Consider the following 111,207-nt stretch of genomic DNA (forward strand, 5'->3'; position numbering starts at 1 on the left):
CGCCTCGTCCAGCAGCGCTGCCGCGCCGCGGCCGTCGCCGTCGCGCCGTGCGGCCTCGGCCCGCGTCGTCAGCTGCCGAAAGCGTGACAGGTCGACGTCATCCTGGGGAACGCGGAGGGCGTAGCCGTCCCCGACCCTGGGCAGCAGCGCGCTGGGGGTCCTGACCGGACGGGCGGGCTCCAGCAGGCGGCGTAATCGCTTGACGTAGGTCTGGATCAGGTTGACGGCGCTGCGTGGCGGCCGGTCTCTCCAGAGGGCATCGGCCAATTCCGCCCGGGAGAGCGACCGCCCTCCTGCCAGAACCAGCAGGCCGAGGAGGGCCCGCTGGTGAGGTGTGCCGAGGTCGATTCCGGCCTCGTCGTGCCAGGCCCGTAACGGCCCAAGTACCTGAATCCGCATGGTCCCCCCGACCCGACCCGAGCCCCGCCCCAGCCCGCCCCCGGACGCGAGACGGCCTCCACCCGCGTATGCCAGGTGGACATGCTTCTCGCAAGCACCGACGGTGTCCAGAAATCCCTTTCCCCTCCCCGCCGTATTCGGCCATGAACGCTTCCGGTCGGGCGGCACGCGCTGACTCATCAGCACTCATCAACCCATGGTCTTGGCCCATATCTCTGGCCGATATCCAGCTTGCCGCTCGTCCTGACGTGGCCTGGATAATTCTGCCGTCGTCGCCGCGCACTGCCGGCGCGGCGCCGTGGTTCGGGGAGGGTCCATTCCGCCTTCCCGTCTGATCCACCTCGGTTTCCCTCTGTTCCTCTCCGCTCTTCCCTGCTCCTTCCTGCTCCGCCCTGTTCCAACGCACCAGCCGGGAATTCAGTGATGGTCATGCGCGCTCGTGGAACGGTTCGGCACCTTTTCGGCATCAAGCGAAGACACCCTGGGAGACACACGTGAGAAAGCTGAAGCTGGGCAGCAGATCGGCCCGCATGGGATCCGCGCTGGCGGTCGGCTTATTGATGGTGAGCGGGCTGACGGCCACGTCGGCCGACGCCGCGCCGTCCTCGGCCAACGCCTCGCCCGAACTGGGCGTACGCTTCTACCCCGACGGCGACGGCCAGTGCGACGGGCCGACGAATCCGCCGGAGCGGTGGGTCACCGCACCCGACTGGACCTCCACCATCCGCCTGGACACCGACAACCGCGCGGGCGGCTGCCAGCTGGCCTTCGGCATCTACGACCCGTCGAACACTCTCGCGGGCCTGAACGTCACCTACACCTGGATGGCAGAGCCCGGCAGCGACGAGAGCCAGTGCGAGAACGAGGGCACGCACACGATCCCGATCAAGCCGTTCAAGACATTCGGCGACAACATCCGGGTGGACACCGACGGCCGAGCGGGCTGGTGCAACCTCACCTTCGCCCTGTCCGGCCGCTCGGACATCGTGCTCAACGTGCAGTGGTACGGCGATGGCGGACGCGACGCCTCGGGGCAGTGCAAGAATTACATTCCGCAGGGCAGCTGGGACACGGTCTATGAAGGCACCCCCGTGACGGTGGGCGACGACACCGACGGCCGCGCCGGCGGCTGCTACCTGTCGCTCCGTCTGAACCGCCTGTTCTAGTCCGCCAGCCCGCCAGACCGCTCCGAGGGATCACCCTGCCGGTGAAACCGGCCGCCGCCCGCTGGCCCCGCTGATCATTGACCGGGCCAGTGGGCCGCCCTTCGACGACGGTACCGCCTGTGAGGCCGGTCGGCTGAACGGCGCTCCGACGGATCATGGTGTCCCACGATCGGCGTCGCTCGGGCCCAGCCGCACACAGCATTCCCCGGGCTCGGGAGCCAGCACGGCCCGGACCCCGCTGACCTCGAGGCCGTTGAGGTAGCCGGCGAGGAAAGCACGGTTCATGCCGCACACCAATTCGGGGGCCTTCGCGGTCAGCGGGTGGAACGGGCAGTTGCGCAGCCGGAGTTCGGTGGGGGCTTCCCGGACGGGTTCATAGCCGTACTCATCCAGCAGGCGCTCACAGACGGTCAGCCCGCGCTCGGGGCCCAGGCGGCCCGGGCGGGTCTCGTCCCGCGCGGTCTCGCCCATCCGCCGACCGCGCTGCTCGGCGGTCCGCACCGCCGCCTGCGCCGCGTTTTCGTCGGCCCCCTCGGTGAGGACGGCGTCCAGGAGGAGGTCCGCCAAGAGTTCATGGCGCCGCTCGGGGATGCTGACCGTGATCTGAGCGTCGGTGGGTTCGTACACCTTCGGCCGTCTGCCGACCTTCCGCATCCCGCCGGGCGTTTCGTAGCGGGCGCGCAGCAGGCCGGCATCGACGAGCTTGTCGAGGTGGAAGGCGGCCAGCTTGCGGGAGATGCCGACGCTCGCGGCGGCCTCGTCACGGGTGACGGCACGGCCGGCACGCCGGATGAAGACGAACATGCGCCGCCGCGAGTCCTCGCTCAGGACGCTGACGGAGTCGATGGCGGTATGGACCGCATCGACAGGCGGGGTCGAGTCAGAAGCCACCAGAGCACGATAACGCCCACTCACATAGGCAGAAGCGCCCTTTGAGCTCACTGCTCTGCTTGGCTTGACGCGCCACCTCAATAAGACCAAGATTCATTGGCGAAACTCGTTGGGGAGCCAGGAGTGTCCGGCTGCCCTCGACATGGCTCATCTCGGGAGTTCCCCATGGACAACGTCCTCGCCCTGCTCACGGCTCTGGACAACGGTGGCAGCTGACATGACCGAGCTCGCGCCCCACGCCGCCGCCCGAATACACCCGCACGACCAGGAGGAGCCGGCACCCGCGGGCCCCGCCCTGCGGGTGGTCCACGAGTCCGGCGTCATCGACCTGGCCGCCGCGGAAGCCGCGGCCGGCCAGTTCCTCAACGCCCTGGGCATCTCCACCGCGTCGGAGAGCCTGCGCGGCACACCGGGCCGGATGGCCCGCGCATATGCCGAACTGTTCAGCCCGCGCCCCTTCGACCTGACCACCTTCCCCAACGACGAGGGCTACGACGAACTCGTCCTGGCCCGCCGCATCCCCGTCCGGTCGGTGTGCGAACACCATCTGCTGCCGTTCGTGGGCACCGCGCACGTCGGCTACCTGCCCGGCGGCCGCATCCTGGGCCTGTCGAAGCTGGCCCGGGTCGTCGAGCACTTCGCCTGCCGCCCACAGGTCCAGGAACGCCTGACCAAGCAGGTCGCCGACTGGCTGCAGACCCATCTGGAGCCCAAGGGCGTCGGTGTGGTGATCGAGGCGGAGCACTCCTGTATGACTCTGCGCGGCGTCCAGGCCACCGGATCGAGCACCATGACCTCCACCCTGCTCGGGCTGCTGCGCTCCGACGCCCGCTCGCGCGGCGAATTCCTCGCCCTGACCGGCGCGGCTTCGTGACCGTCACCCCCGCACAGGTGCCGAGGCTCTGACGCTCGTGAACGAGTCGGACGCCCTGGCGCGGACGATCCAGCGCTCACCCGCGGACTCTCAGCTCAGAGCGGCGCGGATATCCCGTCCACGTCCCCGGCCGACTCGGCCGGCGCGTCGCTCAGCCCCAGTCGCAGGTGCTCAACGTGGTAGAGGGCCTGGTCCAGCAGTTCGGCGACATGGTTGTCGTACAGCGAGTACACCACCGAGCGGCCCTCGCGGACGCCCACGACCAGGCCGAGGTTGCGCAGCAGCCTCAACTGGTGGGAGCACGCGGACTGCTCCATCCCGACCGCGGCGGCCAGTTCGGTGGCCGGCAAGGGCCCCTCCCGCAGCCGGGCCAGGATCAGCAGGCGGGATGGCGTCGCCAGCGCCTGCAGCGTGGCGGCGACCCTCGGGGCGCTGCCGGCGTCCAGGCGGGCGCGCGGTACGGCGTTGTCAGCGGCGGGTGCGGCTCCATGACCCATGCGTCCAGCCTACCGGCCCGTTCAGGAATACATGAAGATCTGTTCATTTGGTCCTGTACCGTGGAGGAGGACGAGCCCATTGCCGCCTCCCCGAAGGACGCCGCCTGCCATGTCATCGACCCTCACCCGCCCGGTTCCGCCGCCCGGGGCGGTCCGTGACCCAGTGGCGCCCAGGCGCCGGACGCGGATCTTCGCCCTGCCCGAGGCCCGCTGGGCGACGGCCGCCCTGGTGCTGTTCCTGATCGCGCTGCCACTCCAGCTGCTCGGCGCACCGGCATGGGCGTGGGGGCCGCTCTACGCCCTCACCTACCTCACCGGCGGCTGGGAGCCGGGATGGGCCGGATTGCGGGCGCTCAAGGACAGGACCCTGGACGTCGACCTGCTGATGGTGGTCGCCGCGCTCGGCGCGGCCGCGCTCGGGCAGGTGCTGGACGGGGCGCTGCTGATCGTCATCTTCGCCACCTCGGGGGCGCTGGAGGCCATCGCCACCGCGCGGACCGCGGACTCGGTGCGTGGTCTGCTCGACCTGGCCCCGGCCACCGCCACCCGGCTGTCCGGGGACGGCGCCGAGGAGACGGTGCCCACCGAACAGCTGACGGTGGGCGATGTGATCCTCGTACGTCCCGGGGAGCGGGTCGGCGCGGACGGCCGGGTACGGGAGGGCGCGAGCGAGGTCGACCAGGCCACGATCACCGGGGAACCGCTGCCGGTGGCCAAGGCGGCCGGTGACGAAGTGTTCGCCGGCACGCTCAACGGCACCGGCGCGCTGACCGTGCGGGTCGAGCGCGATCCGGCGGACTCGGTGATCGCGCGGATCGTGCGGATGGTGGAGGAGGCCTCGGAGACGAAGGCCCCCACCCAGCTGTTCATCGAGAAGGTGGAACAGCGCTATTCGCTGGGCATGGTGGCCGCCACCCTGGCACTGTTCGCGGTGCCGCTGCTCTTCGGCGCGGCGCTGCAGCCGACCCTGCTGCGGGCGATGACCTTTATGATCGTCGCCTCTCCGTGCGCCGTGGTGCTGGCGACCATGCCGCCCCTGCTGTCCGCCATCGCCACCGCCGGGCGCCACGGTGTGCTCATCAAGTCGGCCGTGGTCATGGAACGGCTCGGCCAGGTCGACGCCGTGGCCCTCGACAAGACGGGCACCCTGACCGAGGGCACCCCTCGAGTCACCGACGTGTGCCCGCTCGACCACTCGGGCCTGACCGAGGAGGCCCTGCTGACCCTGGCGGCGGCCGCCGAGCACCCCAGCGAGCACCCACTGGCCCGGGCCGTCGCCGATGCCGCCCGGAAGCGTGGTCTGGAGCTGCCTGCGGCCTGGGACTTCGCCTCGACCCCGGGTACGGGCGTGACCGCCACGGTCGACGGGCGCACCGTCGCGGTGGGCAGCCCCGGCCGCCTGCGGGAGCCGCACCCCGACCACCCCGCTACCGCCTTGGCGACGCGGCTGGAAGAGACCGGCCGTACCGCCGTCCTGGTGGAGGTCGACGGCTCGGCCGTCGGTGTGCTCGGCATCGCCGACGGCCTGCGCGAGGACGCCACCGCCACCGTCGCCGCGCTGACCACGCTGACGGGCACCGCCCCGGTGCTGCTGACCGGGGACAACCCTCGCGCCGCCCGCCTGCTGGCGGCCGAGGTCGGCATCGCCGACGTCCGCGCCGGGCTGCTGCCCCAGGACAAGGTCACCGCGGTCAAGGAGCTGGAGGGCGCGGGCCGCAAGGTACTGGTCGTCGGCGACGGCGTGAACGACGCGCCCGCCCTGGCGGCCGCCCATACGGCCGTGGCCATGGGACGAGCGGGCTCCGACCTCGCCCTGGAGACCGCCGACGCCGTCGTCGTCCGGGACGAACTCGCCACCATCCCCACCGCCGTCTCCCTCTCCCGTCGCGCCCGCCGCCTGGTCGTGCAGAACCTGGTGATCGCCGGGGTGTTCATCACCGGCCTGGTCGTCTGGGACCTGGTCGGCACGCTGCCGCTGCCGCTGGGTGTCGCCGGGCACGAGGGCTCCACCGTCATCGTCGGCCTCAACGGCCTGCGCCTGCTGCGCGACGCGGCCTGGCGGAGCGCCCGCGACCACGCGTAGGGCCGTCAACGAGTCGCCGCCCGGGCCGGGCGGTGGGTCCGGATCGTAACGATCCCACCGCCCGGCCCGGCGCTGTCACCCCGGTACCGGCACCGGGGCCGGGGCCGGGGTGAGGCGGCCGGTGCGGTGCAGGCCCGCCACCGCGGCCGCGCACCCCAGGCCGGTGGCCGCCATGGCCGCCCACGGCAGCCATGGCACACCGGTGTCGAAGAGGGCGCCGACGGCGAGGTTGCCCAGCGAGATGGCGATACCGGAGGCCGTGTTGTAGGCGCCGTAGTACGTGGCGACCAGCCGGTCGCCCGCGAGCCGGACGATGGTGTCCATCTCGAACGGGTAGAGCAGCGCCCCGCCCCAGGCCAGCAGCGCCGCGCACACGGTGAGCCCTGCGGCCCCCGCCACCAGTCCGGTCCTGCCACCGTCGGGTACGACCAGTGGCGGTACGAAGGCGGATCCCATCAGGACCAGTCCGTAGACGATGGCCCGTGGCCCGGGAAGGTTCCGCTTGGCCCAGGCGGTGAGCCTCAGCTGACCCGCGAGCGCCGCGAGGGCCGAGACGGCGAAGACCGCTCCGGTGACCTCGCCGGTGTGGGTGCCGAACAGTTCCCTGGCTCGGAGCGGGAGCGCGAGGTAGACCTGGAAGGCCAGCACATACGAGCCGGTCATCGCGGCGGCGAACAGCAGGAAGGGCCGGTTGGCCGCGATGGCGCGCCAGTCGGCGGCCACCGCCCGCCACGCCGGTTCCGCACCGCGACCGGCGGCCGGTGGACGGGCGGGCAGGGCACGGGCCTGGAGCAGGGCGAGGAGGCCGAAGATGGCCGCGGACGCCGCGCACACCGCGCGGAAGTCCCAGCTCAGCAGGGCCAGCCCGGCCAACGGGCCGACCAGGATGCCCGCCTGGTAGAAGACGTTGAAGGTGGCGAACGCCTCAACCCGCCGTTCCTCTCCCGCCTCAGCGGCCAGATAGGCGCGCACCGCCGGGTTGAACAGGGCTCCGGCCAGGCCGGTGGCGGCGGAGGCCACGATCAGCGCGGGCAGCGTGTCGACCAGCCCGAGCAGGGCGAAGGCCACCGTGCGCAGGGCGCATCCGGCCAGGATCATCGGCTTGCAGCCGCAGGCGTCGGCCAGGGTGCCGCCGATGAGGAACATGCCCTGCTGGGAGAGGTTACGGACGCCCAGGACGAGGCCGACCGCCCAGGCGGCCAGCCCCAGACCGTGGGCGAGGTGGTCGGCCAGATAGGGCATCAGCATGTAGAAGCCGAGGTTGATGGCGAACTGGTTGACCATCAGCAGCCGTGCGCCGCGGTCGAAGGAGGCCACCTGGGCCCGCGGCCCCTTCATCGCGCACCCGCCCCGGCCCGGTCGTCGAGGGGTGCGCGGTCCCGGCCGAGCGGGTCCCGGACCCGGGTGCAGCGGGTCCAGCGGGTGACCACACGCGCGTCCGGCTCGATGATCTCGTCCGGTTCGGTGGGCGGCGCGTGGTCCAGCAGGTCGTGCTCGCGACACCAGGCGTCGTTGTACACGGTCTCCAGATAGCGGTGCGGCCCGTCGGGGAAGATGGCCGCGACCCGGGCACCGGCGGGCACCATACGCGCCACCCAGCCCGCGACCAGCGCCACCGCGCCCACGCTCCAGCCTCCGGAGACGCGGTGACGGCGGGCCAGCCGGCGGCAGGCCCACACCGCTTCGGCCGGGCCCACCCAGTGGACCTCGGCGAACGCCGAGTAGTCCACGTTGGTGGGGTAGATACTGGAGCCGAGTCCCCGCATCAGCCGCGCCCTCGCGGGCTGGCCGAAAATGGTCGACCCGACCGCGTCCACCCCGATCACCGTGAGGCCGGGGAAGGATTCGCGCAGCACCGCGGCGGTACCGGCGGAGTGTCCGCCGGTGCCCACGGCGGCCACCAGGACGTCGATACGGCCCAGTTGGGCGATCAGCTCGGTGGCCAGCGGGCGGTAGGCGGCGACGTTGTCGGGGTTGTGGTACTGGTCCGGGCAGTAGGCGCCCGGGGCCCGGTCCAGCAGTTCGCCGACCTTCTCGCGGCGGGCCTGCTGCCAGCCGCCTTCGGGGTGCGGGGCCGCCACCTGTTCGACACGGGCGCCGAGGGAGGTCAGCAGCCGCACCACGGCCGGTTCCATACCGGGGTCCGAGACGACGGTGACCGGGTGACCGTAGGTCAGCCCGGCCAGCGCCAGGCCGAGGCCGAGGGTGCCGCTGGAGGATTCGACGACGGGGGCGCCGGGCGCGAGCTCGCCACGGCGCCGGGCCTCGCGCACCATGTGCAGACCGGGCCGGTCCTTGATGCCGCCGGGGTTGGCGCCCTCGAGCTTGGCGAAGAAGCCGCGCCCGGGCGGGGCGAACGGCTCGTCGATCCACAGCACCGGGGTGTTGCCCACGAGTTGGGCCGGGCGTCTGGCGATCGCGGGGGCGGTGGTGCGTACCCCGGGGAAGAAGAGTTCGAGCAGCGGGAGATCCATGGTCGTACAGCTCCTACGGGCCCCGCGTCGGGGCGGGGCACGGTGCGGTCGGGTCGGGGGCATGCGGGCACGCCTCACCACGGACCGCCGCCTGTGAGACATGTGGCAGGCGCGGCCCGGTCAGGACGTGCGGGCCGCGCCTACACCCGCCAGACGCAGTGGAGTGCGAGAGTGGACCGCCCCTGTGGGGCGGCGGCCCCCGCGGAGTGGCCCGCCGGGCGGCCCGCCGGACACGCGGCGGGCCTCACCGGCCGGCAGGGGAACAGCTCCAGCCCGTCATCGGCCGGGCCGGTGCCCAGGTCGTCAGGGTGCGCGGACCCCCGGGGCCGGTCCACGGCGTGATCGATGTGCCCGTGCGCCTCGTGCTCGTGCTCATGCCCGCCCGCGGGCGAGGTGTGCCGCGCGGAGTGGGCGGACTCGACGGCGGCGAGACGGACATCGGGCCCCTCGAAGGCGGCACCGTGCACCGCGCCCGCCAGATGGACTGCCATCAGCACAACAAGGCCGAGCAGCAGGGCAGCACGGCCGGGACACCCGGTGAACACGGGACGGACCCGCAAGGCGATCACATACTCACGGTATCCATAGTGGCACTCTGTGCAACGCCATGGCCGAGTGAGTCGCTGTCACGGCGTTGACGGGCTCCGCACCCGAGCCCCCCACCACCGGGGTGTCCGCGTCGGAGTGGGTGATACGTAGGCGGTGAGGCCGGTGCCCGGCAGGCGGTGGGGGGCCCAGGTGCGGGCGTAGTGGGGAGGGCCGGAGCGGGTCCTGGCGAGGGCGGCGGCGGGTTCGCGGGTGGCACGGCGCAGCAGGGCGTGTGCGGTGGTGTCCCGGTTGTTGCCGCCGACGTTGGCCGAGGCGCAGCCGGCGTCGTAGCCGATGGGCGGGGCGTGCGCGCCGCTGACCAGGCAGGGCGGGGTGAGCCCGAGGCGGCGCAGGTCGCGGGCGGCGGTGCGGTAGCGGTCGGCGGCGGCGCGGGCGTCGGCCGTGTTGTGGCCGAGGACCCCGACTTGCGCGGACAGGTGCAGGGCGAGCAGCGCGGCCGCCAGCCCGGCGGCCAGGGCGCGGGCGCGGGGCGGGCGGATGGCCTGCGCGGAGTGTGCGGCCAGGGCGGCGAGCGGAAGGGAGAGCAGGGCGTAGACGGGCAGCAGGAAGCGCGGCGCGGAGTAGTCGATGAGCAGCAGGTAGGGGACGCTCAGCGTGGCGGCGCAGGCGATGGGGAGCAAGACGACCGCGTCGCGCCGGGCGCGCCAGGCCAGGACGCAGGCGATGAGGGCGAGGACGGGCAGGGCCAGCCACCACAGGGTGAGTTCGGGGTGGGTGAGCGGGACGCGGCAGGGGCGACAGAGCAGGGGGCCGTTGAGGCTGCGCCATGCCATGCCGCCCGCCCAGTGCGTACCCATGCCGCCCTCGGTGGTGCTGGAGAGGTGCAGCCGGGCGCCGACCCCGCCCCAGCGCGCGTACGCCTCCGCGACCCACTCGGCGGCACCCACGGCGAACCCGCCGACCACGGCGAGCGCGGGTGCCGGTCGCCGCCGGGCCGGGACGATCGCGCACGCCGCGAGCAGGGGCAGGGCGAGCCAGATGCCGTCGGAGAAGCGGAAGCAGGTGGCGGCCGCGACCATGGCGCCCAGGCCGAGCGGGGCCCGCCGCCCCGCAGGGGCGTGTGCGGCACGCAGGAACCAGCCGACGGCCGCCACCGCGGACAGGGCCACCCACAGGTTGGGCATGGCCTGCGGCCCGTAGAGGACGGTGGTCCACAGGCCGGCGAACAGCAGCGCGGCCAGCGCGGTCCGCCCGGGGCCGAGCAGCGGCCGCCAGACGCGGTAGGCCGCGTACAGGGCGGCGGCGGACAGCAGCGCCAGGACGACCCGGAGCACGGTGGTGGAGTCGGTGACGGCGAGGACGGGGGCGGCCAGCAGGCTGATGCCGCGCGAGCGCGGGGCGCTGAAGTACGCCGCCGGGCGGTGCGGGTCGGCCTGGGAGAGGTACACCGTTTCGTCCCAGCCCAGCCCCAGGTGCGGGACCACAAGGGCGAGTTGGGCCGCCGCATAGGCGAGGGCGACCAGCGCCGGCCACGGAACCCGGCGTGGCGGGCGGATGACCGTACGCGGAGCGATCATGCGGTGAGCACCCCGGTACCCAGCAGGCCGAACAGCAGCAGGCCGATGGCGATGCGGTAGATGACGAAGGCGTTGAAGGAGTGCTTGGCGACGAACCTCAGCAGCCAGGCGATGGAGGCGTAGGCGACCACGAACGAGACAGCGGTGCCCACCACGAGGGAGGCGGTGCCGACCCCGGCGCCGACGGCGTCCTTCAGCTCGTACAGGCCCGCGCCGGTCAGCGCCGGAATGCCGAGGAAGAAGGACAGGCGGGTGGCGGCCACCCGGTCCAGGTCGAGGATGAGCGCGGTGGACATGGTGGCGCCGGAGCGTGAGAAGCCGGGGAAGAGCAGCGCGAGGATCTGCGAGCAGCCGACCAGCATGGCGTCCTTGAAGCCGGTGTCGTCCTCGCCGCGCTTGTGGCGGCCCATCTGGTCGGCCACCCACATCACGCCGGACCCGACGATGAGGGAGCCGGCGACCACCCACAGGGATGCGAGCGGGCCCTCGATGAGGGGTTTCGCGGCCAGGCCCACGATCACGATCGGGATGGTGGCGTAGATGACCCACCAGGCGAGCTTGTAGTCGTGGTGGTACCGCTGTTCGCGGTGGGCGAGTCCGCGGCCCCACGCGGAGACGATCCGCACGATGTCGTTGAAGAAGTACACCAGGACCGCGGCGATCGCGCCGACCTGGATGACGGCGGTGAAGCCGACCACGGAGGTGTCGTCGACCGGGATGCCCATCAGCCCTTCGGTGATCTTCAGGTGGCCGGTGGAGGAGACGGGGAGGAACTCCGTAATGCCTTCGACGATGCCGAGGACGGCCGCCTGGCCGATGCTGATGGCACTCATCTGGATCCGTTTCTGTGGTGGATGGAGCGGGCGGTGCCCGCTAGGGGCCACGGCGCGGGCGACCGCGGTCGGCGGGATGGGGGTCAGCGGCGCAGACGGCGCAGGGCCCGGCCCGCCCGGTTGCGCCAGCGGGCCTTGCGGCGCTCCCAGGCACGGGCGGAACGCGTGGCGGCGAGGTCGCCGAACAGTTCCTCGTAGGCGTGGGCCACATGGACCGGGTCGAAGCGGTGGGCAGCGGCGCGGGCGGCCTCGCCCATGCGGCGGCGGCCGGGCTCGTCGGCGATCAGGTCGCTCAGCGCGGCGGCCAGCGCCTGCCGGTCGCCCATGGGGACCAGGCGGCCGTCGACGCCGTCGTTGATGATCTCGGCGGGGCCGAGCGGGCAGTCGGTGGCGACCACCGGTATGCCGCAGCGCATCGCCTCGACCAGCGTCATGCCGAAGGACTCCGCGTCGGAGGCGGAGGCGACGATCGACGCCTTCGCGAACTCGGCCTCGATCGGGGACACGGCGCCCATCAGCGCCGCCCGGCCGCCCAGACCCTGCTCCTCGATCTGCCGCTGGAGCCGCTCCTTGTCGGTGCCCGCGCCGTAAACGCGCAGCGACCAGTCGGGGTGCTTGGCGGCGACCTCGGTGAATGCCTCGATGAGCAGGTCGAAGCGTTTGGCGCGGACCAGGCGTCCGGCCGCGGCATGACGGGGGCGCCGCCGTCGGAGGGCGGCAGGCCAGGGTCGGGCACGCCGTTGGGGATGGGCAGGATCCGCACGCCCGGCAGCCGCATCTTCGCCCGGTAGACGGTCGCGTCGGCGTCGGTCGTGGTGACCACGGCATCCAGGTCGCGATAGTCCCGGGCGAGTTGGGCGCGCAACTTCTTGGTGTGCATGTCGTGGGTGAGGTGTTCCTGGGCGATGCGCAGCGCCCGGGACGGGGCGAAGCGGGCCAGGTAGACGTTGATGCCCGGCCGGGTGCCGATGATCACGTCCGCGTCGCAGCTCCGCAGGTACTCCCGCGCCCGCTGGTCGGTGAGGCGGCTGTACTGCTTGTACCGCTTCTCGGCGGTGGGGAAGACCTCGGCCGGCCGGTGCAGCAGCGGGTCGTCCTCGTCCGCGCTGTTCTCCCGTAGGTCGACCAGGGGCACCACCGTCACCCGGGGATCGATGACGAACCGCGGGCGGGTGCGGTGGCGGGCCATCGACACGATCGTCACCTCGTGCCGGTCGGCGAGCGCGGCGGCGAGATTGAGCGTGGTGCGGATGGTGCCGCCGATCGCGTACACGTTGTGGATCAGGAAGGTGATCTTCACTTGGCGCTCCCCTTGGCGCCGGGCGGGCCTATCAGGGCGAGGCCGGTCAGGGCGAGGCCAGTCAGGGCGAAGCCGATCAGGGCGAAGCCGGTCAGCGGCCCGGTCCCGGCGAACAGCACCAGGAGGACACCACCCACCGCGCGATCCGCTGTCAGCGGTTCGGCGGCATCCAGCGGATCGAGAGCCAAGGGCACCGCGGGGTCCTTTCCGGCCGTGCGCCGCCCAGGCCAGAGCTCTGGCGGGTACGAGCGCATGGCACACTTGGGAGACAGCGACTATTACACCGGTGTAGGAGTCCTACACGAGTGTAGGAGATGAGCGAAGGGACGCCAAATCCATGGGCATCCGCACGCCAGGACACGGCCCGAAGCGGCCCAACGGTGCACGCGAGGCCGAGATCCTCGAACTGCTGCAGCGGGCCGACGGCGCGCTGACCCCCCGCGAGGTCACCGAACGTCTCGGCAGCGGGCTGGCCTACAACAGCGTGTTGACGATCCTCACCCGCATGCACACCAAGCAACTGCTCACCCGCACGCCGCGCGGCCGGGCCCACGCCTACGCCCCCGTGACCGACGACCCCGGCTTCGCCGCCCGCCGCATGCGCTCCGTCCTGGAGGAGCGGTCCGACCGCCAGGACGTCCTCGCCCGCTTCGCCGACGAGCTGTCCACCGACGACGCGGACCTGCTACGCCAACTGCTCGACCCCGACCAGTAGGACTCGACCCCGACCAGTAGGAAGAGGCCGCCGAGATGCGCATCGCCGTCTACATCCCGCTGCTGCTCTCGCTGCTCGCTCCCCTCGGAGCACGCCCCCTGGCGGAGCGATGCGAACCCCGCCTGGCGACCTGGCTGCTCACCGCCTCGGCCCTCGTCCTGGGCACGGCGACCACCATCTCACTGGGCCTGCTGGCCATCACCGGACTGATCCGCTTCCCCCAGCTGGCCGGCCTCGGCCACTGGTCGGCCCACGCCGCGCAGCGCGACGACCCCGCCGAACTGTCCGTCGCCCTGATCGCCGGCCTCCTGCTCGGCGCCGCCGTCCTCATGGCCGCCCGCATGCTCTGGCGGCGCGCCCACACCCTGGCCACCGCCGCCCTGGAAGCGGCCTGCATGTCCGCCGAAGACGGCCTGGTCGTGATCGATGACGAGGCCCCCAACGCCTTCGCGATCCCCGGCCTGCCCGGCCGCGTCGTCGTCTCCACCGGCATGCTGCACACCCTGGACGAGACCGAGCGCCAGATCCTGCTCGCCCACGAACGCGCCCACCTGACGGCCCACCATTACGCCTTCGTCGCCCTAGCCCAACTCGGCGCCGCCGCCAACCCCCTGCTACGCCCCCTCGCCACGGCCGTGACGTACACCATCGAACGGTGGGCCGACGAGAACGCGGCCACCGCCACCGGCGACCGCGAGCGCGTCGCCCGCACCGTCGGCAAGGCGGCCCTCGCCGCCCACCAGGTCCCGGCCCGCACCCCGGGTGCCGCCCTGGCCATCCTCGGCCGCCGCACCCCACTCGCCGCCGCCGGGCCCGTGCCCCGCCGCGTCGCCGCCCTCCTCGCTCCCCCGTTCGGCCGCCACCCCGCCCTCGCCGCCGCGACAGCCACGGTCCTCGCCATCGCCGCCCTGTCCACCGCCGAGGCCGCCCACGACCTCCATCTCCTGCTGGAAGCCGTCGGCGCCTGACAGAACCAGCCGCGGCACCCCCACCGGCACACCCGCCGGACGGGCCGACACGAACTCCGCCTATGAACGAGGCCCGCGCCCGGCACATCAGTGCGCGCAGGAGCGCCGGTACGCCAGGTGCGGGAACAGTTCGTTCCACTTCGCCTTTCCGATGTTCGCGGGGCGCGTCCGGCACAGTCGCTCATACACCGCGTCGGGGTCGAGGTCCAGCAGGAACGTCTGTGACCCGCCGCTGGATCCGCTCGAACCACCGGGCTTGACGAGGAGACGGGGACGCTTGCCCGGCAGGAATCGGGCCTGCTCCGCGAAGGGCAGGTCGGTGTATGCCGGGGTCTCCCACCGGCCGGTATCGCGGGCCTTCCAGAGCCGGTACGACTTCTCGGTCATCACCCACTGGCCGTCCGGGCTGGTGGTGACCGAGGTGACCTCCCGCTCCAGCCGCAGACTGTCCAGGCGGCGGACGTCACGTGGATCCGTCACGTCCCAGACGAGCACCTGTCCGCTGTCGAGCACGGTGGCCAATTCGTTCCGCTTCAGCTGGAAGTAGTTGGTGGGGGCGGCGGGAAGCCGGTCGCCCTCGACCGGGTGCTTCATGTCGGACATGTCCCACAGACGCAGCTGGCCCCCTGACTCCTCGGTCATCAGGATCTGTGCGGAGCGGATGTAGGCCGCACCTGAGTAGAGATAGGCGTCCTTGATCAGGGCGGCCTTCGCGGGCCGTGCCGGGTCGCCGACGTCCCACAGCCGCAGGTCGTTCCTCTCCCCCACCGCCAGCGTCCGGTTGTCCAGCCACCACAGGATCCCCTCGAGCGCACGGAGGGGTACCGTCATCTCGCCGCGCCTTCGTGGCCGGTGGATGTCCCGGATGTCCCAGAGCTCGACAGTGCCGCGGGTGCCGCCGAGGGCGAGCAGCGTGCCGTCGGGGCTGAGGGAGGGAAGCACATCCGACTCGTGGAATCGGAATTCCCTCCCCGGGACCGGTTTGGAGCCCGGCGCGGTGCCGAACTCCCACATGCGGAAGGCGTTTCCCACCTGCCGCACCAGCGCGGATGTGCCCTTGTTGTCAGCCGCGGCCAGCACCCTTCCGTCCGGCCGGAAGGCCAGGGACGGGCTGCCCTCGCCCCACAGGGCCTCGTACTGCTCCCTGGCGAACGCTGTCAGCTTGCCGCCTGGCCCGACCGACCACCACCGCAGGCCATCGGCGCCCACGGCGGTGATCAGATCCCGTTTGGGGTGATAGGCGACCGCAGTCACCGAGGGCGCCTCGGCGGTGTCACGCAGCACTGGCCGCGCCGGATCGCGGACATCCCATATGCGCACGCTGGCCGGGCGGGAGGCCGTCTCCTTCCCCGGCTCATCCGATCTCCCGTTTCCGGTGGTCAGATACCGGCCATCGCGGCTGAAGGCTATGGAGATCACGTCCGTATTCGCCGCCTTCATCTCCCGGCGGGACACCGGCCGGGCCGGATCGGTCAGGTCCCAGAGCCGCACCAGGCCGCCCTTCCTCCCGGCGGCCAGGGTGCGTCCATCGGGACTGAACGCCAGCGAGAAGGTGGTGTGCGACGGCATGGACCGCTCCGCCAGCTTCCTGGGCGCTTTCAGGTCCGAGACGTCCCACACGGTGAGTCGCCTGGCGTTCTGGACCGCGACGACGGGCTTTCGAGGATGGTGGGCGAGTGTCGCGTTGCCATCGGCGTATTCACCGAGCGGCACAACGGCCGCCGGTCGTGAGCCGACCGTGGAGCGCAGGTCCCACAGCGCCAGTTGCCCGGGCTCGCCGCTCTTCTCCTCTCCTCGCCGCAACGTGGCCGCCAGCCCCCGCCCGTCGGGGCTGAACGCCAGGTTGAGCACCACGCGGGGGGCTGCCGTCAGCACCACCTGCCTGCGGGCCACGGAGGAGGCGTAGAGACCGGCCCTCGTCTCCGGAATCCGCGCCATCCGGTAGGCGGCCAGGCTGAGCTGAAAGGCCGTCAGGGGATCGCGCTCGCGCAGTTCATCGGCGCGGGCCACCAGTTCCTGGGCGGTCTCCACGGCCTTCCTGTGCTCCGCGTCGTCCGAGGCGCGGTCGGCCCGTACGATCGCGACGCCGAGCACCAGAGCCAAAGCGATCAGCAGGGACACTCCGGTGCGGAGGCGGACCGCGCCACGTCGGCGCGCCGATACGCTCGCGGCGAGGAAGTCCCGCTCCACCCCGCGCAGTTCCAGGATCCGCCCGCCGTCCTCGAACCTGTTCTGTACGGCCGTCAGATGCTTGCCGGTGTAGAGACCGCTCGGCGGCCTGCCCGCCTCGTCCCAGGCGTCGGCCGCCTCCGCCAGGCTCCGATGGGCGAGCAGCGCCTCCAGGTTCTCGTTGATCCAGGACCGCAGCGCGGGCCAGCCGTACAGCAGCGAGTCATGACACAGCTGGGCCCGGTCGTCGTCGACCACGACGAGGCGCGCCTCGACGAGTCCGCGGAGCAGGGCCGTATTGCGCTGCCGGTCGCGTTCGTCCGACGCGGCGACCAGGTCCTCGGTACGCACCCGGCGACGTACCGCCTTGCCCTCGGCCCCGACCAGGTGCACCAGGCGCAGCAGCAGTGCGCGCAGGGCGGGCCGGTCGGCAGGCTCGAGGGAGGCGTGCACTCGCTCGGCGGTCTGGGCCACCGAACCGCGAATGCCACCGGTGGCATGGTAGCCGGAGACCGTCATGCGACCGTCTCGGCGTCGTGTCCAGGTTTCCTGAAGGGCGTGGGCGAGGAAGGGGAGCGCGATGGTGTCGCCACCGATGCTGGTGTCCTGTTCCCGCAGGTCCCGCAGGAGCAGTTCGGCTAGCCCGTCCTCCAGGTGGAGACCGGCGTGGTCGGCGGGGCCGCGTATGACGGACAGCAGTTGGTCGTCGGTCATCGGCGCCACGGTGAACTGCCCGTCCCGTATGATCCGGGAGAGCCGGGGGTCGCGCAGGAAGTGCCCGTAGTAGTCGGCGCGCAGGCCCAGGACGATACGAGGGCCGCCCTCCCTCCTCACGGACACCGCGCGGATGAACAGGTCCCGTTCTTCCGGGTCCTGGCACTGCGTGAAGATTTCCTCCAACTGGTCGACGATCAGCACGCCCGGTGCTCGATGGGTGTCGCCCGGCGGGGTGGGGAACCGCCCGGCCCCCAACTCGGCGGCGGTTTCCCCGAAGGGCCGGCCGACCGCGTCCGCCCACTGGGCGACGAGTTCCCGGAACGGCGCCGGTCCCGGGGCCGGGAGCAGCAGTACGGGACGGCGAACGTCCGGCGACGCTCCCAGCCCGGCCCTCAGCAGCGAGGACTTGCCCGCCCCCGAGGGGCCGACCAGTACGACGGGGCCGGGCGGCGCGGTGGGCGCGACGCGCTCGAGAAGTGCGCGGGTCAGCTCGGCGCGGCCGAAGAAGAGGTGACGTTCCTCGGGCAGGAAGGGCCGCATACCCGGATACGGACAGACTCCGCCGCTCTCGTGGGGTAAGGGCTCTGCCTCTGGCGCGGGCGCGTACCTCGGGTTGGGGGCGACGACGAGGTCGCCCACGCGGCCCACTCCGTCGGCGTGGGGGCGTGCCGGGCCGCCATGGAACCTCTGGTCGAGATGGCGGTAGAGATCGGCGAGTGTGAACCGTTTCGGACCTGCCGTGTCCCCTTCCGTGAGCAGCCGCAGCAGCTCACCGCTGAACAGCGTGTATCGCGCGCCTTCGGGGGCGAAGGACGCGGCGTAGTAGGTGGCGGATGTCAGCAGGAAACTGCCGACCGGGCGTGCGGCGAGGTACGGATCACGCCGAGCGCCCTGGGATGCCACCTCGGCGAGCCCGGAGAAGCAGCAGTCCAAAATGACCACGGGACTGGCTGGTGAGGCGCTCAGCGCCTTTCTGACCTCGTCGTACGGGACGGCGTACGCCGTGCTGTCCGCTGAAGCGCTCGCCGCGGTCGCCAGGTACAGCCCGTCCTGCGGGCCGAGGAGACCGTGGCCGGCGAAGAAGAAGACGACGATGCCGTCCTCCGGCACCCGGGTCGTGGCCCGTTCGACGGCGGCCAGCACGTCGGTCGGATTGGCCGGGTCGGTGAGCAGCTGGATGTGGTCGGGATTCATCCCGCAGACGGAACCCAGGACTTCGGCCATAGCCGCGGCGGACCGCCGGGCACCGGGAAGGTCCGGCAGTCCGGAGCCCTGGGGGTGCCGTCCGGTGCCGACGACGACGGCGTACGCGTGGGGCCCGGCCAGGCCGCTCACGGTCGGCTGCTCCCGCGGGCTCATCCCCGGTTCCGTTGCTGGTCCCGTGCCGGAGCCGGCTCCGGTCCCGTTGTCGGTGGGCTCTGCTGAAGTGCCTCCGCGACCCGCTGGGCGAGGTCACCCGCGCCCTCCGCGGTCAGGCCCCGCACCCGTTCGGAGGTGACCGTGACCTGCGTCCCGTCGGGCCGGGTGATGGTGACGGTCTGGTTGCCGCGGCGATTTTGGAACCAGGCCACGACCGCTGCCGCGAGCGCGGCGGTCAGCCCGCCGGGGGCGAGCAGCACGGGCAGCAGTTCGGCCATCGCGCCCATTGTCCCGGCCGCGGGTTCGGCCGCCGCCTCCCGCCCCACACGACCGCGCAGTTGGGGGTCGCGGGTAAGCCAGCGCCGCAGATCGCTGGACGCACCGCTGCCACCGCTGACCGATAAGACGACCCTCATGCCCACCCCCGCCGAGCGACTACGCCGTCACTTGGATGAGGGTATCGCCCGACGGTCACGCAAGTCAGTGACGCGGTCACCGGCGCTTGGAGGTGTTGGCGGCCGCCGTGGGGGTTGGCTTGGGTGAGGGTCTGGGGCGATGACGTCCTGCGAGTGACGGGCGATGTCGGCACTCAGCCGACGTGGACGTGGGGCCGGCGGGCCCTGTCGGGTTCGGCCTCGCGGAGGACTTCCCTGGTGACGGGTGCGACCTCTCCCTGGCCGAAGAGGAAGAACCGCACGAACTGGGCGAAGGGGCTGCCCTCGGTCCACTCGAAGTAGATGTGCGGTCTGCGCCCGGTCTCGTCCCGTACGTGCAGCAGCAGGGCGGCCAGCGAGTTGGGGATGCTGGAGCCGTCGAGGGTCAGGACGCGGTAGCGGCCGTGCAGCACCTCGCCGTGGACCTGTACCGCCGTCTCGAAGTCGGAGGGGTCGCGCACGGTGACCTCGACGAAGACGAAGTCCTCGTCGTCGGGGATGTCGTTGTCGGCCCGGATCTGGTGGATCTTGTCGCGGTATTCGGCCGGGTCGCGGTTGTCCGGCTCGTTGGCGATGAACCGGATGCGACGGGTGGCGGCGTCGCGGACGAACCGCTCCGCCGTGGCGTCCAGCTCCATGTCCGTCACGCGCAGTTCGAAGGCGCGGGCGAGCCGGGACAGCAGGGATACCAGGATGATGCCCGCGATGAAGCACGCGCCGATCTTCACACCGTCGGGGCGTTCCACCACGTTCACCGCCGTGGTGTAGACGAAGACCACGGAGATCACGCCGAAGCCGATGGTCCAGCCCCGCTGCCGGGCGCGGCGGGCGGCGATGGTGACCGCGACAGCGCGCCGCGTCCCCGGCATGGCGGCGCATCGACATGCTCATCCGCGCGCGGCTGGACGCGTGACTCAACGTCGGAGACACGCCGTCGGCCCTCGCCTCCGGTGCGGCTCCCCGACCGAGCCGTCCCGCCTCCACTGCCACCGCCCGCCAGACCGCCCCTGCGCCACAGCGAGGACGATCCCCTGGACGGCGAGATGCCCGGTCCACCGACCGGGCACCCCTTATGGACGGCGCTGTGTGCGCGCCACTTCTTTGTGGTGTCCGCGCCTCATGTGAAGGAGCGCAGTCGCAGGCTGTTGGTCACCACGAAGACCGAGGAGAACGCCATCGCGGCGCCCGCGATCATCGGGTTGAGCATGCCGGCGGCGGCCAGGGGCAGGGCGGCGACGTTGTAGCCGAAGGCCCAGAAGAGATTGCCCTTGATGGTGCCCAGGGTCTTCCGGGAGAGCCGGATCGCGTCCGCGGCCACCCGGAGGTCCCCGCGTACGAGGGTGAGGTCGCCCGCTTCGATCGCCGCGTCCGTGCCCGTTCCCATGGCCAGGCCCAGGTCCGCGGTGGCGAGGGCGGCCGCGTCGTTGACACCGTCGCCCACCATCGCGACCGTACGGCCTTCGCCCCGCAGGCGCTTGACCACATCCACCTTGTCCTGCGGCAGGACCTCGGCGATCACCTCGTCGATGCCGACGGCCCGGGCGACCGATTCGGCGACGGCCTGGTTGTCACCGGTCAGCAGCACCGGCCTCAGGCCCAGTCTCCGCAGCTCGGCCACCGCCTCGGCGCTGGTCTCCTTGACCGCGTCGGCGACGGTGAGCACCCCCCGCGCCTCGCCGTCCCAGGCGACGGCGACCGCCGTACGTCCCTCGGCCTCCGCGGCGGCCTTGGCCTCGGCCAGCTCCCGGGGCAGTTCGATCGCCCACTCCCGCAGCAGCTGCTCGCGCCCGACGAGCACCGCGTGCCCGTCGACGACGCCCTGGACTCCCAGACCGGCGACGTTCTCGAAGTTCTCCGGCACCGGGAGGCTCCCGGCCCGCGCGATGGCCCCGGCGGCGATCGCCTGGGCGATCGGGTGCTCGGAGGCATGCTCCAGCGAACCCGCCAGCCGCAGCACCTCCTCCTCGTCCACCCCGGGCGCGCGGAAGACGTCCTGAAGCCGCATCCGGCCCGTGGTCACGGTCCCGGTCTTGTCCAGGACGACGGTGTCCACGCGGCGGGTGGACTCCAAAACCTCCGGTCCCTTGATCAGGATGCCGAGCTGGGCGCCACGCCCGGTGCCGACCATGAGGGCGGTCGGTGTCGCGAGCCCCAGCGCGCAGGGGCAGGCGATGATGAGCACCGCGACGGCCGCGGTGAAGGCGGCCGTGGCGTCGCCGGTGACGAACAGCCAGGTCAGCAGGGTGCCCAGGGCGATGAGGAGGACGACGGGGACGAACACGCCGGAAATCCGGTCGGCGAGGCGCTGTACCTCGGCCTTGCCGTTCTGGGCGTCCTCGACGAGCTTGGCCATCCGGGCGAGCTGGGTGTCGGCGCCGATCCGGGTGGCCTCGACGACCAGCCGCCCACCGGCATTCACCGTGGCACCGGTGACGGCCGAGCCGACCGCCACATCCACCGGCACGGACTCACCGGTCAGCATGGAGGCGTCCACGGCCGAGTGGCCCTCGACGACAGTGCCATCGGTGGCGACCTTCTCACCGGGCCGTACGACGAAGCGGTCACCGACCGCCAACTGCCCCACCGGGATGCGTACTTCCTTGCTGTCCCGCAACACCGAGACGTCCCTGGCGCCCAGCTCCAGCAGGGCCTTCAGCGCCGCGCCCGCCTTGCGCTTGGACTTCGCCTCCAGATAGCGCCCGGCGAGGATGAACGTGGTCACACCGGCCGCCGCCTCCAGATAGATGGAGGAGGAGCCGTCGGAGCGGGAGATGGTGAACTCGAATCCATGGCGCATGCCCGGCATCCCGGCATGCCCGAAGAACAACGCCCATACCGACCAGCCCAGTGCGGCGAGCGTTCCGATCGACACCAGCGTGTCCATGGTCGCGGCACCGTGACGGGCGTTGGTCCAGGCGGCCTTGTGGAAGGGGAACGCGCCCCAGACCACGACCGGAGCCGCCAACGTCAACGACAGCCACTGCCAGTTGTCGAACTGCAGGGCCGGGATCATCGCCATCAGGACGACGGGCACGGAAAGCGCCAACGACACCAGCAGGCGCTGTCGCAGCGACGCGGACTCACCCTCGGCCGCGGCGGGCCCGGATGCCACTTCCTCGCCGCTCGGAGGCGCGGGAGGCAGCGGCTCCTCGGCGGTGTAGCCGGTCTTCTCCACGGTGGCGATGAGGTCGGCGACCGCGACCCCGTCCGCGTACGAGACCTTCGCCTTCTCCGTGGCGAAGTTGACGGTCGCCGTCACACCATCCATGCGGTTGAGCTTCTTCTCGATACGGGCCGCGCACGAGGCACAGGTCATACCGCCGATGGACAGCTCGACCTCGGCGGCGGGCGTCAACGTCTTTTCGGGAGCCGTACTGAGCATGGAGATTCTCCTGGGGAGGGCCGGGACGCACGGCGTCCGTATCAGCGGAGCGGTACGTCCCGGCGGGAAGGAATACGCGTTCCTGGAAGGAGTGGCCCGGGGATCAGGCCGTGCCGACGAGCTCGTAGCCGGCCTCGTCGACAGCGGCCCGGACGGCCTCCTCCTCGAGCGGGGCGCCCGAGGTGACGGTCACCTCACCGGAGGCGGCGACGGCCTTGACCGCCGTGACACCGTCCAGCGCGGATATCTCCTTGGACACCGCGCCCTCACAGTGGCCGCAGGTCATCCCGGAGACCTTGTACACGGTGGTGACGCCGACGCCCTGGCCATCGGCCGCGGTCGCCGAGCCGCAGGAACCATCGGAACTGCAGCAGGAGCCGGAGGTGGACTGTGAAGTCATGGCTTCTCCCTCGGGGTGTCGTCGCATGCGGTCATCTGCCGGAAGGCGGTGTTTGCCTGCCTCCCGACACCGACAACACCATACCCCTAGGGGGTATTCCCGTGTCCATGGCACCGGCCACACGAAATCCGCTCGGCCGAGGCTTTCCGCGAAGGAAGCAGCGGACCGGCGCTTCAGCGCCACCGCCCTTCACCCGACACACCCGGCGTCCCGACACACCCGGTACCCCGACACACCCGGTGTCCCGACACATCCGGTGTCAGATGCGCGAGCCCTGCTCCCGCACGGACCCCGGGGACGGACCCGCCCTTTCGCGGAACCGCCCCCGGGGTCAGGCGCGCGCGGTCAGGACGCGTAGGCCACCAGGGCCATCATCCCCGCCTCGCCGTGGTAGGCGTTGTGGCAGTGCAGCATCCACTGGCCGGGGTTGTCCGCGTCGAAGACGACGGACACCTTCTTCTTCGGCAGCACGATGGTGGTGTCCTTGCGCGGCCCCGCGCTGCCGAGCTGGTAGGTGTGGCCATGGAGATGCATCGGATGCCACATGTCGGTGGTGTTGACGAAGTCCAGCCGCACCCGCTGGCCCTCCTCGACACGCAGCGGACTCGCGTCCGGGTCGTTCATGTCGAACTTCCTGCCGTTGATGGCCCAGTCGTACTTGTCCATACCGCCGGTCAGCTCGATGCGGTGGACCCGGTCCACCCGCTTCGCCGAGAGCCGCACCTCATCGGCGGCACGCAGCTGGGACGCGCTCATGATCATGCCGTCCAGCTCCTTGGGGCGGACGGACGGGGACGGCTTGCCGCCCGGGCCGGTACGGATCAACGCCATGCCGCTCGCCTTCTTCCCCTCGGCCAGCGCGACCAGGGGGAAGACGCCGTCATCGAGGGTGACCAGGACGTCGTAACGCTCCCCCATACCGATCAGCAGCGCGTCGGTCCGGCGGTGCTCGACGGGGTAGCCATCGGTGTGGGTGATGGTCAGCTGGTGGCCGCCCAGCGCCACCCGGTACGCGGTGTCCGAGCCCGCGTTGATGATCCGCAGCCGCACCCGCTTGCCCGGTTTACCGGTGTAGACGGCAGGGTCCCGCGGGACCCTGCCGTTGACCAGGTGGTACGGGTACTTCACATCCCCCGCGTCGCCGCCCAGGAGCTCGCTGTCGGCGCCCATGAGCATGAAGCTCGTGTCCATGCCGCCCATATCGTGGCCGCCCGAGCTCTCGGGGCTGGGGCTGCTGCCGCCCATACCGCTCATACCGCTCATGCCGCCGTGGTCCATTCCGCCCATGCCCTGCTTGAGCTCCGCGAATGCCTCATCCGGGGTGCCGGTGACGCCATCGAGCCAGTCGTCGAGGACGACGACCCACTCATCGTCGTAGGACAACGGTTCCTTCGGGTCCTCGACGATCAGCGGGGCGTGCAGGCCGCGGTCGAGCTGGACACCGACGTGGGGGTGGAAGAAGTACGTGCCGGGTGCGTCGGCGATGAAGCGGTAGGTGAAGGCCGCTCCGGCGCGGACCGCCCGCTGCGTGGCCGGGGGCACGCCGTCCATGTCGTTGCGCAGGGCGAGGCCGTGCCAGTGGATGGATGTGGTGGTCCTGCCCGGCAGCTGGTTGGTCAGCTCGGCGGCCAAGGTGTCCCCGGCCGTGAGGCGGATCTCCTTACCCGGGGCCCGTCCGTCGAAGGCCCAGGTCCTGGCCATGATGCCGCCGCCCAGGTCGAGCCTGGCAGGGGTGGCGGTCAGGCTTCGCTTCACCACCTTGCCGGTGGACGAGCGCTTCTTCTCCACGCGAGTGACCGCGGAGCCGGAGGGACTGACCAGACCGGGGGCGCCGCCGGAGCCGGAGGCGCTGTTGCAGGCGGCGAGCGCGCCGACGCCGGCCGCCCCCAGTCCGGCCAGCAGGACGGATCGACGATTGATGCTGTTCACAGAGGTGGTGTCCTTGTCTCGATATGCCATTCAGGTCACATGCGGACATGGCTCCTCGCCCCGTCGCCGGGGGCGGGGATGCCATGGGGCGCGGCCTAAATGCGCAAACGAGAAAGGACGGAGAGCAGGTCGGGCGGGGCGCGCTCCGCCGTGCCGGAAGCAGCACGCCCGGAAACGGCCGCGTGCGGGGCAGCGTCGCGTTCGGCGTACGCCATCGCGGGCGGCGCCGCGAGCTTCACGGAGTCGACACTGGAGGCGGAACAGTGCTCCACGCCCACACCGCCGCAGGCCATCTTTCCATCGCCGTACGCGACCGGATCGGCCTGGGGCACTGGCTGCGGAGCCGGCGAGCCCGCCGTCGGATCGTCGATGGTGGCTGACGCGGCGGCGCCCTGGTGGGCATCGTGTTCGATCGGGTCCATGGGCATGGCCATGGCGGCCATCGCGCGCGAAGCATCCGGCGACGTGGAGGACATCGCCGTGCTCGTCTGGTGGTGGACCAGGACGGCGATCACCATGAACAGAGAGACGGCGGCGCCACGGGCCCAGCGGGCCGCACCACCGTGGGTGCCGGCCAACCGGACCTTCCGCACCGTCATCGCTCCCACCTACGCCACCTACGCTCCCTGCCAGCGGATCGCCAATATACCCTTGGGGGGTAGGTGACCGCACACCCCCTTCGGGATCCGCGCGACCCCCGTCCGAAAGGCACCCCATGAGCCAGCCTTCTACCGGTCCGATCGTCGAGCGGGTGGATGCCCGGCATCGGTACGAGATCCTGGTCGACGGCGAGCGCGCCGGCCTGGCCGCGTACCGCGACCGCGGTGAGCAACGCGTCTTCCATCACACGGAGGTCGGCGACGCGTTCGCCGGGCAGGGCCTGGCCGCGCTGTTGGTCCAGCGGGCGCTCGCCGACGCACGCGACTCCGGCAAGCGGGTCGTGCCCGTCTGCTCCTACGTGGCCAAGTTCCTCGAGAGGCATGACGAGTTCGCCGACATCGCCGACCCCGTGACCCCCGATATCCTGCGGTGGCTGGAAGCGGAGCGGGACTGACCGCCGAGGATGGCCGTGATCAGGAGGGGTCCTCGTCCAGCTTCTCCACCATGCGCTCGGAGACCCGCGCCGACGTCCGCGGCTCCGCCGGCTCCGACGGCTCCGCCGGTGTGATGTGGTCGTCCGCCGCCTGAACCCCCTGGGGCGCGGCCGGACCCGTTTCCGGGTCCGGCACCCGAACACCCGGCGACCCCCGTACGGCTCCCGTGGCCTGGCGGCTCGCCCTGCCCGGCAGCCGGCCGTTTGTCAGCTGCCGGTGGACCGGACGGTGCTCATGATCTTCTTGATCTGGGCGTCCGTCAGCGCCTTCGGAACTCCTTGGTCCGCGTAGATCACCCAGCCGTGCATGGTCCCGTCGGGGAGCTTCTGCGCGATGCTGTGCGCGACGGCCTTCGGCGGAACGCATGGGCTCGGGCGGTTGGTGACGGTGACCTGAGCGGTCGCGGTGTAGCCGTCAATACCCCCCTGCTTCCACGGCTTGGCCTCGCTGACCTTGATCTTGGGCTTGTGGTCCGCACCGCCGTACGCGGCGAAGCCCCAGTTGCCCGCCCAGTTGCGGGCGTTCTCCTGGAGCGTGCCGTCCTTGCCGCCGCCCGTGGTGCCGACGGTGGCGAGCTGCCCCTTGCCCGCCTCACCGAACGCCTTGGGATTGGGACTCGACGCGCAGCCGCCCTCACGGTAGTTGCCGGCCGCGGTCATGACGACGATCGGCTGGCCGTTCTCGTCCGTGTAGGAGAGGGCCGTCTCCTCGTCGAGGACCTTCCACTTCTCGGCCTTGCCCGGCACGTCGTAACGGAAGTGGTGCTTCTGCGAGGTCTGCGTCTGCCACCCCGCGAACAACGGCTGATCGCCCGAGGGGTTCGCCGGGGCGGAGGACTGGGACGACCCCGCGGAAGGCGCCTTCGACTCCGCGGCGCCGGTGTCCTTGTCCGTGGCACTGCCGGTGTCCTCGTTGCATCCGCTCAACGCGACGGCCATGCCGATGCCGACGGCCGCGATCAGGGTCTTCTTCGTTCGCCGGGACGGCGTCCGGGTGGGGTGTGGGTGCTGAACAAGGTTCTTGAAGATCTTTGACTGAGACATGATCGGCACTCTAAGCGAGCCGCGTCGCCACACATCCCCAGGTGGGCGCTCCACCGCGAGACGGATACCCACTCGTGACACATCACATCAAGCTGATACGCGGCGCTGTGGCCGTACCTGTGGACCGCTCGCCGTGACCCTCACCGATCTCGCGATTCTTCTGTCGGGGCAGTGAGGGGCGGGGCGTCGTAGGGAACGCCGACCTTGGCGGCCAGGCCGGCGATCATCAGCTCCAGGCCGTAACTGAACTCCGCGTCGTGATCGCTGTCGGCCAGATAGGGCGCGGTCGCGGTCAGAATCGGGTCGCCGGAGGCCGCGATGGCTTCGGTGCGCTGCTGGACCTGGTCGCTGTCCATGGCGCCCAGATAGATGGCGTAACCCAGTTCGCGCATGATCGAGCCGACCATGAAGGCGGTGTAGCCGCGCAGGACGTGGACCATCTCCTCGGGGGCGAGGCGGAGTTCGTCGAGGCAGGACAGCGTGGAGCGCATGGCCTCCAGGGCGGCGGGCGACTGCGTGGGCCGGGTCAGCACCAGGGGGAACGCCTTCGGGTGCTGCTTGGCGGCGGCGCGGAAGGCGGCGGCGTGCGCCCGGATCCGCTTCTGCCATGGTCCGCCCTCCCCCTCGGGAAAGGCGATGCCGGCCAGCAGCGCTTCGGCGACGCCGTCGAGAAGGGCCTCCTTGTTCGGTACGTGGTTGTAGAGCGACATGTTCTCGATGTCGAGTTCCGTGGCCAGTTTGCGCAGGGAGAAGGCGTCGGGGCCATCGCGGTCGATCATCGTCACCGCCGCCGCGATCACCTTCTCGCGGGTCAGGCCGACTCGCCTGCCACGGCCGGTCCCTCGCGCCGTCATGCGTCACCTTCCCTTGACATCACTCACGCCGCAAGTCTAGCGTTCCGGCCCACAAGACTTGCAGTGCAAGTGTCACGGTGGGCGATGGCACTGGGTTCACGAGCCGACCAGGGAAGAAGGACTCGACCGATGAAACTCGCCTGGCAGGACACCGACGTCCTCGACATGCCCACGCTCGGCACCCCGATCACCACCCTCGGCGGCCTCGCGGACATACCCGGCGGCTACGGCGCACAGCTCGAGTGGGCCCGTACGCGGGCGAAGGCGCTGCGTACCGAGTTCGCGGCGACCGGTACCCCGGACAGCGTCACCACCTGCGACCTGGTGACCCTGCCCTATCCGACGAGATTCGTCCTCTTCCGCGCCTCCCGGGCCATCGCCCCCTTCCTCGCCATCACCAACCGCATGCTCGTCATCCGCTGGACCGAGAGCGACGGGCGGCGGCGGGTGCTCCTGTTCGAGCCGAGCGATGTCCAACTCGGCCGCAACACCCCGTACTTCGCCGCACTGGCCCGCCGCACACCCGGCCCGCTGCGATCCCTGATGGTCACCGAACACGGGACCGTCCTCGGGCACCTGGCCCGGCTCGGCATCGCGCCCGAGGACGTCGACTATCTCCTCTTCGACCATCTGCACACCCAGGACCTGCGCCGGTGGATCGGCACCAGCGCACCCCAGCCGGACTTCGGCGACGGCCCGGTCGAGCCGGTGTTCCCCAACGCCAAGGTGATCGTGCAGCGGCATGAGCTGCTGGCCATGTCCGAGCTCCACCCGCTGCAGCGGCCCTGGTACCAGCCCGACGCCTATCGGGATGTGCGGCCCGACGCCTTGTCCGCCGTCGACGGCTCGCTGCTCCTCGGCCCCGGTGTCGCGGTCGTCGCCACCCCCGGCCACGTGCTGGGCAACCAGACCCTCCTGCTGAACACCTCCAGCGGCATCTGGGCGTCCAGCGAGAACGCCATCGCCGCCGAGTGCCTGACCCCCGAGCACTCCCGCATGCCCGGCATCGCCCGCTGGGCTCGCGGCTGGCAGCAGGAGGTCGTTCTGAACGCCAACACCATCGAGACGACCGCCGAGCAGTACAACTCGCTCATCATCGAGAAGACGCTCGTCGACCGCGCCCAGGCCGACCCCCGCTTCCTGCAGTTCTTCCCCTCCAGCGAGCTGACCGCCGCCTGGACCAACCCCGGCACCAGGCCCACCTTCACCCACAAGGCAGTGACCCACCCATGACCACCGTGATCAGCGACGAGATCCTCGCGTACCGCCAGAAGCTGGTCCTGGACCACTTCCACGACGAGGTCCGCCAGGAGTGGGACGACGTTCTGGCCACCTTCCCGCATCCGCGCTACGAACTGATCCCCACCATGACGGTCCACGACGGCGATGCGGCCGTGCGCGGCTACTACCGCGACAGCCGCCGCGCCTTCCCCGACCAGGACCACGAGATCATCGCCCTGCGCCACTCCGGCGACGCCGTGATCGTCGAATTCTGGCTGCTGGGCACCCACCTCGGCCCGCTGGGCGCGATCCCGCCCACCGGAAACCGCTTCCGTGTCCGCATGACCGCGTACTTCATCTTCGACGACGACGGAAACGGGGCTGAGAACCTCGTCTGCGAGCGCATCTACTTCGACAGCCTCACGCTGCTGAAACAGCTGCTCGGCGGCCTGAACCTGCGCAACCCGCGCAACTGGCTCCTGGCCGTCCGCTGTCTGCGCGGACTCCTCAAGGAAGCCGGCGGCACCCCGCACCCCGCCCTCGTCAACACGCCGAAGGCGGACCTGTCGTGAAGGTCCACCACCTCAACTGCGGCACCATGCACCTGCGCGGCGGACCGCGGCTGGTCTGCCATGTCCTCCTCCTCGAGACGGACGCACAGGGGCTCGTGCTCGTCGACTCCGGCTTCGGCCTCATGGACATCACCAACCGTGGCCGCCGCGTGGGCCCGACCCGCCACTACATCAAACCGGCCCTCGACCCCGAGGAAACCGCCGCCCACCAGGTGGAACGGCTCGGCTTCCACCGCGACGACGTCCGTCACATCGTCCTCACCCACTTCGACGCCGACCACATCGGCGGCCTCGCCGACTTTCCGCACGCCACCGTCCACGTCACCGCGGCCGAGGCACGCGGCGCGATCCACGCCCCCTCGTGGCGCGAACGCCTCCGCTTCCGCCCCGCCCAGTGGGCCCACGGCCCGAGCGTCGTCGAACACAGCCCGGACGGCGAGCCGTGGCGCGGGTTCGCCGCCGCCAAGGAGCTCGACTCCGTCGCGCCCGGCATCGTCCTGGTCTCCCTCCCCGGCCACACCCGCGGCCACGCCTGCGTCGCGGTCGACACCGGCACCCGCTGGATCCTGCACGCCGGTGACGCCTTCTACCACCCCGGCACCCTCGACGGCCGCGCCCCCGTGCCCGCGGCCCTCCGCGTCATGGAAGCGGCCGTCGCGTACGACCTGAAACAGGTCCGCGCCAACCACGCCCGCCTCCGCGAGCTGCACCGGCGCGCGGAACCCGACCTGACGATCATCTGCGCCCACGATCCGGCCCTGTACGAAAGGATGCGGGCCGGGTGAGGGAAGCCACCGGCGTCGGGGGTTGATCGCCCTGGTCCGGGAGCACTGCGACGCTCTTCCCTGATCACCCGAGAGCGGCATGAACATGTCAGCAGCTGGCTGGCAATTTGAGTCAGCGCGGCCCGTGGAGCACCGCTGCGGCGTGGGCCGCCGCGGGGGTGCTCAGCGCGGTGTTGAGCTGGTCGAACAGTGCGCCCGCGGCCACGCCGTTCCACTCCGGCGGCAGCAGTTCCAGGGGCAGTCCCGGGTCGCGGTAGGGCATGCGCCGCCACTCGGTCAGCATCGGCAGGTAGATCCGGAACGCCTCCAGCGGCTGTGGCTCGCGCCGTGTCACCGCCTCCAGGACGGGGCGGTACCGGTCCAGGAAGTGCGCGTACATGGCGGTGAGTTCGCCCAGGTCCCACCACGACCGGACCTTCGCACCCAGATCCCGGGAGGCGAAGTGGTCACCGGTGAAGAGGTCGACATAGCCGGACAGACCCCGGCGCTCCAGGGTCCGCCGCACCTCGTCCGCCAGGTGTCCGGGGGCCACCCAGACGCCCGAGGCGACGGTGCCGAGGCCGAGCCGGGTCAGGGCGGTGCGCAGTTCGTGCCGCTTCTCGCGCTCGGACTCGGGCACGGAGAACACCACGAGCACCCAGCCGTCCTCGCGGGACGCCCTGGCCCGGTGGAAGATGCGTACGTCCCCCTCGGCGAGCGTCTGCAGGGTGGAGTCGGCGAGCGAGTACCCGGCGACGCCCTCGCGGCGCTCGCCGCGCAGCACCTCGCGGCGTTTCATCCGGGAGACCGAGGACCGCACGGCCCGGCTCTCCACGCCGAGGTCCGCCATCAGGCCGATCAGCGAGGCGACCGAGAGCCAGTTGTGCTCGCCCCGGGCGTAGAGGCCGAAGAGCGTGAGGATGAGCGGGGCGTGACGGGATTCCCGTTCGCCTGTCGCCGTGGTGGCCGATGTCGTCTGCGCCGTCATGTCCCGCCACCCTAACGCCTGGCGCCTCGTGGATGATCACCTGCTCCCGCCGAGGCTATGTGAGACGGGTCCGCCTCACCCTGTTGCGCAGTTCGCCGAGCCCGCCGACCCGGGTCACGGGCGCGGCGGCACGAGTCGTTCCTCGGGTATCACGGCCACACCGAGGATCTCGATCATGGCTTCGGGCTGCCACAGCGCCGTGCAGCCGATGCCCGCCATGGCCGGGTAGACGGGCCCGGCGAGCTCGCGCCAGACCTTGCCGATCTCCTTGCCGTGGGCCTGGTAGTCAGGGATGTCGGTGAGGTAGAGGGTCACGCTCACCAGGTCCTCGGGCCGGCCGCCGACCTCGCGCAGCGTGGTGAGCAGATTGCCGAACGCCTGCCGGAACTGCTCGACGATGCCCCCCGGAACGATCCTCATATCGGCGTCCAGGGCGGTCTGCCCTCCGAGGTGGAGGGTGTTTCCGGCGAGTGTTCCGTGCGAGTAGCCGCTGGGCTTCGGCAGAGCGGGCGGGTTCACGGGGGCGGGGGTCATGGGGCCTCCGGCTCGGTTGTGTTCCGTCCTGCCCCGGGGCCGGGCAGGTGTATTGACTTTAGATGACGACCGTGAAAAATACGAGACATCGGATCCTGGTCCCCGACTGAACGGAGCCGACCCCATGGAGCCCGATCTGAGCAAGTACCGCCTCGAGGGCGACAATTCGATGTACCGGCTGCCCAGTGGCATCGTCGCCCCCGTGGTGACGCGCGGTGGCCTCGAGAGCGCGAACACCGCCGACTCGGGCGGTGCCGTCCGTGTCTCGGGCGTGAGCATCCAGCACACCCCCGCCACCCGTCTGTGGTTCGGCAAGGTCAGCAACGAACCGGGCTATCGCTCGGTGACCCACCACCACGGCGAGGCCGAGACCGGTGGCTATGTCCTGTCCGGCCGGGCCCGCATCTACTTCGGCGAAGAACTCCAGGACTACGTCGACATGGAGGAGGGCGACTGGGTCTTCGTGCCGCCGTACATGCCGCACGTGGAGTGCAACCTCTCCCGCACCAAGCCGCTGACCTGGATGACCACCCGGACGCCGGAGAACATCGTGGTCAACCTGCCCGATATCGCCGACACCGAGCTGCGCGACTGGCTGGACCGCCGATGACCCCCACACCCCCCACCTCGGCCGTCTTCACCGCCGCCGTCACCCTCAAGCCCACCCAGCCCGAACACTTCGACCTCGCCTTCACCGCCACCACCCAGCCCTGCCCCTGGCCCAAGGCGTACGGCGGCGATCTGGTGGCCCAGGCCGCGGCGGCGGCCATGCGGTCGGTGACCGACGGCAAATCGCCGCACTCGATGCACAGCTACTTCCTGCGCCCCGCCGACATCGGCGCCGAGGTGCGCTACGAGGTGGAGGTGGTGCGCGACGGCCGCGGCTACAGCACCCGGCAGGTGCGCGGCTACCAGAACGGCAAAACACTGTACGTCTGCCTGGCCGGATTCGCGGCGGGCGAGGCCGGTGCGGCCTTCCACACCGACTTCGGTGCGGACGTGCCCGACCCGGAGGACCTGCCCAGTTCGGCGGAGTACCTCGCCGAGCGCGGTGGTGGCTCGATGACCGAGGAGTCCAAGGCGTACTGGTCCGGCGGCCGCGGCTTCGACATGCGGCACGTCCCCGGCCCGGTCTATCTCACCGTCGAGGGGGAGCGGCTTCCGCACCAGGCGGTCTGGCTCAGGCCCTTCGACACCCTCCGCCCGGTCGACGGGCTGACCGACGCCCAGCGGGACCTGGCCGCCCTGGCGTACGTGTGCGACTACACGATCCTCGAACCCGTGCTGCGGGTGCTCGACCTGCCCTGGGCCAGACCCGGGCTGGTCACCGCGAGCCTCGACCACGCGATGTGGTTCCACCGCCCGGGGCCGGTGGACGGCTGGCTGCTCTACGTCCAGGAAGCCGTCGCCGCCGACGCGGGCCGGGGCCTGGGCACGGGGCGCTTCTTCACGCGCGATCGCCGCCACCTGGCCACCGTGGTCCAGGAGGGCCTGATCCGCCCCACCTGATCCGCCGCTCCCCCCGGCGGGCTCCCGGAAGGACTCTTCCGTGACGCTTCCCCTCTCCCCCTCGGCACACCTCGACACCTTCACCCGCGACCAACTGCCCCCCGCGCACCTGTGGCCGACGATCGAGTTCACCACGCCGGAACTGCGCTACCCGGACCGGCTCAACGCGGCCACCGAGCTCATCGACACCCCCACCGCGCTCTTCGGCCCCGACCGCCCCGCCCTGCGCACCCCGGCCGGCGAGGTGTGGACCTACGGCGAACTGCTCACCCGCGCCAATCAGGTCGCCCAGGTGCTCGCCGAGGACCTGGGCCTGGTGCCGGGGCAGCGGGTCCTGCTGCGCTCGCCCAACAACCCCTGGACCGTGGCCTGTTGGCTGGGCGCCCTGAAGGCCGGCGGTGTCGCCGTCACCACCATGGCCGCCCTGCGCGCCCGCGAGCTCGCCCCGATCGCAGAGCGCACCCGGCCGTCGATCGCCCTCGTCGACCACCGGTTCACCGACGACGTGTACGCCCTGCGGGACTCCGTCCTGCCGTCACTGACCGTCGTGGAGTACGGCGGCACCGGCACCCGGGATCTCGTGACCCGGGTGGCCGCGAAATCGGGTGAGTTCACCACCGTCGAAACCGCCGCCGACGATGTGGCGCTGCTCGGCCCCACCTCCGGATCCACCGGCGCACCCAAGATCACCATGCATTTCCACCGGGACATCCTGTCCATCGACAACACCTTCGGCCGCCACACCCTGGGCCTGGTCCCGGACGATCTGGTGGCCTGCACCGCGCCCCTGGCCTTCACCTTCGGCCTCGGCATGCTGGTGGTCTTCCCGCTGCGGGCCGGCGCCTGCGCCCTGCTGACCGAGGCGGCCACCCCGCTCCAGCTCGCGGAGAGCGTGCGGAGCCAGGGCGTCACCGTCCTGGCGACGGCACCCACGGCCTACCGGGCGATCCTGCGCGAGGGCGCCGAGCGGCGGCTGGCCGGGCTGCGGATCGGCGTGTCCGCGGGCGAGCACATACCCCGCGCCACCTGGGAGCAGCTGCACGAACGCCTCGGCCTCAGGATCATCGACGGCATCGGCGCCACCGAGCTGCTGCACATCTTCATCTCCGCCGCCGGAGACGACATCCGCCCCGGCTCCACCGGCCGTCCGGTCCCCGGCTACCGCGCCACCGTCCTGGGCATCGACGGAGAGGAGCTCGGCCCCGGCGAGCCGGGCAGACTCGGTGTCATCGGCCCGGTCGGCTGCCGCTACCTCGACGACGAACGCCAGCGGGACTACGTCCTGGGCGGCTGGAACATCACCGGTGACATCTTCCACCGGGACGAGGACGGCTACTTCCACTACCACGCCCGCAGCGACAACATGATCGTCTCCTCCGGGTACAACATCGGCGGCCCCGAGGTCGAGGCCGCCATCGACACCCATCCGGACGTCGCCGAATCCGCCGTCGTGGCCCGCCCCGACCCCGAGCGCGGCTCGATCGTGTGCGCCTTCGTGGTGCTGCGCGACGGCGTACCCGGCGACGCGGCGAAGGCGAAGGAGATCCAGGACCATGTCAAACAGGTCCTGGCGCCCTACAAATACCCCCGCGAGGTGCGCTTCCACAGCGCCCTGCCGCGCAACACCAGCGGCAAACTCCAGCGCTTCGCGCTCCGCAGGATCATCGAGGACGAGCAGGCCTCCGCCGAGGCCGTCGCCGAGAGTTAAGAGGAACACCCTTGAAAATCGCCATTGTCGGCGGGGGTCCCGGCGGGCTGTACTTCGCGGCCCTGATGAAACGACTCGACCCCGCCCACGAGATCACCGTCTGGGAGCGCAACGCCCCCGACGACACCTTCGGCTTCGGCGTCGTCTTCTCCGACGAGACCCTCGGTGGCATCGAGAACGCCGACACCACCATCGCCGAGGCCATGGCCCGGCGCTTCGCCCGCTGGACCGACATCGACATCCACTACCGGGGCCAGAGCCACACCGTCGGCGGCCAGGGCTTCGCCGCCATGAGCCGCAAGGAACTGCTCCGCCTGCTCCAGGAGCGCTGCCACGATCTCGGCGTCACCGTCCACTTCTCCACCCTCGCCCCGGACACCGGGAAACTGCGTGCCTCGTACGACCTCGTAGTGGGGGCCGACGGGGTCAACTCCCCCATACGGACGGCTCATTCGGACGCCTTCCGCCCCTCCCTGGACCGTCGGCACAGCAAGTACATGTGGCTCGGCACGGACCGGGTCTTCGAGGCGTTCCAGTTCTTCGTCAAGCAGACGGACTGGGGGGTCGTGCAGGTGCACGGCTACCCCTACTCCGCCACCGGCTCCACCTTCATCGTCGAGATGCACGAGGACGTCTGGCGGCGGGCCGGCTTCGACGCCACCGAGGGAACCGGCTTCCCCCCGGGCGCCTCCGACGAGCAGGCCGTCGCCCGCGTCCGCGAGCTGTTCGCCGAGGAACTCGACGGCCACGAGGTGTTCGCCAACAACTCCAAGTGGCTGAACTTCACGACCGTACGCAACGAGCGCTGGCACCACGGCAACCTCGTGCTCATCGGAGACGCCGCCCACACCGCGCACTTCTCCATCGGCTCGGGCACCAAGCTGGCCATGGAGGACGCGCTCGCCCTCGCCGCCTGCCTCCACGAACACCCCGACACCGAAGGCGCGTTGACCGCGTACGAGACCGAGCGGCGCCCGGTCGTGGAGTCCACCCAGCGGGCCGCGCAGGCCTCACTGGAGTGGTTCGAGAACATCGGCATGTACGTCGACCAGGAGCCGACCCAGTTCTGCTTCAACCTCCTCACCCGCTCGCGCCGCATCACCTATGACAACCTCCGCACCCGCGACCCGGAGTTCGCCGACCGCGTGGATGCCGCCTTCGCCACGGCACAAGGGCTGGGCAATACCGCACCGGCGATGTTCCAGCCGTACCGACTCGGTGAGTTGGAGCTGAAGAACCGGGTGATCGTCTCCCCGATGGACATGTACTCCGCCGTCGAGGGCGTGCCCGGCGACTTCCACCTCGTCCACCTCGGCTCCAAGGCCATGGGCGGCGCCGGACTGGTGATGACGGAGATGGTCTGCGTCTCGCCCGAGGGCCGCATCACCCCCGGCTGCACCGGCCTGTGGAACGACCAGCAGCGCGATTCCTGGCGGCGGATCGTCTCCTTCGTCCACGAGCGGAGCACCGCCCGTATCGGCCTCCAGCTCGGCCACTCGGGCCGCAAGGGATCCACCCGGCTGATGTGGGAGGGCATGGACGACCCGCTGCCGGAGGGCAACTGGGAGGTCGTCGGCCCGTCCCCGCTGCCGTACGGCCCCGGCTCCGCCGTGCCGCGCGAGCTCACCGGCGCCGACATGGACCGGATCGCAGCCGACTTCGTGGCCGCGGCCCGCCGGGGCGCCGAGGCCGGGTTCGACCTGCTCGAACTGCACTGCGCACACGGCTACTTGCTGTCGTCCTTCCTCTCCCCGATCGCCAACCGCCGCACCGACGCGTACGGCGGCCCGCTGGAGAACCGGCTGCGCTTCCCGCTGGAGGTCTTCGACGCCGTGCGGGAGGCATGGCCCGCCGAACGGCCGATGATCGTGCGCATCTCCGCCACCGACTGGGTGCCGGACGGCAACACCGAACACGACGCCGTCGAGATCGCCCGCGCGTTCATCGCCCACGGCGCGGACGCCATCGACGTCTCCTCCGGCCAGGTCACCAAGGACGAGCGCCCCGCCTTCGGCCGCTCCTACCAGACCCCGTTCGCCGACCGCATCCGTCACGAGGCCGCCGCCGCCACCGGCGCCGCGGTCATCGCGGTGGGCGCGATCGCCTCCTACGATGACGTCAACTCACTCCTGCTGGCGGGCCGCGCCGATCTGTGCGCCGTGGGCCGCACCCATCTGTACGACCCGCACTGGACCCTGCACGCCGCGGCCGAGCAGGAGTACCAGGGCCCGGGCGCCACATGGCCGGTGCAGTTCCGCGCGGGCAGCCGGAAACCCCCGGCCGCCCGCACCGACGCCGTACGGCCCCGACTGTCACTGCTCCGGCCCGACCCCGCCGACCAGGCCGTTCATCTGCGCTGGACCCCGACCCGTGAACCGGCCCCGGTCTCCTGAGAGTGTGAACGGCACCGGCGGCTTCGCCCGTGTCGTCCACCGGTCCCGCGTGAAGTGGTCGGACACCGACGCCTCGGGCCACCACCTGCGTGATCGGCGTCGAGGAGGGCGTGGCGCTGACCGCCGAGGCCGGCACCGACCGCATCCGGGCCAAGGCCCCGCCCTGACCCGCTACCAGGGCACGGGCTGGTCCTGGTAGTTGAGGAACTTCAGGCCCGGTTCGCCGCTGTGGCGGTCGATCGTGTCCACCACGCCCGGGATGGACTGGCCGATGGTCAACGGTGCGTCCGGTCCGCCGAGTTCGGTGCGGACGTGGCCAGGGCACATGAGCAGCAGCGTGTGCGCGGCTTCGGCGTACCGGGCGGCGTAGCTGCGCATCAGCTGGTTCAGGGCGGACTTGCTGGCGCGGTAGACGTCCTGGCCGCCCTTGGTGTTCAGACCGAGGCTGCCCTGGCGCGAGGACATGACGCCGATGGTCCCGGTCGGGGTGACCAGCGAGCGGAGGGACTCGACCACGCGCATCGGGCTGAGCGCGTTCGTGACCATGACCTCGGTGAACATCTCCGTCGGTACGTCGCCGATCGGAACGTCGCCCCTGGTGATGGCGGCGTTGACGAACAGCAGGTCGAGCGTGTGCTCCGCCAGGCGCTCGCGCAGCGCGGCGACCTCGTCCGGCTCCGTCATGTCCACCGACTCGACCGTGACCCGGCCCTCGGACGCCTCGGCCAGGTCGTGGAGGCCGGTGCGCCGCTCGCCCCGGACGGTGCCGATGACGTTCCAGCCGCGGTGCGCGTACTCGGTGGCGAGGCCGAGTCCGAGGGCGCGGGACGCGCCGATGATGAGAGCGGTCCTGGGAGCGTTCATGCCTGGACCGCCGGCTTGAGGACCTCTTCACACCACTGGCGGAAGGTCGTCGGACTGGCGGTCTCGGGGGTGCGCCGCACACCCTGGTCGATGCCGTCGTCCTTGGCGCGCATCATGTCGACGTAGCCCTCCACGAGCGCGTTCCCCATGCCGCGCCCGGTGAGTGCGGCGCGCAGGTCCTCCAGCGACTGCCGCTGGTAGCGGATCGGGCGGCCGAGCACCTCGGACATGATGCGCGCCATGTCGTTCGCCGAAAGGTCCTCGGGACCCAGCACCGGGACCTCGCCCGTGCCCGTCCACGAGCGGTCGAGCAGCAGACCGGCGGCGGCCGCGGCGATGTCTCCGGTGGCGGCCATCGGTGCCGTGCGGTCGGCGGCGGCGGTGTCGGTGAACACGCCGTCGTCGCGGATCGAAGCCACCTGCCGCAGCAGGTTGTCCATGAAGCTGGGGCAGGCGAGCGCCCGGTAGGCCACGCCGGTGCCCGCGATGAGGTCGTCCATGGCCAGCGACGCCGTCACATGCCCGGCGCGGCCGGCGACGGGAGTGCCGCGGCCGAGCGCCGAGACGCCGACGACGTGTCCGACCCCGTGGACCGTGAACGCCTTCGCGGCGGCGCGGGTGAACCCGGAGTAGACGGCGTCCAGACTCGGCGCCTTCGGGTGCGACGGGGCCAGCCAGAAGACGGCGTCCGCGCCGGCGAAGGCCCGGTCGACGACCTCGGCGTCGCCGTGCGAACCGGTGACGACGTCCACGCGGGTGCGGACGGCGTCGGGGAGTTTCCCCGGGTCGCGCACGATGACACGCAGCTCTTCGCCGCGCTCGGGGGCCTCGTTGAGCAGGATTCCCATGACCCGGCTGCCGATCTGGCCGGTGGGAGCGGTGATGACGATCATGTTGTGAGTCTCGGGGCGGGCGACCTGTGGCGTCCAATACCTTTCCCGGCAATTGATACCTTGAGGGCATGGATCTCGATCTGCGCAAGCTCCGCTATTTCGCCGCGGTGGCCGAGCACCGGAACTTCGGCCGGGCCGCGGAACAGCTCTTCATCACCCAGCCGGTCCTCAGCCGCCAGATCAAGGCGTTCGAGCAGGAGTTGGAGTGCGCCCTGCTCGTACGGACCACCCGCAGCGTGGAGCTGACCGCCGCCGGGACGCAGCTGTACGAGGAGGCGCAGCGGATCCTCGGGGCGGTCGCGGCGGCGGTGCGGCGCGTACACGACGCAGAACGGGGCGCCCAGCGCCTCGTTGTCGCCTTCTCCCCCGGGCTGCGGGTGTCGGATGCGATCCGGGCCTTCACATCGCGCTACCCGGACGTCGAGACCGACGTCGTCCCGGCCCACTGGTGGCAGCCGGACGCGCCGCTCCGGGACGGCCGGGCCCAGGTCGGATACCTGCGACAGCCGTTCGACGCCTCGGGCTTGCGCACCATCCCCATCGGCCACGAGCCCAGGGTCGCCTGCATGCCCGCGACGCACCCGCTGGCCCGCCGCGAGAAGCTCACCCGCGCCGACCTCGACGGCGAGACGATGCTCGACGCGGCGAGCCGGCCGATGTCCTCCATCGAGGAGAAGTTCGAGCTCATCGCCGCCGGGCACGGTATCGCGCTCATCTCCCTCAGCGCCGCGCGCTCCTACTCCCGCCCCGACCTCGTCCACCTCCCCGTCACGGACGCCCCAGGGGCCGAGACCTGCCTGGCCGTCGCCGCGGACCGGCGCGAGAAGCAACTGCTGCGCGACTTCCTGGAGATCGCCACCGCGACGCTGCGGTCCACCTGACGGGAAGGCGCGTACCGGCCCGGCAGCGCGTGCTACGCCTTCCGGTGCGGGTGCAGCTCGATGGTGAGTGAGGCGGCGGTGAAGACGGAGGAGAGCCGCCGCGACTGATCACGACCGAGCCCGACACAGCCTGCCTCCCGCACCGCGCGCGGTCGATGGGGTCCGTTCCCCATTTCCGGGGTCGTCGGGTACCCATGCGCCGTTCCCCGCCGTCGCCCTGTGGTCACCGCCGTCCCGGGCAAATGGGGTCCGCGCCCGATGGGCTTCCGGCGCCGAGTCGAGCAGAGTCGAAGGTGATCGAGCCGTCCGGTACGGCCACCTCTCGCGGTCGTGGAGACCAGGGCCGACGGCACCGGGCGGCCACTGCCGCGCGTAGCGCGCTCTTCGAGAAAGGACCTCACCGTGCCGCTCGACACCACCCAGACCGGCTCCCGCCCCGGGCGGCTGACCTCTCATGAGGCCCGCCAGCGCCTGGAACACGCCCGCACCAGCCGCCTGGCCCAGCTGCGCGCCCTCGACGAGAGCGCCCAGAGCACGGACGCCCATCTGGTGTCCGCGCAGACGGAGGCGATCCAGCGCGTCCTCACCGAGATCGACGAGGCGTTCGCCCGCGTTGACGACGGCACCTACGGCACCTGCCGGGGCTGCGCCAAGCCCGTCCCCGCCGAACGCCTGGAGATCCTTCCCTATACCCGCTACTGCGTCGCCTGCCAGGGCCGCGCCACCGCCTGACCCTCCCCATCCGACCCGTTTTCGTCTCCGCCCTGCTCAAAGGGGTGAAGTGGTGAACCACCAGACCATCGACAACCCGGCCGCGCACCTATCGCCAGAGGACCTTGCCGCGCTGCGGGAGAACCTCCACGAACAGCGCCTGTTCCGCCAGGAACAGCTGCGGCAGATCGCCGCGCCGCCCCGCGCCGAGGACCTTCTCCGGCGGCACTCCGCGGCACAGGCCGAAGTGGACGTCAAAGTCGCCGCCTCCGCGCGCATGGTCCTCGCCGATGTGGAGGCGGCGCTGGGACGCATCGCCGAGGGCCGCTACGGCATGTGCCACCTGTGCCGTCGCCCCGTCGAACGCGAACGCCTGATGATCGTTCCGCAGGCCCGCTACTGCGCACGGTGCCAGCAGGTGCGGGAGGCCGGGCGATGACCGTCCTCCGCCGCTTCCGGACCGGCTCCCCCGCCGGGCCCCGGCACCGGCCCTGGCCATCGTGCCGGCACTGCTGCGGCCTCGCCCTCGACCTGGGCAGCGCCCGCACCCGCGCCTGGCTCGCCGGCCGCGGCATGGTCCTCGACGTGCCCACCATCACCTTCCCCGGTGCCGGGGCGGTGTACCCGATCCAGCGCGGCGCCATCGTCGACGTCCCCGGAACGGCCCGGATGCTCGACCGGCTGCTCAGCCACCGCCTGCCCCGGCTCACCCGCCCGCTGGTGGTGGTCACCGCGCCCGTACTGGACGGCCCCGCCTTCCGGGAACGCGCCCGCACCGCCGTGGAGGTGCTGCGCCCGCGCGCGGTCCTGACCGTCGGCGGCACCCACGCGCCTCTGCGGGCGGTTCCCGCACCGCACACCGCCGCGCTCCGCGGCGCCGTCAAGTACCTTCAGGCCGCGCACGGCCATCCGTCGGCCAGTGGCACGTCCCCGCCCTGACCCGGCTCGCTCTTCCGCCGACCCCGCCGACCCGCCGACCCCGCCGCCCCACCGGCCGGGGTCTCCTGTGCGCCATTCCCGTACGCCCGTTGGCGTGCCGCGACCGCGCCCTCCGCACCCGGTCGCGGTCATCCCCCTGTCCTGGAAGGAGAACCACCGTGTCCGGCGTGATACCTCCCGCGCAGCCACCCCCCGACCCCCCGCACCACGGGCTCGTGCATCCCCTGTCGCTGTGGCGCTGGCGGCACAATCCGCTGTACCGGTGCACCGACCGCCTCCAGGCCCGGATCGCGCTGGCGTTGTTGCTGCTCGTGCCGCTCCTGGGGCTCGGTGCCATGTACGCCGCCGGTGACGCCGCCCACCGCCACTACCGCGCGGCCGCCGAACACCAGCGACAGACCCTGCGCCTCACCACCGCCGTCCTCACCCACGACGCCCCCGATCACCCGGAGCCCGGATCGGCGGAGGCGAGGGAGAACCGCTACCCGGCCACGGTCCGCTTCACCGACCCGAACGGACGGACCCGCACCGCCGAGGCCGACGTCCTGCCCGGGCTGAACGCGGGCAGCTCCGTCCACGTCTGGGTCGACGCGGACGGAGCGATCGCCGAGCCTCCCATGCCCCCCGAACAGATCCGCAGCCGCACCATGGGCTGGGCGCTGGTGGCCTTCCTGACCGTGACCCTCGCCGGTGTCGCCGCTTACCGCTGCGCCGCCGTGGTCCTGCGCCGGCGCAATCTCGCCGAGTGGGACACCGAGTGGGCCGAGACCGCGCCACGCTGGACCACGTCGCCCTGAGCCACAATGCTGGTGGCACGTCAGCCGCGGAGGGGACCCTCACAGGTGTAGTCCGATGTGCCCGCGCGCTGGTCGGCCCAGATGTCCACCTCGCCGAACCAGCAGTTCATGTCGGTCAGGTTGTCGTCGCCGGCCGCGGCCCGGTCGAGGACGAAGTAGTCGACCGTCTCGAAGTAGTCGACCGTCTCGGACACAGCTCGCGGTGGACCACACGGTCGCCGGTTTCCAAAACGTGGTGCGCGCCCTGCCACGCGCCCTCGCCACCCACGCGGCGAGCGCTGGATCGAGGGCGTCTTCGGCCTGCGCGCTGCGCTGATCTCCGGCGAACCGCGCCCCGGCGAGGTCTACTCGGCACCCGGTCTGGCCGCAGCGCCGCCCGCGAGGACCCGCTCGCTATGGGCCAAGGGGCTCCGGTAATCGACTCAGCCCCGGCGTTCCGCGGGCGGAGCCATCCGCTCGCCGGGGCGCCCCCGGTAGAACGTGCCGTCGGGGCAAGAGGTGATCTCCATCTGAAGCCCCCACGGGGTGGTGAAGTAGAACCACCGCTGGCCCGCCACCGGCGAGTTCTCCGCGACCCCGTTCGGCCCGTCCATCAGCGTGACGCCCGGAACGGACGACAGATACGCGCGGGCCGCGTCGACATCGTCGACATAGAGGGCGAGGTGGTGCCCCCCGATGTCGCTGTTGCGCGGTTGTGTCGTCGACCGCTCGGGGGCGCTGTACTCGAACAGCTCCAGATTGATGCGTCCCAGCCGTACCATCGCGAGGGTGCACGTGGCCTCTGGGTGCACATTGAGCCGGCGGGTCATGCCGTCACCTTCGTCGTCCGCGAAGGGGCCGCCGAGGAAGACGAGTTCACCACCTACGTGTTCGACGAAGAAGGCGATCGCCTGGTGGAGGTCGGGCACCGTGAGGGCGACATGGTCGACGGACCGCAAGGTGGGAATACCGCCGTTCGGTGTGGTGGTGGCGATGGTGTGCTCCTGTGGTTCGTGCCCGCGGGGTGCGGGTGGCGGCGGAAGGTGGCCAGGGGATGAGCCGGGCGGATGAGCCGGGGTGGTGGCCGGTCAGGCGGTGAGCTGTCCCGACTCCGCGACCCGGAGGGCGAGGGACGCGACGGTGAGCGCCGGGTTCACCGCCACCGAGGGATAGCCCGCCTTGCGGGATACCGCCTTCATCCGTTTGACCAGTTCCCGGTGTGCGGAAAGATTGGTGGCCCTGCGGGCCAGGACGAGCCGGCCGTCGGAGCCCAGCGTGACCCGGTTCTCCGTCAGCGGCAGGTCCTCGGTCTGCAGGAAGAGGTCGAGGGTGCGGTGGGTGACCGCGTCCAGGATGGCTTTGGGGATCATCCGGCGGGCGTTCTTGACCATGGCGCCCTGGAGCTTGCCCAGCCCCTGCACATTGCCCAGCGGGTAATGGTTGTCGCCGCCTGGGTTGTACCAGTCGTTGACCCCGATGGTCTTCTGGAACACCGATTCATGCTGGCCAGGCCGTCCGGCGACTCCGGCCTTGGCCTTCTACGACCGGTGGATCTCGCTGATCGGATTCCTGGTCGTGGCGGGTACCGGCCTGATCTACCTTCTGGTCGCGAAGCCGTACCGGAACTCGGACGCTCCCGAAGGAGACGCCTTGGACATGATGCGCGGAATCCAGACCGTGGAGAATACCCGCCTGACCACCGCACCCGCAGAGGGGCACATCCATGACTGAGCTGACCGGTGGGCAAATCGTGGCCCAGGCGCTGAAGAAACCGGACAGCCCATGGCCGCCGTGACCTCGATCGGCGCCGGGGCGAGCAACACCGTGATCGGTATGGCCACGGCCTACACCGACTCCACCAGCACCATCCTGATCACCGGTGGCCCGCCGACCCATATGCGCGGCCACGGTCTCCTCCAGGAGCTGGAACGCTTCACCGCGAACGACTTCCCCAAGGTCGCCGAGGCGGTGTCGAAGCGGCACTGGGTGGCCCAGCGCGTGGACGGCTGCCGTTCATCATGCAGCGGCTCTTCAGCGCCATGAAGACCGGCCGGCCGGGACCGGTCCACCTGGAAAGGGAGATCCTGCGGCTCGCGAGCACTGGTGGGTGCCGGTCGTCACGACCTGGAACGGCAAGGGCGCCTTCCCCGAGGACCATGAACTCTTCGCCGGAAGCGTCGGCCAGACCGGCACTCCCACCGGGAACGCCATCGCCGCGTCCGCGGATGTGGTCATCGCCGTGGGGTGTCGCTTCACCGACTGGTCGGCTTCCAGCTATGCGAAGGGGGTGTCGTTCTCCATCCCGGACTCCCGGCTGATCCACATCGATGTCGACCCGCAGGAGATCGGCAAGAACTACCCCGCCACCGTGGGCATCGCCGCCGACGCCAAGGTGACGGTGGAGCAGATCGCCGACGCGCTGCCCAAGGCCCGTCCGGACCGCTCGGTCTACGAGGCCGAGCTGTCGGAGCGGAACGCGGCGTGGGAGGCCCAGTTGTCCAAGCGCCGCGATTCCGACCGCTTCCCCTTCACCTGTCAGCGCCCGTTGGGGGCCCTGCGCAAGGTTCTGCCCCGGGACGCCATCATCGTCGCTGGCTCCGGCAACACCCAGGGAGCGGTGAAACAGACGTTTCCCGTCTACGAGCCGCGCACCCACCTCACCTCGGGCGGCTTCTCCTCGATGGGCTGGGCCGTGCCCGCCGCCATAGGGGCCAAGCTGGGCGCTCCGGACCGTACGGTGGTCTGCGTGCTCGGCGACGGTGACTTCCTGATGACGGCCCAGGAGATCGGCCTGTGCGTCACCAACGACATCCCGGTGGTGTTCGTGGTGCAGGACAACTCGGGCTTCATGTCGATCCGGGGCGGCCAGCGCAAGCAGACCAACCGGCACATCGGCACGGAGTTCAACCGCCCCGACGGCACGCCCTACAGCCCGGATTTCAAGGCCCTGGGCGAGGCGTTCGGACTGGTCTCCTTCCGGGTGGAGAGCGACGCGGAGCTGGAGGAGACCCTGCGCAAGGCGGTCGCTCTCGAGGAACCCGTGCTCGTGAGCGTGCCCACGTCCCGGGACGCGGCCGGGCCCTGGGTGCCGGGCTGGTGGGACTTCCCCATCCCGGCCTATGCGCAGGAGGGCCAGGAGGAGTACCGCGCGTACCGCGGCACGGAGCAGCACCTCTGACGGCGCGCACCCCGCACGCCGAGCCGCGGCCTGGCACCTGACCGGCTGCCCCGAGGGGCAGCCGGTCCCCGGCCGCTCAGCTCTCGGGCGCGTCCCCGAAGTCGGGGATCTCCAACCGGACTCCGCCCTGCCGCGCGGACTCGTGCGCCACGATGCCCGGCAGGGTGTAGCGGGCCGCGACCCATGCGTTCACCGAGGGCAGCGTGCGGGTGTTGACCGCGGTCACGAAGTCGTCCACCAGGAAGTGATGGCTTCCCTCGTGCCCGTTGTGCAGATGGTCGAACTCCCGGGGCAGCCGCGACCGGTCGTGCACGGGCGCGGAGCCCGAGGTGAAGGCGGCACGCAGGGCGGGCGCGATGTGCTCGAGCGACGGGTCGTCGGGAGCCAGTGTCGGCTTGGGCTCCAGCAGCTCCGTGATGTCCTTGACCCCCGTCTTGTCCTGCCAGAAGCTCACCGTGGCGAGCTGTTCCATGCTCGCGTCCGTCCCGAAGAACCGGAAACGCGATTCGCGGATGTGCGAGGGATAGCCGACCCGCCGGAACTCATTCGTACGGAACGAGCCCCCACCGGCCACCTCGAACAGGGCGGTGGCGTTGGAGATGTCGTTCCCGAACTGGCTGACCTGCTGGTCGAAGACACCGTCCCCGCGATCGTCCTTCACTCCGATCGCCGACACGCTCACCGCGTGCGTCTGCCAGGCGCCGAGGACCCCGCCGACGGAGTGCGTCGGGTAGAGCAGCGGCGGATAGCTGGCGGTCGCCTTCCAGTTCTCGCCGCCGCTGTACTGATAGGCCTCGTAGAAGCCGAGGTCCATGTCGTGTACGTAGTCGCCCTCGGCGTAGAAGAGCCGTCCGAAGGCGCCGGCGGCGATCTGGTCGCGGGCGTGCACGGTGGCCGGGTTGTACTGGCTCGTCTCACCCATCATGTACGTCAGGCCGGTGGCGCGTACGGCCTCGATGATCGCCGCTATCTCCTCGCGGCTGATCGCCATCGGCACCGCCGAGTACACGTGTTTTCCGGCGTTCAGGCCCTGGAGTACGAGCGGGCCGTGTGTCCAGCGCTGGGTGAAGATGGCCACCGCGTCGACCGCCTTCGACTCCAGCATCGCCTCGTAGGAGGGGAAGGTGCCCGACAGTCCTTCCGCGGCGGCCAGTTGCTCGGCCCGCTCGGGCAGCAGATCGGTGACGTGGACATCGCCGACGCCCGGGTGGGCGAGGAACAGCTTGGCGAACTGGCCGGAGAACTGCCCGGCGCCGACGATGCCGAGGGAGAACGTCATGTGGTGATGCCTTTCGCTGGTCTACGGTTGCTGATGCGCCGGCCGAGCCGGTGCCGGTTCACTGGCTGAGGATGAAGTTGATCTGGCTGTTGGTGCTGTCGAGGTCGCTCGCGGGCGCGCCGCCCGCGTAGAGGTCCTGCATCGCGGGGCGCATGAGCGCTTCCACGTCGGCGGCGTAGTTGGTGATCGGGAACGAGAAGGTCGTGAAGTTCTTTTTGTCGGCCACCGGTTGGGTGAAGGCCTTGGTGTCGATGCCCTTCTTCTCATAGGCGGCGACGGCGGCCTTGGTGCCGGCCCGGGTGGCGGGGAAGACGATCCCGTACTTGCCGACGACGGTCTGGCACGCGTCGGAGGCCAGGTACTTCACCCACTTCCTGGCGCCTTCCTTGTTGTGGGCGGCCCTGGAGATCGAGTCGGCCAGGCCGTTCATCATCGTGGCCCGCTTGCCGGTCGGGCCGGCCGGGGTGCGGGCGGTGCCGACGTCGAGGCCTTTGGCCCCGTGGTAGGTGGAGAGCAGCCAGGCGCCGTCGAGGGCTGTCGCGGCCTTGCCGGCGGCCATCTGCGCGTTGGGCGGGTTCGCCGTGTCGCCGTAGACCTCGAGCGGTGCGAGGTAGCCCTTCTTCGCCAGCCCGAAGTACCACTTGATGACGGACTGGAAGGTCTTGCTGTCGTAGTTGTACTTCGTGCCCCACCGCTTCTTGTCGGTGTAGGACCAGCCCGCGGAGCCGGTGAAGGCGCTCCACTGGATCTGGCCGGAGGCGTCGCCCCCGCCACCGGTGGCCAGGCCGTAGACCTTGACATTGTTCTTGTCGAAGCCCGGTTCATCGCCTCGCCTGCCGTGTTTGTCGATGGTGAGGTGCGCGATGGCCTTCTCGAACGTACCGCCGTCCTCGGGATTCCAGGAGAGGGTGTTGAACTTCCCGGCGGAGATCCCGGCGGCTTCGGCCATCTTCCTGTTGTAGAAGAGGGCGACCGTGTCCCAGTCCTTCGGGGCGCCGTAGCGGTGGCCGTCCTCGCCGATCCAGTTGTCGGCGAGTCCCGGCTGGTAGTCGGACTTATCGATGCCCAGGTTGTCGAGCGGCTCCAGCACCTTCAGGTCGCTGAACTGCCCGAACTGCTGGATGTGGTCGGTGAACACGTCCGGCTGGGTGCCCGCGATGAAGCTCGCGGTGAGCTTGGTCCAGTAGTCTTCGAAGCCAATCTGAGTGATCTTGACCTTCAGGCCCGGGTTCTCCTTCTCGAAGCCCTTCGCGCAAGCCCGGTAGGCGGGCAGCTGGTTGGTGTCCCAGAGCCAGTACGTCACCGTGTTCCTGGACGACCCGGCGGGTCCGCCCCCGGCGCATCCGGTCGCCAGGGACAGCGCCAGCGCACCGGTCAGTGTCATGACCGTACGAAATCGCATCACTGTCCCCCTACTTGATCCCGGTGAAGCCGATGGAGCTGACGATGCGGCGCGCGAAGAGCCCGAAGAGCGCGAGCATCGGGAGCGCGGCGATGAGGGTGGCCGCCATGAGCCCGGACCAGTCGGTACCGGTCTGCGGGGTCTGCGCCCGGAAGGTGGCCAGTGCCACGGTGAGGACCCGCGAGCTGTCGCCGTACGACACCATCAGCGGCCAGAAGTAGTCGTTCCAGGAGGTGATGTAGGTCAGGACCGCCAGGGTGACGATGGGGGTGGACGCCATCGGCAGGAGCACCCGGAAGAAGATCCGCACCTTTCCTGCGCCGTCAAGCAGAGCCGCCTCCTCGACCTCCCGGGGCACGTTCATGAAGAACTGCCGCAGGAAGAACACCGCGAACGGCGTCATGAACATCGTCGGCAGGGCGATCCCGAGCAACGTGTCCACCAGGCCGAGTTGCTTGATGAGCACGAAGTTCGGCAGCAGGGTGAAGATCGTGGGCACCATCAGACCCGCCAGGAAGAGCCCGAACACCTTGTCCCGGCCCCGCCACTTGAGGCGCGCGAACGCGTACGCCGCCATCGAGGAGCAGAAGACCTGACAGACGGTGATCAGGGTCGAGACCATCACCGAATTGAGCAGATAGCGCCAGAAGGCCAGCCCGCTGCCCGCACCGCCCTGTGCGATCGCCTCCTCGGCGGACTGCAGGCCGAGGGCCCGTTCGAAGCCACCGCCGGTGAGGTCCACCGGCAGCGGATTGGCGGGGTCGGTGGCCAGTGCCGGGTTGGTGGAGAGCGCGGTGCGCAGGATCCAGTAGAAGGGCAGCAGGGTGATGAGGACGATCAGGCCCATCACGGTCCAGGCCATGGCCCGTCCGAAGGAGAGCCTGCGCCGGACGCGCCGGACGCCCGGTGTCGCTGTTGTCATGGCAACCATGCCGGTCTCTCCCCCCTCAGCCGAGATCGGTCTGGCCGGCCCGGGTGAGCCGGTACTGGACGATGGTGATCACGCTGAGCACGACCAGAAGGGCGACGGACATCGCGGACGCGTAGCCGAACTGGAAGCGGCCGAAGGCCGCGCCGTAGATGTAGTACTGCAGGACGTTGGTCGCGTTCGCGGGACCACCCGCGGTGGTCACCGCGACGGTGTCGAACACCTGGAACGAACCGATCACGGTCATGATGAGCACGACCGCGAGCACCGGCCGCAGCAGTGGCATGGTGATCCGCCAGAACATCCGCCACTCGCTCGCGCCGTCGACCTTGGCCGCCTCGTACATGTCGTTCGGTATCGCCTGGAGGCCGGCGAAGAGGAGGAGGGCGGTGTAGCCGACGTGCCGCCAGACGTTGATCAGGGCGATGGTGGGGATCGCCCAGGCCTCGTCGGCGAGGAATGGAATGCGGTCGAAGCCGAGGGCCTGGAGGATCTCGTTGCCGATGCCCAGCTGGGTGTCGAGTATCCACAGCCAGACGATGCCGGCGACGACGTTCGACATCAGATACGGGGTGAGCACGATGCCCCGCAGTACGGCCGACTGCGTCAGCCGCTGGAGCAGCACCGCGACGGCGAGGGCCGCGACCGTCTGCACACCGATGTTGATGGCCACGTACTCGACCGTGACCGCCAGCGAGTGCCAGAAGACGGGGTCGCGGATCATCCTGTCATAGTTGTCGAGGCCCACCCACTCGGCCGGAGTCAGCAGATTGAAACGGGTGAAACTCAGATAGATGCCCCGCAGCGTCGGCCAGAGCAGGAAGACCAGGAAGCCCAGCAGGGCAGGAGCGATGAAGACGACCGCGAGGGCTCCGTCATCACCGGCTTCCCGGGCTCTGCGGATCTTGAGTTTCGATGCGGCTCCCCCGGCGCGGCGCAGGCGCGCGGGAGGGCTGCTGGAGGCGACGGTCATCAGGGGACTCTTTCGTCTGCGGCTCGTCCTCGAACCCCACTTACTTTTGACGCGAAAGAATCGTGTCGTCAAGAGTCGTGCAAGCATCCTTTCGCGGCACCTTGTAGCAACGTAGAGTGACCCTATTAGTTCCGAAGCAAAAGAAAAAGTGGAGGATCTGGCCTCTCATGACCACCCTTGACGCCAGTTGGCTGCCGCTGAGCCCCGGGGAACGTGCGGTGGCGATCGAGGTGCTCGTGCACGGTCCGCTGTCGCGCACCGAACTCGCCCGTCGGCTCAACCTCTCGGCGGGCAGCCTCACCCGGCTGACCAAGCCGCTGATCGAATCGGGTCTGCTGGTCGAGAAGGGCACCGAAGGCGCCGCATTGGCGGAGGTGCGGCAGGGACGGCCCTCGCAGCCGCTGGACATGGTCGCCGAGTCCCGGCTCTTCATCGGCTTCAAGATCACCGAGGACATGGTGTACGGGGTCGTCACCACGCTCCGCAGCGACATCATGGCCCGCGCCGAGCGGCGGCTGGCCACGCACGAGCCCGCGGTGGTCGTCGATCTGCTGCGCGAGATGACGCGGGAGTTCACCCGGGCCCATCCCCGGGCGGCCGGGATCGGCATCGGGGTGGGGGCCGGCGTCCGGGACCGCTCGGTCGTCATCCGGTCGCCCTTCCTCGACTGGGACGAGGTGCCACTGGCCGAACTGGTCGAGGAGCGGACGGGGCTGCCGACGGTCGTCGAGAACGACGTGGCGGCGCTGGTCGAGGCCGAGTGCTGGTTCGGCGCGGGCCGCGGCCTCGACCGGTTCGCGGTGCTCACCATCGGGGCCGGACTGGGGTACGGACTGGTCAGCGGCGGCCGGCGGGTGGTCTCTTCCGAGGACGGGCTGAGCGGCCGGGGACGGCACTGGATGGTCGATCGCCACGGCCCGCTCACCCCGTACGGAGAGCGGGGCAGCGCCGTCTCCCTGCTGACCATCCCCAGCATCCGCTACCAGCTCCAGGCCGCCACCGGCCGGGAGATGACGTACGAGGAGATCCTCGGCCTCGCCGCCGATGGCGAGCCCATGGCCGCCCGGGTCGTGGACGAGGCGGCCCGGGCCCTCGGCACGATCGTCTCCCAGATCGCCAATTTCGCGATGCCCCAGAAGATTCTGCTGGCCGGCGAGGGCGTGGGCCTGGTCGACGTGGCCGGGACGGCGGTGGAGGAGGCCATCCTCGCCAACCGCCATCCCCAGGCCGACAAGGTCAACCTCGAAACCAAGGTCTCCGACTTCCACGACTGGGCCCGCGGCGCCGCCGTCCTGGCCATCCAGGTGCTGGTCCTGGGCTCGGCAGAGGCGTGACGCGTCGTTTCCGGAGAGGCACGCAGGCGATCCGCAGGGGCACGGGAAGGCGCTCCCGCCCGGCGAGCCGGGCGGGAGCGCCTGCGAGCGGACCCAGGGCGAGTCGGCCGGTACGGCCGGTACGCCGGGGTCAGCTGCCGGGCGTGAGCTCGAGCGTGTCGAGCACCCCGTACACCCCGAGGAAGGCGATCGCCACGCTGCTGAGGACGAGGGCGGCGGTCAGCCAGGGGTTGGCGCGGAAGCGGGGCGGGACGCCGGTGTAGCGCAGGCGCCAGACCGCGACCACGACCGCGAGCAGGAAGATGCCACCGCCGATGCCGCCGATCTGCACCATCAGGACCGGGGACTGGACCCACAGGAAGATGCACATCCACACCGGGGGCAGACAGCAGGTGAGGATGCGGATGGTGCGCGTGCGCACGCGCATGTCCTGCCAGTTGATCACTCCGAGCAGACCGAGGGTGTTGGTCCACAGGCGCGGGACGCTGGCCGACGAGGCGACGGTGACCGAGAAGAGGACGGCGATCGCCCCGGCCAGGAACAGGTACTCCGCCCATGGGCCGAGCGTGTCGGTGTAGATGTGCGACAGCGTGGTGATCATGTCGTTGCCCTCGGGCACCAGGCCCTGCGGGTGGAGCACCGAGGCGCCGATCACGTAGAAGGACAGGGTGCAGATGGTGCACACGAGCCAGGAGACGCCCACGTCGAGCCGCATGACCTTGAGCCAGCCCTCGGCCCGCCGGGCGCGCTGCTCGCTGCCGTCGTCGGGGCCGGTCCAGCGGGCGTAGCCCTTCTCCAGACACCAGTAGGTGTACGTCGTCATCTCGTCGGCGCCGACACCGGTGATGCCGAACATGGCGAGCGCGATGCCGACCGTGCCCGCGGGGATCTCGAAGCTCAGTCCGCCGGCGAGCTGCTCGGTGCCGTACCCGAAGGCGGTGAACGGCAGGGCGAGGGCCAGGCCGAAGGTGATGATCGTCTTGAGGGTGATGCCGACGATCTCGACCCGCTCGACGACGGGGTACTTGCCCGTCTGCAGGATGAGGATGGCGGCGCCGGTCACGATGAGGGCCCAGATCGTCAGCGACGATGTGCTCAGCGACGCCCCGTGGATCGGCAGCAGGATCGAGCAGGCCGCCGCGGTGCCGCCGATGATGCCACCACGCTGGAACATCTTGGCGAAGTCCATGCCGATCCAGAGCCAGTTGATCCAGCTCAGCCGGCCGATCCGGGGGCCGACGTCGCGGAAGCCGTCGAGCGCGGGCCGGCCGTTGAGGATGGTCCAGCGGGCCAGCTCCATCTGCACCCACACCTTGACCGCGGTCGAGACGATCACCAGCCACAGCAGGGCGAACCCGGCCTTCGCACCGAGCGAGGTGGTGGTGATCAGCTCGCCGGAGCCGACGACGGCGGCGGACAGCACGAGCCCGGGGCCGAGGTGGCGCAGTCGGCCGCGGAAGGTCTCGGGGGCCGGGCGGGCGTCTTCGGCGCGCAGCGCGTACGGGTCGGCCTGCACGGGTGGCGGCGCCGCCGTGGCGCCGTCGGTCGTGGTGGACATATCGGTCCTTAGAGGATCTTCCGGCGCCGTCGCCGGTATCCGGAATGGGGACAGGGGTGGTGTGGGGGGGCGTGTCGTGGTGCCGGGTGCCGCGGTGCCTCAGCGCGCTGGGTGGTGCGGCTCCTCACCCGCCAGTACGCGGACGACGTCCTCGGCCACCATCGCGCCCATGGCCTGGTTGGCCTCGGGCGTGCAGGCGGCCATGTGGGAGGTGAGGAGGGTGCGCGGGGCCTCGCGCAGCGGGTGGCCGGCGGGCAGCGGTTCGGTGCCGAACGCGTCGAGGGCCGCGGCCCCGAGGTGCCCGGAGCCGAGCAGGTCGGCGAGCGCGCGTTCGTCGACGAGGCCGCCGCGCGCGGCGTTGACCAGGATCGCGCCCGGCTTCATCGCCGCCAGGCGGGAGCGGTCGAGCAGCGGGGTGCCGGACGGGTCGGGCGGAGTGTGCAGGCTGACGGCATCGGCGCGCTCCAGCAGGGCGTCGAGCGCGACCGGTTCGGCGCCATGGGCGCGGATGTCGGCCTCGGAGACGTACGGGTCGTGGGCGAGCAGGTCCATCCCAAAGGCACGGGCGTAGCCGGCCAGCAGGCGGCCGATGCGGCCGAAGCCGACGATGCCCAGCGTCTTGCCGTGCAGTTCGGGGCCGAACAGCTTCGGCCAGCCGCCCGCCGCCACCGCGGTGTGCGAGGCGGTCAGGGAGCGGGTCGCGGACAGCAACAGGCCGAAGGTGTACTCCGCCACCGCACGCGAGTTGCTGCCCGGGGCGCACACCACGGGGATCGCGCGCGCGTGGGCGGCGGCCACGTCGATGGTGTCGACGCCGACACCGTGCTTGGCGATCACCTTGAGGCGGGGTGCGGCATCCATCACCTCGGCGGTGATGGGGTCCATGCCGACGATCAGCGCGTCCGCTTCGGCCGCGTGCGCCAGGAGCTCGGCGGTGGGCAGCGCCGCGTCCTCGCGGGGACGCAGGGGACCGGCTCCGGCCTCCTCCAGGATCTGCCAGGGCCGCGCCGAATGCCGGGCGAAGGTGGGCGTCGTGATGAGCGTGGTCGGCATCAGCGGGCCTCGCCGCGTGCCGCCCGGAGGTGGGATGTCGCGATCTGCTGGAGGTGCACGACGTCGGCCGCGACCGTCGCGAACGTGAAACCCTCGGCGAGGCGACGGGCGGCGCTCTCGCCGTCGGCGTTGTGAATGCCGGCCGCGATGCCTACCGCCTCGGCCGCCTCGCGGACGCGGGTGAGGGCCTGCTCGAACTCCTCCTGTACGGAAGGGTCGGTGGACGTCGCGCCGCCGATGGCCAGGCGCAGATCGGACGGGCCGATGTAGACGCCGTCCAGGCCGGGGGTCGCGCAGATCTCCTCGACGTTGGCCAGGCCGTCGGCCGTCTCGATCATCGCAAGGACGGCGGTCTGGTCGTGCGCGTCGGCCGGGTTCGGGCCGATGCGGAGCTGGGCGCGCATCGGGCCGTACGAGCGGCGGCCCAGCGGCGGGTAGCGGACGGCGGCCACGGCGTCGGCGGCGTCCTGGGCGGTGTCGATCATCGGGACGATCACGGCGCTCGCCCCCGCGTCGAGCGCCTTGCCGATGTAGGTGAGGTCATTGGCCTCGACGCGCACCATGCCGACGGCGGTGCTGCCCTTGGTGTCGGTGGCGAGGAGGTTGTTCAGCATGCCCTGGTAGCCGAAGAGGCCGTGCTGGGCGTCGAAGGCCAGGTAGTCGTAGCCGACGCGGGCGAGGCGCTCGGCGGCGATCGGCGAGTCCAGCAGGGACCAGTAGCCGATGAGCTGCTCGCGATTGCGCAGTGCGGCGATGAACTGGGCGGAGGTGCGGCCGGCGGCCATGGGGGTCTCCCTTGCGACGGGGTGAGGTGGGCGGCGGATCAGCGGTTGTAGGCGGGCATCGGGCCGCGCAGCCGGGCGCCGACCTCGTCGCAGGCGGCCAGGACGTCCGCGGGCAGCGGGCCTTCGGACGCGGCGGCGATGTTGGCCTTCAGGTGCTCGACCTTGGAGCCGCCGAGCAGCAGCGCGTCGGTGGAGGGCCGGGACAGCAGCCAGCGCAGGGCCAGGTCGGTCAGCGGCAGGCCCGCCCCGGAGGCGATGCGGGTGAGGTCGGTGACGGCCTGGAACACCTCCTCGTTCCAGTACCGCTCGCGGTACATCGCGGCCACCTTGGAGTCGCCGAAGCGCCCGCCCGCCGGGACCTGATCGAAGCGGTGGCGGCCGGTCAGCAGGCCGCCGCCGAGCGGGTTGTAGACCACCGTGCGCAGTCCGGTGGTGGCGGCGAATTCGACGTACTCCTCCTCGATGCGGCGCGCGAGGAGGTTGTGGAGCTGCTGGGCGACGACGGGGCGGGGGGCGCCGACCTCGTCGGCCACGCGGTTCAGCTCGGCGATCTGCCAGGCGGCGAAGTTGGAGACGCCGAGGGCGAGGACCTTGCCCGCCTGGACGAACTCGGCGACGGTCGCCAGGGTCTCGGCGAGCGGTGTGCGGCGGTCCGGCTGGTGCAGGTAGAAGAGGTCGACGTGGTCGGTGCCCAGGCGTCCCAGGCTCCCGTCGAGCGCGGCGCGCAGGCCCTCGGGGGAAAGCGGCGCGTGCTCGCCCTGGTCGGGGTGCGGGATGCCGGCCTTGGTGGCGAGCACCACCCGGTCGCGGCGGCCTGGCAGCAGCTCGGCGAGGATGCGCTCGCTCTCGCCGCCCGCGTAGCCGTTGGCGGTGTCCACGCCGGTGATGCCCGCGTCGAGCGCGGCGTCCACCATCGCGGCGGCCGTCGCGCGGTCGGCGGTGTCGCCGAAGGTCATCGTCCCGAGGACGAGAGGGGACAACGGGACGGGCACGTGCGGGAGTGCGAGGCCGACGGTCAAGGCGGGTTCCTTCCAGGGCGGGCGGTGCGGGTGGTGCGTGGTGCGGGTGGTGCGGACGTTGCGTGGTGGGGTGGCGTGTGGTGCGGGTGGTGCGTGGTGCCGGTGGTGCAGGTAAGACAGGTGGTGCGGTCGTACTCGTAGGCGATCACATGCGTGATGTGCGCATCGAACATGGCGCCGTGCGGCTGTGTGGCCTCGACCGGTCGCCGCGGCGGTTTCCGGCGACGCGCCGCGCGGCGGCCGAGTGTGGTGCGATGCGATCCGCTGGGTAAGCCGGTCCGCCTCGCGTCCACGATGGCGAGACGGTCCACGGGTGACGGCCGTCGGCGCCATGGGAACGCTCGCACGGTTGCGTAAATCACGCAAGATCTGTCGCGCAGTTCACGCAGCTTATGCCATGATCCTCACTGGGCCTGACCGTGTTGTCCATCGACGGTGCCGGGGACTCGCCGCCGCGCATCGCTGTCGCGCCGCGGCCCCGTCCGGCTGCCTCCACGGCAGCCACCCGACCCTCACCGTCCGCCCCCGCCTCCCGCCTAGGAGTTGTTCACATGCCCACCCCCCTCCCCCTCATCGCCGTCACCATGGGCGACGGTGCCGGTATCGGCCCCGAGGTCGTCGTCGCGGCCCTGCTCGACGACGCCGTCCTGACCCGGTGCCGCCCCGTCGTCATCGGTGACGCGCGGCGGCTGCGCGAGGCCGCCCGCGTCCTCGGCCTGGACTGCGAGATCACGGCCGTCGACCACCCGCGCGACGCCGGGTTCACACCCGGCCGCGTCAACGTGGTCGACCTCGGCCTGCTCCCCGCCGATCTGCCCTGGGGCAAGCTGTCGCGGGTCGCGGGGGACGCCGCGTACGCGTACATCGAGCGCGCCGCCGAACTCGCCGTGGCGGGCGAGGTGCACGCCATCTGCACCGCACCCCTCAACAAGGAGGCGCTGCACGCCGCGGGCCACATCTACCCCGGCCACACCGAACTCCTCGCCCACCTGACCGGGACCGAGGAGGTCTCGATGATGCTCTCCACCGAGAAGGTGAAGGTCATCCACGTCACCACGCACATCGGCCTGATCGACGCCGTCCACCGCATCGAGCCCGGCCTCGTCGAGCGCACCGTGCGCCGCGGCCACGAGGCGATGGTCCGCGCCGGCACCCCCAGCCCCGTCATCGGTGTCTGCGGCATCAACCCGCACGCGGGCGAGAACGGCCTGTTCGGCCACGGCGAGGAGGACGAGAAGATCGTCCCGGCCCTGGAGAAACTGCGCGCCTCCGGCGTCGACGCCCGGGGTCCGCTCCCCGCCGACACCGCCTTCTTCCTCGCGTCACGCGGCGACTACGACCTGATCGTGGCGATGTACCACGATCAGGGCCACGGCCCGGTCAAGGTGCTGGGCATCGAGGCGGGTGTCAACCTCACCGTGGGCCTGCCCGTGATCCGCACCTCCGTCGACCACGGCACCGCCTTCGACATCGCCGGAACGGGCACGGCGGAGGCGGGCAGCATGGTCGAGGCGCTGCGCCAGGCGGCCGAGATGGCCACGGTGCCGGTCCCCCCGGCGGCCTGAACCACCGCCTCCGGCAGGGGGACGGGTCAGACGTGGCTGCCTCCTCCCGGCCGTCAGGCTTGCACGGTGGGCCGGACGACGACCTCGCTGATGTCGATGCCGGCGGGCTGCTCGATCGCGTAACCGATCGCGGACGCGATGGCGGAGGGCGGGATGGCGATCTCGTCGCGCTGCCGGACTGCCGCCGCCGCTGCCTCGGGGCTCGCCCCCTTGCCCACGCCCTCGGTGTTGGTGAATCCGGGTGAGACGAGGGTGACGCGCAGATCGGGTCCCGACTCCTGCCGCAGCCCCTCGGTCAGCACCTTCACCGCCGTCTTGGTGGCGGCGTAGACGGCCTGCGGGGGCTTCACGACGTAGGCCGCGGTGGAGGCGATGTTGACGAACTGGCCGGAGCGCTGCCGCCGGAAGACGGGAAGTGCCGCCCCGATTCCGTTCAGCAGGCCGGTGATGTGCGTCGCGACCATCGCGTCCCAGTCGTCCTGGCGCAGTTCGTCGAACGGTGACACCGCCATCGCGCCGGCGTTGGAGACCAGGACATCGAGCCGGCCGAACCGGTTGACCGCCATGTCCGTCAGCCGCTTGAGGTCTTCGCGGCGCGTCACGTCGATGACGGTCCCGACGGCCGAGCCGCCCCGCGCCGTGATCCGGTCCACCACCGCGTGCAACCGGTCTTCCCGCCGGGCCCCGAGCACCAGCCGGGCGCCCTTCTCGGCGAGGTACGTCGCCGTCGCCGCTCCGATGCCGCTGCTGGCACCCGTGATGGCCACGACCTTGCCTTCGATGCCTGACATGGCCAACGTCCTCCAAGGGGGATGTGCGCAGGTCAGACCATGACCTACAGTGGAACTGGGGGCGCCCCCAGTTACCCGAGCCTAAATGGGGACGCCTCCGTTCAGCAAGGCGAAGGAGACCGGAGAGGACATGGCAACCGCTGATGACCGGCAGTGCACCACGCCCGTTGCGAGCTGACGCGCGGCGCAACAGAGACAAGATCCTCGCGGCCGCGGTGCGCGTGTTCGCCGAGGAGGGGCTGGACGCGCACCTGGAGCGCATCGCCAAGGAGGCGGGCGTGGGCAGCGCGACGCTGTACCGGAACTTCGCCACCCGCGAGGCGCTGATCGAGGCGGTCTACCGCAACGAGGTGGCCCAGCTGTGCGACGCCGTCCCCGATCTGCTCGCCGAGCAGCCGCCCTACGAGGCCCTGCGCGCCTGGACACGCCTCTTCCTGGACTACGTCACCGCGAAGTTCGGCATGGCCGACGCCCTGCGCGCCATCGCCGCCACGGGAAACAACCCCTACGGCCACAGCCGGGACATGATCCAGGCCGCCATCACCACCCTGCTGGACGCCTGCGCGGCCGCCGGGGCGATTCGCACCGACATCAGCCCCACCGACATGGGCGCCGCCCTCGAAGGCATCGCCCTCACCTCGGCCGAACCCGAACACCGGGAACGTGCCGAGCGCCTGCTCGACCTCACCCTGGACGGCCTGAAGGCCCGTCCGTGACGGCGGCCCTGCCGAGGGGCTTGCGGTGCGGGTGCAGCTCGATGGTGAGTGAGGCGGCGGTGAAGACGGAGGAGTAGGTGCCGACCGCCAGGCCGATCAGTAGGGCGAGGGCGAAGTCGGCGAGGGTGTCGTCGGCGAGGACGGCGAGGGCGGTGAGGATGAATGCCGCACCCATGCCGGTGTTGACGGTACGGGGCAGGGTCTGCACGATCGCCTGGTTCGTCAGGCGGGGAAGTGGTGTGGCGCGGTCGCGGCCGAGCAGTTCGCGGACGCGGTCGAAGAGGACGACGGAGTCGTTGACCGAGTAGCCGATGACGGTCAGCAGGGCGGCCAGGAACACCCCGTCGATGGGCTTGCCGAGCCAGGCGAAGGCACCGATGAGGATCACCACGTCGTGGGCGAGCGCGACGACGGCCGCCGTACCGAAGAACCAGCGGAAGCGGACCGCGAGATACAGCAGCTGGGCGCCCAGCGCGACGGAGAGTGCGATGAGGGCGTTGCGGCGGAGCTCGTCGCCCATGCTGGGGCCGATCAGCTCATCGCGGACCTTCTCCGTCTCGCCGCCGAGGGCGCCGATGGTCTCGGTGACGGTGGCCTCGTCGGCGTTGGTCAGGTTCTCGGCGCGCACCGTGAGCCCGGTGTCGCCGGAGGACTGCACGACCGCGCGGGGGAACCCGGCGTCGGTGAGGGCGGTGCGGGCCCGGTCGGGGTCGACGGGTGCGCTGGTGGCGTACTCGATCAGCCGGCCGCCGGTGAACTCGATGCCGAAGTCCAGGCCGCGGACGAGGAGGCCCGACGCGGCCACGACGGCGAGCGCGGCGGAGACGGCCAGCCAGCGGCGCGGACGGCGCATCAGGAACGGGTCGCGGCGCAGCAGCCGGTCGCGGACCCAGCCGGTGCTCGCGATGCCGGTGATACGGGGCCGACGGCGGACCGCGGAGCGGCCCACCGCGTACTCGGCGAGCACCCGGCTGATCACCAGGACGCTGACCATCGAGGCGAGGACGCCGATGGCGAGGGTGATGCCGAAGCCGCGCACCGGGCCGGAGGCGAAGGCGAACAGGAGGCCCGCGGCGATCAGAGTCGTGATGTTGGAGTCGGCGATCGCGCTGAGGGCACCGCGGAACCCGGCCGTCAGTGCCGAGCGGGGGCTGGGGCGGCTGCGGGCCGCGTACTCCTCGCGGGCCCGTTCGAAGACCAGGACGTTGGCGTCCACGGCCATGCCGATCGCCAGGACGAACCCGGCGAGGCCCGGCAGGGTCAGTGTGGCGCCGAGCACGGCCAGGGCGGCGTAGGAGATGAGGCCGTAAGCGGCCAGGGCCACGGTCGCGAGCAGGCCCAGGAGCCGGTAGACGGCGATGATGAACAGTGCGGTCAGCGCGGTGCCGATGACGGCGGCCCAGGCCGCGGCCTCGATGGCCGCGTCGCCGAGCGTGGCGCCGACGGTGCGCTGTTCGACGGTCTCGACCGGTACGGGCAGGGCGCCGCCGGAGATCAGCAGGGCCAGTTCGCGGGCTTCGGTGTCGTCGAAGGAGCCGGTGATCTGGGTGGTGCCGCCCGGGATGCCGGTCCCGCACGGTACGGAGGGGTCGACCTGCGGCGAGGAGATGATCTTGTTGTCGAGGACGATGGCGACCCGGCGCTGCGGGTCACCGGCCGGGTGACAGGCGGCCCGCGCGGTGACCTGCCGCCATCGGTCCTGACCGGTCTTGGAGAAGTCGACCGTGACATGCCATCCGGCACCGCCCTGCTGGTCGAAGCGGGCGTCGGCGCCTTCGACGTCCCGCCCGGTCAGATCGGCGGCCCGCAGCCGCAGGGGCTGTCCGGAATCATCCGGCAGCACGCGCTCCTCGGCCGGATCGGCCGGCGGGGAGGTGGCGCCGTCACCGGTCCCGGCCGGGCCGAGGACCGCGTGGACGGTGAGCTGCGCGGTGCGCCCCAGCACGTCGGCCGCCTTCTTCGGATCGTGAACTCCGGGCAGCTCGACGAGGATGCGGTGGTCGCCGGAGCGGACGAGGGTCGGCTCGGCGACGCCGAGCGCGTCGATGCGGCCGCGCAGCACCTCCACGGTGCGGTCGGTGGCCGCGGCGTCGGCTTCGGTGGTGGGGCTGGAGCGGGTTTCCAGCATGATCTGGGTGCCGCCGCGCAGATCGAGGCCGAGGCGGACCGGCGTGGTGAGGGCGACGGCCACCGATCCGGCGATCACGGCGAGGGCGAGCAGCGCCCGCATGCGCAGGGACTTGTTTCGTTTGTTCCGCTTGTTCCGTTTGTTGTGGCGTTTCGACACGTTGTCGCGGCGTTTCAACACGAGCCTCCGGCAGGCATGTCGCGGCAGCGGCGCACGCGGCCGCGACGGAGGAAAGGGTGATGGGTGGCGTCAGGTACCTGCGGGCGCCGGAGGGGCCCGGCCGTGGTCGTGGGCCGATCGGCCGGGCGAGACGGGGGCGTATGCGGAAGGCGCTGAGGTACGGGTCCCGACGGCCGGACCGGCATCCGTAGCGCGGGGGTCGGTGGCGTGGTGATCGGGTGGGCACGGGCGCTCACCGAGGTGGTCGTGGCGGACCCTGGCCTGGGCCGCGCAGCCGGCGGCACACGGGTCGTCCGCGCGGGGCCCGGTGTCCGGTCGCTCGGCGCCCGTGGCCGCCGGGGCCGGAGTGGCCGCCAAAGCCGGAGTGGCCGCCGGGGCCGGATGGGGCGCCGGACCGGATGCGGCGCGCGCGGTATCGGCGGGAACCAGCGCCAGCAGGACGGCGAGGAGCGCGATGAGCGTTCCCGCGAGCCGGTGACCGGCGGTCGGGGTGGCGCGGGGTGCTGGACGCATGGTCGGGGGCGGGGCGGACGTCAGGGTTCGATGAGACCGGCGCGGATGGCGTAGCGGGTCAGCTCCAGCCGGTCGTGCAGACCGAGTTTGTGCAGGAGGTTGGCCCGGTGACGGTGCACGGTCTTGACGCTGATGAACAGGATCTCGGCGATCTCCTTGGAGGAGTGCCCTTCGGCGACGAGTTTGAGGACCTCCTCCTCACGAGGGGTGAGGAGCTGGTCGGGGTCTTCCTCGCCGTGGCGGACGCGGTCCAGGTAGTTGCGGATGAGGGCGGTGACCGCGCCGGGGTAGAGGAACGGCTCATTGCGCATCGCGGCCCGGCAGGCGGCGACCAGATCGCGGTCGGCGACCGACTTCAGCACATAGCCGCAGGCCCCAGCCTTGAGCGCCTGAAACAGGTACTGCTCGTTGTCGTGCATCGTCAGCATCAGGATCCGCAGGCCCGGTTTGAGCGCCACCAGCTCACGGGTGGCCTGGAGTCCGGTCAGGCGCGGCATGGCGATGTCGAGCACCGCCAGGTCGATCTCCTGGCTCCGGGCCGCCTCGATGGCCTCGGCGCCGTCCCCGGCCTCGGCGACGACCTCCAGGTCGGGTTCCCGGTCGAGGATCAGGCGTACGCCGCGGCGTACCAGAGCGTGGTCGTCGGCGAGCAGGATGCGGATCGGCGTCGCGGCCGTGGGATGCGGCGTCGCGGCCGTGGTGGGTCCGGGCGGGGTCGGGTCGGGCATGGTCAGAGCTGCTTCCTGGGGGCGGGTGTGATGAGGCGGATCCGGGTGCCGGTGCCGGGCGTCGAGGTGATGTCCAGGGTGGCTCCGGCGAGCAGGGCCCGTTCGCGCATGCCGCGGATCCCGGCGCCCTCGCAGGCGGCCTCGATGCCGCGGCCGTCGTCGGCGATCTCCAGCGCCACCGCATCGCCGACGCGGCGCAGGCTCACCTCGACCTGCCGCGCGTCCGCGTGGCGGGCCGCGTTGGTCAGGCTCTCCTGAGCCACCCGGTACAGCACGAGCTCGCTCTCCTGGTCGAGGGTGGGCAGGTCGGCGTCGAGGCGGCGCACGACCCGCAGCCCGGTGTGGGTGGCGAAGTCCTGGGTGAGCGAGGTCAGCGCGCTGACCAGGCCCAGGTCGTCCAGGACGCCGGGCCGCAGCCGGCGCACCAGGCGGCGGACCTCGTCCAGGCTCTCCCGGGTGATCTCCTGGGCCTGCTGGAGGTCCTCGCGCAGCGGCTCGGGGGCGTCGTCCGCGGTGCGCCCCAGCACCAGCAGGATCGCGGTCATGCTCTGCCCGACCTCGTCGTGCAGTTCCTGGGCGATGCGGCGGCGTTCCGCCTCCTGGGCCAGCAGCACCCGGGCGCTGGACGTGGCGCGTTCGTGCTCCAGCCGGTCGAGCATGGCGTTGAAGGTGCGGATCAGCTCGGACACCTCGCTGCCGCCGCCGGCGCCGGGCACGGGCAGCCGCTGGCCCGGGCGCAGCAGGTCGACGGTGGTCATCAGCCTGGTCAGCCGGTCCAGCGGGGCCAGACCCCAGCGCAGCAGGGTGCCGTTGGCGACCAGCATGACGGCGAGACCGCCGACCAGGATGATCGCCTCGGTCAGCACCACCGGCACGGAGACGGTCACCGGCGCCCACAGCAGCAGCGCCGTGGCGGTGCCCAGCACCAGGGCGTTGAGCCCGAAGATCCGCCAGAACAGCGACACCGGGGAAACTCCTCCTTCTGCGCTCCGAGTGTGATCAGCTCTACTGTCGCTCATCGCGCCCCCGGACCGAGCCGCCGCGACTGATCATGGCCGAGCCCGACCCAGCCTGCCTCCCCCACCGCGCTGGGTCGATGGGGTCCGTTCCCCATATCCGGGGTCGTCGGGTACCCATGCGCCGTTCCCCGCCATCGCCCCGTGGTCACCGCCGTCCCGGGCAAATGGGGTCCGCGCCCGATGGGCTTCCGGCGCCGAGTCGAGCAGAGTCGAAGAAGATCGAGCCGTCCGGTACGGCCACCTCTCGCGGTCGTGGAGACCGCGGCCGACGGAACCGGGCGGCCGCTGCCGCGCTCAGCGCGCCTTTCGCGAAAGGACCACACCGTGCCGCTCGACACCACCCAGACCGGCCCCCCGGCCCCGGGCGGCTGACCTCTCATGAGGCCCGCCAGCGCCTCGAACACGCCCGCAACAGCCGCCTGGCCCAGCTCCGCGCCCTCGACGAGAGCGCGCAGCTGGGCGCTGGTGGCCTTCCTGACCGTGACCCTCGCCGGTGCCGCCGCCTACCGCTGCGCCGCCGTGGTCCTGCGCCGGCGCAATCTCGCCGAGTGGGACACCGAGTGGGCCGAGACCGCGCCACGCTGGACCACGTCGCCCTGAGCCCGGCCGACAGCGGCCTCGACGCCGGTGATACGTCAGCCGCGGAGGGGACCCTCACAGGTGTAGTCCGATGTGCCCGCCCGCTGGTCGGCCCAGATGTCCACCTCGCCGAACCAGCAGTTCATATCGGTCAGGTTGTTGTCGCCGCCCGCGGCCCGGTCGAGGAGGAAGTAGTCGACCGTCTCGGACATGTCCTCGAAGACCGCGTCCGTGTCACGGGCATCGGTCAGGTTCGCGGTGATCCGGCCGGTGCAGACGAACCGGGGACGCTCCGCCGCGCCGGTGGCACGGCAGTCCGGGTCGGACGCGGTCATCGCGGTGAAGGAGGAGCGGATCTGGTCGGCCGAGCTGTCACGGAGCTCACCCAGGGGCGTGTAGGTGGTATGGGGCACGTACAAGTCGGCTACGTGGGCGATCTGTTCGTCGAGGAAGCGGTCGTACGCGCTCTGGAGCCCCGCGTCCCCGCCGAGCCGGTGGCGCCAGGCGTCGAAGGCCGCCGGATCGTCGGAGCGCAGATCGCGGTACATCTCCCGCAAGAGGGAGGGGCGTTCGAGCCACAGGAACTCGAAGAAGGTGCCCGCGTAGTCGTAGAAGCGGAAGCCGTCGCCGTCGTACGTCGCGTGCAGGAGCTGGTTCACGGTCATGCGCGGCCCGCCGCCGACCGTGTCGTCGATGATCCCCTGAACCAGGGACCTGCGGACCCGGATGCCGTCGTCGCGGGTGGCGCCGTCGAAGAACTCGGCGGTGCCCTCGTCCATCGCGGTGGTCCGGTCACCCTCGTACCAGGGACCTTCGCCGAAGCTGCCGGGCACCGCCCAGCGACCGTTGAGGTAGTGGGTGTACTCGTGGCGGAACAGCTCCTCCAGGGTCAGTGAGGAGTCCTGCGGGACGCGGCGCTGGTATGTGTAGAAGGTCGCCCCCCGCTCGATGTAGACGCCGCCGTTGTTGGTGTCCATGCCGGTGAGGAGCGGGTGGAAGTTCTCGTAGTCGGTGCGGGAGCCGTACAGGACGATGTGCAGCGTGGTGTTGGTGTCGTCCGCGAGGGGCGTGTCCGTGCCGAGGACGCGGTGGAACTGCGCCTTGACCTGCTTGCTGGCGTAAGTGAGCTGGTCGACGGTGTCCCGGTCGAGGGCGGCGCGGACCTGAATGCCGTCGGTGCCTTCGGTGCCGTAGACGTACGTGTGCGGGAAGAGACGCCTCTCGATGTCGTCCCTGCACACGTGGTACGGGGCGCAGGCTTCGAGCACCCCCAGCCAGGTGGCGACCTTCGCCCAGGGCGCGCTGCTGTCCCCGAAGTTGCGGGCGGTGGTGTCCAGAAGGGTGCCGAGGCCGGAGACGATCTCGTCGCGCAACCCTTCGATCTGGCCGAAGCGGCCGTACTCGCTGAGTGCGTCGCGTATCACCCAGGCGTTGGGCCCGCCCTTGAGGTGGGTGTGGCCGGCGAAGGAGCTGAAGGCCGCCCGGTACGAGGGGTCGGCCGTCACCGCGGTGTGGAAGGCGGCGTCCTTGTTGCCGGGATAGACGCCGAGGTAGTTCACGGTGAGCGCCGCGAGGGCGGCACCGGCCCAAGAGGTGTCCTGGGCAGTTTCGGGGTGCTGGGCGTCCATGGTGGCCAGAACCCGTTTGACCAGGGGAAGTTGGTGCTGACGCAGACCGGGCGCGGAGGCCGCGTCGAGCGCTTCGCGCAGGGTTTCGGCGTTGGGTCGGGTGACGTCGAAGGTGTGGGCGGCCGAACCGAAGGCGTCGACGGCCTCGCGCATGGCGTTCACGGTCGGCGCGTCGGTGATGTCGATCTCGTCGTGCGAGAAGTCCTGGTAGGCCACCGCGTGCAGGTAGGTGAACATCTCCAGCAGATGGCTGCCGTCCTTGCCGTCGTGGGAGGCGGCGAGTTGGGTGACGCGGCGGGAGACGGCCTGGACGTGCTCGTCCGACATGACGGGGACGAGTCGCTGGTCCCAGGTCCACAGGATCGAGCGCAGACAGCCGTCGGCGGTGACGGCGGGGTCGGCCAGGAAGTCGGCGAACCGCTCCGGCGGCAGGCCCGTGACGCCGTCGAGCGTGCAGGGCACGGATGCCGTGCCGAGTGTGGCGTGCGGAGTGACGGCGCCGCCCCGGCTCTTCGGCTCGGGCGTCCGGGCTCCGGGGACACCGCCACCGGTGAGGCCGCCGGGGGCCGGGACCATCCGTGCCCGGCCCGGGGCCTTGGCCAGGCGGTCGACCCTGTCGAAGGGGCCGGACGAGGCGGCCGTCCGTAACGCCGAAGGCCGCGCGGGAGCGGGGGCGGCCGCGTGACCGGACGGGGTCGCCGTCACGCAGAGCGTCACCGCCACCAAGGCCGTGAACAGACTTCCGCGCGTGGACCCGTGCGTGAATCCGCGCGGGTTTCTCGACTGGAACACCGTTGGCTCCTGTGGGGGAGGTGGCAAGGGCTGTGGGGCAGCGGTGCCTCAGGGCCTGAATTGCCCTGTGCGGGGCTGCACATGAGAGCGCGTGGTGCCATGTGATGCGTAACGTAATAATGTGAAATTGCACAGGCTGCAAGGCCCTCGACGCGACGGACCGCGGAGAGCTTGAGCCTGTCAACGTACGGATCAAGGAGGACCGATGCACGATCCCCTGACCGGCGCGCCTCGGACGGCCGGCCATGACCTGCCCGTCTCACCGGAGTTCGAGGTCTTCATGGCGGGTGGCTGGGCGCCGACCCCGCTGCCCGCGGACATCCGGCCGGACGCCGCCGACTTCACCCCCGCCCGCCGCGCCCGGCTGTCCGCCCGCTTCCCGGGCGAGCGGCTGGTCATCCCCGCGGGCGAGCTGAAGGTCCGCTCGAACGACTGCGACCACCGCTTCCGGCCGTACAGCGCGTACGCCTGGCTCACCGGTCTGACCGGCGAGGAGCAGGCCGGGCATGTCCTGGTCCTGGAGCCGGACGGGCCCCACCGGCATGAGGCGGTCCTGTATGTGCGGCCCCGTTCGCCGCGCACCGATGGCGGCTTCTACCGGGACCGGCGCTACGGCGAGTTCTGGGTCGGCCGGCGCCCCGACCTCGACGAGACCGCGCGCATGACCGGCATCCGCTGTGCCGACATCGGCGACGGGGCGGAGCCACCGCCGGGCCGGGACGCCACGGTCGACGCCGAACTGTCCGCGGCCTTGAGCGAGTTGAGGCTGATCAAGGATGCCTGGGAAGTGGGGCAGCTACAGCTCGCCGTGGACCACACGGTCGCCGGTTTCGAAGACGTGGTACGCGCCCTGCCGCGCGCCCTCGCCCATCCACGCGGCGAGCGCTGGATCGAGGGCGTCTTCGCCCTGCGCGCCCGCGCGGAGGGCAATGGCACCGGCTACGAGACCATCGTGGCGTCCGGTGCCCACGCCTGCGTTCTGCACTGGACACGGAACGACGGGCCCCTGGACGCACGGCGGTTGCTGCTGCTGGACGCGGGCGTGGAGACGGACAGCCTCTACACCGCCGACATCACGCGCACCCTGCCACTCTCCGGACGGTACTCCCCCGTGCAACGGCAGGTGTACGACCTCGTGCTCGCCGCCCAGGACGCGGGCATCGCGGCGCTCAGGCCGGGCGCAAGCTTCCGTGACTTCCACCGGGCCGCGATGCGCGTGATCGCGGAAGGGCTCACGGAATGGGGTGTGCTCAAAAGCCCCGAGGGCGACTTCCACCGTCGCTACACCCTGTGCAGCAGCGGGCATATGCTCGGGCTCGACGTCCACGACTGCGCGCAGGCACGCGCGGAGACCTATCTGGACGGGGTGCTGGCGGAGGGTCAGGTGCTGACGGTCGAGCCCGGCCTCTACCTCCAGGCCGACGACGAGACGCTCCCGGACGAACTGCGGGGCATCGGGGTGCGCATCGAGGACGACCTGGTCATCACCGCCAAAGGAGCACGGCTGATGTCGGGCGCCCTGCCGCGCACCCCGGACGCGATCGAGGCGTGGATGGGGGAACTGATCGAGAGCCGCTGAATCGGTGGCGGTGGCCGCATCCGCACACGGGCACCCACGAGAACAACACCCGTGAGAACAACATGACATTGTACTCTGGTGATCCTCTCGGCCGAGCAGGCACGGGGCACGAAGGGAACACCAACCGTCATGGGCCACCTCAAGCAGCGCAACCTCATCACCACCAGGGAGCGGCTGCGCGACCAGGTGGCCCACGCCCTGCGCGCCGCGCTGATCTCCGGCGAACTGCGCCCCGGCGAGGTCTACTCGGCGCCCGGCCTGGCCGAGGACTTCGGCATCTCCGCGACACCGGTGCGCGAGGCGATGCTCGACCTGGCCCGCGAGGGCCTCGTCGAACCCGTACGCAACAAGGGCTTCCGCGTCACCGAGGTCAACGAACGCGACCTCGACCAGTACACCGAGATTCGCGCCCTGATCGAAGTCCCCATGATCGGCCGGATCACCCGCGCTGCCGCCCGCGAGGACCTGGAGGCGCTGCGCCCGGTGGCGGAGGACATCGTGCGCGCCGCGCGCGAGCACGACCTCATCGGCTATCTGGAGGCCGACCGTCAGTTCCATCTCTCCCTGCTCGCGCTCGCCGGAAACGAACGGCTCGTCGAAACCGTCGGCGACCTGCGCAAACGCTCACGCCTGTACGGACTGACCACACTGGACGAGCGCGACCAGCTGATCCCGTCCGCCGAAGAGCACATCGAACTCCTCGACCTGATGGTCGCGGGTGATGTGACGGGCGCCGAGACATGCATGGCCCGCCACCTCGGCCATGTGCGCTCGCTGTGGGCCAAGCCCGGTCCACGGACAGGCCCTGGCACCTGACCGGCTGCCCCGAGGGGCAGCCGGTCCCCCGGCCGCTCAGCTCTCGGGCGCGTCCGCGAAGTCGGGGATCTCCAACCGGACTCCGCCCTGCCGCGCGGACTCGTGCGCCACGATGCCCGACAGGGTGTAGCGGGCCGCGACCCAGGCGTTCACCGAGGGCAGCGTGCGGGTGTTGACCGCGGTCACGAAGTCGTCCACCAGGAAGTGATGGCTTCCCTCGTGCCCGTTGTGCAGATGGTCGAACTCCCGGGGCAGCCGCGACCGGTCGTGCACGGGCGCGGAGCCCGAGGTGAAGGCGGCACGCAGGGCGGGCGCGATGTGCTCGAGCGACGGGTCGTCGGGAGCCAGTGTCGGCTTGGGCTCCAGCAGCTCCGTGATGTCCTTGCCCCCGCCTGAAGGCCCGCGAAGAAGAGGAGGGCGTTCTGCGCCCGCGGCGTCGCAGTCCTGGCCATCCAGGTGCTGGTCCTGGGCTCGGCGCAGGCATGACGCCGCGTTGTCCGAGAGGCTCGCGGCGATGACGGCGGCCGCGCAACGGCCGCGGCCACCGGGCCGCGACCGTTGTCATCGCCGGGTCAGTCGTGCGGTGTGGTTTCGGCCCGCTGGCCAGCAGTGGGCCTGGCCGTCGGCTTCTTGTGCGGGCTGAACAGGAAACAGCACAGGGCGGCGGCCACCAGGACCCCGGCGCATGCCACGAGGGCGGTCCGCATGGCGTCGACGAAGCCGGTGGCGAACGTGTCGGCGGTGACGCGGTCGTACGTGCCGGGTGGTGCTGGAGACTCCGGAGGCCGCCCCGGCCAGCCGGGGATCGACGCCGCCCATGGTGGCCTGCTGAAGTGGTGCGAACGTGGCACCACTGGCGATCCCGATGATGGTCAAGCCGGGCAGCAAACTCCATTGGAAGACGAACCCGACCCCGTTGCCGACCGCGAAGTTGCGCGCGCGGAACAGGGCCAGGGAAGATGTCACCCAGCCGCCCGGTGGTGATCAGCAGCACCGAGAAGAGGAGCAGATAGCCGTCGATGACCCACAGCACCTGGTCGTAGGAGGCGTCCATGCTGTGGATCAGCATGGGGATGGCTACGTTGACGATGGATCCGTCGAGCAACGACCCGGGTGAAGCTGGCGGAAAGCCCAACGGTGAGAAGCCGGTTCGGAGCTTAACCCGCCGTATTCCGCCCGCGCGCACAGGAGATGGCCCGGAGCCCGGCGTGGCGGAGCTGGGTCAGGCGGGCGTGGCGGATCGGGGTCAGGCGGGGTGGCGGATCCGGGTCAGGCAGGGGTGGCGGGGACCCGGAAGTAATGGCCCTTGTCGAGGTCTTCGAGGAGGCCGGGGTGGGTGGGCCGCCAGTCGAGCAGTTCGCGGGTCAAGGCGTTCGACGCCGGGATGTCCTGGCCGAGGAAGCCGCCGAGCCAGGTGAAGTGCTCGGCCGCGGCCTCGGGGGCCACAGAGGTCACCGGTACGTCGAGATGACGGCCGATCACCTCGGCGATGTCCCGGATCGGGACACCCTCCTCCGCGACGCCGTGCAGCACCGATCCCGCCGGGGCCTTCTCGACCGCCAGGCGGAACAGCCGTGCGGCGTCGAGGCGGTGGACGGCCGGCCAGCGGTTGGCGCCGTCACCGATGTGGCCGGAGACACCCTTGGCCCGGGCGATGGCGACCAGGGCCGCCATGAAGCCGTTGTCCCCGTCACCGTGGCAGGTCGGGGACAGTCGCACCACGGACGAGCGCACACCGCGCGAGGCGAGGGCGAGCACCGCCTGGGCGGTGGCCGCCCGGACCGACACCGACGAATCGTCGATCGTGGGCGTGTCCCGCTCGGTCGCCACCCGCCCGGGCGCGAGGCCGGCCAGACCGGAGGCGAGGACGAAGGGGCGGCCGGTGCCGGAGAGCGCGTCGCCGAGGGTGTCGACGGCGCGGCGGTCGGCCTCGGCGGCGCCCTGGAAGTCGCCGGTGAAGGCGATGTCGTGCTTGAACGCGAGATGGATCACGCCGTCCGACGCGGCGGCGGTGCTCCCCAGGACGTCGAGGTCGTCAATGGTGCCGCGGACCACTTCCACCCCGGCGGCGGTGAGCGCGGCGGCGGAGGTGTCGGAGCGGGCGAGCCCGACAACCTGGTTCCCCGAGCCGATGAGCTCGGGAACGACGGCGGAGCCGATCCAACCGGAGGCTCCGGTCACGAAGACGCGCATGAGAGATGCCCCAAATCATTGATGTCAGTGACTGTCATCGAACTCTAGCAGCTGATGTCAGCCACTGTCATCGCGGTAGGATCCGAGCATGGGTAGATGGGAGCCGAACGCGCGCGGACGCCTGGCGAAGGCGGCGTTGGAGCTCTATGGCGAGCTCGGCTACGAACAGACCACGGTGGCGGAGATCGCCAAACGGGCCGGCCTCACCGAGCGGACCTTCTTCCGGCACTACGCCGACAAGCGCGAGGTGTTGTTCGACGGATCGGGCGCGTTGCAGGAGCTGTTCGCGACCGCGGTCGCCGAGGCACCGAAGTGCGTGGCGCCGATCGACGCGATGATGGCGGGGCTCGAGGCGGTCTCCACGATGTTCGAGGGTCGGCGCGAGCACGCCCGGCAGCGACAGGCCGTCATCGCGGCGAACGCGGAACTCCAGGAGCGCGAGCTGATCAAGCTCGCCTCGATGTCGACCGCGCTCGCCGACGCCCTGCGCCGACGCGGTGTCGAGGAGCCGGCCGCGAGCCTGACCGCCGAGGTGGGGGTCGCCGTCTTCAAGATCGGTTTCACGCTCTGGCTCACGGCACCGGCCGAACGTGAGATGTCGCAGTTGATGCGGGAATCGCTGGCCGGACTCAAGACCGTGACCGCGCGCGGCGGCACCTTTTAAAAGCGGCCCAGTTGCGCGCGCAACGCCTGCGAGAGCGCGTCAACGGTCACGTCCACTACGGCCAGGAGCTGTGCCGGGCTCGCCCCGGCTCTGCGACCGGGCCCGCGACAACGACGGTTTCCACGACGCGATCAGCGCGGCATCGGGCAACCCCCGGCTGCTGGCGGCGATCCAGGCCAACCGCCTGTTCCACTTCAACTCCCGGCTGGCGGCTCTCTACAGCCCCGATGAGCTCGCCCGCCTTGTCCTCCCGGCAGCACGGCGAGCTCATCACCGCGGTCTGCGCGCGCGACGCCGAACGGGCGGCCACGATCGCACGCGAACACGTCGAGTTCTTTTTGGAGTTGATCCTGGGCCATGAGTCAGGACAGCCAGGTGTCGTAGAACTGCGACCGGGCCACGGCCTCGGTCCGGAAGTCCTGGACGTTCGGCCGCAGGCCGAAGACCCGTGCCTCGTCGTACAGCGGAATGGCCAGGGCGTTCTTCATGACATAGTCCTGGAAGGCCTTGATATCCGCCGTACGCTTCGCCGGGTCGAACTCGGGCGACCTGGGCCTCGAGCAGGTTGTTCAGTTCGGGGAGCTGGGTGTACGTCGCGTTGGTCAGGTGGCTGTGCCACTCGGACCGGAGCACATCAGGCTCGGCGCGGGAGAGCTGGCCCTGGGTGAAGACGGTGTTCTTGCCGATCTTCCGCCTCGTACTGACTCATCGACGGGCTCTTGAGTCTCACCTCGACCCCGACCATTTTCCACTGCGACTGCAACACTTCCACCACGGCCTGGGAAACCTGGTAGTACGGCGTGACATAGAGAGTGAACGAGAGCCGCTTACCGTTCTTGGCCCGGATTCCGTCGGAGCCCGCCTTCCAGCCGGGCTCCCCCAGGAGCCGTTTGGCCTTGGCCGGGTCGTACTTCAGATACGCGCTGCCATCCGGTCGCCTCGGTGTGCCGTGGACGAGGATGCTCTTGGCGACCCCGTAACTGGGCGAGAGCGCGATGTCGTTGATTTCCTTGCGGTCGGTCGCCGCCTGGAGCGCGCGTCGCACCTCGAGGTCCCGGGTGGGCGCGTTCGCCGCCAGTGAGATGTGGAGTTGGTTGCTCTCACCCTGCGCGGGGAACGCCTTGACCTGACCGTCGGCGCCCTTGACCGTTTCCTCGTCATCGGGCGCGATATTGCGCACGACGTCGGCTTGTTGCGATTGCAGGGCGCCCACGGCAGTGCTCTGCTCCGGCACCGTCGTGTAGTGGACCTCCGACAGGTACGCCTTGCCCTGGTGCTTGAAGCTCTTCGAATGGCGGATCCGGGATGTCACGTCGCAGTACGGGCGCGATGTCGGACTGGAAGAGCTCGAGCGAGGCGCGGTGCTGGGCGTCGGTGAGCCCGCCCGCGTCCGCGTGCAGGTGCAGCACGGTGTGTCCGAACTCCTCGTGGTAGCGGTGCACCTTCTCGATCACCTGCTGGGGGCTGCCGATCAGGGCCGAGCTGCGCTCGACGAAGTCCTCCAGGGTCGAGAACACCGGTTCCATGCCGAGCTGCTTCTGGAAGGCGAGACGGCCTTCGAACACCGGGCGGTAGGCGGCGGTGGCCTCCTGTGAGGTTCGGGCCGCGTAGTAGCCCGCCGTCCCGGCGCCGACCACGGCACGCGCGGGGTCGTGGCCGTATGCCTCCCAGCGCTCCCGGTAGTGGCGGATCAGCTCGGCGTACGGCTCGATGGGGTGGGTGACGTTGGCCGAGAACAGCGGGTCGCCGTGGCGGGCGGCGAGGTCGACCGACTCCCGGCTGGTGGCGCTGCCGTGCCAGACCCGGATGGGCCGCTGGAGAGGTCTCGGCCACACCTCGGCCTCGGTCAGCGCGGGCCGGAAGCCCGGTGCAGCGGTCACCTTGTCCTGCCGCCAGATGCGGCGGAACAGCTCGTAGCCTTCGGCGTTGCGGTCCCACTGGTCCTCGGGGGTGACCTGGAACAGCTCGCGCTGGGCGGTGCCGTTGCCCTTGCCGATGATCAGCTCGAGACGACCGGCGGAGAGGTGGTCCAAGGTGGCGTAGTCCTCGTAGGCGCGCACCGGATCGAGCAGGCTGAGCGTGGTCACCGCGGTGAACAGCCGGATCCGGGAGGTGAGTGCGGCGAGGTGGCTGAGCACGACCGGTGGTGAGGAGGAGATGAACGGCCGCTCATGGCGTTCGCCGACGCCGAAGCCGTCGAAGCCGAGTTCCTCCGCCAGCAGCGCGTTGTCGATCACCTCGCGGAAGCGCTCACCGGTGGTCTTCTGGATCCCGGTCACCGGGTCCGGGGCGTGCACGATGAGGGTGATGGCCAGGAACTTCATGACGCGGCCCGGTTCTGGTGGGACTCGGTGCCGGGGTGGGCCAGGCCGAGGTGGTCGCGCAGGGTCGTGCCCTCGTACTCGGTGCGGAACACACCGCGCTCCTGCAGCAGCGGGACGACGGTGTCCGCGAAGACGTCCAGCCCGCCGGGGGTGATGTGCGGTACGAGGATGAAGCCGTCGCTGGCGTCGGCCTGGACGAAGGAGTTGATGGTCTCGGCGACCGTGGCCGGGGAGCCGATGAACGACTGGCGGTTGCCGGTCTCGATGACCAGGTCACGGATGGACCACTTGTTCGCCGCCGCCAGCTCCCGCCACTCCCGGGCGACGGCCAGCGGATCGCGGTACATCCGCACCTGGGCGCGGCCGCGGGCGATGGTGTGCTCGCCGGGGTCCGGGTCGATGTCGGGGAGCGGGCCGTCCGGGTCGTACGCGGACAGGTCGCGGTTCCAGACGAACTCCAGGTGTTTGATCGCGGTGGCGCCGCTGACCTGTTGGCGCCGCACCTCGTGGGCCAGCTCCCGCGCCTCGGCGTCGGTGTCGCCGAGGACGAAGGTGGCGGCGGGCAGGATCAGCAGCTGGTCATGGGTGCGGCCGTGGCGGGCGAGGCGGCCCTTGACGTCCGTGTAGAACGCCTGCCCTTCCTTGAAGGTGCTGTACCGGCTGAAGATGGCGTCGGCGGCGGCCGCGGCGAACTCCCTGCCTTCCTCGGAGTCACCGGCCTGGAAGATCACCGGGCGGCCCTGCGGGCTGCGCGGGACGTTGAACTGCCCGGCGATGTCGAAGTGCTGTCCCCGGTGGGCGAAGGCTCCGGCCCGCGCGTCGCTGAGGAAGGTGCCGGATGCCTGGTCGGCGACGATCTCGTCGCCCCGCCAGGAGTCGAACAGCTCGGTGGCGGTGGCCAGGAACTCCTTGGCCCGGGAATACCGCTCGTCCTGCGGGAGGAAGCCGCCGCGGCGGAAGTTCTCCCCGGTGAAGGCGTCCCACGAGGTGACGACGTTCCACGCGGCGCGCCCGCCCGACAGGTGGTCGAGGCTGGCGAACTGGCGGGCCACCTCGTAGGGCTCGTTGAAGGTGGAGTTGATGGTGCCGGTCAGGCCGAGGCGGTCGGTGACGGCGGCGAGCGCGGACAGGACGGTGAAGGTGTCCGGCCGCCCCACCACGTCCAAGTCGTAGATCTTCCCGCCCTGTTCGCGCAGCCGCAGCCCTTCGGCGAGGAACAGGAAGTCGAACTTGGCGCGCTCGGCGGTGCGCGCGAAGTGGGCGAACGAGCTGAACTCGATATGGCTGCCCGCCTCCGGATCGCTCCACACCGTGGTGTTGTTGACACCGGGGAAGTGGGCCGCCAGGTGGATCTGCTTGAGCGGTGTGCTCATGGTCGGTGGTCCCTCCGGCTCAGACGGTGGCGTAGCGGTTGGCGGGGCGGGCGAGGCCCAGCAGCCCGCGCAGGGTGTCGGCCTCGTAGGACCGGCGGAATGCGCCGCGGCGCTGGAGTTCGGGCACCAGGCCGCGGGTGATCGCCTCGAGGTCGTGGCCGATCACACCGGGGCGCAGCCGGAAGCCCGACAGTCCGGTCCGCTGCCAGCTCAGCAGCAGATCCGCGAGCTGTGCGGGGGTCCCGGTGAACACCTTGGCGTCGCTGGTGTACGGGTAGCCCGCGAGGGCGTCCAGGCGCTCCAGCCGGGCGGCCGCGGCACCCGGTTCGTCGTCGAGGAACACCACCAGGTCGCCGAAGAGGTGCACGGGCTCCGCCGCGCGGCCCGCCGCGGCCTGGGCGGCGCGGACCTCGGCGACGGTGGCGCGGGCCTGGTCCGTGTCGTGCGGGGTGAGGTAGCCGATGTCGGTGGAGGTCGCCACCAGCCGGTAGGGCACGCTCTGATGGGCCAGGGCGCTGATGACCGGCTGTCCCTGGGGCGGCCTGGGGGTGATCGAGGGGCCCTTGACGCTGAAGTGCCGGCCCTCGAAGTCGATGTAGTGCAGCTTGTCGCGGTCGATGAAGCGTCCGGTGGCGACGTCCCGGATCTCGGCGTCGTCCTCCCAGCTGTCCCAGAGGCGGCGTACCACCTCGATGTAGTCGGTGGCCTCCTCGAAGAGCTCGGCGGTCAGCTCCCGGACCACCGGGCTGTCCAGATCCTCGGGGCCGAAGCGTGGAATGGCGCGGCGGCCGAAGTGTTCCGCCTCGTGGCTCCGCCTGGACACCCGGATCCGCAGCCCGGCGCGGCCGGTGCTGACGTAGTCCAGGGTGGCGATCGCCTTGGAGATGTGGAACGGCTCGGTGTGGGTGGCGACGACGGTCGGCACCAGCCCGATGTGCCGGGTCAGCGGCGCCACCCGGGAGGCGATGAGCACCGCGTCCAGCCGCCCGCGCACCTGGTCGGTGCGGCCGTCGGGCTCGGTGCGGTGCGAGGACTGGAGCGAGAGCCCGTCCTCGAAGGTCACGAAGTCGAGCAGCCCGCGCTCGGCCTCGGTGACGACATCGGTCCAGTACGCGGCGTCGAACAGCTCTCGGGGGCGGGCCTGCGGCTCGCGCCACGCGGCCGGATGCCAGCCCGCCCCGTCAAGGGCGACGGCGAGGTGCAGGGGTGTGGATGAGGATTCGGACACGAAGGGTGCCTCCCTGGTCGGCCATGGGTGATCACCGCCCCTCATCGGGAGGGCGCGGTGTCCTCGAGGTGATCAGGTCAGCGGCGACAGAGCGCGCCGGCGACGCGCAGCAGGTCGATGTGGTGCCGGGAGTACAGGCGGACACCCCGGCCCAGGGCCGGATTCGGCGCGGACGGGCTGGTCATCGGCCGCGACACCATCGCCTCCCGTTCCCGTGTCCGACGGGCCTTCGGGCCCTGGCTGATATCTCGGAACGCTACGTGAGGCCGGTGACCTCACGCAATCGTCAACTCGGACGGCGCCGCGACATATTCCCCGACGTCCATGGGCAATCCGACGAAGTGTGGGCAGCCCCACGGACGCACGACCTCACGGACGCACGACCTCACGGACGCACGACCTGACGACCACGCGGGCCGACCGGCGCTCCGCGCTGGCCCAACTGGCCGATGGCACCGAGAGTTACGCACGCGGCATGGTGGAGCGCGGCTGGTTCCCCGCGGGCCTGGGCCTCGAAGGCTATCTGCGCCGCGCCCACGCCCACTACGGACACCCGGAAGAGGTGGACCTGCTGCTGCCCGATACCACCGAGCTGATCGTGCAGGTGCAGCCGGGCGCCCCGACCTTCGACCAGATCCTGTGCGTACTGGAACTGATCGCACACGAGGTGGTGCCGTCCCTGCGGGAACGGCTGAGCCACACCCCCGTTCCCGCCTGAGCCACCGAACCCCCGAAAGGACGTGGGGACATGCCCACCACCACCGGCTCCCGTTCCTCCGCGAACGGCTCCACCACCCCGAAGAAGAGTGCCGCCGAGCACGATTCCGCCGCCGCTCCGGAGGCGGAACTGCTGGGGACGGCCGAGAACCCGCGGCCCGGTCTGCGCGCCTATCTGGCCGTCAAACGGGCGGCGCTGCTGGCCCGCCGCAAGGCACTGCGCGCCGATCCGCCCACCGCGCCCCATCGGCTGCGGGCCAGGACGACCGCGGAGGAACGCAGCGGCGTACGCCGGATCCGCATCCGCCACCACCAGATCCTCAGCGACTCCCCGCCGGACTTCGCGGGCTACGACCTGGGCCCGGCGTCCCCGGAGATCCAGCTCGGCGTGCTGTCCAGCTGCCTGACGCACATCTTCCTCATCCAGGCGGCCGACCTGCGGATCCCGCTGGACTCCCTGGAAGTGGAGGTCGAGGCCGATCAGGATCCCCGCGCGGGTCAGAAGGGTTTCGAACGGGTGCCGATCTATCCCCACAACATCTCCTACACCGTGCACCTACCTCCCCGACGTCGACGTCAAGAAAGGGTCAAGCACGCGTTCATATTTCCGGAAGGCGGCAATGACGACTTCGTACGGCTGCCATGTTCGCGTTACATGACACCCGGTCGAGTCCCCGCGGTGTCCGTTTCGCGGAAGCCGAGGAGGGCTCGTACCGCCTCGATGGTGGCTCCGGTCAGGAGGGGGTCGCAGCCGCCGCGGGCTCGGGCGCTGAGGCGGACCGGGGGGACGGCGGGGAGGTCGTGGCGTGGCGCGAGGCCATCGGGGTACGGACCGCCGGGGACGGCGAGCAGGGCGGCGCCGAGCCCGGCGCGGGCCGCGTCCAGGACTCCCGCGAGGTATCCGGCCTCGGCGACCACGGTGACGGCCGTGTGGTGGGAAGCGAGGGCGGTCAGGGCGCGGCGGCGGATCACGCAGGGATCGCTGATGGCCACCAGGGGCAAGGGGGCGGGAGGGGCGGGTGGTTCCCAGCCGGGAGCGGCGTACCAGCGCAGGGGGAGTTCACCCACCGGGGTGCCCGGGGCGGACGCCGCCTCGGTGACGTAGACGGCGAGGTCGAGTTCACCACGCGCGACGGCGTCCGTCAGCCGCGCAGAGCGGTCGATGCGCACCCGGACCTCGACACCGGGCCGGGTGTCGCGTACGGCCGCGGTCAGGACGGGAAGGATCTGGTCGGCGCCGTGTTCGGTGGCGCCGATGATGACGGGTGCCGCGCCGGCCGGGTCCTCCCCCATGAGCCGGCGGAGGGCCGCGTCGTGTGCGCCGACGATCTGCTGGGCCTCTTCGAGCAGCCGGGTGCCGTGGGGGGTGAACCGGGTCTTCCTGCCGTCACGTTCGACGATGGGGCGGCCGAGGGACTTCTCCAGCCGCCGGATGTGCTGACTGACGGTGGACTGGCTGAGGGCGAGTGCGCCGGCGGCGCGGTGGAAGCCTCCGTAGTCGGCGACGGCGATGAGGCTGCGCAACGCCACGATGTCCAGTACCGGTCGCATGTGCGCAGGCTAGCAACCGATCGATCGGAAATCACGATCGGTTTTGATGGCAAATCATCGTTGGACGGTTGACTCCGGCCTCGTGCATCCTGAGGTCATGCCGCGTACAGCGTTCGTGGCGGCCCACGGGCCGCGCACCCACCGCACCGGATCCGGGCCGTCGGCCGCCGGACCGGCGGTGTGCCGCGCCACGGGCGCCCGGCTGACCCGGCGGCGCGTGGTCGACTTCGGCCGCACCGGCGCCATGCGCTGTCGCTGACTCAACGCTTTCCCGGCGCGCTCGCCGTCGGCCCCCGCTCGCCGCCCGTTGATCCCTCCGCGCTTTCGCGTCGGCAGGCGCTTCCCGCCTGCGTCTCTTCCCTTCCTCGCTGCGTCTCTTCCGTTCCCGCTGCGTCTCTTCCGTTCCCGCTGCGTCTCTTCCGTTCCCCGCCGCACCTCCGCACCCGCACAGGCCGCTCCACCTCGCTCGTGGGGGTGTGCGGGCGCGCCGCTGTCGATGAATCGAGTTCTCATGTCCTCTGCTCAGCCTGTCCACTCCTGGGACGAACCGGCGGGAATCGCCCCGCGCGGCACGCTCGTGCTTCTCCCCGGACGGGGTGAACACGGCGGTGTGTACGAGCGGTTCGGCCGCCGGATCGCCGCCGACGGCTATCGCGTCCGCGCCCTGGGAGACGCCTCCTCCGCTCCGGAGGCCGTCGCCGAAGCGGCCACCAAGCTGTTGCGCGATGAAACGCTCCCGGGCCCCCGCGTGCTGGTCGGCTCCGACACCGGGGCCTCCCACGCGGCGCGGCTCGCCGCCCTCGACGCCTCCGGACTGGACGCGCTGATCCTCGCCGGGCTGCCGGCCGGGCCGCGCCCCGCCGAAACGGCCACCCGGGACTGGGAGGAGGAGTTGGAGCTGCGCACCGCCTGCCCCACCCATCGGGGCAGGCTGACCGACGACACGGCGTTCCGGCGCGGCGCCCTGTCGGGCCCGTCGGCGCCGGAGTCGCCCACGCTGGAGGGGATCTCCGTTCCCGTGCTCGGTCTGCACGGTGCCGAGGACACCGTCAGCCCGCTCGGTGAGGTCCGCCGCGTGTTCCGCGGGCTGCCCGGCGCGGAGCTGGTGAGTCTGGCCGGTACCCGGCACGACGTCCTCAACGACGTGACGCACCGCACCGCCGCCGCCACGGTGGTCCTCTTCCTGGAGCGGCTGCGGCTGGACCCCGGCCTGACGCCCATCGCCGTGCCGGAGGCCCTCGCGTGACCGCCCCCGTCCTCACCACTCCGGCCGAGCTGTACTCCCGGCTGTTCCACGGTGGCCCGGCGCCCGTCGTCCTGGACGTACGGTGGCGGCTCGGCGATCCGCACGGCCATGAGCACTACCGCGCCGGGCACATCCCGGGCGCGGCTTACGTCGACCTCGACACCGAACTGGCCGCCCCGCCCACTCCGGCCGGCGGCCGCCATCCGCTGCCGGACCCCGCCACGTTGCAGCGGTCCGCGCGGCGGTGGGGACTCACCGCCGACCGGCCGGTGGTGGTGTACGACGACAACGGCAACACCGCCGCCGCCCGCGCCTGGTGGCTGCTGCGATGGGCCGGGGTGGAACGGGTCTCGCTGCTGGACGGGGCGCTGGCCGCGTGGCGCGCGGCCGGACTGCCCGTCGAAACGGGCGAACCCGCCCCACCGGCCGAGGGGGATGTCCGGCTCACCTCGGGGCGGCTGCCGGTCCTGGACGCCGACGCGGCGGCCGAGGTGGCGCGTACCGGCGTCCTGCTGGACGCGCGGGCGGCCGAGCGATACCGGGGCGAGACCGAACCGGTCGATCCGCGCGCCGGACACATCCCCGGCGCCCGGTCCGCCCCGACGGGCGACAACCTGGCACCGGACGGCACGTTCCACGGCGTGGAAGAGCTCGCGCGGCGTTTCACCGCGCTGGGTGCCGACGGCACGACAGAGGTCGGTGTCTACTGCGGCTCCGGCGTCACGGCCGCCCACACGGTCGCGGCCCTGGCCCGCGTCGGCATCACGGCCGCGCTCTACCCCGGCTCCTGGTCCGCCTGGTCCGCCGACACCGCCCGCCCCGCGGCCGTGGGTGCGGCGGCGGGCTGATCCACCGCCCGCACACCTCCCTGTGAACACTTCCCGACCGAGAGGCCGCACCATGCCCTCCTCGCACTCCCCCGTGTCCGGGGCCTCACCGCCCCCGCGCACGTCCGCACCACCACCCCCCGGTGCGGCGAAGGACCCGACCCCGCCCGTCAAACCCGCCACGGCGCGGACATCCCGACCCACCGCCGCGCCCACCCGGCCCCGCCTCCGGGTTCCGCGCGGGGTCCGGCGCGCCTCCGGGCCCGTCGGACTGCTGCTGATCTGGTATCTGGCCGCCGCGACGGGCGTGCTCCCCGAGACCGTACTGGCCTCCCCCGTCGACGTCGTGCGGCGCGGTGCGGACCTCATCGGCACCGGCGAGCTGCCGCGGGCCATCGCCGCCTCCGGCCGGCGCGCGGCGATCGGCTTCCTCATCGGCGCGGCCGTGGCGCTCGCCCTGTCGCTCACCGCCGGTCTGTTCCGGCTGGGCGAGGACGTCATCGACGCGTCCATGGGCATGTTCCGGGCGATTCCCTGGGTGGGCCTGATCCCGCTGTTCATCGTCTGGTTCGGCATCGACGAAACACCGAAGATCGCGCTGGTGGCGCTCGGCGTCACCTACCCGCTGTACTTCAACATCTACGGCGGCATCCGATCCGCCGACGCCCAGCTGATCGAGGCCGGGCGGATGGTGGGCCTGGGCCGCATCGGGCTGATTCGGTACGTGATCCTGCCGTCCGCGCTGCCCGGGGCGCTGGTGGGGCTGAGGTACGCGCTGTCCACCGCGTGGCTGGCCCTGGTCTTCGCCGAGCAGGTCAACGCGGACGCCGGTATCGGCTATCTGATGAGCAACGCCCAGCAGTACTTCCAGACGGACGTCATCGTCCTGTGCCTGGCCGTGTACGCGGTGCTGGGGCTGCTGTGCGACTTCGCGGTGCGGCTGCTGTCCCGGCGGCTGCTGGACTGGCGGGCCTCGTTCGACGGGGAGGGAGCATGACCGCGGTGAACGGCGCGAACAGCGTGGAGGTCCGCAGGCTGAGCCGCGCCTTCGGCGACAAGACCGTACTTGACGGACTCGACATCACCATCCGCGAGGGCGAGTTCGTGGCCCTGCTCGGCCAGAGCGGCTGCGGAAAGTCGACGCTGCTGAGGATCCTCGCGGGGCTGGACAGCGAGACCGAGGGCGAGGTGGAGGTACCGGAGCGGCGCTCGGTGGCCTTCCAGTCGCCACGGCTGATGCCGTGGCTGCGGGTGTGGCACAACGTCGTGCTCGGTCTGCCGGATGGGGACCGCGCGCTGGCCGGGCGCTATCTGGCCGAGGTCGGCATCGAGGAGTACGCGGGTGCCTGGCCCCGGACGCTCTCCGGCGGTCAGGCCCAACGCGTCTCCCTGGCCCGCGCGCTGGTGCGCGAGCCCGAACTGCTGTTGCTGGACGAGCCGTTCGGCGCGCTCGACGCGCTCACCCGCGGCAGGGCGCAGCGGCTGGTGGCCGATCTGTGGCAGCGGCACGGCTGCTCGATCCTCCTGGTCACGCATGACGTCGAGGAGGCGCTGCTGCTGGCCGACCGCGTGCTGGTGATGGACGGCGGGCGGATCGCGTACGAGGCGGAGGTGGGCCTCGCACGCCCGCGTGACCTCGGCTCCCCCGACTTCGTGGCGCTGCGCGGCGAACTCCTGCGACGGCTGGGCGTCGACGACGCCTCGGCGCCTTCGCGCCATCGAGAAGAGGTGACCGCATGAACCACACGCACCGCATGAACGGCTCGCACCGCATGAACCACTCACACCACATGAACCGCTCACACACCGGAAACCGCCGGGCCACGGCGACGGCCACGGCGCGGGCGCTCGGCGCCGCGCTGTCGCTGACCGCCCTCCTCGCCACCAGTGCGTGCGCGGGCGACAGCCAGGCGGCGTCCGAGACCGATCCGTCGAAGGTCACGCTGACCCTCGGTGACCAGGCCAAAAACCTCAAGACGCTGTTCGACGCCTCGGGTGCCCTCAAGGGGACGCCGTACAAGGTGAAGTGGGCCGAGTTCGAGGGCGCCGCACCGCTGTTCCAGGCCGTGCAGGCCGGGGCCGCCGACACCTCGTACGCCGCCGATCTGCCCACACTCCAGGCGCTCTCCGGCGGAGTGCGGGTGAAGGCCGTCGGGGCGCTGCACAACGACGGCACCCACACCGGGATCGTGGTCCGGAAGAACTCACCGGTGAAGAGCGTCAAGGACCTCAAGGGGAAGCAGGTGGTCGTCTCCTCGGCCAAGGGGTCCATCGCCGAGTATCTGCTGGCGCACGCGCTGGAGCAGGCGGGACTGAGCTACTCGGACGTCCATGTGCGGTATCTGCTGCCCACCGACGCCCAGGCCGCCTTCACCTCGGGCAAGGTCGAGGTCTGGGCCACGTTCGGCGTGTACAAGACGGTGGCCGAGCAGCACGGGGGCCGTCTCCTGATCAATGGGGCCAACGGGCGGGTGAGCGGCTACGGCTTCATCGGAGCCTCCGAGAAGGCCCTTCAGGTCCCGGCGAAGAAGAAGGCCATCACCGACTATCTGCGCCGCCTCGACAAGGCGCTGGCCTGGTCCCGTCGGCACCCCGCGGAGTACGCCAAGGCCATCCAGCACACAGGCGGGGCCTCGGCCACGGTCGCCAAAGCCCTCGTCGACCAGGCCAACAGTGAGCTGCTGCCGGTGAACGAGCCGGTGATCCGGTCCGTGCAGAAGGTCGGCGACACCATGCACGACATCGGTGTGCTCACCCCCAGGCCGATCCTCGCCGACCACACCGACACCAGCCTCGTCAAGGAGTGACCGCGGCCATGCCCGTCGAATTCATCAGCGCCGTCCACCCCAACCCCGCCACCGAGGGCGACCCCACCGCGGGTTCCGGAATCGATGTGGACTACGCCCGCCGCTACGCCCGGGCCCTGGACGACGGCGGCTTCGACTACACCCTCGTCACCTACCACTCGGCCGCCCCGGACGCACTGCAGCTGGCCCAGTTCGTCGCGCACCACACCGAGCGCATCAAGCCGGTCCTCGCCCATCGCCCCGGGGTGGTCTTCCCCACCCACGCGGCCCGCGCACTGGCCACGTTGGACCGGATCAGCGCCGGACGGCTGGTGGTGCACATCATCTCCGGCGGCAACGACGAGGAGCAGCGCCGCGAAGGCGACTATCTGGGCAAGAGCGAGCGGTACGCCCGCTCGGACGAGTACATCCGGATCCTGCGCAGGGTGTGGGAGGCCGACGGGCCGATCTCCCACGAGGGCCCGTACTACCGCTTCGAGGGCTTCCGCTCCGATGTCACCCCGTACCACGGCACCATCCCCATCTCGGTGGGCGGTTCCTCCGAGGACGCCTACCGGGTGGGCGGGCAGCAGGGCGACATCTTCGGGCTGTGGGGCGAACCGCTGAAGGAGACCGCCGAGCAGATCGCCTCGGTGAACGCGTACGCGGACGCCGCGGGCCGGCCCCGGCCGCGCATCTGGGTGTCCTTCCGGCCGATCATCGCCCCCACCGACGAGCTGGCCTGGGAGAAGGCCCACCGCACCCTGGGCGCCGTCAAGGCCAACCACGCCGAGCGGGCCAAGCGCCGGCACTACCCGGCGGTCGGCCGGGGCACACCGGCCAACGTCGGATCACAGCGGCTGCTGGCCGTCGCCGAGCGCGGCGAGGTGCACGACCGCTGCCTGTGGACCGCGCCCGCCGCGGCCACCAATGCCGCCGGTGCCTCCACGGCGCTGGTCGGCTCCCCGGAGACGGTCGCCAAGGCGCTGCTCGACTACGTCGACATCGGCTGCGAGCTGCTGTCCATCCGCGGCTACGACCCGCTCAACGACGCCATCGACTACGGGCGTCACGTCCTGCCGCTGGTCCGTCAGGAGCTGGCGCACCGCGCCGCCACCTCGGCCGCCTGACGCCCGGCCGCCGTCTCCTCCTCGTCCCCCTCGTGAAAGGCGTTCCCCGCATGTCCAGGCCACCGGCCCGCTCCCGTTTCCGGCGCGCCCGCGCCCGTACCGCTCTCGCCACCGTCGTGGCGCTGGCCGCCGGTGCACTGAGCGCCTGTGGGGGCTCCGCGGGAGCGGGCGGGGACGGGAAGGGATCCTCCGTCACCCTCCGGGTAGGTGCGACCGGCTGGAAGGAAGAGGAGGCGCTGCTGAAGTTCGCGCATCTGGACGACACTCCGTACCAGGTGAAGTGGAGCCTGTTCCAGGGCGGCGACAGGCAACTGGAGGCGGTGCGCGCCGGTGCGCTGGACGTGGCGAGTTCCAGCGAGATCCCGCCGGTCTTCGCGGCGGCCGACGGAAAGCCGAACTTCAAGGTCGTCGCCGTGAGGCGCGGCAACACCCTCAACCAGGAGGTCGTGGCTCCCAAGGGGTCCTCGATCACCTCGATGTCGCAGCTTCGGGGCAAGAAGGTCGGCTACGTCAAGAACACCACCGCCCACTACTTCCTCTACGAACTGCTGAAGCGGGCCGGGCTCGGCTGGGACGACATCGAGGCCGCCCCGCTCGATCCCGACAAGGGGATCGCCGCGCTGAACGGCGGTTCCATCGACGCGTTCGCCGGATACGGCAACGCGGTCATCACCGCCCACCAGCGCGGTGCCCGCACCATCGGTTCCGGCAAGGACATCCTCTCCGGCAACTTCCTGTGGACCGCCTCGAACGACACCCTCGGCAGCGCGGCCGAGCGCAGGGCGCTGGCGGATCTGCTGGCCCGTATCGACAAGGCGTACGCCTATGTGCGCGACGGACGCCAGACGGAGTACGCGAAGGTCATCGCCGCCGCCACCCACCAGCCGGTGGATCAGGCACGGGAGGAGTTCACGGCAGGAGAGGCCCAGCGCAGGACCGGGATCCGGCCGGTGAGCGCCCGAGCCGCCGCCTCCGAACAGAAGGTCGCCGACGCCTTCGGTGACCTCGGTGCGGTGAAGGGGAAGCTGACGGTGACCGATTTCTGGAGCGACCGGCTGAGCCCGCGGCTTCGGAAGGCGCTCGCCTCATGACCGCCGAACTCGCGCTGCCCGTCCCGGATCTCTCCTCGCTGGCCACCGTGACGCGGCGGCTCGCCGCGACCGCAGCCCGTTACGACCGCGAGGGTGCGTTTCCGGCCGAGGGGATCCGCACCGCGCACGAGGCCGGGCTGCTCACGGCCACCGTCGGCGAGCGGTATGGGGGTCCCGCCCTCGGAGTGGCGGACACCGCGCGCATCCTGCACGCGCTCGGCGAGGGCGATCCGTCGGTGGCGCTGATCGCCGCGATGAGCCTTTCGATCCACCGCCGCCAGGCCGTGCGGCCGCACTGGCCGGAGGAGCTCTACGGACAGGTGGTGGCCGAGGCCGCTACGCGTCCGGTGCTGCTCAACCACGTCCGGGTCGAGCCCGAACTCGGCTCGCCCGCGCGGGGCGGGCTGCCCTCCACGGTGGCCCGGCACACCTCGGACGGCTGGTCGCTCAGCGGCCGCAAGCGCTTCGCGACCGGTGTGGAAGGGCTGGACTGGCTGCTGGTGTGGGCCACCACGGACGAGCCCACGCCACGGGTCGGGACGTTCGTGGTACCCGGCACCGCGCCCGGGATCGAGATCACCCACCGCTGGGACCATCTGGGGCTGCGCGCCAGCGGAAGCCATGACATCGCGCTGCGCGACGTCGAGATCCCCGCGGGGAACGTCATCGACCTGACCGAGCACGGCGCCGCGGCCGAACAGGACAACCGCGCGGGCGCCGCCCTCCATCTCCCGCTGGCCGCCCTCTACTTGGGTGTGGCGCGCGCCGCCCAGGGTTACGTCCACCGCTTCGCCCACGAACGGGTCCCCGCCAACCTCGGCCACCCGGTGGCCCGTACGGAACGCTTCCGGCGCGTGGCCGGTGAGATCGCGCTGCGGCTGGACTCGGCCGAGCAGCTGGTGTTCGGGGGCGCGCGGCGAGTGGACGCGGCCGACGGCTCGTACACCCCCGAACACGCCCTGGGAGCCCGCGTCCTGGCGGACCGGCACGCCACCGAGGCGGTCGCCCTGGGGCTCCGGCTGCTGGGGAATCCGGGGCTGTCCCGCGACAACCCCCTGGAGCGCCACTTCCGGGACGTGCAGTGCGCCCCGGTACACGCCCCGCAGGAGGACACGGCGCTGCTCGCCATCGGCACGGCCGCGCTCGGCACACGAAGTGAGAGGCCGACATGACCGTCCCGCCGTCCGATCCCGATACGGCCGACCGCACCGGCTCCGCACCCGCGCATGCCACCGATGCGGATGCCGCCGCCGCGCTGCTGGCGGCGCTGCGCCGCGACCTGCCCGCCGGGACACTGGGCACCGGCCCCGAGGCCACCGGTCCCTTTGCCACCGACCGCTCCGGAAGCCGCCCGGCGGGCCTCCCGCTCGCGGTGGTGCACGCCACGCGCACCGAGCATCTCAAGACCGCGCTGCGGCACGCGCACGCCCTGCGGGTGCCGGTCGTACCACGCGGGGCGGGGACGGGTCTGTCGGGCGGCGCGAGCGCGGGGGCGGGCAGTGTCGTCCTCGATCTCTCCGGGATGAACCGGATCCTGGAGCTGAGCCCCGAGGAGCAGATCGCCGTCGTCGAACCGGGGGTGATCACCGCCGACCTGGACCGCGCGGCGGGAGAGTTCGGGCTGGCTTACGCTCCCGACCCGGCGAGCGCGGCGATCTCGACCATCGGCGGGAACATCGCGACCAACGCCGGCGGTCTGCGCTGCGCCAAGTACGGGGTGACCAGGGACGCCGTCCTGGGCCTCGACGCGCTGCTGGCGGACGGGACGCCGATACGGACCGGCAGGCGCACCGTCAAGGGCGTCACCGGCTATGACCTGACGGGCCTGCTCACCGGCTCCGAGGGCACGCTGGGTGTGATCACCGCCGCAACCGTGCGGCTGCGCCCGGTACCGGAGGAGACCGTCACGGTCGCCGCGTACTTCGCCGGCTTCGCCGAAGGAGCCGAGGCCGTCTCCGCGCTCACCGCCGCCCGGATCGAGCCCGCCATGGCCGAATTGCTCGACGGCCCCGTGCTGGGCGCGGTGGACGACGCCCAGGGCACGGATCTGCGGTCGCGCGGCGGCGCCCTGCTGCTCGTGCAGTGCGACGGGCGCGGCGCGGCCGCCGAGGCCGACGCGGCCGTACGGCGCTTGCGCGGACGGGCCACCTCGGTCGAGGTCACCGAGGATCCGGCCGAGGCGGAACGGCTGCTCGCGGCGCGTCGGCTCGCCCTGCCCTCGCTGGAGCGGCTGGGCCGTCCGCTGATCGAGGACATCGCCGTTCCCAGGAACCAACTGGCAGCCGCCGTACGGGAGATCGACGCCGCGGCGGACCGGCACGGGGTGCGGATCTTCACCTTCGCCCATGCCGCCGACGGCAACCTCCACCCCATTCTCGTCCTCGACCCGGCCCTCCCCGCCGTCCCGGACGCCGCCTGGCGGGCGGCGGGCGACATCTTCTCGGCCGCGCTCCGCCTCGGTGGCACGCTCACCGGCGAACACGGCGTGGGCACCCTCAAGCGGCGCTGGCTCGGCGAGGAGCTCGGCCCGGACCAGCACGCGCTCCAGCGTCGCCTCAAGGCGGCCTTCGATCCGCGCGGCATCCTCAACCCGGGCAAGGCGCTATGAGATCACCCGTAGCCGGGGCCGTCGTGCCGATGACCGGCACCGGTCCTCGCGTCCCCTCCCTCCGATTCCGCTCCTTTCTCGCTCCTTCCGCTCCCCCAACTCCTTCCGCACCGACGTTTTCGAGGTGAACCCCGCCATGCCCACCATCCTCTCCATCTCCGGCAGCCCCTCCCCCACCTCCCGCACCGCCCGGCTCCTGCGCAGCCTGGACTCCCGGCTCACCGTCCAGGGGCACCAGGTGATCCTCCTGGACATCCGCACGCTTCCGGCCGAGGCCCTGCTGCACGCGGACTTCGGGCATCCGGAGATCGTTCGCGCCACGGAACTCGTCGCCCGGGCCGACGGTGTGGTCATCGGCACCCCGGTCTACAAGGCCGCGTACTCGGGGCTGCTGAAGTCGTTGCTCGACCTGCTGCCCCAGTTCGCGCTGGAGGGCAAGACCGTGCTGCCGCTGGCGACCGGCGGCAGCACCGCGCATGTGCTGGCCATCGACTACGGGCTGCGCCCGGTGCTCGCCTCCATGGGCCCCGCACACATCACACCGGGCTGGTTCGTGCTGGACCAGCACATCGAGGTGCGCAAGGACGGGGGCGTGGTGGTGGACCCCACCACGCGGGAAGCGCTCGAACGGCTCGTCGACCAGTTCTCGGCGGCGCTGGGCGGCTCACCCTCCGCCGGCGCGGTCGCCGCGTAACCGCGGGCCGGGGTTCCTCCACCGGCGCGCGGCCGGGCCCATGTGTGTGGGCCCGGCCGCGCCCGGTCAGTCGGCGGCGAGTCCGGTCCGCCAGCTCGGTATCGAGGGCTTCCAGTCGAGCGCCTGCCGGATGCGGTCGTTGGACGCGCCGCGCATGGCGGTCAGCTGGTGGCCGGTGAGCCAGCCCAGCAGCCGCTCGGCCAGTGGCGCCGGCACCGTACGGGGCGGGGGCGCTCCGAGCAGTCGGGCGTATTCGGGCAGCCAGACCGCGGCCTCCGCCGGGTCGTCATCGGCCACGTTGAACACGCCGTCGGTATCCGCCTCGACGGCACGGACCGCGGCCCGTGCGGCGTCCTCGACGTGGAGGAAGGAGGTGACGCCGGTGGCGGGCTCGGGCAGCGGCAGTCTGCCGCGCGCCACCGCGTCGCGGATCGCACCGCCACGGTGGTAGAGGGTGCCCGGCCCGTACAGGGTTCCGTAGCGCAGGACGATCCCGGAGAGGTTCGCGGCGCCCAGCACCCGCTGCTCCAGTTCGGTGATCGCGCGGACGGTGAGCGCCCAGCCCGGATCCGGTGCGTCGAGGTGGAGCGGTGCGTCCTCGGTGAGCACCGGCCCGCCGCGGGGAGCCGTGGCGAAGGCGATGCTCTGGGCCACCATCCGCCGCGCTCCGGCCGCCTCGGACGCCGCGATCAGATGCGCGGTGGATTCGGTGCGCAGCCGGGCGGTGCGCTCCAAGCCCTCCGCGGTGGGCCCCCGCAGCGCGGTCAGCTGATGCACCACCACCTCGGGCCGGGCCGAGAGCACCGCCGCGCGCACCGCCTCGGCGTCCAGCGCGTCGGCCACCACGACGCCGTCCAGGCCCAGACCGGCCGCGCCGGACGGCTCCCGTACCAGCGCGGTCACATGGTGGCCGCGGGCGCTGAGCAGCGGGACCAGCGCCCGGCCGATCACTCCGGTGGCCCCGGCCACAAGGACCCGCGCCGTCATGCCGGGCCTCCCTGGGCCCGCATCAGCAGGCGGCAGGCGGGATCGCCGTTCCGCAGACACGCGGTGGCGCGGTTGCGGGTGAGTTCGACCCCCAGCCCCTCCGACCAGCCGGCGTGGATGTCGGTACAGGGGCACTCGTAGCCGTCGAGCGAACCGGCCATCCGGACCATGGTCACGGCGAAGTTCTGCCGCATGGTCAGCTCGATATCGCCGTCCGGGAGCACCGCGGTCCCGCCGTCGCGCAGTTCGTTCGGGAACATCCACTCGGAGCAGGCATCGTACCGGCGGCGGAGTTCCTCGAGGTCGGCGGCCGGTTTTCCGCCGAATTGGCGGCGGATCCGCTTGCCCACCTGGATGGCCACATACCGCAGCGCCTCGGCGTTGATCTCATTCGCCACGTCGTGTCCGAACCTCTTCGCCACGCCCTGGTACCAGCGCGCGTCGTGCAGCCACCACTGCCGGTACACGTCCAAGGTCCTCGGGCGCGGGCTCGTGCCGTGGCTCGTATGGTCGAGCGCGGTCATCGCACCTTCCCGTCCAGCTCGCCGTCGGCCGCCCGGGCCCGGAACCGCTCGCGCATCTCCCGCTTGAGCACCTTGCCGGTGGCTCCCTTCACCACCTCGCTCGCGTCCATCCGGAGCGCCCCGGTCAGCGGCGGGAAGCCTGCGGCGGCCAGCACCCGGTTGACGTCGGCCGTCCATCGGGCGTCGTCCCCGTCCGTCCGCGCCGCATCCGCCGTGTCCGCGCGCACCTGCAGCAGGGCGTAGGCGTCGGCGGTCCCGTCGCCGTCCCAGTCCGCGCGTACGCCCTCGGGCGCGACCGCCACCACCGTGCAGTCCTCGAGCTCGGGCAACTCGCGCAGCAGCAACTCCTCGGTGCGGGTGCTGAACACGATGCCCGCGGGGGTGCGGATCGCGTCCGGCGCGCGGTCCAGGTGGTAGAAGTTTCCTTCCTCATCCCGATAGGACAGATCGCCGGTGAGCCAGTAGCCACCGAGCCGCAGCCGGTGGAAGGTCAGCGAGTCGTTCCAGTATCCGGGGGTGAGCGTGGGTGAGCGCACACCGAGGCGGCCGATCTCGCCGGGCGGCAGCGGTGTGCCGTCCTCGGAGAGCACCGCCGCCTCGGCGAAGCTCATCGGTTTGCCGACGCAGCGGGAGAACGACGACTTGCCGGGCCGGTGTCCGTTGTGGAAGAGCGAGTAGCCGGTCTCGGAGGAGCCAAGTCCGTCGGTGAAGACGGATCCGGGGACCCGGCACCGCTTCAGGTCCCGGCCGACCGTCTCGTGGCTGCCCTGCTCGATCAGCGCCTTGATGTGGGCCTCGTGCGCCGCGTCCCCGGTGTTGTACCACGCCTCCACGCTGGACAGATCGCGGACGGAGAGGTCCTGGGCCGCCATCTCCCCGTACGTTCCGGCGAACGCGAACACCGTGGTGGGGCGGAACGACTCCATGGCGTCCAGGACGTCGACCCCCCGCTGGCTGGACAGCATGAGGACGGGCGAGCGCAGCAGGAAGCCGAACAGCATGACCGAGATGGCGGCGTTGTGCGAGCCGGGCAGCGCGACCAGCAGCCTGCCCATCGCGGAGCCGACCGACAGCTTCAGCCGGTGCAACTGCGCGTACAGCAGGGTTTCGTGGGTGTGCGGCACGGCCTTGGGCATACCGGTGGTGCCCGAGGAGTGGGAGATGATGATCGGGTCGGTGGCGTGGTGGGCGTACGGGTAGGCCGCGGGGAGTTCGCGGTCCTCCGCGCGGATGTCGGCCGCCGTGACGCAGAAGCCGAGGCCCAGTTCGGCCCGGTCGCGGGCCAGGACCGCGTGGTGGGCATGGTCGGTGATGGCGCCGACGGCGCCCTGGCGCCGCACGTACGCGCGGGCGATCTCCGGGCGGAGGTTGCCGTTGACGAACGAGGGGATCGCGCCCAGGGAGGTGAGGGCGAGGAAGTTGATGGCGAACTCGGTGCTGGACCAGGTCTGGATCGCCACCGGGTCGCGGGGCCCGACACCCTGTGCGTGGTACCAGCTCGCGTAGATCGCCACGGTCTCGTGCAGCTCTCCCAGGGTCAGTACCCCGGGGTGGCCGCCGTCCGGGGCCTGCCAGGTGGCGTCGGTCCACAGGACCTGCTCGTCGAGCGGTCTGCCGTACGCCTTCAGCCGGTGGATCACATTCCCGGCCCCCAGGGTGGCGTCCTCGCTGATCTGCGCGCGTTCCTGCTTGGAAATCATGGTGTGGTTCCTTGGATTCGGGCGGCCAGCTCGACCAGGCCGCGAAGGGTGCCGTACTCCCCCGAGGGGGCGGGCGGGATGTCGGACGGCGGGCGCGGGACCGGATCCTCCCGGTCCAGCACGATGGCCACGGCCAGGTCCGCGGCGGGTGGGCCGGTACGCAGCTCGCGGTACGCCGCCGTGGTGCGCTCGGTGCCGGTCAGCTCGACCCCGATGAGCACGACGCGGTCCAGGTCCTCGTCCTCCAGCAGCAGTTCCGCGGCGGCCAGCAGCTCACCGGCCGGGTCCGTCACGGTGGACAGGCAGAGCAGCGGCCCGGTGATGGCGAACTCCCGGCTGAGCTGCCCCAGGACCGCGTTGGCGGTGGACTGCATGAACAGCAGCGGATTGTGCACCTGCCCGGCCACCAGCAGCCGGCTGCCGAGGTCGAGGGTGGCGGCGTCCCCCATCGTGCTGACCAGGACCATGGCGGTCCTGGAGCCGTCGCCCGGCCGGGCGGTCAGGCATCGCTCGACGGCCTGGTACACCATCGGGTTGAAGGCGGACTCCACGAAACCGGCGACCGGCGGCGCGGAGGGGCCGGACATCGCGGCGATCATGCTCGCTCCAGTACCAGCGCGGTATTGGCGCCGCCGAACGCGGCGTTGACGGTGAGCGCGCACCGGAGCTCGGCCTTGTGCGGACGGTTGGGCACATAGTCGAGGTCGCAGTGCGGATCGGGTTCAGTGAACCCGGCGGTGGGCGGCAGCACCCCGTCCCGCAGCGCGAGCAGGGTGATCACGAGTTCCACGACTCCGGACGCCTCCAGCAGATGTCCCGTGGTGCTCTTCGTCGAACTCACCGGCGTCCGGGCGGCCGCCGCGCCGAGGAGCGTGTGCAGCCCGCGCGTCTCGGCGGGGTCGTTGTACCGGGTGGCGGTGCCATGCGCGTTCACGTAGTCGATCCGCGGGCCGCCCGCACGCCGCAGGGCCCGGCCGGCGGCCCTGACCAGCCCGGCACCCTCCGGATGGGGCCGGGCGACGTGGTGGGCGTCACCGGCGGCGCCCCAGCCGGTCAGCGCGCCGAGCGCACGCGCTCCCCGGCGACGGGCGCTCTCGGCGGATTCGAGCACCACCGCGGCGGCTCCGTCCCCGAGCAGCAGACCGCTGCGGTCGGCGCAGAACGGACGCACCATCCCGTCCCGGGAAAGGGCGAATCCCGAGTCGAACTTGGCCAGGTTCTCCTCCTCCACCAGGTACGCCCCGGCACAGATCGCGGTGTCGGCCCGGCCGGAGGCGATGAGCCGGCAGGCGTGCGTGATCGCGGTGGCCGAGGCGACGCACGCGCTGGTGAACGCCAGCCGGGGGCCGCGCAGGCCGAGGGTGTCCGCGAGGGTCTCGGCCTGCCACGCGGGCACGGTCTCCACGGCGCCGCCGGAGTCCACCGCGTCGGCAGAGCCGGGAGCGCCGGGTGAGCCGGGAGAAGCGGGTGAGCCGGGTGAGCCGGAAGACCCGGGAGCGCCGGGTGCGTCCGCGGTCCGCCAGAAGCGGGTCAGGCCGGTGAAGTCGCCCGCGGTCCCCACCAGGACGGCGGCCTCGGCACCCGTCGGCAGCCCGGCCATGGCGACCGCCGCCCCGGCGACTTCGGCCAGCACCTCCCGCAGCGGGGCGGCCGGGCCGCCGGTGGCGGCCAGGCCCGTCCGGTACGGGCCGGTGTCGAAGCGGGTGATCGGCCCGAACGCGGGTCGCCCGTCGAACACGCCCTCCCGCACGGCGTCCGCCCCGGTGCCGAACGCCGTGCGCACCCCGAATCCGGTCAGCAGCACCTCACGGCCCATGGACGCCCACCAGGTAGTCGGTGATCCGGCGTATCGAGGTGAATTCGGCGAGGAACGCGTCGGCCGGCTCGATCTCCAGGCCGTAGCGCAGCTCCAGTTGGTGCAGGAACCACACCAGCCCCAGCGAGTCCAGGGCGAGTTCGGCGTCGTCGTCCAGGCCGGGCGGCAGATCGGCGAAGATCTTGGGGTCGGACAGCAGTTCCCGGACGGCGTCGGTGGTGATCCTCGGCCGGGCTTCGGATTCCGCGGTCATGCCGTGGCGCCCCGCTTCACGACATCGTTGATCAGGTCGCCCAGGTTCATCGCGCCGGCCTGCTCGATGTCGCTGTCGGGGAACTTCACGTCGAACCGGCGCTCCAGGCGGAGGAGCAGCTCGATCAGGCCCAGTGAGTCGATGTCGATTCCACCGGTGCCCATGGGGCTGTCATCGCTGATCTCGTCCGGGGCGAGCGGATGGTTCATCTCCTCGCTGATCGTGCTGAGCACGAACTCGCGGATCTCCTTCTGCAAGGCCGTCTGCGTCTCCATGGTGCGCAACCTTTCTGTGCCACAGGGGTTGATGCGGGGTGGGCGGCAAGGGGCGGTCAGCCGGGTCAGCGGTCGGGAGCGCGGGCGAGCAGGGCGTCGCGGCGCCTGACCAGCTTTCCGTTGGAGGTGCGGGGCAGATCCGCCAGGACGTGGACGACGCGGGGCACCTTGTAGTCGGCCAGCCGGTCCCGGCACCAGCGCAGCAGCTCCCCCGCCGAGGGGCCGTCCGGCGCGACCGAGACATAGGCTTCGGTGGCTCCGGCGTGCACGACCACGGCCCCGCTGACCCCGGGGTGCCGGCACAGCACGGCCTCCACCTCGGTCAGATCGACCTTGAGGCCACCGATGACCACCAGGGAGTCGCCCCGGCCCAGCAGCCGCACGGCGCCGGAGGGATCCAGTTCGGCCCGGTCGTGGGTGCGCAGCCAGCCGTCGGCGTACCGGTCGCCGCCGGAACCGTGCAGATACGGCGAGCCGTCCGGCAGCCAGACGTCCAGCTCGCCCTCGCGGATCCTCAAGCGCACACCGGGCGCCGCCCGGCCGACCGAGGGCCGCGAGGCGCCGCTGACCTCCATCGCGATGAAGCCCGTTTCGGTGGTTCCGTACGACTCGCCGACGCCGATGCCGAACCGCTCGGCGAACCGCGCGGCGGTCTGCGGCGGCATGATCTCCCCGCCGGAGACCGCCGCGCGCAGCGAGGGCAGGGCGGGCAGGCTCCGGGCGGTGCTCAGCAGTTCGTAGTGGAACGGGGTGCCGAAGATCACGTGGACGTCGTGGCGCCCGGCGGCGCCGAGGATGTCCTTGGCCGACACCCGTGGCGCGAAGACCGCGGCGACGCCCGCGACGAGGGAGTGCAGCACCCCGGCGATCAGGCCGAAACTGTGCGCGGTCGAGCTCAGCAGCAGCACCCGCTCGCCCAGGACCGGCATCCCCTCGATCCGGGTGAACCGCTCGATCTCGGCCGACAGGGAGGCCGCGGTCCGTCCGATCACCTTGGGCAGCCCGGTGGAACCCGAGCTGAACTGCACCAGCCGGTGCTCGGTCGTCGCCGGGCGGCCGTCCGGGTACCGGGAGGTGATCACCTCGTACCTGGGCTGGAACGTGAGCGGTGAGCGGCCCGCCGTACCCGAGCCGACCAGGAACTGTGGGTGGCACAGCGAGCGCAGGGCGTCCACTTCGGACGGTTTGAGCCGGTGGTCGACCAGCATCACCTGGGCGCCCAGCCGCCACAGCGCGAGCAGCACCTCTATCTGGGTGCAGCTCGGCGGTATCTGGAGCATCACCGTATGCCCCTCGCCGATGCCGTGCCCGGCGAAGACCTCCGCCTCCATGTCCACGGCGGCCCGGACCTCACCGCGGCTCACCGGGTGGTCGCCATGGACGAGATAGGGCAGTTCGTCGGGATGGGCGTCGAAGAGCGTGTCGACGAGCTCCCTCATCGGTGCGCTCATCAGTGTTCCTTGCAGAACTCGCCGATGGGGAAGCCCACATGGCGCTGGTCCGTGGCCAGGTAGCCGAGCAGTTCGTCGCCGCGCCGCAGCTCGGTGACGTTGTGGACCTTGCCGCCGGGCCCGAGCACCCGCACATGCCAGTCGTCCTGGACGGTCAGGCTCACCACGGTGTCGTCGGCCGACCGCGCGGTGATGGTCAGCAGCGGACGTGACTCCAGCTTGGCCCGGCCGACCGTGACCGGCCGGGTCCGGCCCTCGGAGTTGACGGCCAGGGTCGTGCTGCCCGAGCCCAGCTCGCTCAGGTAGTTGGTCCGGTTCTCCGGGCCGAGCACATAGGAGTGCAGGGCGCCGGCGTTGACCCGGAACGGGCGGGTCGGCATGTACGGCAGCGGATGGGTCTCGCTGCAGCACAGGATGAAGCCGGTCGAGTACGAGCCGACCAGGATGCCCTCGTCCTCGGCGAAGTGCGTGCAGGTGTCCACGCACACCCGGTCGCCGAGCCCGTGGTGCTCGATGCGGTCGACGGTCAGCGTGGTCAGCTCCAGCGGAGAGGTTCCGGCCTCCAGCAGCCGGGCCAGCGCGAACACCTCCCCGGCGTCGGAGGGAGCCAACAGGACCCCGTCCGAGCCGCGTTCGAGCACGTCCAGCACGGTGGCGGCCTCTTCCAGGTCCGCGCAGACGGTGATCAGCTTTCCGGCGGAGCGGTCCGCCGCGGCGAGCACGATCTCCAGGGGGATCTTGGTCGGGTCGGCGAAGCGGACGACGGTCTGGGGCAGCGCGACCGCGGCGGCGCACGCCAGCCGCAGCGACGGTTCGTCGTGTACGTCGACCCAGGCGGCGGTGTCGGCGTCGAGGTCGTACAGCTGCTTCTCCTCGGTCACCGCCGCGGTGGTGACGGCGGTGACGGTGGGGGGCAGCGCCTTGAGGACGGATTCGTCATCACAGAGCACGCCCTGCATCCGGGTGTGGATGGCGGCGTCCACGACGGACTCGAGCCGGGCCTGCGGAACGGAGCGGAGGTCGATCCATGCGAACTTCATGCTGCTCCTGTCGCGATCGTCGAGGGGTGGTGGGTCGTTCCGGCTTCGGCGGCGTGCACAACGGCGGCGAGCCGGGCCACCAGCGAGGAGGGTGAGGGCGAGGAGAAGATCCGGCGGCCCACCGCGAGTCCCCGGCAGCCCGCGAGCATCAACGAGGTCCCGTGGCTGACCAGGTCCGAGCCGTCGGGCGGGCCGCCCGCGGCGAGGATCGGCAGCGGACAGCTGTTCACCACCTCGGCCATCCGGTCCATCGGCAGGGCGATCGAGGTCTTCACGAGGTCGGCGCCGAGATCCGCGGCGATGTTGACGGCGTGGGCGAGCAGCGCCGGGTCGTGCGGATCGGCGATCCGCGGCCCCCTCGGGTAGACCATCGCGAGCAGCGGCATGTTCCAGAGGTCGCACGAGGCCGCGACGGTCCCGAGGTCCCGCAGTTGCCGGTGCTCGGTGTCCGATCCGAGATTCACATGCACGCTCACCGCGTCCGCGCCCAGCCGTACGGCCTCTTCGACGTCGCCGACGAGCACCTTGGCGTCGGTGTCGGCCGCGTGCACGGTTCCCGCGCTCAAGTGGACCACCAGGGCGCAGTGGCGCAGGATGTCCGGTGCGATCGCCCGCGCCCGGCCCTTGTGGACGACGACCGCGTCCGCGCCGCCGTCCACCAGTGCCCTCAGCAGCCCGTTCCAGCGGGCCTGGGACACCACCGGCCCATCGGACACACTGTGGTCGAGCGGGACGAAGAGATACCTTCCGTCCCCCGCGGCCGAGAGCCTGCGCATCCGGAATGATTTACCAATATCGGTCATGTGCCAGGCACACCTCTCCCAAGGGGCGAACCGCGCAGAGGATTGCGGAGACAGAATGGCACGGCGCCGCAAAAGCGAGTGGATATCGAATCTCCATAACTTCGCGGTTATGCGGTTCTGAGGAATTTCTGAGATTGCTCTGACAGGCTGTCCGACGGCTATTTCGCCGGAGCCGAAACCGCGTTTTCCAGGAGGCTGGTTTGACCGCCTTGACCGACCCGGTACGCATCTCGATCGCCTGTCACGGCGGACGCGGTCACACCGCCAGGCTGGGTGAGGCCGTACGAGCCGGGGCGAGCCGGGTTCCGCACACCGAGGTCACCTCGGTCCGGGTCGACCGGATCACCGATCAGGAATGGCATCGGCTCGACGACGCCGACGCGATCATCTTCGGCGCCCCGACCTATATGGGCACGGCCTCATCGGCCTTCCACACCTTCGCGGAGGCGAGCGCCAGACGCTGGCTCACCCGCCGCTGGCAGGACAAGCTGGCGGCGGGATTCACCAACTCCGGCTCGATGGCGGGGGACAAGGCCGGCACCCTGGGCTATTTCGCCACCTTCGCCGCACAGCACGGCATGCTCTGGGTCAGCCTCGGGCTGGCCCCGGGCTGGAACTCCTCCTCCGGCAGCGAGTTCGACCCGAACCGGCTCGGTTTCTACCAGGGCGCCGCCGCGCAGTCCCCCGTGGACGACAGATCGGGGACGGTGCACAAGTCCGACCTCGCCACCGCGGAACACCTCGGGCACCGGGTCGCGGAGCTCACCCGGACCGTCGTCGCGGGCAGACGAGCGCTACAGCCGTGAGCCACCGGCCCGCCGCGCCGGCCGCGGCCGGGGACGAGGGCGGTGCCGGGGCGGCCCCCGCCCGGCAGTGGTGGACCGTGGCCGTGGCGGTCCTGGCGCAGACACTGGTCCTGCTGGACAACACGGTCCTCAACGTGGCGATGGAAACCCTCGCCGACCCGGTCCACGGACTCGGGGCGAGCGCGGCGGACCTGGCCTGGGCCAACGCCTCGTACTCGCTGGTCTTCGCCGCGGGCAGCTTCGCCGGTGGCGCGCTCGCCGACCGCTACGGACCGCGTCGCACCCTGGTCGCCGGGCTGGCGCTGCTGGCCTGCGCCTCCGCGCTGGCCGCGTTCTCGGACGGGGCCACGGAGCTGATCGTCACCCGTGGTTTCATGGGCGCGGGCGGGGCGCTGATCACCCCGGCGACGCTGGCGATCGTCACCCGCGGTACCGCGCCGGCCGACCGGACCCGGGCGATCGCGGTCTGGGCCTCCGCGGGCGGCGCCGCCGTCGCGCTCGGACCGGTGGTCGGCGGTGCGCTGCTGACCCGGTTCTGGTGGGGCTCGGTGTTCCTGGTCAACCTTCCGGTGGTGGCGGTGTGCCTGGCCGGCGCGGGTCTGCTGGTGCCCGAGCTGCGCTACGCCGAGCGCAGGGTGCTCGACCCGCTGGGCCTGGCGCTCTCCGTACTGGGGCTGGGCCTTGTGGTGTACGGCGTCATCCGGGGCGGCCGCCCGTCCGGCTGGACGAGCCCGGCCACGCTGCTGCCCGTGGCGCTCGGCCTCGTCCTGCTGGCGGCGTTCGTGGTATCGCAGAGCCGCCGGGCCGCGCCGGGTTTCGATGTGCGCCTGTTCACCGAGGCGCGCTTCGCGGGCGGCAGCGTGACCCTGCTGCTGCTCTTCTTCGGCCTGGCGGGGCAGCTCTTCTACTGCGCCTTCTATCTCCAGGGGGTGCACGGACTGTCGGCGCTGGCCGCCGGGGCCGTGATGTCGGCCGCCGCGGGGGGCATCGTCCTCGGCAACCAGGTCTCGCCCGCGCTGTCCCGGCTGCTGACCGTCCGCTGGTGCGCGGTCGCCGGGATACTCCTGTCGAGCGCCACCTTCGGTGGCTATCTGCTCTTCGACGCGGACACCCCGGTGGCCTGGATCGCCGGGACGCTGTTCGCGCAAGGAGCGGGTATCGGTCTTGTGGTCGCGCCGATGACGGCGAAGATGATGGCCGCCCTGCCACCGCGGTACACCGGCGCCGGTGCGGCGATCAACGCCGCGGCCCGGCCGGTGGGCAGCACACTCGGGGTCGCGGTGCTCGGCTCGGTCCTCGCCACCGCCTATCGCGGGGCCGTCCGGCCCGCGCTCACCGGGCTGCCTCCCGGGCCACGGGAGAAGGCCCTGGACTCCGCCGAGGCCACCCGGGCGGTGGCGAGGTCGCTGAACCGGCCCGAGCTCCTCGCCGCCGCGGACCGGGCCTATCTGCACGCCATGTACGTCACCGCCTCGTGGACGGCGCTGCTGTCCCTGGCCGGTGCCGTCCTCGTCATCGGATATTTCCGGCCGCGACCATCAACGACGGAGGCAGGAAGTGGATATGGGGCTGCGCCATCTTCGAATCGTGCTCACCGTGGCTGAATCCGGCAGCATCAGCCATGCGGCCGCCACGTTGAAGATCGCCCAATCCGGACTGTCCACACAGCTCAGACGCATCGAGCAGGAATTCGGCGGGCCGCTGTTCCGGCGCCGCCCGAACGGCGTGGTGCCGACCGAGCTCGGGGTCCATGTGCTGGGGAGGGCCAGGCAGTTGCTCGACGAGTTCGGCGATCTGCTCGCCACGGCGCGGACCCTGGCCCAGCCGGCCGAACCGCCGCGGGCCGTCGGACTGGGCGGAGTGGACAACCCCTGGGTGCCGCTGATCGCCGCGCTCATCCGGGAGCGGCTGCCGCACCACGAACAGCTGACCTATCTGGAGCCCTCGTCCCAGGCCGTGCTGGAGCTGCTGCGCACCGAGAAGATCGCGCTCGCGGTCATCAGCGAGTTCCCGGACGTCGTGCCGCCCGCGGTCCCCGAGTTCGCCGTCCGCGACCTCGACACCGAGCCGGTGCTGATCGGCCTGTCCCCCGGCCACCGGCTGGCCCACCGCCAGCTGATCACCCTCGAGGAGCTAGCCGAGGACACCTGGGTCGCGCCCGGCGACCGCTCCGACGGGCTCGGCCTGAGCCTGAGGATCGCCTGCGAGCGTGCCGGATTCACCCCCCGGTTCCGGTACTTCGGCGCCGACCAGACGACCGCGGCGGCCATCGTGAGCGCGGGGAACGCGATCGGGGCCTTCTTCGCGCCGGGCGACCACTGCCCGGGGGTCTCCTTGAAACGGCTGGCGAACGGCCGGCTGTGGCGCCGCACACGGCTGGTGTGGGACGCCGAGTCGCCGCTGGCCGGGCTCGCCGAGGACCTCGACAGCGGCGCACTCGACTGGCGCCGGCCGTACGCCTCGTGAGCCCGGCCGCGGACCCGGCCGGCTCAGCCCCCGGGAACGTCCGGCCGTCTGCCCCCGACGGAGAGACACGACGCGATGGTCCGCTCCCGCGGAACCGCCTCCCCCGCCCGGGCCGCCGGCAGCTCCACGGTGAACAGCGCACCGTGCCCCGGCCGCCCGTCGGCGGTGATCCGCCCCCCATGGCTTTCGATCACCTCGCGGGCCAGCGCCAGTCCGAGCCCGAACCGTCTGCCGCGGCCGGCGGAACCCCTGGCGAACCGCTCGAAGAGGCGCGCGGTCTCCTCCGGTGCGAACCCCACTCCGGTGTCGCGTACGGACAGCGACACGATGCCGGGAAGCGGGGCGTCCACGGACACCACCACCTCCCCGCCGGGCGGGGTGTGCCCCATCGCGTTGTCGACCAGCGCGGCGATCACCCGGCGCAGGGCGGGCGCGGTGCCCACCACCACATGCCGCCCCGGCCCGGGCCGCAGCCGCACGGTCAGCCCCATCACCTGGGCCCGGGCGTCCTCGGCGGACACCGCCTCCTCGGCGAGCGCCGCCAGGTCGACCAGATCGCGCGATCGCGGCGACTGGGGCAGCCGCGCGGACAGCAGCAGGTCGTCGATGACGTCACCGAGCTGCCGGGTGCCGGTCACCAGGCGCTGGAGGTCGGTGGCCAGCTGCTGGGGGGTCTCCGAGCCGGAGCGCCGGGCCAGCAGCTGGGCGCGGGTGTGCAACTGGGTCAGCGGGGTGCGCAGTTCATGGCTGGCGTCCGCGACGAACCGCCGCTGCCGGTCCAGTGCCTCGGACAGCGGCTCCATCGACCGCCGCGCGAGCATGCCGCTGGCGGCCCCGACGAGCAGCAGGCCAACCGCCTCGGCCGCCGCGAAGGCGAGCAGCAGATGGTTGCGGTCGGCGCGCTGGAACCGTTCCCCGTACGCCGCCTGGACGAGCTCCGCACCACGCCGGGCGGTGCGCACCGTGTACAGCTCACCCCCTCGCTCCACCCGCTCCAGCACCGGAGGAGCGCCCGCGCGGACCGCGGCCAGGCTGGATCGCACGGGCAGCCCGGCGGGGGTGCCGGGGGTGCTGCTGGCCACTCCGCCCCGCTCCACGGTCATCCACACACAGACCGGCGGGCTGTCGACGGTGTTGTGGTCGATGCCCCACTGGGTTTCCCGCTCCGCGTCGGCGCGCTGGGCGAACAGTACGACGGTGTAGACGATGGCCCCGACGATCAGCATGATCACGGACATCACCAGCGAGATCCGCCAGGTGATCGTCCACTGGGCGGAGGCGAGCCTACGCTGCTCGGGGCTCCGCGCCGGGCGGCGCGGGAAGCGGATCGGCATCGCGTTCACAGCGCCCCCAGCTGGTAGCCGCGCCCCCGAACGGTGCGGACGACGTCGCGGCCCAGTTTCCGCCGCAGGTAGTAGACATAGGTGTCGACGATGGACTCGGCCGAGGTGTCGGGGAAGACCCGCTCGCGGAGGTGGGCACGCTCGTGCACCATCCTGGGGCCCTCGGCGAGCGCGTGGAGCAGTCCGAATTCCCGCAGGGAGAGTTCGACGTCCGTGCCGTCGGCCAGGCGCACCTCGCGGCGCCGGAGGTCCAGCTGTCCGTCGCCGAGCGGCAGGACTTCGGCGTCGATGAGGTCGCGTCGGTGCAGCGCCCGCACCCTCGCCAGCAGTTCGTCCACTTCGAAGGGCTTGACCAGATAGTCGTCCGCGCCGGAGTCGAGGCCGGTGACACGCTCGTCGAGTGCACCCAGCGCGGACAGCACCAGCACCCGGGTGGTGACACCGACCCGCCGTAATCGTTTCACCAGGTCCAGGCCCTCGATGCCCGGAAGCATCCGGTCGATGACCATCACCTGATGTCGTCGTCCCAGAGCGAGATGAAGCCCCCGTTGCCCGTCGAACGCGACATCGACGTCGTAACCCTCTGAGCTGAACAACTCGGCCAGCATGTCTGCGGTTTCCCGGTCGTCCTCGACCAGTAACAGCCGTGTCTGATCCGCAGTCGACCGGTCTATATCGGCTGGGTAGATCATTCGCTCATCTTGGCCCAATCGGCGTCGGTACGACGTCAGGGGTGCGCAACCGGTCCTGAAGGCGCCGGAAATGGCTCGGAGACTGACCTCCGCCGTCCCTCCGCCGTCCCGGTACCTCGGACCAAAGCGAACCGGAACCCGTTCCGGATACGAGCTGGGCCGGGCCCCATCAGCCCGGTGTCCGGCGCGGAGTGGCCGCCCAGGCGCTGGACACTCAGCACGCGGCCCGCCTGTGGCAGATCTCGCTCGACCTGCTCGCGGCCGCCGCGGCCACCACCTGACCACGCCATCCCCTACGGGCCGGGCGGAGCGGTCTATCGCTTGTACGGATCCCCGTCAGGGAGCCATGCGTCCGGCGCGTGGATGCCGAAGTCGCCGACGCCTTCCGTCAGGGCGTCGACGGTGGTCAGTACGGCCGGGCGGAGTTCTTCCCGGCGCCAGACGAGGGACCAGGTCCAATAGACCTTCGGCTCGACCACGGGCCGCGCGACCAGATCGGGCGGCAGTGAAGTGGTCTGCCCCTTGGGCGAGTTGAGGACCGGCCGCCCGCGGCGGCGTACATGGTCGAAGAACACGGGACCGGTGATGCCACCGTCCGCGATGCGCACCGCGGCGGCGCCGGTGTCGGCGGCCAACCGTTCCGCGTAGTCGTTCCAGGACACCCATGTGGTGGCGTCGTCGTCCAGCAGCACGGCGGTGTCCCGGGCGCGGACCTCGCCGGTGTCCCGCCCGGCCGAGACGGCGTAGAGCCGGTCCGCGCCGATCAGCCGGGCGCTGAGTCCGCGCTTGTCGAGATCGTCCGTACGAATCCAGCACACCGCGAGGTCGAGACTGCCGTCCGCGACGCGGGCGGCCTGGGCGTGGGAGGGCGCCACCCATGCGTCGATGTGCAGGCGCGCCACGGACGAGGCGCGTGCGGTCAGGTCCGCGGGCAGCCAGTTCACATAGCCGAGCCGCACCGGTTCCGAGCCCGCGATCCGCGCGGCGCGGTTGCGCAGATCGTCGGCGCGGTCGAGCAGGTCCCGGGTGTGCGGGAGCAGGGCCGCTCCGGCCGGAGTGAGGGCCACCGAACGGCGGTCGCGGTCGAAGAGCCGGACGCCGAGGTCCCGTTCCAGCGCCTTGATCTGCTGGGACAGGGAGGGACCGGCGATGAGAAGCCGCTCCGCGGCCCGGCCGAAGTTCAGCTCCTCGGCTACCGCGACGAAATACCGCAACTGGCGCAGCTCCACGCTCGCCATGCTACCCGCGGTGAGGGCGGCACCCATGAGTCGATCAGCGGTTGCCGCCTCAGGCGCCGACCGGTTCCTGCGGTGTGCGGGCTCCCAGCAACGCCAGGCAGTTCGGCCATACCGCGCTGAGCCGGGAAGCGTTGTTGTAGAGCTTGGCGAACAGGACCTGACCCTCGAGCTGCGCGACCACGGACCGAGCGGCTTCGCGGGTGTCGGCGACGGTGACCTCGTCACGCTCGACGGCATCGGCGATGACCGAGTCGACCATCTCGACCTGGGTCTCGAAGATCTCCTGCAGCCGCTCGCGGACGGCTTCGGTCTGATTGCTCATCTCCAGGGTGAGGTTCCCGAACATGCAGCCCGAAACGGTCCCGCAGCTCCGCTGGCCGGCGCGCTGGGCGGCCTCCGTCTCCTCGAACAGCTGCCGTAGCCGTTGCAGCGGCCGCGCGCCGCTGTTCAGGATGCGGGTCCAGTCGTGCCGCTGGGCGGTCCAGTGCTCGTCGATCACGGCCAGCGCGAGGGCCTCCTTGGACTCGAAGAAGTAGTAGAAACTGCCCTTGGGCACACCGGCCGTCTTACAGATCTCGGCCACCCCCAGAGCCGAGTAGCCGCGCAGCTCGATGAGCGACCGCGCAGCGCTGAGGATCTTCTCCCTGGCATCACTCGTCCGTCCCATGTTGCCAGTATACGACCGATCGACTACCTTTTTACTAGACCGGTCATCTACTGCCCGTCCGAGAACGAACGCCCCCGACTCTCCGCTGGAGGAGCAGACGCCATGAGCACTGACGCAGCGAACGACCCGATGCACGAGGTGCTGAGGCGCTGGCAGGCCGCTTTCGACAGCCACCAGGCGGACGTCATGGCCGACCTGTTCACGCACGACGCGCTCTTCCAGGGATTCGGTCCCGAGACGATCTCCGGCCGGGACGCGGTGCGCGGCTACTACGAGGCCGTCCCGGACTACCGCAGAGCCCATCTCGGGGACGTCCACGGCTACCGGATCGGCGAGCACGTGGCCGGTGGCTTCGTCGATGTCACCTTCCGGGATCCGACGGGCTGGGAGGCCCCGGTGCACCTGTCGTTGGTCCTCCAGCACGAGGGGGACGATTGGCGGATCCGCCAGTACCACGTCTCCCGGATCGTCGCAGATCACTGAGGTCGGCGACGATCCACGCAATGCCCGGCCGGGCGTGCCGCACGCCCCGGCCCGCGGGGGTCCGAGAGAGGAAAAGCCATGAAGGAGTTCCTGGTCGAGCTCACCACCGCCGTCCCCGAGGGCACCGACCCGGCCGAGGTCGACCGTCGCCGTGCGGCCGAGGCGGTACGGGCCCGGGAACTGACCGCCGCCGGCCACCTGGCCAGGCTGTGGCGTCCGGTGGGTGAACTGCGCAGCATTGGTCTGTGGCGGGCCGCCGACGAGGCCGAGTTGCACCAGAAGGTGCTCGGTACGCTGCCCCTGTGGCCCTGGATGACGGCGGTGGTCACCGCCGTTCAGCCGCACCCCAATGACCCGGGTGGAGCCGGCGTCACCGGCTGACTCAGTGTCCGGCGTTCTGGCCGCCGTCCACGTGCATGATCTCGCCGGTGACGAACGGGGCGTTCTCGAGGTAGACGATCGCGTTGACCACATCGTCGATCTCCCCCATCCGGCCGAGCGGGTGCATCGCGGCAAGGGCCTCTTGCGCCTCGGCCGCGTGCATGGGGGTGCGGATGATGCCCAGTGCGACGGTGTTGACGCGGATGCCACGGGCCGCGTACTCGATCGCCAGCGCCCTGGTGACCGCGTTCAGTCCGCCTTTGGTCAGCGAGGCGAGCGCCGAGGGCGTCTGTGAGTTGGCGTGGTCGACCAGGCTCGTGGAGAGGTTCACCACGTGGCCACCACCGTCCCTGGAGAGCATCGCGGCGACGGCGCTGCGCGAGGTTTCGAAGAAGCCACGCAGGTTGACCCCGGTCACGAGGTCATAATCCGCGTCGGTGAAGTCGGTGAACGGCTTGGAGACGAAGACCCCGGCGTTGTTGACGAGCGTGTCGATCCGTCCGAACCGGGCCAGGGTCGCGTCGACGATATGGGCGCCGACGCCGGGCTCGGACACGTCACCACTGACGGTCAGCACGCTGGGATCGCTCGACTCGTCCAGGGAGCGGGCGGTCGCGGTAACCGCGTAGCCGAGCTCGCGGTAGGCGGAGACCAGGGCGGCGCCGATTCCTCGGGAAGCCCCGGTGACGATGGCGACCTTCTGCACGGTGTTCATTCGACCACCGCTCTCTCCGGTTCAGGCGGTAGGTGCGATCGGGGCCGCGGCGCCGGGCAGGCGCGCCGCGGAAGTGCGCCCACTTTGCCGAGAGGCCGCTCGACGAATTCAGGTCCCGGGCGCGGTCGTTCCCGTCGTTTCCATCATGCGCCCGGCAGATGCGCACCCGCACGCCGGGGCGCCGGCACCGGGGATTCCCCCGGCGCCGGCGCCCCGGCGTGTCACGTCAGGTGACAGGGCAGGCGGTCCGGGGTCAGTGACCGGCGCTCTGGCCGCCGTCGACGTGGAGGATCTCGCCGGTGACGAACGGGGCGTTCTCCAGGTAGACGACGGCGTCGACGATGTCGCCGATCTCGCCCATCCGGCCGACCGGGTGGAGGGCGGCGAGTGTGTCGTGGTACTCCGCCGGGTGCATCGGCGTCCTGATGATGCCGAGGGCTACGGCGTTGCTGCGTATGCCGCGGGTGGCGTATTCGATGGCCAGGGCCTTGGTGGCCGACTGCAGTCCGCCCTTGGTGAGGGAGGCCAGTACGGAGGTGACCGCGGAGTGGGCGTGGTCGACCAGGCTGGTGGTGATCTGGACGATGTGTCCGCCACCCTGGCGGAGCATCTGCTCGGTGGCGAGCTGGGTGATGCGGAAGAAGCCGCTGAGGTTGACGCCGGTGACCGCGTCGTAGTCCGCCTGCGTGTACTCGGTGAAGGGCTTGGCGACGAAGATGCCGGCGTTGTTGACCAGGGTGTCGATGCGGCCGAAGCGCTCGATGGCGGCACCGGTCACGCGCTCGGCGGTGGCGGGGTCGGCGATGTCGCCCTGGACGGTGAGGATCTCGGGATCGGAGGAGGCGGCGATCCCGCGCGAGGTGGCGACGACGGCATAGCCGAGCTTGCGGTATGCCTCGACCAGGCCCGCGCCGATGCCCTGGGACGCGCCGGTGATGACGGCGACCTTCTGACCGGAAGTGCTCATGGTGACTGTCTCCAGTGGGGGTGGGTTGTCCGGACCGGCGCTGCTCACCGGCTCTTCACGAACATAGACGACCGGTCGACAAACATCCAGAAACGGCGAGCGCGCTCCATCTCCCCCGCACCGCTGTGACCTGCGGTGGAATGCAGCGCCTACCAGATGGAAGGAAGCCGGTCACAGGGATGCCGCGGTCAGACCGGTCCACCGAGGCATCAAGGCCGAGGAGAGGAGGAGGTCCGCACCTGTGTATGCGTGGTGGCCGTAAGAGGCCGTGCCTACCAGGAGGGAGGAAGCCGATCGTGGCATTCGCCCTGGTGGCGGGGGCAGTCTGAGGCCGTGGGAGCGCAATGCCCCCCAGGCTTCCGTATCGCGAAACCGTCAAGGATCACATCGTGACCGCAGCGCCTCCGCGCCACCACGCCACCGGCTCCCGGGGCGTTCACCACTCGCCCTGGACCCATGTCGCGCAGGCCGCCGCCGCGCTGGGGGCGGGCATGGGAGTCGGCCGATTCGTCTACACCCCGATTCTTCCCCTGATGCACGCTCAGGCCGGGCTGTCCGCCGCGACGGGTGCGCATCTCGCCACCGCCAACTACGTGGGCTATTTGATCGGCGCGCTCGCCGGGACCTTCCTGCCGCGTCTGATGCGCTCCCCCGCCGTGCTGCGGAGTTGTCTGGTGGTGCTGGCGGTGTCGCTGGCCGCGATGCCACTGACGCACGCCACCGCTGTCTGGCTGTTGCTCCGGCTGTGCGCGGGCGTGGTCAGTGCGGTGATCTTCGTCATCGCCGTCAGCTCCCTGCTCAGCCATCTGCGCGACCATCCCGCCCACCTGCCCGGGTGGGCCTTCGGCGGGGTCGGGGCCGGTATCGCCCTGTCCGGGCTGCTCGTCCTCGCGCTGCGCACCATCGCGGACTGGCAGGCCGCGTGGTGGGCCTCCGCCGGGCTGAGCGCGCTGCTCGCCCTCCCCGCATGGTTCCTGCGGCCGGAACCCGCGCCCCCGTCGGCGTACGCCACCTCCGGGCCCGAAGCGGAACGGCAGGCGAGCGGCCCGCGCACCCATCGCTGGTTCACCGCGCTCTTCGCCTCGTACACGCTGGAGGGCGTCGGCTACATCATCGCGGGCACCTTCCTGGTGGCCGCGATCGAGCAGAGTTCGCCCGGCTGGATCGGCAGCGGTGCCTGGGTGCTGGTGGGCCTCGCGGCCATCCCGTCCTCCGCGCTGTGGGCCGGGTTGGGGCGGCGCTGGTCCCGCCCCAGCCTCCTGCTGGCCGCCCTGGGCGTCCAGGCCGTCGGCATCGCCCTGCCCGCGCTGATCGGTGGCGTCGCCGCGGCGCTGATCTCCGCGGTGCTCTTCGGCGCCACGTTCATCGGCGTCAGCACCCTCGCGCTCGCGACCGGCGCGCATCTGCGCTTCCCCCGCGCGGTCGCGCTGCTGACGGCCGGATACTCGGTGGGCCAGATCCTCGGCCCGCTGGTCGCCACCCCGCTGCTGCGCCACGGGTACCACCAGGCCCTGATCCTCGCGGCCGTCGTCGTGCTGGCGTCCGCCGTCGCGGCCGCCCTCCTCCGGATCGGGTTCCCCCACCACATGCCCGCGCTCGGCCACCCGGTCGTCCGCGCGGAGCCCGCACCCGACCGGCAGTCCACGGGCCCCGACACCGCCGAGGCCCGGGCGGACTGACCTCCGCTTCAGTCGACGAGGTCCAGCGCGGCGGTGACGATGCTGTCCGCGTCGATGCCGTGGTAGCGGTAGACGTCCTCGATCGAACCGCTCTGGCCGAACCGCGTCACGCCGAGGGTGGTCACGGGCGTGTTCCGGATCGTGCTCAGGAAGGCCAGGGTGTGCGGATGGCCGTCCAGGACGGTGACGAGCGGGGTGGCCCGGTCGGCGGGGAAGACCTGGTCGAGGATCCAGCTCGGGTCCCGCGACAGGCCGCGGCGGGCCTGGAGCGCGCGGAAGAGCAGGTCCGGGCTGGTCACACAGACCACGTCGGCGCCGTGGCCGAGGGCGGCGAGCCGGTCGGCGGCGGCCAGGGCCTCCGGGACCAGGGCGCCCATCGCGGCGAGGGTCACCACCGGCTTCTCGTGCCGGCGCAGCCGGTAGGCCCCGGCCGTCACCTGTCGGCGGCGGCGCTCGCGGGCGGCCGGGTCGCCGGGCACATCGGCCGCGGACTGGTCGACGGGCCGGGTGGACAGCCGTAGATAGGCCGAACTCCCGCCCGGCCGACCGAGGTTGCCGAGCGCGGCGAGCAGACACCATTCGGTGTCGATCGCGAACGCGGGCTCGAAGGTGACGCAGCCGGGCTGTTCGATGCCGAGCGAGGGTGTGGTGATCGACTGGTGGGCGCCGCCCTCCGGGGCGAGCGTGACGCCGGACGGTGTGCCGACCAAGATCGACTGGCCGCCCGCGTAGATGCCGAACGACCACGGCTCCAGGGCCCGGTTGACGAAGGGGTCGTAGACGACGCCGATCGGCAGCAGCGGCTGGCCCCAGCGGCTCCAGGTGGCGCCCAGCTCGCCGAGCATGCCCACCAGGTTGGTCTCCGCGATACCCAGCTCCACATGCTGGCCCGTGGGCCGCTCCCGCCAGTGCAGGATCGTCTCGGCGTCATCGGCGAACCAGTTGGGGCGCTCGGTCGGCGACCACACACCGACCTTGTTGAGCCAGCCGCCGAGGTTGGTGGTGGAGCTGACGTCCGGGCTGACGGTGACGATCCGGGCGGCCGCCTCCGGCGCCCGCCGGGTGAGGTCCAGCAGGACGCGCCCGAGGGCCTGCTGGGTGTTGCCGGAGCCGGTCGGGGCTGGGCGGGCGAGATCGGCGGGGACCGCGGGGGCCTGCCGCGACGCGCGCCCGGGGCGGCGCAGCCGCCTGGCGGCCGCCGCGCACCGGGCCGCTTCCGGCGATCCGCCGGCGAAGGCGGCCCACGGGCGGTCGGGGTCCGTTCCCAGGCGGTCGGCCAGGGTCCTCATCTGGTCGGCGGTCAGCAGGGAGGAGTGGTTCTGCGGGTGGCCCTCGGTGGGCAGCCCGTAGCCCTTCACCGTGTACGCGAAGATGACGGTCGGCCGGGTGTCGTCGATGCTGTCGAACGCGTCCATCAGCGCGCCGATGTCGTGCCCTCCCAGGTTGCGCAGCGCCGCCAGCAGCGAGGTGTCGTCCAGGGGGGCGA

General features: G+C 71.3%; 109 protein-coding genes and 4 pseudogenes (2 of these 113 running past the window's edge). 46 read left to right on the forward strand and 67 right to left on the reverse strand.

The window, feature by feature from the left end:
- Positions 1–399, reverse strand: partial view of an AfsR/SARP family transcriptional regulator gene (locus IEJ02_RS04725; protein ID WP_191063518.1) — the beginning only. Its footprint begins 2,781 nt before the window's first position; the window shows 399 of its 3,180 coding nt (coding positions 1–399); its start codon is at positions 397–399; its stop codon lies beyond the left edge, outside the window.
- Positions 400–893: 494 nt separating this feature from the next.
- Between IEJ02_RS04725 and IEJ02_RS04730 the strand changes: the two genes are divergently transcribed.
- Positions 894–1,565 carry a hypothetical protein gene (locus tag IEJ02_RS04730; RefSeq protein WP_275558210.1) on the forward strand — a complete coding sequence of 224 codons (672 nt, stop codon included), beginning with the start codon at positions 894–896 and terminating at the stop codon, positions 1,563–1,565.
- A gap of 153 nt (positions 1,566–1,718) precedes the next feature.
- Here the strand turns inward: IEJ02_RS04730 and IEJ02_RS04735 are convergent, their stop codons facing one another.
- The gene (locus IEJ02_RS04735) at positions 1,719–2,456 is read right to left on the reverse strand and encodes a helix-turn-helix transcriptional regulator (RefSeq protein WP_275558209.1); all 738 of its coding nucleotides are present in this window, start codon (positions 2,454–2,456) and stop codon (positions 1,719–1,721) included.
- A gap of 217 nt (positions 2,457–2,673) precedes the next feature.
- Between IEJ02_RS04735 and folE the strand changes: the two genes are divergently transcribed.
- Positions 2,674–3,330, forward strand: coding sequence for a GTP cyclohydrolase I FolE (folE, locus tag IEJ02_RS04740; protein ID WP_191063519.1), 657 nt, complete (start codon positions 2,674–2,676; stop codon positions 3,328–3,330).
- A 95-nt stretch (positions 3,331–3,425) separates the two neighbouring features.
- Here the strand turns inward: folE and IEJ02_RS04745 are convergent, their stop codons facing one another.
- Complete coding sequence (locus tag IEJ02_RS04745) at positions 3,426–3,827, reverse strand: ArsR/SmtB family transcription factor (protein ID WP_191063520.1); 402 nt, start codon at positions 3,825–3,827, stop codon at positions 3,426–3,428.
- Between the two features lie 109 nt (positions 3,828–3,936).
- Here IEJ02_RS04745 and IEJ02_RS04750 point away from each other — a divergent pair, with 109 nt between their 5' ends.
- Positions 3,937–5,910: a heavy metal translocating P-type ATPase gene (locus IEJ02_RS04750; RefSeq protein WP_191063521.1), complete on the forward strand. Its 1,974-nt coding sequence runs from the start codon at positions 3,937–3,939 to the stop codon at positions 5,908–5,910.
- A 75-nt stretch (positions 5,911–5,985) separates the two neighbouring features.
- Here IEJ02_RS04750 and IEJ02_RS04755 read toward each other — a convergent pair whose 3' ends face one another.
- The 7 genes and pseudogenes from IEJ02_RS04755 to IEJ02_RS04785 form a co-directional block, all read right to left on the reverse strand.
- Positions 5,986–7,248, reverse strand: coding sequence for an MDR family MFS transporter (locus IEJ02_RS04755; RefSeq protein WP_191063522.1), 1,263 nt, complete (start codon positions 7,246–7,248; stop codon positions 5,986–5,988).
- Positions 7,245–8,384, reverse strand: a complete 1,140-nt coding sequence (locus tag IEJ02_RS04760; RefSeq protein ID WP_191063523.1) for a PLP-dependent cysteine synthase family protein — start codon at positions 8,382–8,384, stop codon at positions 7,245–7,247. Before IEJ02_RS04760 ends, IEJ02_RS04755 begins: the two co-directional genes overlap by 4 nt.
- A gap of 140 nt (positions 8,385–8,524) precedes the next feature.
- Complete coding sequence (locus IEJ02_RS04765) at positions 8,525–8,953, reverse strand: hypothetical protein (protein ID WP_191063524.1); 429 nt, start codon at positions 8,951–8,953, stop codon at positions 8,525–8,527.
- 57 nt (positions 8,954–9,010) lie between these two features.
- Positions 9,011–10,510, reverse strand: coding sequence for a hypothetical protein (locus tag IEJ02_RS04770; RefSeq protein ID WP_191063525.1), 1,500 nt, complete (start codon positions 10,508–10,510; stop codon positions 9,011–9,013).
- Positions 10,507–11,343, reverse strand: coding sequence for an undecaprenyl-diphosphate phosphatase (locus IEJ02_RS04775; protein ID WP_191063526.1), 837 nt, complete (start codon positions 11,341–11,343; stop codon positions 10,507–10,509). The genes IEJ02_RS04770 and IEJ02_RS04775 overlap by 4 nt, the downstream gene beginning before the upstream one ends.
- An 83-nt stretch (positions 11,344–11,426) precedes the next feature.
- Positions 11,427–12,643 (reverse strand): annotated as a pseudogene (locus IEJ02_RS04780) (glycosyltransferase family 4 protein).
- Positions 12,640–12,837 (reverse strand): hypothetical protein, encoded by a 198-nt coding sequence (locus tag IEJ02_RS04785; RefSeq protein ID WP_191063527.1) that lies wholly within the window; start codon positions 12,835–12,837, stop codon positions 12,640–12,642. Before IEJ02_RS04785 ends, IEJ02_RS04780 begins: the two are co-directional and overlap by 4 nt.
- 143 nt (positions 12,838–12,980) lie before the next feature.
- Here IEJ02_RS04785 and IEJ02_RS04790 point away from each other — a divergent pair, with 143 nt between their 5' ends.
- Entirely contained in the window at positions 12,981–13,358 is a 378-nt protein-coding gene (locus IEJ02_RS04790) for a BlaI/MecI/CopY family transcriptional regulator (RefSeq protein ID WP_191063528.1), read from the forward strand.
- 35 nt (positions 13,359–13,393) lie between these two features.
- On the forward strand, positions 13,394–14,326 hold the full coding sequence (locus IEJ02_RS04795) for a M56 family metallopeptidase (RefSeq protein ID WP_191063529.1): 933 nt from the start codon (positions 13,394–13,396) through the stop codon (positions 14,324–14,326).
- An 87-nt stretch (positions 14,327–14,413) separates the two neighbouring features.
- Here IEJ02_RS04795 and IEJ02_RS04800 read toward each other — a convergent pair whose 3' ends face one another.
- The 7 genes and pseudogenes from IEJ02_RS04800 to IEJ02_RS04830 all read right to left on the reverse strand — a co-directional run bounded on the left by IEJ02_RS04800 (position 14,414) and on the right by IEJ02_RS04830 (position 25,315).
- Positions 14,414–18,571 carry a caspase, EACC1-associated type gene (locus tag IEJ02_RS04800; protein ID WP_191063530.1) on the reverse strand — a complete coding sequence of 1,386 codons (4,158 nt, stop codon included), beginning with the start codon at positions 18,569–18,571 and terminating at the stop codon, positions 14,414–14,416.
- On the reverse strand, positions 18,568–18,987 hold the full coding sequence (locus IEJ02_RS04805; protein WP_191063531.1) for an effector-associated constant component EACC1: 420 nt from the start codon (positions 18,985–18,987) through the stop codon (positions 18,568–18,570). Before IEJ02_RS04805 ends, IEJ02_RS04800 begins: the two co-directional genes overlap by 4 nt.
- A 173-nt stretch (positions 18,988–19,160) precedes the next feature.
- Positions 19,161–19,865, reverse strand: a pseudogene (locus IEJ02_RS04810) (amino acid transporter); the annotation flags it as partial.
- 257 nt (positions 19,866–20,122) lie between these two features.
- Complete coding sequence (locus IEJ02_RS04815) at positions 20,123–22,387, reverse strand: heavy metal translocating P-type ATPase (protein WP_191063532.1); 2,265 nt, start codon at positions 22,385–22,387, stop codon at positions 20,123–20,125.
- Positions 22,388–22,490: 103 nt separating this feature from the next.
- The gene (locus IEJ02_RS04820) at positions 22,491–22,787 is read right to left on the reverse strand and encodes a heavy-metal-associated domain-containing protein (protein WP_191063533.1); all 297 of its coding nucleotides are present in this window, start codon (positions 22,785–22,787) and stop codon (positions 22,491–22,493) included.
- A 345-nt stretch (positions 22,788–23,132) separates the two neighbouring features.
- Positions 23,133–24,716: a multicopper oxidase family protein gene (locus IEJ02_RS04825; protein WP_191063534.1), complete on the reverse strand. Its 1,584-nt coding sequence runs from the start codon at positions 24,714–24,716 to the stop codon at positions 23,133–23,135.
- Between the two features lie 95 nt (positions 24,717–24,811).
- Complete coding sequence (locus IEJ02_RS04830) at positions 24,812–25,315, reverse strand: hypothetical protein (RefSeq protein WP_191063535.1); 504 nt, start codon at positions 25,313–25,315, stop codon at positions 24,812–24,814.
- A 116-nt stretch (positions 25,316–25,431) separates the two neighbouring features.
- Here IEJ02_RS04830 and IEJ02_RS04835 point away from each other — a divergent pair, with 116 nt between their 5' ends.
- Positions 25,432–25,770, forward strand: a complete 339-nt coding sequence (locus IEJ02_RS04835) for a GNAT family N-acetyltransferase (RefSeq protein WP_191063536.1) — start codon at positions 25,432–25,434, stop codon at positions 25,768–25,770.
- A gap of 19 nt (positions 25,771–25,789) precedes the next feature.
- Here IEJ02_RS04835 and IEJ02_RS49715 read toward each other — a convergent pair whose 3' ends face one another.
- The 3 genes from IEJ02_RS49715 to IEJ02_RS04850 all read right to left on the reverse strand — a co-directional run bounded on the left by IEJ02_RS49715 (position 25,790) and on the right by IEJ02_RS04850 (position 27,707).
- Complete coding sequence (locus IEJ02_RS49715) at positions 25,790–25,945, reverse strand: hypothetical protein (protein ID WP_191063537.1); 156 nt, start codon at positions 25,943–25,945, stop codon at positions 25,790–25,792.
- Between the two features lie 71 nt (positions 25,946–26,016).
- The gene (locus tag IEJ02_RS04845; protein ID WP_223863394.1) at positions 26,017–26,853 is read right to left on the reverse strand and encodes a DUF8017 domain-containing protein; all 837 of its coding nucleotides are present in this window, start codon (positions 26,851–26,853) and stop codon (positions 26,017–26,019) included.
- 140 nt (positions 26,854–26,993) lie between these two features.
- Complete coding sequence (locus tag IEJ02_RS04850; RefSeq protein WP_191063538.1) at positions 26,994–27,707, reverse strand: TetR/AcrR family transcriptional regulator C-terminal domain-containing protein; 714 nt, start codon at positions 27,705–27,707, stop codon at positions 26,994–26,996.
- A 129-nt stretch (positions 27,708–27,836) separates the two neighbouring features.
- Between IEJ02_RS04850 and IEJ02_RS04855 the strand changes: the two genes are divergently transcribed.
- From IEJ02_RS04855 to IEJ02_RS04865, 3 genes are read left to right on the forward strand one after another with little or no spacing between them, the layout of a single operon-like run.
- Complete coding sequence (locus IEJ02_RS04855) at positions 27,837–28,940, forward strand: hypothetical protein (RefSeq protein ID WP_191063539.1); 1,104 nt, start codon at positions 27,837–27,839, stop codon at positions 28,938–28,940.
- Complete coding sequence (locus IEJ02_RS04860; RefSeq protein WP_191063540.1) at positions 28,937–29,500, forward strand: ester cyclase; 564 nt, start codon at positions 28,937–28,939, stop codon at positions 29,498–29,500. Before IEJ02_RS04855 ends, IEJ02_RS04860 begins: the two co-directional genes overlap by 4 nt.
- The gene (locus IEJ02_RS04865; RefSeq protein ID WP_191063541.1) at positions 29,497–30,285 is read left to right on the forward strand and encodes an MBL fold metallo-hydrolase; all 789 of its coding nucleotides are present in this window, start codon (positions 29,497–29,499) and stop codon (positions 30,283–30,285) included. Before IEJ02_RS04860 ends, IEJ02_RS04865 begins: the two co-directional genes overlap by 4 nt.
- A gap of 112 nt (positions 30,286–30,397) precedes the next feature.
- On the opposite strand, the gene IEJ02_RS04870 is transcribed toward IEJ02_RS04865, so the two are convergent.
- Positions 30,398–31,252, reverse strand: coding sequence for a PaaX family transcriptional regulator (locus IEJ02_RS04870; protein WP_191063542.1), 855 nt, complete (start codon positions 31,250–31,252; stop codon positions 30,398–30,400).
- Between the two features lie 114 nt (positions 31,253–31,366).
- The gene (locus tag IEJ02_RS04875; protein WP_191063543.1) at positions 31,367–31,786 is read right to left on the reverse strand and encodes a RidA family protein; all 420 of its coding nucleotides are present in this window, start codon (positions 31,784–31,786) and stop codon (positions 31,367–31,369) included.
- Positions 31,787–31,910: 124 nt separating this feature from the next.
- Between IEJ02_RS04875 and IEJ02_RS04880 the strand changes: the two genes are divergently transcribed.
- Genes IEJ02_RS04880 through IEJ02_RS04895 form a run of 4 tightly spaced genes read left to right on the forward strand, consistent with a single transcriptional unit; the run spans position 31,911 to position 37,396 of the window.
- Positions 31,911–32,396, forward strand: coding sequence for a cupin domain-containing protein (locus IEJ02_RS04880; RefSeq protein WP_191063544.1), 486 nt, complete (start codon positions 31,911–31,913; stop codon positions 32,394–32,396).
- Entirely contained in the window at positions 32,393–33,295 is a 903-nt protein-coding gene (locus IEJ02_RS04885) for an acyl-CoA thioesterase (protein ID WP_191063545.1), read from the forward strand. Before IEJ02_RS04880 ends, IEJ02_RS04885 begins: the two co-directional genes overlap by 4 nt.
- Before the next feature lie 40 nt (positions 33,296–33,335).
- Positions 33,336–35,003, forward strand: a complete 1,668-nt coding sequence (locus IEJ02_RS04890) for an AMP-binding protein (protein WP_191063546.1) — start codon at positions 33,336–33,338, stop codon at positions 35,001–35,003.
- An 11-nt stretch (positions 35,004–35,014) separates the two neighbouring features.
- Positions 35,015–37,396 carry a bifunctional salicylyl-CoA 5-hydroxylase/oxidoreductase gene (locus IEJ02_RS04895; RefSeq protein ID WP_191063547.1) on the forward strand — a complete coding sequence of 794 codons (2,382 nt, stop codon included), beginning with the start codon at positions 35,015–35,017 and terminating at the stop codon, positions 37,394–37,396.
- A gap of 171 nt (positions 37,397–37,567) precedes the next feature.
- On the opposite strand, the gene IEJ02_RS04900 is transcribed toward IEJ02_RS04895, so the two are convergent.
- Both IEJ02_RS04900 and IEJ02_RS04905 read right to left on the reverse strand, forming a co-directional pair.
- Entirely contained in the window at positions 37,568–38,260 is a 693-nt protein-coding gene (locus tag IEJ02_RS04900; protein ID WP_191063548.1) for an SDR family NAD(P)-dependent oxidoreductase, read from the reverse strand.
- Entirely contained in the window at positions 38,257–39,153 is an 897-nt protein-coding gene (locus IEJ02_RS04905; RefSeq protein ID WP_191063549.1) for an NAD(P)H-binding protein, read from the reverse strand. Before IEJ02_RS04905 ends, IEJ02_RS04900 begins: the two co-directional genes overlap by 4 nt.
- Before the next feature lie 68 nt (positions 39,154–39,221).
- Between IEJ02_RS04905 and IEJ02_RS04910 the strand changes: the two genes are divergently transcribed.
- The 5 genes from IEJ02_RS04910 to IEJ02_RS04930 all read left to right on the forward strand — a co-directional run bounded on the left by IEJ02_RS04910 (position 39,222) and on the right by IEJ02_RS04930 (position 42,481).
- Positions 39,222–40,034, forward strand: a complete 813-nt coding sequence (locus tag IEJ02_RS04910) for a LysR family transcriptional regulator (protein ID WP_191063550.1) — start codon at positions 39,222–39,224, stop codon at positions 40,032–40,034.
- A gap of 402 nt (positions 40,035–40,436) precedes the next feature.
- The gene (locus IEJ02_RS04915) at positions 40,437–40,766 is read left to right on the forward strand and encodes a TraR/DksA family transcriptional regulator (RefSeq protein WP_191063551.1); all 330 of its coding nucleotides are present in this window, start codon (positions 40,437–40,439) and stop codon (positions 40,764–40,766) included.
- 49 nt (positions 40,767–40,815) lie between these two features.
- On the forward strand, positions 40,816–41,184 hold the full coding sequence (locus IEJ02_RS04920; RefSeq protein WP_191063552.1) for a TraR/DksA family transcriptional regulator: 369 nt from the start codon (positions 40,816–40,818) through the stop codon (positions 41,182–41,184).
- Positions 41,181–41,684 carry a hypothetical protein gene (locus IEJ02_RS04925; RefSeq protein WP_191063553.1) on the forward strand — a complete coding sequence of 168 codons (504 nt, stop codon included), beginning with the start codon at positions 41,181–41,183 and terminating at the stop codon, positions 41,682–41,684. The genes IEJ02_RS04920 and IEJ02_RS04925 overlap by 4 nt, the downstream gene beginning before the upstream one ends.
- 158 nt (positions 41,685–41,842) lie before the next feature.
- The gene (locus tag IEJ02_RS04930; RefSeq protein ID WP_191063554.1) at positions 41,843–42,481 is read left to right on the forward strand and encodes an Rv1733c family protein; all 639 of its coding nucleotides are present in this window, start codon (positions 41,843–41,845) and stop codon (positions 42,479–42,481) included.
- A 20-nt stretch (positions 42,482–42,501) separates the two neighbouring features.
- Here IEJ02_RS04930 and IEJ02_RS04935 read toward each other — a convergent pair whose 3' ends face one another.
- The 3 genes from IEJ02_RS04935 to IEJ02_RS04945 all read right to left on the reverse strand — a co-directional run bounded on the left by IEJ02_RS04935 (position 42,502) and on the right by IEJ02_RS04945 (position 43,953).
- A complete protein-coding gene (locus IEJ02_RS04935; protein WP_191063555.1) occupies positions 42,502–42,675 on the reverse strand; it encodes a hypothetical protein in 174 nt (57 codons plus the stop codon).
- 228 nt (positions 42,676–42,903) lie between these two features.
- A complete protein-coding gene (locus IEJ02_RS04940; RefSeq protein WP_223863395.1) occupies positions 42,904–43,419 on the reverse strand; it encodes a VOC family protein in 516 nt (171 codons plus the stop codon).
- Between the two features lie 129 nt (positions 43,420–43,548).
- Complete coding sequence (locus tag IEJ02_RS04945) at positions 43,549–43,953, reverse strand: hypothetical protein (RefSeq protein WP_191063556.1); 405 nt, start codon at positions 43,951–43,953, stop codon at positions 43,549–43,551.
- Positions 43,954–43,990: 37 nt separating this feature from the next.
- Here IEJ02_RS04945 and IEJ02_RS04950 point away from each other — a divergent pair, with 37 nt between their 5' ends.
- From IEJ02_RS04950 to IEJ02_RS50265, 3 genes are all read left to right on the forward strand, one after another.
- Positions 43,991–44,191 carry a hypothetical protein gene (locus IEJ02_RS04950; protein ID WP_191063557.1) on the forward strand — a complete coding sequence of 67 codons (201 nt, stop codon included), beginning with the start codon at positions 43,991–43,993 and terminating at the stop codon, positions 44,189–44,191.
- A 51-nt stretch (positions 44,192–44,242) separates the two neighbouring features.
- On the forward strand, positions 44,243–44,503 hold the full coding sequence (locus IEJ02_RS48205) for a thiamine pyrophosphate-binding protein (protein WP_223863396.1): 261 nt from the start codon (positions 44,243–44,245) through the stop codon (positions 44,501–44,503).
- Positions 44,504–44,567: 64 nt separating this feature from the next.
- A complete protein-coding gene (locus IEJ02_RS50265) occupies positions 44,568–45,638 on the forward strand; it encodes a thiamine pyrophosphate-binding protein (protein ID WP_317985720.1) in 1,071 nt (356 codons plus the stop codon).
- Between the two features lie 76 nt (positions 45,639–45,714).
- On the opposite strand, the gene IEJ02_RS04960 is transcribed toward IEJ02_RS50265, so the two are convergent.
- Genes IEJ02_RS04960 through IEJ02_RS04975 form a run of 4 tightly spaced genes read right to left on the reverse strand, consistent with a single transcriptional unit; the run spans position 45,715 to position 50,220 of the window.
- Positions 45,715–46,917, reverse strand: a complete 1,203-nt coding sequence (locus IEJ02_RS04960; protein ID WP_191063558.1) for a Gfo/Idh/MocA family protein — start codon at positions 46,915–46,917, stop codon at positions 45,715–45,717.
- 58 nt (positions 46,918–46,975) lie between these two features.
- Positions 46,976–48,301 carry an ABC transporter substrate-binding protein gene (locus IEJ02_RS04965; RefSeq protein ID WP_191063559.1) on the reverse strand — a complete coding sequence of 442 codons (1,326 nt, stop codon included), beginning with the start codon at positions 48,299–48,301 and terminating at the stop codon, positions 46,976–46,978.
- A gap of 28 nt (positions 48,302–48,329) precedes the next feature.
- Positions 48,330–49,250, reverse strand: coding sequence for a carbohydrate ABC transporter permease (locus IEJ02_RS04970; RefSeq protein ID WP_191063560.1), 921 nt, complete (start codon positions 49,248–49,250; stop codon positions 48,330–48,332).
- 16 nt (positions 49,251–49,266) lie between these two features.
- The gene (locus tag IEJ02_RS04975; protein WP_191063561.1) at positions 49,267–50,220 is read right to left on the reverse strand and encodes a carbohydrate ABC transporter permease; all 954 of its coding nucleotides are present in this window, start codon (positions 50,218–50,220) and stop codon (positions 49,267–49,269) included.
- A gap of 167 nt (positions 50,221–50,387) precedes the next feature.
- Here IEJ02_RS04975 and IEJ02_RS04980 point away from each other — a divergent pair, with 167 nt between their 5' ends.
- Entirely contained in the window at positions 50,388–51,554 is a 1,167-nt protein-coding gene (locus IEJ02_RS04980; RefSeq protein ID WP_191063562.1) for an ROK family transcriptional regulator, read from the forward strand.
- A gap of 130 nt (positions 51,555–51,684) precedes the next feature.
- On the opposite strand, the gene IEJ02_RS04985 is transcribed toward IEJ02_RS04980, so the two are convergent.
- The 4 genes from IEJ02_RS04985 to IEJ02_RS05000 form a co-directional block, all read right to left on the reverse strand.
- Positions 51,685–53,112 carry an Nramp family divalent metal transporter gene (locus IEJ02_RS04985; protein ID WP_191063563.1) on the reverse strand — a complete coding sequence of 476 codons (1,428 nt, stop codon included), beginning with the start codon at positions 53,110–53,112 and terminating at the stop codon, positions 51,685–51,687.
- Positions 53,113–53,211: 99 nt separating this feature from the next.
- Positions 53,212–54,165 carry a phosphoglycerate dehydrogenase gene (locus IEJ02_RS04990; RefSeq protein ID WP_191063564.1) on the reverse strand — a complete coding sequence of 318 codons (954 nt, stop codon included), beginning with the start codon at positions 54,163–54,165 and terminating at the stop codon, positions 53,212–53,214.
- Positions 54,165–54,950, reverse strand: a complete 786-nt coding sequence (locus tag IEJ02_RS04995) for an HpcH/HpaI aldolase family protein (protein ID WP_191063565.1) — start codon at positions 54,948–54,950, stop codon at positions 54,165–54,167. The genes IEJ02_RS04990 and IEJ02_RS04995 overlap by 1 nt, the downstream gene beginning before the upstream one ends.
- Positions 54,951–54,988: 38 nt before the next feature.
- A complete protein-coding gene (locus IEJ02_RS05000) occupies positions 54,989–55,969 on the reverse strand; it encodes an aldo/keto reductase (RefSeq protein WP_191063566.1) in 981 nt (326 codons plus the stop codon).
- A 551-nt stretch (positions 55,970–56,520) separates the two neighbouring features.
- On the opposite strand from IEJ02_RS05000, the gene pdxA reads away from it, so the two are divergent.
- Positions 56,521–57,534, forward strand: a complete 1,014-nt coding sequence (pdxA, locus tag IEJ02_RS05005; protein WP_191063567.1) for a 4-hydroxythreonine-4-phosphate dehydrogenase PdxA — start codon at positions 56,521–56,523, stop codon at positions 57,532–57,534.
- Between the two features lie 53 nt (positions 57,535–57,587).
- Here pdxA and IEJ02_RS05010 read toward each other — a convergent pair whose 3' ends face one another.
- Complete coding sequence (locus IEJ02_RS05010) at positions 57,588–58,325, reverse strand: SDR family oxidoreductase (protein WP_191063568.1); 738 nt, start codon at positions 58,323–58,325, stop codon at positions 57,588–57,590.
- A gap of 143 nt (positions 58,326–58,468) precedes the next feature.
- Here IEJ02_RS05010 and IEJ02_RS05015 point away from each other — a divergent pair, with 143 nt between their 5' ends.
- Positions 58,469–59,041, forward strand: a complete 573-nt coding sequence (locus IEJ02_RS05015; RefSeq protein ID WP_191063569.1) for a TetR/AcrR family transcriptional regulator — start codon at positions 58,469–58,471, stop codon at positions 59,039–59,041.
- Here the strand turns inward: IEJ02_RS05015 and secD are convergent.
- The 3 genes from secD to IEJ02_RS05030 all read right to left on the reverse strand — a co-directional run bounded on the left by secD (position 59,010) and on the right by IEJ02_RS05030 (position 63,555).
- Complete coding sequence (secD, locus tag IEJ02_RS05020; RefSeq protein WP_191063779.1) at positions 59,010–61,271, reverse strand: protein translocase subunit SecD; 2,262 nt, start codon at positions 61,269–61,271, stop codon at positions 59,010–59,012. The two genes, IEJ02_RS05015 and secD, sit on opposite strands and share 32 nt — an antisense overlap.
- Positions 61,272–61,882: 611 nt before the next feature.
- On the reverse strand, positions 61,883–62,590 hold the full coding sequence (locus tag IEJ02_RS05025) for a response regulator (protein WP_223863397.1): 708 nt from the start codon (positions 62,588–62,590) through the stop codon (positions 61,883–61,885).
- A gap of 2 nt (positions 62,591–62,592) precedes the next feature.
- Complete coding sequence (locus IEJ02_RS05030; RefSeq protein ID WP_191063570.1) at positions 62,593–63,555, reverse strand: HAMP domain-containing sensor histidine kinase; 963 nt, start codon at positions 63,553–63,555, stop codon at positions 62,593–62,595.
- A 422-nt stretch (positions 63,556–63,977) separates the two neighbouring features.
- Between IEJ02_RS05030 and IEJ02_RS48220 the strand changes: the two are divergent.
- Positions 63,978–64,064 (forward strand): annotated as a pseudogene (locus IEJ02_RS48220) (molecular chaperone DnaK); the annotation flags it as partial.
- Between the two features lie 180 nt (positions 64,065–64,244).
- On the opposite strand, the gene IEJ02_RS05040 reads toward IEJ02_RS48220, so the two are convergent.
- Positions 64,245–66,608: a collagenase gene (locus tag IEJ02_RS05040; protein WP_191063572.1), complete on the reverse strand. Its 2,364-nt coding sequence runs from the start codon at positions 66,606–66,608 to the stop codon at positions 64,245–64,247.
- Positions 66,609–66,813: 205 nt separating this feature from the next.
- Here IEJ02_RS05040 and IEJ02_RS05045 point away from each other — a divergent pair, with 205 nt between their 5' ends.
- Both IEJ02_RS05045 and IEJ02_RS05050 read left to right on the forward strand, forming a co-directional pair.
- Positions 66,814–68,187: an aminopeptidase P family protein gene (locus tag IEJ02_RS05045; RefSeq protein WP_191063573.1), complete on the forward strand. Its 1,374-nt coding sequence runs from the start codon at positions 66,814–66,816 to the stop codon at positions 68,185–68,187.
- A 129-nt stretch (positions 68,188–68,316) separates the two neighbouring features.
- Positions 68,317–69,003 carry a GntR family transcriptional regulator gene (locus IEJ02_RS05050; protein WP_191063574.1) on the forward strand — a complete coding sequence of 229 codons (687 nt, stop codon included), beginning with the start codon at positions 68,317–68,319 and terminating at the stop codon, positions 69,001–69,003.
- A gap of 36 nt (positions 69,004–69,039) precedes the next feature.
- Here the strand turns inward: IEJ02_RS05050 and IEJ02_RS05055 are convergent.
- The 3 genes and pseudogenes from IEJ02_RS05055 to IEJ02_RS05065 form a co-directional block, all read right to left on the reverse strand.
- Positions 69,040–69,393, reverse strand: a pseudogene (locus tag IEJ02_RS05055) (gfo/Idh/MocA family oxidoreductase); the annotation flags it as partial.
- 182 nt (positions 69,394–69,575) lie between these two features.
- Positions 69,576–69,854, reverse strand: coding sequence for a hypothetical protein (locus IEJ02_RS05060; protein ID WP_191063575.1), 279 nt, complete (start codon positions 69,852–69,854; stop codon positions 69,576–69,578).
- A gap of 418 nt (positions 69,855–70,272) precedes the next feature.
- Entirely contained in the window at positions 70,273–71,196 is a 924-nt protein-coding gene (locus IEJ02_RS05065; protein WP_191063576.1) for an SDR family oxidoreductase, read from the reverse strand.
- Positions 71,197–71,284: 88 nt separating this feature from the next.
- Here IEJ02_RS05065 and IEJ02_RS05070 point away from each other — a divergent pair, with 88 nt between their 5' ends.
- Positions 71,285–71,860: a TetR/AcrR family transcriptional regulator gene (locus IEJ02_RS05070; RefSeq protein ID WP_191063577.1), complete on the forward strand. Its 576-nt coding sequence runs from the start codon at positions 71,285–71,287 to the stop codon at positions 71,858–71,860.
- Positions 71,861–72,222: 362 nt separating this feature from the next.
- Here IEJ02_RS05070 and IEJ02_RS49725 read toward each other — a convergent pair whose 3' ends face one another.
- From IEJ02_RS49725 to IEJ02_RS50270, 6 genes are all read right to left on the reverse strand, one after another.
- Positions 72,223–72,348: a hypothetical protein gene (locus IEJ02_RS49725; protein ID WP_263407906.1), complete on the reverse strand. Its 126-nt coding sequence runs from the start codon at positions 72,346–72,348 to the stop codon at positions 72,223–72,225.
- A 146-nt stretch (positions 72,349–72,494) separates the two neighbouring features.
- Positions 72,495–73,094, reverse strand: a complete 600-nt coding sequence (locus IEJ02_RS05075) for an ABC transporter substrate-binding protein (protein WP_317985722.1) — start codon at positions 73,092–73,094, stop codon at positions 72,495–72,497.
- Positions 73,018–74,184, reverse strand: coding sequence for an LLM class flavin-dependent oxidoreductase (locus IEJ02_RS05080; protein ID WP_223863399.1), 1,167 nt, complete (start codon positions 74,182–74,184; stop codon positions 73,018–73,020). Before IEJ02_RS05080 ends, IEJ02_RS05075 begins: the two co-directional genes overlap by 77 nt.
- Positions 74,181–75,557 carry an NtaA/DmoA family FMN-dependent monooxygenase gene (locus IEJ02_RS05085; protein WP_191063579.1) on the reverse strand — a complete coding sequence of 459 codons (1,377 nt, stop codon included), beginning with the start codon at positions 75,555–75,557 and terminating at the stop codon, positions 74,181–74,183. The genes IEJ02_RS05080 and IEJ02_RS05085 overlap by 4 nt, the downstream gene beginning before the upstream one ends.
- 19 nt (positions 75,558–75,576) lie before the next feature.
- Positions 75,577–76,830, reverse strand: a complete 1,254-nt coding sequence (locus tag IEJ02_RS05090) for an LLM class flavin-dependent oxidoreductase (protein ID WP_191063580.1) — start codon at positions 76,828–76,830, stop codon at positions 75,577–75,579.
- Positions 76,831–76,862: 32 nt separating this feature from the next.
- Positions 76,863–76,970, reverse strand: a complete 108-nt coding sequence (locus IEJ02_RS50270; protein WP_311766596.1) for a putative leader peptide — start codon at positions 76,968–76,970, stop codon at positions 76,863–76,865.
- A 158-nt stretch (positions 76,971–77,128) separates the two neighbouring features.
- Between IEJ02_RS50270 and IEJ02_RS05095 the strand changes: the two genes are divergently transcribed.
- A complete protein-coding gene (locus IEJ02_RS05095) occupies positions 77,129–77,503 on the forward strand; it encodes a hypothetical protein (protein WP_191063581.1) in 375 nt (124 codons plus the stop codon).
- A 650-nt stretch (positions 77,504–78,153) separates the two neighbouring features.
- Here the strand turns inward: IEJ02_RS05095 and IEJ02_RS05105 are convergent.
- Positions 78,154–79,053 (reverse strand): LysR family transcriptional regulator, encoded by a 900-nt coding sequence (locus IEJ02_RS05105; RefSeq protein ID WP_191063582.1) that lies wholly within the window; start codon positions 79,051–79,053, stop codon positions 78,154–78,156.
- 97 nt (positions 79,054–79,150) lie between these two features.
- Here IEJ02_RS05105 and IEJ02_RS05110 point away from each other — a divergent pair, with 97 nt between their 5' ends.
- The 11 genes from IEJ02_RS05110 (at position 79,151) to ssuE (ending at position 89,435) form a co-directional block, all read left to right on the forward strand.
- On the forward strand, positions 79,151–79,312 hold the full coding sequence (locus IEJ02_RS05110) for a hypothetical protein (RefSeq protein ID WP_191063583.1): 162 nt from the start codon (positions 79,151–79,153) through the stop codon (positions 79,310–79,312).
- Positions 79,313–79,564: 252 nt separating this feature from the next.
- Positions 79,565–80,299 (forward strand): alpha/beta hydrolase, encoded by a 735-nt coding sequence (locus IEJ02_RS05115; protein WP_191063584.1) that lies wholly within the window; start codon positions 79,565–79,567, stop codon positions 80,297–80,299.
- A complete protein-coding gene (locus IEJ02_RS05120) occupies positions 80,296–81,147 on the forward strand; it encodes a sulfurtransferase (RefSeq protein ID WP_191063585.1) in 852 nt (283 codons plus the stop codon). The genes IEJ02_RS05115 and IEJ02_RS05120 overlap by 4 nt, the downstream gene beginning before the upstream one ends.
- A 52-nt stretch (positions 81,148–81,199) precedes the next feature.
- The gene (locus tag IEJ02_RS05125; RefSeq protein WP_191063586.1) at positions 81,200–82,123 is read left to right on the forward strand and encodes an ABC transporter permease; all 924 of its coding nucleotides are present in this window, start codon (positions 81,200–81,202) and stop codon (positions 82,121–82,123) included.
- Entirely contained in the window at positions 82,120–82,866 is a 747-nt protein-coding gene (locus tag IEJ02_RS05130; protein WP_191063587.1) for an ABC transporter ATP-binding protein, read from the forward strand. The genes IEJ02_RS05125 and IEJ02_RS05130 overlap by 4 nt, the downstream gene beginning before the upstream one ends.
- On the forward strand, positions 82,863–83,933 hold the full coding sequence (locus tag IEJ02_RS05135) for an ABC transporter substrate-binding protein (RefSeq protein WP_223863400.1): 1,071 nt from the start codon (positions 82,863–82,865) through the stop codon (positions 83,931–83,933). Before IEJ02_RS05130 ends, IEJ02_RS05135 begins: the two co-directional genes overlap by 4 nt.
- Positions 83,934–83,941: 8 nt before the next feature.
- Entirely contained in the window at positions 83,942–85,042 is a 1,101-nt protein-coding gene (locus IEJ02_RS05140) for an LLM class flavin-dependent oxidoreductase (RefSeq protein WP_191063588.1), read from the forward strand.
- A 50-nt stretch (positions 85,043–85,092) separates the two neighbouring features.
- Positions 85,093–86,133 (forward strand): ABC transporter substrate-binding protein, encoded by a 1,041-nt coding sequence (locus IEJ02_RS05145; protein ID WP_223863401.1) that lies wholly within the window; start codon positions 85,093–85,095, stop codon positions 86,131–86,133.
- A complete protein-coding gene (locus tag IEJ02_RS05150; protein ID WP_223863402.1) occupies positions 86,130–87,305 on the forward strand; it encodes an acyl-CoA dehydrogenase family protein in 1,176 nt (391 codons plus the stop codon). The genes IEJ02_RS05145 and IEJ02_RS05150 overlap by 4 nt, the downstream gene beginning before the upstream one ends.
- The gene (locus tag IEJ02_RS05155; RefSeq protein WP_191063590.1) at positions 87,302–88,741 is read left to right on the forward strand and encodes an FAD-binding oxidoreductase; all 1,440 of its coding nucleotides are present in this window, start codon (positions 87,302–87,304) and stop codon (positions 88,739–88,741) included. Before IEJ02_RS05150 ends, IEJ02_RS05155 begins: the two co-directional genes overlap by 4 nt.
- Positions 88,742–88,877: 136 nt before the next feature.
- A complete protein-coding gene (gene ssuE, locus IEJ02_RS05160; protein ID WP_191063591.1) occupies positions 88,878–89,435 on the forward strand; it encodes an NADPH-dependent FMN reductase in 558 nt (185 codons plus the stop codon).
- A 66-nt stretch (positions 89,436–89,501) separates the two neighbouring features.
- Here the strand turns inward: ssuE and avaA7 are convergent, their stop codons facing one another.
- The 10 genes from avaA7 to IEJ02_RS05210 all read right to left on the reverse strand — a co-directional run bounded on the left by avaA7 (position 89,502) and on the right by IEJ02_RS05210 (position 98,284).
- Positions 89,502–90,422, reverse strand: a complete 921-nt coding sequence (avaA7, locus tag IEJ02_RS05165; protein WP_191063592.1) for a 3-diazoavenalumate denitrifying reductase — start codon at positions 90,420–90,422, stop codon at positions 89,502–89,504.
- The gene (locus IEJ02_RS05170; RefSeq protein WP_191063593.1) at positions 90,419–90,946 is read right to left on the reverse strand and encodes a hypothetical protein; all 528 of its coding nucleotides are present in this window, start codon (positions 90,944–90,946) and stop codon (positions 90,419–90,421) included. Before IEJ02_RS05170 ends, avaA7 begins: the two co-directional genes overlap by 4 nt.
- Complete coding sequence (avaA6, locus tag IEJ02_RS05175) at positions 90,943–92,646, reverse strand: 3-aminoavenalumate diazotase (protein ID WP_191063594.1); 1,704 nt, start codon at positions 92,644–92,646, stop codon at positions 90,943–90,945. The genes IEJ02_RS05170 and avaA6 overlap by 4 nt, the downstream gene beginning before the upstream one ends.
- The gene (locus IEJ02_RS05180; protein ID WP_191063595.1) at positions 92,643–93,245 is read right to left on the reverse strand and encodes a hypothetical protein; all 603 of its coding nucleotides are present in this window, start codon (positions 93,243–93,245) and stop codon (positions 92,643–92,645) included. The genes avaA6 and IEJ02_RS05180 overlap by 4 nt, the downstream gene beginning before the upstream one ends.
- On the reverse strand, positions 93,242–94,462 hold the full coding sequence (locus IEJ02_RS05185; protein ID WP_191063596.1) for a beta-ketoacyl-[acyl-carrier-protein] synthase family protein: 1,221 nt from the start codon (positions 94,460–94,462) through the stop codon (positions 93,242–93,244). The genes IEJ02_RS05180 and IEJ02_RS05185 overlap by 4 nt, the downstream gene beginning before the upstream one ends.
- Positions 94,452–94,715 (reverse strand): phosphopantetheine-binding protein, encoded by a 264-nt coding sequence (locus IEJ02_RS05190; protein ID WP_191063597.1) that lies wholly within the window; start codon positions 94,713–94,715, stop codon positions 94,452–94,454. The genes IEJ02_RS05185 and IEJ02_RS05190 overlap by 11 nt, the downstream gene beginning before the upstream one ends.
- Positions 94,712–94,990 (reverse strand): phosphopantetheine-binding protein, encoded by a 279-nt coding sequence (locus IEJ02_RS05195; protein WP_191063598.1) that lies wholly within the window; start codon positions 94,988–94,990, stop codon positions 94,712–94,714. Before IEJ02_RS05195 ends, IEJ02_RS05190 begins: the two co-directional genes overlap by 4 nt.
- A gap of 65 nt (positions 94,991–95,055) precedes the next feature.
- Entirely contained in the window at positions 95,056–96,441 is a 1,386-nt protein-coding gene (locus IEJ02_RS05200) for a class I adenylate-forming enzyme family protein (RefSeq protein WP_223863403.1), read from the reverse strand.
- Entirely contained in the window at positions 96,441–97,481 is a 1,041-nt protein-coding gene (locus IEJ02_RS05205; protein ID WP_191063599.1) for a 3-dehydroquinate synthase II family protein, read from the reverse strand. Before IEJ02_RS05205 ends, IEJ02_RS05200 begins: the two co-directional genes overlap by 1 nt.
- The gene (locus IEJ02_RS05210) at positions 97,478–98,284 is read right to left on the reverse strand and encodes a 2-amino-3,7-dideoxy-D-threo-hept-6-ulosonate synthase (protein ID WP_191063600.1); all 807 of its coding nucleotides are present in this window, start codon (positions 98,282–98,284) and stop codon (positions 97,478–97,480) included. Before IEJ02_RS05210 ends, IEJ02_RS05205 begins: the two co-directional genes overlap by 4 nt.
- A 209-nt stretch (positions 98,285–98,493) precedes the next feature.
- Between IEJ02_RS05210 and IEJ02_RS05215 the strand changes: the two genes are divergently transcribed.
- The 3 genes from IEJ02_RS05215 to IEJ02_RS05225 are packed head-to-tail and all read left to right on the forward strand — an operon-like array spanning position 98,494 to position 101,556.
- Entirely contained in the window at positions 98,494–99,090 is a 597-nt protein-coding gene (locus tag IEJ02_RS05215) for a flavodoxin family protein (RefSeq protein ID WP_137982378.1), read from the forward strand.
- The gene (locus tag IEJ02_RS05220) at positions 99,087–100,694 is read left to right on the forward strand and encodes an MFS transporter (RefSeq protein WP_191063601.1); all 1,608 of its coding nucleotides are present in this window, start codon (positions 99,087–99,089) and stop codon (positions 100,692–100,694) included. Before IEJ02_RS05215 ends, IEJ02_RS05220 begins: the two co-directional genes overlap by 4 nt.
- Complete coding sequence (locus IEJ02_RS05225) at positions 100,687–101,556, forward strand: LysR family transcriptional regulator (RefSeq protein WP_191063602.1); 870 nt, start codon at positions 100,687–100,689, stop codon at positions 101,554–101,556. Before IEJ02_RS05220 ends, IEJ02_RS05225 begins: the two co-directional genes overlap by 8 nt.
- 23 nt (positions 101,557–101,579) lie before the next feature.
- On the opposite strand, the gene IEJ02_RS05230 is transcribed toward IEJ02_RS05225, so the two are convergent.
- The 4 genes from IEJ02_RS05230 to IEJ02_RS05245 all read right to left on the reverse strand — a co-directional run bounded on the left by IEJ02_RS05230 (position 101,580) and on the right by IEJ02_RS05245 (position 105,496).
- On the reverse strand, positions 101,580–102,890 hold the full coding sequence (locus IEJ02_RS05230; RefSeq protein WP_191063783.1) for a sensor histidine kinase: 1,311 nt from the start codon (positions 102,888–102,890) through the stop codon (positions 101,580–101,582).
- A gap of 5 nt (positions 102,891–102,895) precedes the next feature.
- A complete protein-coding gene (locus IEJ02_RS05235) occupies positions 102,896–103,591 on the reverse strand; it encodes a response regulator transcription factor (RefSeq protein ID WP_191063603.1) in 696 nt (231 codons plus the stop codon).
- A gap of 314 nt (positions 103,592–103,905) precedes the next feature.
- Positions 103,906–104,829: a LysR family transcriptional regulator gene (locus IEJ02_RS05240; RefSeq protein WP_191063604.1), complete on the reverse strand. Its 924-nt coding sequence runs from the start codon at positions 104,827–104,829 to the stop codon at positions 103,906–103,908.
- 49 nt (positions 104,830–104,878) lie between these two features.
- Positions 104,879–105,496, reverse strand: a complete 618-nt coding sequence (locus tag IEJ02_RS05245) for a TetR/AcrR family transcriptional regulator (protein WP_191063605.1) — start codon at positions 105,494–105,496, stop codon at positions 104,879–104,881.
- Positions 105,497–105,598: 102 nt separating this feature from the next.
- On the opposite strand from IEJ02_RS05245, the gene IEJ02_RS05250 reads away from it, so the two are divergent.
- Entirely contained in the window at positions 105,599–105,979 is a 381-nt protein-coding gene (locus IEJ02_RS05250) for a nuclear transport factor 2 family protein (RefSeq protein WP_191063606.1), read from the forward strand.
- A 78-nt stretch (positions 105,980–106,057) separates the two neighbouring features.
- Positions 106,058–106,360: a muconolactone Delta-isomerase family protein gene (locus IEJ02_RS05255; RefSeq protein WP_191063607.1), complete on the forward strand. Its 303-nt coding sequence runs from the start codon at positions 106,058–106,060 to the stop codon at positions 106,358–106,360.
- Position 106,361: 1 nt separating this feature from the next.
- Here IEJ02_RS05255 and IEJ02_RS05260 read toward each other — a convergent pair whose 3' ends face one another.
- Both IEJ02_RS05260 and IEJ02_RS05265 read right to left on the reverse strand, forming a co-directional pair.
- A complete protein-coding gene (locus IEJ02_RS05260) occupies positions 106,362–107,075 on the reverse strand; it encodes an SDR family NAD(P)-dependent oxidoreductase (RefSeq protein WP_191063608.1) in 714 nt (237 codons plus the stop codon).
- A gap of 253 nt (positions 107,076–107,328) precedes the next feature.
- Positions 107,329–108,042, reverse strand: coding sequence for an SDR family NAD(P)-dependent oxidoreductase (locus IEJ02_RS05265; protein ID WP_191063609.1), 714 nt, complete (start codon positions 108,040–108,042; stop codon positions 107,329–107,331).
- A 491-nt stretch (positions 108,043–108,533) separates the two neighbouring features.
- Between IEJ02_RS05265 and IEJ02_RS05270 the strand changes: the two genes are divergently transcribed.
- Positions 108,534–109,721 (forward strand): YbfB/YjiJ family MFS transporter, encoded by a 1,188-nt coding sequence (locus IEJ02_RS05270; RefSeq protein ID WP_191063784.1) that lies wholly within the window; start codon positions 108,534–108,536, stop codon positions 109,719–109,721.
- Between the two features lie 8 nt (positions 109,722–109,729).
- On the opposite strand, the gene IEJ02_RS05275 is transcribed toward IEJ02_RS05270, so the two are convergent.
- Positions 109,730–111,207, reverse strand: partial view of a thiamine pyrophosphate-binding protein gene (locus IEJ02_RS05275; protein ID WP_191063785.1) — the 3' portion only. 874 nt of this gene lie beyond the right edge of the window; only the last 1,478 of its 2,352 coding nucleotides appear in the window; its start codon lies off the right edge, out of view; the stop codon is at positions 109,730–109,732.

It is taken from the genome of Streptomyces sp. 5-10 (assembly GCF_014712245.1).
Taxonomy (GTDB): domain Bacteria; phylum Actinomycetota; class Actinomycetes; order Streptomycetales; family Streptomycetaceae; genus Streptomyces; species Streptomyces violaceusniger.

Coding starts and splice junctions, on each gene's coding strand:
- folE (WP_191063519.1), top strand. CDS start 2,674: ATGACCGAGCTCGCGCCCCACGCCGCCGCCCGAATACACCCGCACGAC.
- IEJ02_RS04745 (WP_191063520.1), bottom strand. CDS start 3,827: ATGGGTCATGGAGCCGCACCCGCCGCTGACAACGCCGTACCGCGCGCC.
- IEJ02_RS04750 (WP_191063521.1), top strand. CDS start 3,937: ATGTCATCGACCCTCACCCGCCCGGTTCCGCCGCCCGGGGCGGTCCGT.
- IEJ02_RS04755 (WP_191063522.1), bottom strand. CDS start 7,248: ATGAAGGGGCCGCGGGCCCAGGTGGCCTCCTTCGACCGCGGCGCACGG.
- IEJ02_RS04760 (WP_191063523.1), bottom strand. CDS start 8,384: ATGGATCTCCCGCTGCTCGAACTCTTCTTCCCCGGGGTACGCACCACC.
- IEJ02_RS04770 (WP_191063525.1), bottom strand. CDS start 10,510: ATGATCGCTCCGCGTACGGTCATCCGCCCGCCACGCCGGGTTCCGTGG.
- IEJ02_RS04775 (WP_191063526.1), bottom strand. CDS start 11,343: ATGAGTGCCATCAGCATCGGCCAGGCGGCCGTCCTCGGCATCGTCGAA.
- IEJ02_RS04790 (WP_191063528.1), top strand. CDS start 12,981: ATGGGCATCCGCACGCCAGGACACGGCCCGAAGCGGCCCAACGGTGCA.
- IEJ02_RS04795 (WP_191063529.1), top strand. CDS start 13,394: ATGCGCATCGCCGTCTACATCCCGCTGCTGCTCTCGCTGCTCGCTCCC.
- IEJ02_RS04800 (WP_191063530.1), bottom strand. CDS start 18,571: ATGAGCCCGCGGGAGCAGCCGACCGTGAGCGGCCTGGCCGGGCCCCAC.
- IEJ02_RS04805 (WP_191063531.1), bottom strand. CDS start 18,987: ATGAGGGTCGTCTTATCGGTCAGCGGTGGCAGCGGTGCGTCCAGCGAT.
- IEJ02_RS04815 (WP_191063532.1), bottom strand. CDS start 22,387: ATGCTCAGTACGGCTCCCGAAAAGACGTTGACGCCCGCCGCCGAGGTC.
- IEJ02_RS04820 (WP_191063533.1), bottom strand. CDS start 22,787: ATGACTTCACAGTCCACCTCCGGCTCCTGCTGCAGTTCCGATGGTTCC.
- IEJ02_RS04830 (WP_191063535.1), bottom strand. CDS start 25,315: ATGACGGTGCGGAAGGTCCGGTTGGCCGGCACCCACGGTGGTGCGGCC.
- IEJ02_RS04835 (WP_191063536.1), top strand. CDS start 25,432: ATGAGCCAGCCTTCTACCGGTCCGATCGTCGAGCGGGTGGATGCCCGG.
- IEJ02_RS04845 (WP_223863394.1), bottom strand. CDS start 26,853: ATGTCTCAGTCAAAGATCTTCAAGAACCTTGTTCAGCACCCACACCCC.
- IEJ02_RS04850 (WP_191063538.1), bottom strand. CDS start 27,707: ATGACGGCGCGAGGGACCGGCCGTGGCAGGCGAGTCGGCCTGACCCGC.
- IEJ02_RS04855 (WP_191063539.1), top strand. CDS start 27,837: ATGAAACTCGCCTGGCAGGACACCGACGTCCTCGACATGCCCACGCTC.
- IEJ02_RS04860 (WP_191063540.1), top strand. CDS start 28,937: ATGACCACCGTGATCAGCGACGAGATCCTCGCGTACCGCCAGAAGCTG.
- IEJ02_RS04870 (WP_191063542.1), bottom strand. CDS start 31,252: ATGACGGCGCAGACGACATCGGCCACCACGGCGACAGGCGAACGGGAA.
- IEJ02_RS04875 (WP_191063543.1), bottom strand. CDS start 31,786: ATGACCCCCGCCCCCGTGAACCCGCCCGCTCTGCCGAAGCCCAGCGGC.
- IEJ02_RS04880 (WP_191063544.1), top strand. CDS start 31,911: ATGGAGCCCGATCTGAGCAAGTACCGCCTCGAGGGCGACAATTCGATG.
- IEJ02_RS04885 (WP_191063545.1), top strand. CDS start 32,393: ATGACCCCCACACCCCCCACCTCGGCCGTCTTCACCGCCGCCGTCACC.
- IEJ02_RS04900 (WP_191063548.1), bottom strand. CDS start 38,260: ATGAACGCTCCCAGGACCGCTCTCATCATCGGCGCGTCCCGCGCCCTC.
- IEJ02_RS04905 (WP_191063549.1), bottom strand. CDS start 39,153: ATGATCGTCATCACCGCTCCCACCGGCCAGATCGGCAGCCGGGTCATG.
- IEJ02_RS04910 (WP_191063550.1), top strand. CDS start 39,222: ATGGATCTCGATCTGCGCAAGCTCCGCTATTTCGCCGCGGTGGCCGAG.
- IEJ02_RS04925 (WP_191063553.1), top strand. CDS start 41,181: ATGACCGTCCTCCGCCGCTTCCGGACCGGCTCCCCCGCCGGGCCCCGG.
- IEJ02_RS48205 (WP_223863396.1), top strand. CDS start 44,243: ATGGCCGCCGTGACCTCGATCGGCGCCGGGGCGAGCAACACCGTGATC.
- IEJ02_RS04960 (WP_191063558.1), bottom strand. CDS start 46,917: ATGACGTTCTCCCTCGGCATCGTCGGCGCCGGGCAGTTCTCCGGCCAG.
- IEJ02_RS04965 (WP_191063559.1), bottom strand. CDS start 48,301: ATGACACTGACCGGTGCGCTGGCGCTGTCCCTGGCGACCGGATGCGCC.
- IEJ02_RS04970 (WP_191063560.1), bottom strand. CDS start 49,250: ATGGTTGCCATGACAACAGCGACACCGGGCGTCCGGCGCGTCCGGCGC.
- IEJ02_RS04975 (WP_191063561.1), bottom strand. CDS start 50,220: ATGACCGTCGCCTCCAGCAGCCCTCCCGCGCGCCTGCGCCGCGCCGGG.
- IEJ02_RS04980 (WP_191063562.1), top strand. CDS start 50,388: ATGACCACCCTTGACGCCAGTTGGCTGCCGCTGAGCCCCGGGGAACGT.
- IEJ02_RS04985 (WP_191063563.1), bottom strand. CDS start 53,112: ATGTCCACCACGACCGACGGCGCCACGGCGGCGCCGCCACCCGTGCAG.
- IEJ02_RS04990 (WP_191063564.1), bottom strand. CDS start 54,165: ATGCCGACCACGCTCATCACGACGCCCACCTTCGCCCGGCATTCGGCG.
- IEJ02_RS04995 (WP_191063565.1), bottom strand. CDS start 54,950: ATGGCCGCCGGCCGCACCTCCGCCCAGTTCATCGCCGCACTGCGCAAT.
- pdxA (WP_191063567.1), top strand. CDS start 56,521: ATGCCCACCCCCCTCCCCCTCATCGCCGTCACCATGGGCGACGGTGCC.
- IEJ02_RS05010 (WP_191063568.1), bottom strand. CDS start 58,325: ATGTCAGGCATCGAAGGCAAGGTCGTGGCCATCACGGGTGCCAGCAGC.
- IEJ02_RS05015 (WP_191063569.1), top strand. CDS start 58,469: ATGACCGGCAGTGCACCACGCCCGTTGCGAGCTGACGCGCGGCGCAAC.
- secD (WP_191063779.1), bottom strand. CDS start 61,271: ATGCGGGCGCTGCTCGCCCTCGCCGTGATCGCCGGATCGGTGGCCGTC.
- IEJ02_RS05025 (WP_223863397.1), bottom strand. CDS start 62,590: ATGCCCGACCCGACCCCGCCCGGACCCACCACGGCCGCGACGCCGCAT.
- IEJ02_RS05045 (WP_191063573.1), top strand. CDS start 66,814: ATGCACGATCCCCTGACCGGCGCGCCTCGGACGGCCGGCCATGACCTG.
- IEJ02_RS05050 (WP_191063574.1), top strand. CDS start 68,317: ATGGGCCACCTCAAGCAGCGCAACCTCATCACCACCAGGGAGCGGCTG.
- IEJ02_RS05065 (WP_191063576.1), bottom strand. CDS start 71,196: ATGCGCGTCTTCGTGACCGGAGCCTCCGGTTGGATCGGCTCCGCCGTC.
- IEJ02_RS05070 (WP_191063577.1), top strand. CDS start 71,285: ATGGGTAGATGGGAGCCGAACGCGCGCGGACGCCTGGCGAAGGCGGCG.
- IEJ02_RS49725 (WP_263407906.1), bottom strand. CDS start 72,348: ATGAAGAACGCCCTGGCCATTCCGCTGTACGACGAGGCACGGGTCTTC.
- IEJ02_RS05080 (WP_223863399.1), bottom strand. CDS start 74,184: ATGAAGTTCCTGGCCATCACCCTCATCGTGCACGCCCCGGACCCGGTG.
- IEJ02_RS05085 (WP_191063579.1), bottom strand. CDS start 75,557: ATGAGCACACCGCTCAAGCAGATCCACCTGGCGGCCCACTTCCCCGGT.
- IEJ02_RS05090 (WP_191063580.1), bottom strand. CDS start 76,830: ATGAGGGGCGGTGATCACCCATGGCCGACCAGGGAGGCACCCTTCGTG.
- IEJ02_RS50270 (WP_311766596.1), bottom strand. CDS start 76,970: ATGACCAGCCCGTCCGCGCCGAATCCGGCCCTGGGCCGGGGTGTCCGC.
- IEJ02_RS05105 (WP_191063582.1), bottom strand. CDS start 79,053: ATGCGACCGGTACTGGACATCGTGGCGTTGCGCAGCCTCATCGCCGTC.
- IEJ02_RS05110 (WP_191063583.1), top strand. CDS start 79,151: ATGCCGCGTACAGCGTTCGTGGCGGCCCACGGGCCGCGCACCCACCGC.
- IEJ02_RS05115 (WP_191063584.1), top strand. CDS start 79,565: ATGTCCTCTGCTCAGCCTGTCCACTCCTGGGACGAACCGGCGGGAATC.
- IEJ02_RS05125 (WP_191063586.1), top strand. CDS start 81,200: ATGCCCTCCTCGCACTCCCCCGTGTCCGGGGCCTCACCGCCCCCGCGC.
- IEJ02_RS05130 (WP_191063587.1), top strand. CDS start 82,120: ATGACCGCGGTGAACGGCGCGAACAGCGTGGAGGTCCGCAGGCTGAGC.
- IEJ02_RS05135 (WP_223863400.1), top strand. CDS start 82,863: ATGAACCACACGCACCGCATGAACGGCTCGCACCGCATGAACCACTCA.
- IEJ02_RS05140 (WP_191063588.1), top strand. CDS start 83,942: ATGCCCGTCGAATTCATCAGCGCCGTCCACCCCAACCCCGCCACCGAG.
- IEJ02_RS05145 (WP_223863401.1), top strand. CDS start 85,093: ATGTCCAGGCCACCGGCCCGCTCCCGTTTCCGGCGCGCCCGCGCCCGT.
- IEJ02_RS05150 (WP_223863402.1), top strand. CDS start 86,130: ATGACCGCCGAACTCGCGCTGCCCGTCCCGGATCTCTCCTCGCTGGCC.
- IEJ02_RS05155 (WP_191063590.1), top strand. CDS start 87,302: ATGACCGTCCCGCCGTCCGATCCCGATACGGCCGACCGCACCGGCTCC.
- ssuE (WP_191063591.1), top strand. CDS start 88,878: ATGCCCACCATCCTCTCCATCTCCGGCAGCCCCTCCCCCACCTCCCGC.
- avaA7 (WP_191063592.1), bottom strand. CDS start 90,422: ATGACGGCGCGGGTCCTTGTGGCCGGGGCCACCGGAGTGATCGGCCGG.
- IEJ02_RS05170 (WP_191063593.1), bottom strand. CDS start 90,946: ATGACCGCGCTCGACCATACGAGCCACGGCACGAGCCCGCGCCCGAGG.
- avaA6 (WP_191063594.1), bottom strand. CDS start 92,646: ATGATTTCCAAGCAGGAACGCGCGCAGATCAGCGAGGACGCCACCCTG.
- IEJ02_RS05180 (WP_191063595.1), bottom strand. CDS start 93,245: ATGATCGCCGCGATGTCCGGCCCCTCCGCGCCGCCGGTCGCCGGTTTC.
- IEJ02_RS05185 (WP_191063596.1), bottom strand. CDS start 94,462: ATGGGCCGTGAGGTGCTGCTGACCGGATTCGGGGTGCGCACGGCGTTC.
- IEJ02_RS05190 (WP_191063597.1), bottom strand. CDS start 94,715: ATGACCGCGGAATCCGAAGCCCGGCCGAGGATCACCACCGACGCCGTC.
- IEJ02_RS05195 (WP_191063598.1), bottom strand. CDS start 94,990: ATGGAGACGCAGACGGCCTTGCAGAAGGAGATCCGCGAGTTCGTGCTC.
- IEJ02_RS05200 (WP_223863403.1), bottom strand. CDS start 96,441: ATGAGCGCACCGATGAGGGAGCTCGTCGACACGCTCTTCGACGCCCAT.
- IEJ02_RS05205 (WP_191063599.1), bottom strand. CDS start 97,481: ATGAAGTTCGCATGGATCGACCTCCGCTCCGTTCCGCAGGCCCGGCTC.
- IEJ02_RS05210 (WP_191063600.1), bottom strand. CDS start 98,284: ATGACCGATATTGGTAAATCATTCCGGATGCGCAGGCTCTCGGCCGCG.
- IEJ02_RS05230 (WP_191063783.1), bottom strand. CDS start 102,890: ATGCCGATCCGCTTCCCGCGCCGCCCGGCGCGGAGCCCCGAGCAGCGT.
- IEJ02_RS05235 (WP_191063603.1), bottom strand. CDS start 103,591: ATGATCTACCCAGCCGATATAGACCGGTCGACTGCGGATCAGACACGG.
- IEJ02_RS05240 (WP_191063604.1), bottom strand. CDS start 104,829: ATGGCGAGCGTGGAGCTGCGCCAGTTGCGGTATTTCGTCGCGGTAGCC.
- IEJ02_RS05245 (WP_191063605.1), bottom strand. CDS start 105,496: ATGGGACGGACGAGTGATGCCAGGGAGAAGATCCTCAGCGCTGCGCGG.
- IEJ02_RS05250 (WP_191063606.1), top strand. CDS start 105,599: ATGAGCACTGACGCAGCGAACGACCCGATGCACGAGGTGCTGAGGCGC.
- IEJ02_RS05255 (WP_191063607.1), top strand. CDS start 106,058: ATGAAGGAGTTCCTGGTCGAGCTCACCACCGCCGTCCCCGAGGGCACC.
- IEJ02_RS05260 (WP_191063608.1), bottom strand. CDS start 107,075: ATGAACACCGTGCAGAAGGTCGCCATCGTCACCGGGGCTTCCCGAGGA.
- IEJ02_RS05265 (WP_191063609.1), bottom strand. CDS start 108,042: ATGAGCACTTCCGGTCAGAAGGTCGCCGTCATCACCGGCGCGTCCCAG.
- IEJ02_RS05270 (WP_191063784.1), top strand. CDS start 108,534: ATGGGAGTCGGCCGATTCGTCTACACCCCGATTCTTCCCCTGATGCAC.